The organism is Roseateles koreensis (assembly GCF_028595305.1).
Lineage (GTDB): Bacteria > Pseudomonadota > Gammaproteobacteria > Burkholderiales > Burkholderiaceae_C > Paucibacter_A > Paucibacter_A koreensis.
This window is the reverse complement of the sequence record NZ_JAQQXS010000003.1, coordinates 1-114,323: the sequence shown is the minus strand read 5'-3', so window position 1 is coordinate 114,323 and position 114,323 is coordinate 1. Positions and strand designations below refer to the sequence as shown.

Sequence of the window (114,323 nt, the reverse complement as noted above, 5' to 3'; positions counted from 1 at the left end):
AACCGACACCAGCACTGCGGCCTCCAGTGACCGGCGACTGCAAAGCCGCAGCTGGAACGGCAGCACCGCACAATCCGTGGTCGCGAAAGTGGGCGCCGCCACGGGCAACGGCGATGCCAGCCCGTTGAGGTTGGAAGACAGCCTCAACCCCGGCATTGCCGTTGACCTGACCCAAGCCGCTGCCAAAGAAGACCTCTGGCTGCGCCTGCGCACCGGCTTTGCCATGCAAGACCTCGACAACGACCTCGTGCACAAGGCCGAAAACTGGTACAGCAGCCGCCCTGACTATGTGGCCCGCATGACGGAGCGAGGCAGCCGCTACCTCTATCACATCATCGAAGAGGTCGAAAAGCGCGGCATGCCGACGGAGTTGGCGCTGCTGCCCTTCATCGAAAGCGCATTCAACCCACAAGCCATGTCCACCGCGCAGGCTTCGGGCATGTGGCAGTTCGTGCCCGCCACGGGCCGCGACTTCGATCTCAAGCAGAACATCTTTCGCGACGACCGGCGCGACGTGCTGGCCTCGACCCGCGCGGCGCTCGACTACCTGGTGCGTTTGAACAAGAAGTTTGGCAATTGGCAATTGGCCCTGGCGGCCTACAACTGGGGCCAAGGCAATGTGCAGCGCGCCATTGACCGCAACCTGAAAGCCGGCCTACCCACCGACTTCGAGAACCTGCGCATGCCCGAGGAAACTCGGTATTACGTGCCCAAACTCCAGGCGGTCAAAAACATTGTGATAAGCCCCGAAAAGTTCGGCCTGCGCTTGCCCGAGATGGACAACCACCCCTACTTCCTGAGCGTCAATATCGACCGCGACATGGATGTAGACGTGGCCGCCCGCCTGGCCGGCATGAGCGTTGAAGAATTCAAGCAATTCAACCCGCAAATGAACAAGCCGGTGATGCTGGCCGCCAAAACCACCCAGGTGCTGCTGCCCTATGACAACGCCAGCGCCTTTGCCGTGAATCTGGCTGCCCACCGCGGCCCCCTGGCCAGTTGGACGGCCTGGGTGGTGCCCAAGACCATGAAATCGGCGGACGCGGCCAAGCAAGTGGGAATGCCTGAAGCCCAGTTGCTGGACGTCAACAAAATCCCGCCGCGCATGTTGGTCAAGCAAGGCTCCACCCTGCTGGTGCCCCGTGCAGCGCACCGGGAAGACGACGTCTCCGAACACCTGGCCGACAACGCCAGCCTGGCGCTGGCACCCGATGTGCCGCCCTTGCAAAAACGCAGCCTGCGCGCCGGCAAAAATGACAGCGTGGCCAGTGTGGCGGCCCGCTACCGCGTGAACGCTGCTCAGCTCGCGCAATGGAACAACGTTGATGCACGCGCCCGCTTCAAACCGGGTCAGTCCATCGTGCTTTATGCCGCCAACGCGGCCTCACAAAAAGCGGATGCTGGCGCGGGCAAGACCAGTTCCAGCAGCAGCAGCAGCAGCAGCCGCAAGGCCGCAAGCAGCAAAGCCGGCGGCGTGCGAACCGCGCAAACCAACCGTGGCAACGACAAGGCCGCCAAACCCGCGCGCAGCAGCAAGCCGGTCGGCCGCTCAATCACTGCGGCGGTGGACGCCAACAAAAACGGCGGCGACACCGGCGGTTTTCGCCAAGTTTCACACCGCTGAGGATAGGCCCCGCCGGGCAATCCCCAGCAGGTGTTGAAGACCTAACGTCGATCCACCAGGGCATGGGCGATGGTGCCCAAGTCCACATACTCCAGTTCACTGCCAACCGGCACGCCGCGCGCCAAACGCGTGGCACGAATGCCTCGTGAGCGCAGCGCTTCGCCCAGCACATGGGCGGTGGCCTCACCCTCGGCGGTGAAACTGGTCGCCAAGATCACCTCGGCCACACCTGCTTCGGCCGCACGCGCCAACAATTCGGCTGCGCCGATTTGATGCACGCCCACACCGTCCAGGGGGCTCACCCGCCCAAGCAGCACGAAGTAGTAGCCTTTGTAGGAATTGCTGCGCTCCAGCGCCGCCTGATCGGCCGGCGACTCCACCACGCACAACAAGGACGCATCACGCGAGGTGTCGGCGCAGATGTCGCACAGCGCACTTTCGCTGAAGGTATGGCAGCGCTGGCAGTGCCCCACCTGCTCGGCCGCGGCCTGCAATGCGGCGGCCAAACTGCGTGCCCCATCACGGTCATGCTGCAGCAGGTGGTAAGCCATGCGCTGGGCAGACTTTTGCCCGACCCCCGGCAGGCGCTTGAGCGCCTCGATCAGCCCATCAAGAGGGTTCACCGTCCCTCGATCAGAATGGGAACTTCATGCCGGGCGGCAAAGGCATGCCGGCCGTCAGCTTGCCCATTTTCTGCGAGCTGACTTCTTCGGCGCGGCGCACCGCATCGTTGAAGGCTGCGGCCACCAAATCTTCCAGCATGTCTTTGTCGTCCGCCAGCAGGCTCGGGTCGATGGTGACACGCTTGACGTCGTTCTTGCAGGTCATCAAGACTTTCACCAATCCGGCGCCGGACTGCCCTTCCACCTCCACGGTGGCCAGTTCGTCCTGCGCCTTCTTGAGGTTGTCTTGCATGGCTTGTGCTTGTTTCATCAAGCCGGCGAGTTGGCCCTTCATCATTTTTCTAACTCCTGTTTTCTGAATAGTTTTGTGTGCCGCAACCCGGGCTGCGGTACGCCCAATGAACCCATTGAATCAACTCAATGGGCTTTGATCGATCCCGGGACGATGCGCGCCGTCTTGAACTGCGCAAGCAGTACTTGCGCCAAGGGATCTTTGACCACAATCTGCTCGACCGATCGCTGGCGCGCCTGCGCTGCGGCCGCATCCCGCAAGGCAGGTGAATCATGGGCCACGCCGGGCTCAAGCTCTAGCACCACCGAATGCTGCAAGGCGGCCGTCAGGGCTGCTTGCAACTTGTCCTTCAGGGCCGGTTGGCGCAGGGATTCACGCTCCACCCGCAAGCGCCAGACCTGGGTATCACCCTGCTGGGTCATGCCCACGCATTCAGACCTAACGGCCAATTCACGCGTCAAGGCGGCCAGGCCCAAGGGTTGGATCAACTCGGCCCAGCGCTGACCCATGGGCGTGGGGCGCAAGGGCACATCTTCACCCGCAGTGGAGGCATAGGCGCGGCGCTCGGCACTGGTGCCCGCGTGTGTTGGCACAGCCTCGGCCGCAGCACCCTGGGGGAAATCGGCATCGTCCCAGGCCGCTTCGTCACTCGCGTTTGACGCACCGTCGTCATCGGCCGGCGGCGCATCCAACCAAGGCGGCGGCTCATCCGACGCGGCCTCAACTTCAGGCGCTCGCACGACAGCCCGAGGCCGCAGGCGGGCGCTGTGCCCCCCTTCAGTTGCCGGCGCTTTGCTCACCGCCGCCACCGGCAGGCTCTTTGGCGCCGGCGCAGCAGAGGCGCTGGATTCAGGCGCCGACATGGCAGGCGCATCCACCACAGCGGGTGGGGAAACCAATACCGGAGCCGGGGCAGCCACAACGAGCGCAGGCGGCGGTACATGCACGAGCGCAGGCACAGGCACAGGCGCGACCGTTTGCTTGGCGGGCGCCACAACAGCCTGAACAACAGGCGGTGCAACAGAGTGCACGGCCGGTGGTGTGGAGCGAACGGGTACCGAGGCTGACGCCGGTGCCGCCACGCCCGAGCGCAACAAAGGCGCTGCGGCGCTTGCCGCCTGCCCCTCGTGGGCCGGCCGTGCGCTGCGATTCATCGCTGGCCCCGTTGCCCCTGTATGCCCTACTTGCCCCGCTGTCGCTGCCGGCCGCACAACTCGCTGCCCGGCACTGCCCATGGGGCGAAAGCTCAACATGCGCAGCAAGACCATCAGCAAGCCAGCGTATTCATCGGGCGCCAAGGCCAACTCTTGCCGGCCATGCAAGGCCATGCTGTACATCAACTGAATCTCGTCGCCCGGCAACAAGGCCGCCAAACGTTCTGCTTCAGCGGTATCGGGATCCGTCGCATCCAAGGCCCCGGGGGCAGCTTGCGCCACCGCCATCTGCTGCAACAGCCCGGCCAAGTCCTCCAAAGTGCCCGCAGCGGACAAGCCCAGATTGCGCAAGCCATCAGCCTGCGCCACCACGTCGACCCCACTGGCGGCGATCAGGGCCTCCAGGATCGCCACCACGTGGCCGCGGTCGACGGTGCCCAGCATCTGGCGCACACCCTCTTCGACCAACGACCCCGCACCAAAGGCGATTGCCTGGTCGGTGAGTGACAGCGCATCGCGCATGGAGCCGCGTGCGGCCCGTGAAAGCAAACGCAAAGCACCCGCATCGGCCGCGACGTTTTCAGCGTGCAACACCTGTTGCAAATGGCTCAACACCGTTTGAGGCGCCATCGGTCGCAGATTGAACTGCAGGCAACGTGACAAAACCGTCACAGGCACCTTTTGCGGATCGGTGGTGGCCAGCACGAATTTCAAATAGTCCGGTGGCTCCTCCAGCGTCTTCAACATTGCGTTGAAGGCCGTGTTGGAGAGCATGTGAACTTCGTCGATCATGTAGACCTTGAAGCGGCCCATCACCGGCTTGTACACCGATTGATCTAGCAGTTGCGAGATCTCTTCGACGCCGCGATTGGAGGCGGCGTCAAGCTCCACATAATCCACAAAACGGCCGGCGTCGATGTCGCGGCAGGCATCGCACACCCCGCATGGTGTCGCGGTGATGCCGCCCTGGCCGTCTGCGCCCGTGCAATTGAGGCTCTTGGCAAGAATACGCGAGACGGTGGTCTTGCCCACGCCCCGCGTACCGGTGAACAAGTAGGCATGGTGCAGCCGCTGCTGCGTCAGCGCATTGGCCAAGGCCTGCACCACATGCTCCTGACCCACCAACTCTTCAAAGCTGTGGGGACGGTACTTTCGCGCGAGAACCTGGTAACTCATGGTGGCGGATTCTAAGGCGGGCGGAAGGCGCCAACCCGGGCGGCGCGACCTGACCGATAATCCTGCCCCATGAGCACGCATGCCCCCTCCTCCCCCGACACCCTCAGCTACGAACAAGCGGGGGTCAACTACGATTTGATCGACCCGCTAAAGATCAGCGCCCAACGCGCAGCTGCCGCCACCGGCGCCCACTTGGCCGGGCACGGTTTCAGCGAAGTCCTGGCCTCACGCGGTGAGTCCGCCTATGTGGTGGACGTTGGCCCGTTCTATATCGCCTCCATCGTTGAATGCCTGGGCACCAAAACCCTGGTCGCTGACGAAATGCGCCAACTGACCGGCAAGAGCTATTACGACGGCATCGCCCAAGACACCATCGCGATGGCCATCAACGACCTGATCACCGTGGGGGCCACGCCCTTGGTGGTGCAAGCCTATTGGGCCGCTGGCGGTTCCGACTGGTTTGGCGACAAGCAGCGCGCGCAAAGCCTGGTGGAAGGCTGGAAGCGCGCCTGTGACGTTTGCGCCGTGGCCTGGGGCGGTGGCGAAACGCCCGCGCTGGCCGGCATCGTGGAAAGCGGCCGCATTGACCTGGCTGCCTCGTGCACTGGTTTGATCAACCCCAAAGAGCGTCTGTCTGTTGGCGACAAGCTCGGCGCCGGTGACGCCATCGTGCTGCTGGCCTCCAGCGGCATCCACGCCAACGGCCTGAGCCTGGCGCGCAAGCTGGTGGAGCGGCTGCCCCAGGGCTATCTGACCGAGATCGAACCCGGCCTCACCTATGGTGACGCCTTGCTGGCGCCCACGGTGCTGTACTCCCCCGTGACCGAAGCGCTGTTCAAGGCGGGTATCCAGCCTCATTACTGCGCCAACATCACCGGCCACGGCTGGCGCAAGCTGCTGCGCCATCCCGGCCAATTCACCTACCGCATCCACACCGTGCCGCCTGTCACGCCGGTGTTGAAATTCATGCAAGAACACGCCAGGCAAGATGACCGCGAGGCCTATTCCACGCTGAACATGGGCGCCGGTTTCGCCATCTTCGTGCCCGCCGCTGACGCTGCCCGCACCGTCGAAGTGGCCAAGGCCTGCGGCATCGATGCGTGGGTTGCCGGGCAGTTGGAAGCGGGCGAAAAGCAGTTGTTGATCGAACCCTTGAACATCCGCTTCAGCGACGACGATCTGCAACTGCGCTGAGCCAACTCGCGCCTTCGCCACAGTCTGGGACTCGCGCCCCCGAGTCTCAGACCCCAAAATCAGTCGGCGCGCCAGGACCACGCGCAGCCTCGGTTACAATGCGTCTTGACGGGCCTCCTCGCATGGAAGCGCGGCCAACCGGGTCAGGTGGGGAACCAAGCAGCCCTAGCCGTTGTAACCAGTGCCGGGGTAGGGCTCGTCAACCTCACATCGCCCCCTTCTCCCGCCAGCATCGCGAACGCGCCCTTCACACGGGGTAGCCATGGTAAAAGGGCCGCTCACAGCACTGCGGCCCGGTCGGCGCCACCTTGCCATGAAGCGCACGCCATCCACCTTTACTTTCAATATTGCACTAACGGTCACCATGATCGTGCTGCTGACAGTCGCGTTCACTGCGTACTGCGTGCAAGAAAGCCGGGTGGATCACGCCTATGAAGTTCAACACCAGTCTGTTTTGCTGGGCACAGAACTGCGCCAGTCGTCCAACGACCTGACGCGCATGGCGCGAAACTACCTCCTCACCGGGGACCCTCGCTTCAAAGACTACTACCACGCGATTCTTGAGATTCGCGACGGCCGCCGTGGGCGGCCAGTCGAATATCCCGGCATCTATTGGGATTTGGTCAGCGCGGCCAACTACCAACCGGGCCCCGCCGTCGGTTCACCTGTCGCTTTGCTAGAAATGATGAAGGGGGCTGGCTTCACCGACCTTGAATACAGCAAGTTGGTGGACGCCAAACACAAGTCTGACGCCTTGACTGAGGTCGAAATTGCCGCGATGCAGCAGTTGGAAAATGCGGCCGACGACCATGCATCGCCCCAAATCGTCACTGAACGCCGCGAAAGCGCACGCCTGAAACTGTTTGATGAAGCCTATTTGGCTGGCAAGGCCGGCATCATGGCACCGATTGCTGAATTTGATCGCCTGATGACGCAGCGCACGCGGCAGGAGGTCAATGCAGCCCGAGACGAAGCCACGGTCTGGCGCGTGATCTGCGGCTTGATGGGCTTGGGCCTGCTCAGCATGCTGGTGCGGACGCACAAAGCCTTGCGCGCCACACTGGGCGGCTCGGTGGACGATGTTTTTGGTCACATCAGCCGCCTGGGTCAACTGGATTTCTCGATCCCCATTGCCGTCGCGGCGGAACAAAGCGACAGCGTGTTGGGATGGCTGAAACAAACCCAAACCAGCCTGCGCAACACCGAGCGCGAGCGCCGCCATAACGCCGCAGTGCAGCGGGATCGCGAGGCCTTGATCAGCCACATCATCGAATCCAGCCCGCTCAGCTTCATGCTGACCGACAGCAACGGCGAGATTCGCATGACCAACAAGAGCTTTCTGCAGTATTTCAAGCTGCGCCCCGATGAGTCATCAGGCCTCGCAGTCAGTGATTTTTTTGTCGACCCGGAGCAACGCCTGGAGTTACTGGAACAGGTGCGACGCAACGGCGTGGTGGTCAACGCGGAGGTGCACTTCCAGCGCCGCGATGGGTCGCAGTTCTGGACATATCTGAGCTTGTCAGCCCTGACACAGGCGAACGAAGAATTGATGTGCGGCTGGTGCGTGGACATCACCGATCACAAACAAACGCAGCTCAATCTTCAACAGGCTAAAAAACTGGCGGACGAGGCCGCGCAGTCCAAGAGCCTGTTCTTCGCCAACATGAGCCATGAGATCCGCACGCCGATGAACGCCATCATCGGGCTGTCGGAGTTGCTGGGGCGAACCGAACTGAATGAGCGCCAGCGTGACTACATCGATAAAGTGCAGCATTCAGGCCAGCACCTGCTCGGCATCCTGAACGACATTCTGGATTTCTCGAAAGCCGAGGCCGGCAAGTTGACGGTCGAGCACGTGAGCTTCGACCTGTCCGCCGTGATCGAGAACCTTGTCAACCTGATCTCGCACAAAGCACAAGACAAAGGTTTGAAGCTGACCATCAACATAGCGCCCGATGTGCCGCAAGCGCTGCGCGGCGACCCACTCAAGCTCGGCCAGATTTTGATCAACCTGGCCAATAACGCAGTCAAATTCACCGACCAAGGCGAGATTGCGCTGAGCATCAGCACGGACGCACAAGCCGCGCCCCTTGCCAACCAACCGCCGCTGAGCCTGCGTTTTGAAGTGCGCGATACCGGCATCGGGCTCAGCCAAGAGCAGATCGAGCGTCTGTTTCAAAGCTTTTCGCAAGGCGACAGTTCCATCACCCGCAAATACGGCGGCACGGGCTTGGGGCTGGCCATCTGCAAACGGCTGGCGGAGTTGCTGGGGGGAGAAATTGGCGTGCAGAGCGAGCCTGATCACGGCACGACGTTCTGGTTCACCGCCAGATTTTCACCAGAAACATTAAGCACTCAACAACCACGGCAATTCGGACCAGAAGCCACGCGGCCCGCAGTGCCCGCAATCGCTGCTGCCCCCGGTAATGCGGCCGTGGATCAGGCCCTGCAAGCGCTGCGGGGCACCCACATCTTGCTGGTGGAAGACAACGACTTGAACCAACAAGTGGCCTGCGAACTTCTTGAGGACGCGGGCTTTTGCGTCGACATCGCCGAAAACGGCCAACGTGCGCTGGACCAGTTGGCCGCCAATGCCTACGACCTGGTATTGATGGATATGCAAATGCCGGTGATGGACGGCGTGACGGCCACGCGCAAAATTCGCGCCGACGCCCGTTTCAAGGCACTGCCCATTCTGGCCATGACCGCCAACGCCATGCAGGTGGATCGCCAGCGCTGTTTTGATGCCGGCATGAACGACTTTCTCTGCAAGCCCATTGAACCCACGGAATTGCGACTGGCCCTGAGCCACTGGATTCAGCACCGCGAAGGTTTGGGGGCTTCAGCACAAACACCCGCACGCAATCTCAATCACAGTCGATTTTCCGGCAGCGGGCAGCTGCCGGACACCGCGCCGCTTGAGCCGCACCTGCCCACCGCCATTCCTGGCCTGGACCTCCAACAAGGCTTGCGGCATTTGAACGGCAATCAGGCGCTCTATGCCGACCTGCTGCGCAAATTTCGCGACACGCGACGTGATGCCCTGCAACAGCTCCAAACCTGGGTGGCGAGCAAGTCCTGGGACGATGCCGAACGCTTGGCGCACAGCCTCAAAGGCCTCGCAGGGAGCTTGGGCGCGGTCGATCTGCAGCCCGCCTTGGCAGCGCTGGAGGCGGTGTTGCGTGAGCGAGGGGGTGATGACGGCGACGCCCAAATGCGCGCTTTCGAGGCCAGCTGGCCAGCCGCAGAGACTGCATTCAAGGCATTGCTCGTGGCACTCGATGCGGCGTGGCCCGCTTCGTCTTGGCCCGATCAGCCCTTGGCTGCGCCAAGGACTCCCCCTGCTGCACAAGGCTTAGACGCGCAGCAAATCATGAGCGAGATCGATGCCTTATTGGCACAAGACGATCCTGATGCCCTGGAGGTGTTCAACACCCACCGCGCCGCCTTGTACCTGGCCCTGGGGCCAAGGCTTTCAGCATTTGAAGCCCATCTGAATCAGTTCGACTTCACGGCCGCACGAGCTTGGCTCGCAGCCGCGCCCAAACCGCTTCACTGACGAGACTGCGGTTTTTTTGTTTCTGCGTTCACTCCGCCAGATACTGCAGATCCGCCAGCCGCACCCGTAAATCAAGCCAACGGCCCGGCTCGGGCAAGGCAGATTGATGATCGGCCCAGAGCGTCAAAATGCCGCCTTGCGCGTTGACCAGTTCAATCGCCACACGCTGCTGCCCGATAAAACAGGCTTGCACCTGCGCGCGCAGGAGCCAATCGCCGGCATCACCAGCAGCCTCGCCAGATGGTGGCTGCGCTTCACCTTGGGGCGATGCAGCCTGCGGTACCCACGTGAGCATGGCAATGGGCGAGATCCAGTGCCCGCGGTCGCGGTACAGCACGCCAGGCGCGTGGCGAGCGTCCAGCAAGTTAAAGGCGCCCAAAAATTCGGCCACGCGCCGGGTCTGCGGGCGCCGCCACAGGGTCAGCGGTGGGCTGCACTGCTCGATGCGGCCATCAAACATCACCGCCACCTGATCAGCGAGTTCAAACGCCTCTTCGCGGTCATGGGTGACCAGCAGACAGCTTTGCCCCAAAGCGCGTTGAAGATGGCGAAACGAGCGGCGTAACGGCACGCGAAAGGACTCATCCAGGGCCGAAAACGGCTCGTCCATCAAGAGCAGCGAAGGCTTGCGCGCGAGGGCTCGCGCCAACGCCACCCGCTGCCGCTGCCCACCGGACAACTGAGCCGGCACCTTCGTCGCCTGAGCCTGCAGTTCAACTAGCTGAAGCAACTCGTTGGCACGCGAGGTGGCTTCAGTCTGCCCATGGCCATCGGCCAACACGCCGAATTTGATGTTCTCCAGCACCGACAAATTGGGAAACAAGGCGTAGTTCTGAAACACCACGCCCATGCCGCGCTCCTGCGCAGGTACCCGACTGATATCCCGCCCGCCCATGTGGATGTGCCCGCCATGCAAGGCTTGCAAACCGGCAATGGCGCGTAGCAAGGTGGTCTTGCCGCAGCCAGAGCCCCCCAACAGCGCCAGCACCTGACCCTGCGGAATGCTCACATCCACATCCCGCAAAACGGGCCGCCCCCCCAGGTTCACACGGGCTTGCTGCACTTGCAGCTGCATCGGCAACACTTCGTTCATCGTGATTTTCCAGAAGACTTCCAGGCGCCACAGGCTTGCACCAAGGCGGCCAGCACCGCTACTGCGCCAAAGCTCAGCACCATCAGCGCCGCCGATTGATGGCCGTTGACGCCCCGCATGCTGTTCATCAGAGGTTGCAGCAGCTCAACCGTGCCACCCAGCAGCAGATTCGCGATTGCAAACTCCATGGCGGCGGTCACCCAGCACAGCAGCAAAGCACTCCCCAGGGCCGGCAACAGCAGCGGCAGCAAGACCCGCCGCAGCACCGTGCCGTCGCTGGCACCCAGCGTGCGGCCTGCCTCCAGCAGCTGTGCGGCATCCAACTGAGTCAGCGCAGCCGCCAAGGTCTTGTGCACCAAGGGGAACAGCAACGGCGCGACCACGGCCACATACACCATACGCAGGTCCAGGTAGCCGCCCCAACGGCCCACAAACAGCTCTAGCGCGCCGACGGCGATCACCACCGGAGGTACCGCATAGGGCAAAAGCGACAAGACGTCCAGCAAGGCCCGCAAACGTGGCGCGGCCAGGCAAGCCAGCACGCTGGCCAAACCGCCCAGCACCACCGCCACACATGCGCTCAGGCACGACAGCAGCACCGTATTGCGCAAGGCAGCAAGGCTGCGTTCATCGCGCACCACGCCCAACAGCCATTGCAGGGTTGGCGCTTCGGGCAGCAGGCCATAGTCCCAACGCTCGGTGAGCGCATACATCAACACCGCCACCGGCGGCAACAGCACCAGCACCAGCAAAACGAACAGCGCCACGCGCGAGGGCTTGGGGCCGTACCGCCCCCTGCGCGCCCGAATCGCCCCTGCAGTTTGATGCCCGCCGCCGCTCACGCCAGCCCCCTGCGCAGCCGCGCGGCCAAAATTCTGGTCGCCACAATCGTCGCCACCAACATGAAAAACATCAGCAGCGCCAGCAAAGCGCTCAACTCGGGCTGGGCGAAGATGTCGCCGCTCACCAAGGCTGCAACACGCACGGCCAGCACATTGGCAGCCGTCCCAGACAGCGCGAACGGCGTGGCATACGCCGCTGCCGCATTGGCGAACAGCAAGCTACCCACTTCCAGCAGGCTGGGCAATAGCATGGGCAAGCCTACACGACGCCAGAAAAATCCAGGGCTGGCGCCGAGTGTCGTAGCAGCCTCCATCAGCCCCCCCTCCAGCAATTGAACCGGTGCCAGCAAGAGCAGGCACGCCAGCGGCGCCTGAAAACAGACATAAGCCACGAGCAAACCTGAGTTGCGATAAAGATCAAACGGCAATTGCAGGCCAGCCGCTTCAAACACGCCACGGATCACGCCCTGCGCGCCAAACAACAGCGTCATGGCCAAAGCCAGGGGCACGCCGGCAAAGTTTGCGCCCAGGCTGCTCAACAAAGAGACTGCAGGCCGCCAGCGCGGTATCTCGGCCAAGGCGACGGCGGCGCCCATTCCGATGAGCATGCCAACCAGGCTGGAAACCCCGGCAAGCCACACCGTGCTCCACAAGGCCCGCAGGTAGTAGTCATCGCTCAACAACTCCTGCCAGGCGCACGCCTCGCCTTGTAAGCAGGACTGCAACAAGCCGACGCTGCGCCACCCAAAGGGCATGAGCACCGCCAGCAGAACCAGGGTCAGCAAGGGCAAGGCCGCCCACAGCGCCAAACGGGGAGAAAGGTTCAAACGCAGCACAGCTGGCTCAAAACAAAGGCTCGCAGGCCCAGTTGGTCGGTGGGCAATTCTTCAGGCGCAGCGTCCGCATGCGCGGCATGCGGCGCCCACACCAGGGGCACCTCTCGCTCGCACGCCAGGGCACCCCCGTGCATACGGTCGGCATTCATGCCGTGGTCGCTGGTGAGCAAAACGTCATAACCGGCCTGATGCCAGCGCGGCACCAATTGCGCCAGTTGCATGTCCAGCCGCCTTGCGGCCATCGCATACGCGGCCGACTCGCCCCCGTGAGTGTGGCCGGCATGATCCAGCCCCATGGGGTGCACGAACAGCAGCACGGGACTCAAGGTACGGCGCAGATGCTCAGCGTCCGCCAGCAAATGCGAGTCGGGGTATTCGTCTTCGCAGTACCAGGCGGCACCACTGAGATGAGGAGTTAGTGCATGACGATGCAACAAGGGATCGAACACTTCACCTGACAATAACTCGTAAAACCAGTGGTAGGCGGCCACGGCGGTCTTGCCCCCATGTGCGGCCAATTGCTCAATCAGGTTGTCGCCGCAATACCGGCCCGCAGGCATATTGCCAACGAGGCCGTGCTCAAGCGGGCGGCGCCCTGTCAGCACCGTGGCGTAGAGCGGCCGGGATAGGCTGGGGAGCTCACAGCGCAGGCTGCTCCACTGAGCACGCCCGGCTTCACGCAGGGCTTGCAGATAGCCCATATAGTCGCGGGCGGTGTCGGCACGCAGGCCGTCCGCCAGCACAAAAACCAGTTTTCGGCCTGTCAGCGGGCTAACGAAAGATGCCCCGCTCACTGCATCGCTCCGGTGACCTCGTGCAGCCAGCTGCGCGGCAACTTCTTGACCTCCTCCGTCCACAGTTGCGGACGAATGGCCCTCGCATTGCGGTATTGCGCACTGTCCAGCAGCTTACCCTGGGCCTCGACGGGCATCTTGATGTGATCCACGCGGATGGGGCGGGCATGCCCCAAGGCCAGGTTGATCTGCCCCGCGTCGCTGAAGATGTACTCGCGGGCCAGCATCGCGGCATTGGGATGGGGCGCGTTTTTGTTGATGAGCGTGGTGTAGCCACTGGTGATCGAGCCGTCTGCCGGAATCAAGATTTCATAGTCCGCCGCGTTAGGAATTCTGTCGCGATACGAGAGCGCGTTGAAGTCCCACAGCAAGAACACGTCAGCTTCGCCACGCTCCATCAAGGCGGGTGCGGGATTGACCGTAACCAGCCGATGCTGCCGAGCGATCTGGCCAAAGGCCGCCAGCGCGGGCTGCAGATGGGTTTCATCACCGCCCAAAGCCACCGCCGCTGCCAACACAGCAGCGTTGCCCTGTGCAGCGCGACCCACCTCGCCCACCAGTACACGATAGTTGCCGGCGAACAAGGCCTTCCAGCTGCGGGGCACCTGAGTGGCCCGTTTGGTGTTGACCGCGAAGGCGATGGTACCGGTGTAGGCCAGCGCCCAATGTCCGTCGGCATCTTTCGCCCATTCGGGAATTTGATCCCAGGTGCTGGGTTTGTAGGCGCGCGTGATGCCGCGCGATTTGGCGATGGCGCCGAACTCAAAACCAACGTCCCCTATGTCCACCGTGGCATTGCCTTTTTCGGCCTCGATCTTGGCGATTTCTTCGGCACTGCTCATGTCGGTGTCCACATGCACCAAGCCATGAATGCGTTTGAGGTCGGCCCAGGTGCCTTGCCAATTGGCCCAGGCGTCCGGCATGCCCACGGTGGCCAATTTTCCTTCGGCGCGGGCTGCCTTTTCAAGCGCGCTGGGCTGTGTCGCCGCGGATGACAGCCCGACGGCAAGCCCCAGTGTCAGGCCCGCAGTGGCCTGAAAAACGCGATGCGCGCGAAAATTCAAAGTCATGATTTGCCAGCCTTTGCGCTGAGGTTTTCGCCGAAACGCAATTGGTCTTGACGCAATGCCTGAGACAGTTTCACCTGCCCATGCACATCGCAAATGCTCAGCTTGATGTCGAGGCTGCCGCCGGACCAGTCCAGATCAACCAGGCCGAAGTTCTGTTCCGCCAACACCGCCGAGACGCGTTGGCGATTGGGCGTCGGAATGTCCCACACCTCGGTCAAACCGCTGGAGGTGATGTCCCACAAGGGATAGCCGTCGCTGACGGGCCACCGTGAGATGTCGGCGTAATGCATGTCGCCGCTGATCATGAACGCGCCTTCGGCGCGGGTCTTCTTGAGCAGATCGACGAATCGTTGCCGCTCGAGTGGAAAGTTAGCCCAACCTTCCCAGCCAGTGCCGTCCGCGGCGAACTGCACGCTGGAGCCGATGATGCGAACGTCCGCCGGCTCGTGCAGTTGCTGCTCCAGCCAGGCCCATTGCGCCTCGCCCAGCATGCTGGCCTTGGGGTCGGCATTGGGCACGTACCATCCCGTCATCGGCGCGCCTGTCAGCTTGGCTTTGAGTACCATCATGCGGTAGTCTTGTTTGAGCGCCGGGTCCACGATCAGGGCTGTACGGTTGTAGCGCAGGTCCAGCATGATCAGCTGCACGTTGCGGCCACCCGCCTCAAATCGGTAGCTCTCGTAAATACCGCTGCGGGTGCGGCGGGGGGACTCGGCCGGTTCACCCCATTCATCGCAGAACAGCTGTTGCGACAGCTTCTTGTGGGCGTACTCGCCCCCCACATCGTCATCGCCAAAGTCGTGGTCGTCCCAGATGGCCACATGCGGCGTTGCCCGGCGAAAAGCTTGCAGCGGCGCCGTTTCACGAAACTCGCGAAATTCACGATAGCGCTGGCGCAGCGTGGCTTCGCTCTGCGCGTCCGCATAAAAGTTGTCCCCCAGAAAAACGAACAAATCCGGGTGCACGGCCGCGATGGCTTGCCAGATCGGTTGCGGTTTTTCCTGCCGTGCACAGGAGCCAAAAGCAATGCGCATGCGGCGCGCGCCCGGCTTCAGGGTGAGACCGGGTTGGCGTGAAGCAGGCAGTTGCGGTGGCTGTTCGTTGCCGGCCACGGCGTCGAGGCCGACCCCCGCCAAGGCGGAGGCCAGCACCCATTGGCGCCTGCCGGGATTGACGAGCGGTTTACTCATATCCCGGGCCTGCCTCAGATTTTGGCGGAGAAGGTCACGAAGACTTGGCGCGGCGCACCGGTCAACATGGTTTGCGCGGTGCCCGTGGGGTCGCTGTTGACGAAGCCATTGCTGCCGATGGTGGAGATGTACTTCTCGTCAAACAGATTGGTCACGCCCACCTGCACCGAACCCTCGCGCACAAAGCCCAGGTTGCGGCTGCGGTAGCCGCCGTTCAAATTGACCAAGGTGCGTGACGGCACGGCGCTGTCATTCAAATAGGTGTAGTAGCGCTTGCTCATGTAGTCGAGGCCCACATTGCCAAACAAGCTGCCGGACTCATAGCCCAGGATGGACTTGAACATGGTGTCAGGCGAGTCGGTCACGTGCTTGCCCGAGGTCGCCACGACCGAGCCATTGCTGACCACGTTGTCGCGGTAGGTCGAGTTGCTCAGACTCAGGCTGTTGTACCAGTCGATGTGGGTCGACAGGCGCAGCGACAACGCCGCCTCCAGACCGATTGAGCGCACACCACCCACGTTGGACAACACGGTCGGGTTACCCACAATGCCGGCGCCCTGCTGCACGCCCAGCAGACGGTCATGGAAGTTGACCAGATAGGCCGTCAGCGAACCCTGGTAAGCCCGGGTCTGCGAGCGCCAACCCGCCTCGAAATTATCAGAGACTTCAGGTTTCAAGGAGTTCTTGATCGCGGCAAAGCCTGCTGCCGAGGTAGCGAACGGTGTCGTGCCCGTCGCCGCGCCTTGGTAGGCCCGCATATTGCGTGCGGCCGAGGCGAAGAGCTCGTCGCTGCCCGACAGTTGGTAGTTCAGGCCGAGTTGCGGCAAGAAGCCATTGCTGGCCGTGATGCTGTCCGAGGGCTTGTCGCTGCCCACTTCCAGATTGCCATTGACCTTGACGCGCAGAGCCTTGAAGCCGGCACCCAGCGTCAAGTCTTTGCTCAAAGCCACCGTGTCAGCCAGAGAGAACTGGTCGGTCTTGGTGTTGAAGCCGTACTGCCACTGGGTGTAGAACGGATTGCTCGGGAACTCGTAGGGGCTCGGCACAGCGGCCAATGAGGTCGCGTAGAAACGGCGCGCCTGGTCGAAGTCGTTGTTCTCGTGCCAGAAGCCCAGCTTGATCTGATGCTGCTCGAACTCATAGTCCAGGCTGGCGACGATGCCGCCGCGCTTGATGCCGTACTCGGTGGTGCGCAGCGCCACAGGCGTGCCGTCCGGCGAGGCGGTGTAGGGCGTGTACCAGAGGCCGCGACCCTCGTTGTGGTGGTAGTAGGCGGTGGTCTTCAAGCTCAGCTTGTCAGCCAGCTTGGCATCCAACGTCACACCGCCCAGTTGGTCCTTGCGCAGGCCAGAGCCCGCGTAATAGGCATCGTCACACTGCGCGGTGTAGGGCTTGCCGGCCACGTTGCCGCAGTAAGCATTTGAGGCGTTGACCGCCGCCGAAAAATTGGGGTAGAAGTTATCCCAGTTGCTGCCCAGGCGGTTGATCATTTCCAGCGACATGTCCTGGTAATCGATCTCGCGGCGGTTGGATGTGTTCAAGAAGGCCGACACGCGGTTGTCGCCAAACTTCTTCACATACTTCAGGTTCCACTGCTCCTGGCGTTGCTCGCCCTCGCCCTTCCACTTGTCGGCGTTCTGGTTGGTGTAGCTGACATAGAACTGGCCCAGGTCGGTGACGCCACTGTCCAGGCGCAGATAGGTGCGGCGATTCTTGTCGCTGCCCACGGTCTGCCGCGCATCCAGGCCGAAGCGATCAGAAGGGTCGGCTGAATAGAACTGCAACGTGCCGCCCAGATTGCTGGAGGAAGCGGTTTCCAGCGAGCCCGCGCCCTGCGACAAGAAGGCGCGCGAGACGTTCTCGCTGGAAATGGCGCGGCTGATGTGCAAGCCATTCATATTGCCGTAGGACATATCACCCAGCGGCACATCATCCAGCGTGAAGCCCAACTGGTTCTGCGAGAAAGAACGCACCGTAAATCGGGTGGACCACTCGTAGTTGCCCAGCGGGTCTGCGGACTGGAAGTTAACGCCCGGCAGGCGCGACACGGTGGCCAGCGGGCTGGTACCGGAGATGGCATTGTCAAACTCGGCACGGCTTAGGCCTTGCACCGAGCGCATTTGGCCGCGGCCGATGCTGACGGTCACCCGGTCAAGCGAGGTGACGTCCGCGTTGTCCTGAGTTTGAGCAAAGGCTTGCGTGCTGAAGGCCAAGGCCAGTGCGCAAGCCAGAACGGTGATCGAATGCTGGGGGGTCATGGAAACGGATTCTTGGTAAAAGTTGCGAAACGCGAAAAACGTCTGCAGCGCACGCCCACCTACTGATTCAAGTCAGGCCTGCACGCCGCTCGACGCGACAGGGCGCACTTTCACAAAAGTCCACGACAACACAACGACAAACCCCATGAAATCCACAAACACGCATCAAATCCACAACGTCACACAAAAACCCCCAAATCGTCACAAAGAGGCCTTGGCCGCCTGTTCCCATCTATGCCATTCCAATTTCACCGGCATTTCACCGGCATCAAGGGCCTGAGCGAGCCTACGGTTGCCGGTGCGCAAGCCTCTTCCTGCCATGTGGTTGCCTGAGCGTCATAAAAAAATCATTGCGCTGTTGAACGAACGCCAGCGACTCACCACAGAAACTTTTGCCCTTGAGTTGGGCGTATCGCGCGAGACGGTGCGCCGTGACCTGATCGAGCTGGCCCAAACCGGCAAGCTCAACCGCATCCACGGCGGCGCTGTACCCTCGTCGGCCACGCCCGAGCCCAGCTATCAAGTACGCACCCAACTCAACCGGGAAGAAAAGCAGAGCATCGCGCGCTGTGCTGCACCCCTGCTGCAGCGCGGCTGCTCCTGCTTCATCGATGCAGGCTCCACCACGCTGGCCCTGGCGCGCGAGTTGATCCTGCATAACGATTTGCAGATCATCACCAACTCCATCGAAGTTGCTCGTGTGCTGAGCCACAACGCCCGGCTCGACGTCATGCTCCTGGGCGGCCGGCTGGACGGTGGAGTGCCCGCTGTGTTCGGCGAACACACCGTCGCTGAAATCGCCCGCTTCCACGTCGACCTGGCTCTCATTTCACCGGTGGCGGTGGACGCCGAGCACGGCGCCATGAGCTACGCTCAACATGAGGCCGGTGTGGCCCGCGCCATGCTCGCCCACGCACGCACCCGCATCCTGCTGGCCGACCACCACAAACTGGGGCAAACCAGCCGCATGCAGGTGTGCCCCAGCAACAGCATCGACCTGCTCGTGACCAATGCCGAAGCCTCCGCCGAGCAACTGGCCGCGCTGCGCCAATCCGGCGTGCGGGACATTCTGAGAGCGCCCTGAAAAATTCGCTCAGGGTGGCGGCATGCTGGCGCTGATGGCTGCCGAATCATTCGGGCGCGCAACTCAGCATGTGATGTGTCAGCTCGCCTGGCGCGAGGGTCGAACCGGACCGATCACTTCAGCAAGGGCCGCATCAATAGCCGCTGACGAAGCCAGCCTGATTTTTGAAACTTCGGCTTTGCATTGAATGGGGTAGAAAACTGGCACCAGACCGGCACCAGCTCCGCCAAAGAAAAAAGCACCTAGAACCTTTCGGCGCTAAGTGCTTGATTCAATTCTTAATTTTGGTGGGCCCTGAGTGACTCGAACACTCGACCTACGGATTAAGAGTCCGCTGCTCTACCAACTGAGCTAAGAGCCCTACATTTGAATTTTGGGCTGCTTTTAAAGCAACTTCAAAATTTCAAGCTTCGCATTATAGCATAAATTCGCTGTAATTCTGGTGGGTCGTGCGGGACTCGAACCTGCGACCTACGGATTAAAAGTCCGCTGCTCTACCAACTGAGCTAACGACCCGAACCGTGCGAAGCCTACTATTCTAATACCATTTCCGATGACATTGCAAGCAATCAGGCAAAATTTCTTTCAAGCATCTTTTTCACCAGTTCAGCGGCAGCGGCCATGCCGAAGCTAGCAGTCACCATCACACTGGAGCCATAGCCATGGCAGTTCAGGCTGCCATCGATGTCGCAGGCCGCGCCCTGCTGCTCGGGTCGATGCACGGACTCCCGAGAAAATACGCAGGACAAACCCAGCTTTCCTTTGCGCGGCGCCTCGTATTGCTGGCGCAGGCGCTGGCGCAACGAGGCCGACAGCGGGTCATGCGTGACGTCGGCCAAGTCTTCAACGGCCAGTAAATGGGCCTGCCGCTTACCACCGGCTGCCCCCACTGTGACAAAAGGCAAGGCCTGCGCTCTCGCCCAAGCTGCCATAACCGCCTTGGCGCGCACTTGGTCGCAAGCATCAATGACACCGTCATAGACCGGCGCATTGCCCAGCAGGCCCGGCCAATTGCCTTCTTCAACGAACTCTTCGATCACCCGAACCTCGCAGGCGGGATGGATCTCGTGGATGCGCAAACGCAGGGCATGCACCTTGGCCATGCCCACGGTGGAACTCAGCGCCTGCACTTGTCGATTGATATTGGATTCAGCCACCTGATCCAGATCAATCAGGGTCAGCGCCGCCACGCCAGAGCGGGCCAGCGCCTCAACAGCCCAGGAGCCTACGCCGCCCAGCCCCACAACCACCACACGTGCTGCCCGGAGCCGCTGGTACGCAGCATCGCCATACAGACGGCGCAGGCCACCAAAACGCCGCTCCGCATCGACGTCCAACAACTCCGGCTCCAGCGAATTCAAAGTGGCATCAGTCATGGCGAGATTTTAGGCGCTGACTGTGCCGCCTTTGGCAATGCACCTCAGCCCGGTCATCGCAGGGAGGCCAAGCGTTCTTTGCCAGCCTTGGCGGCCTCGCTGCCTGGGTAGGCTTTGATCAAATCGTCCAGGCTGCGACGTGCTGCTTTGCTGTCTTTCAACTCGATCTGGCAATTCGCCAAAGCGAGCAAAGCCTCAGGCGCGCGCGGATGCTCGGGGTTGCCGGAGATGAAGGCCTTGAACGTGGCGATCGCATCTTTGTAGTCGCGTTTGCCATATTGGGCGTTGCCCAACCAAAAGCGCACCGAGTCACTGTAACCACTCGCCGGAAAGCGGTTGCCAAATGTGTTGAAAGCGCTGACCGCGTCGTTGAAATCACCTCGCCGTATCAAGCCAATTGCCGCCTCGTATTGGCGACGCTCTTCCGGGTCAGCCTGAAATTCACGCCCGTCCAAGGTCACCTTTTGGGGCTCAAATGGTTTCAACCGTGCATCCAGGGCCTGCGACTGATCGCTGACCTTGCGCTGAGTGTCAGACAGATCGCGACTCAATTGTTCGTTTTGGCCACGCAGTTTGGCAAGCTCGGCGCGCAATGTGTCCAATTGGGCATTCAAATCGAGCAAGCTGCGGCGCAGTTGATCGACCTGCCCTTGCGCCTGACTGCCTTGTTGTTCAGCACGTTGACGCTGCGTATCTTCGTTTTGCTGAATGCGCGCCCGCAACTCGATGATCGCCTTGCGGGCGTCTTCGTCTTCGAACAGACCCGCGTGCGCGCTGGCGCCGAGCCAGCACCCCGCCAGTAGCACCGCAGCTGCGGGCCACCGCATGACCGGCAGCCTCATCTTATTTGTCCTTCAACTCGACGCGGCGGTTCTTTGCCCAGGCGGCTTCGTCATGGCCGGTATCGGCTGGACGCTCTTTGCCAAAACTCACGGCCTCAACCTGTGTGCCATTCACGCCCAGCAAGGTCAGCGACTTGGCCACGGCTTCTGCACGCTTTTGACCCAGGGCGAGGTTGTACTCACGGCCACCGCGCTCGTCGGTATGACCTTCCAGGTTCAGTGACACTTTGCGATCGTTGCTCAGGCGCTTGGCGTGGGCTTCAACCAGGCCCCGATAGTCTTCCTTGACCGTGAAGCTGTCGAAGTCGAAATAAACCACGCGCTGATTGGCAACAGCGGCGGTCAATTGCGCGCCCAGATCGACCGTCTTCACGGTGGATTCACCCATCGGCTTGGTGTTGGCGGCATTGCCGGCATTGGCCTGGGAAGACGAATCAACCGGGCGGGTTTCCACCGGCGGCGGCTCATCCAGTTTCACGGCCGAGCCGCAACCAACCAAAGCCGCCGCGGCCAGAAGAGACAGTGCGAAATGCGTCATTTTCATTGGAAATACTCCTGCAAACTATTCGCAAAACATTGCGATCGATGATAGCGGGCCGCGCTGTCACGCCGCTTTGTCGCGTTACAGCAACCCTCAAATCTTGGTGAACAAATCAATGTCTCATTCCCCAAGCGCAGCCAACTTCGCAGTATGTCAAATGCCTGTTGAAAATTGGCGTGGTGAGGTAAAGATTATGTAAATTCAACGTGTAAACGGCCCCCAGACCGGCTCACGCACATCCGCAAGGCTGGCAATCAGTTTGGCTTTGATCTTGCCGTCCAGCGTGGTGGTCATCAGTACATCACGGCCACCCACGCGAGTGGCGTAGACCAGCAAGCGGCCATTGGGCGAGAAACTGGGGCTTTCGTCATCCGTCGTATCGCTGATCTGCTGCACCGCACCGCTGGCAAGGTCCATCACGCACAGGCGAAAGATTCCGCCCCCCAGACGGGTGATGAACGCCATGGTTCGTCCGTCGGGACTGATGTCGGGGCTGATGTTGTAGGCCCCGTTGAAGGTCACGCGCTCCGCCGCCCCCCCCGCCAAAGCCATGCGGTAGATCTGTGGGCCACCGCCACGGTCGCTCACAAAGAACAAAGAGCGGCCATCGGGAGAGAACACCGCCTCGGTGTCGATGGCCGAACTTTGCGTCAAGCGCCGCAAGCCGCCGCCATCGCGGTTCATGAGGAACAGTTGTGAGCCCCCGTCGCGCGACAACGTCAGGGCCAGTTGCTGGCCGTCTGGCGAGAAAGCGGGCGAGCTGTTGCTGCCGCGGAAATCGGCCAACACGCGGCGGCGCCCAGTGGACAAATCCTGAATCCAGACCACCGCCTTGCGCGACTCGAAGGACACGTAGGCCAACTCCCGCCCATTGGGCGACCAGGCGGGTGAAATGATGGGGTCCGGGCTCGCCAGCGCAACTTGCCCTCCCTCGCCGTCGGCGTCGGCAATTCGAAGGGCGTAACGCCCCCCGGTCTTGGTGACATAGGCCATGCGGGTCGCAAACACACCGCGCTCGCCTGTCAACTTCTTGTAGATGGCGTCGGCAATGCGATGGGCAGAGAGGCGCACATCCTCGGCGATCACGGCATAGGCCTCACCGCCGAGGTCTTGCCCCTTCACGACGTCCCACAATTTGTAGCGTACGTCGATTCGACCATCGGCTAAACGGGTGGCGGAACCAGCAGCAAGCGCATCGGCATTGCGGGCCCGCCATTCGCTCCAGGTCGGTGTACTGCCTTCAAACAGCCCAGAAGGAGATTCAATGTTGCGGAATTGGCCGCTGCGCTCCAGGTCGGCGCGAATGATGGCGCCAATGGCTTGCCCGCTACGAGATTCATCACGAAAGTCGGGCAAGGCGATCGGAATCTGGCTGCCGCCCACACCCGAAATTTCAACCCGAAACTGGGCCCGTGTCGGCAGGGATACCGCACTCAAGGCCACCGCAGCCGTGTTGGCCACGGCGCCCAGCGCCTTGCGACGCGACATTGGAAAGGTCATGGATTCAAAAATGCTCATGCGTGTTCGTCAAGACTATTAGAGCAGCCGCCCAGCCCGCCTTCATGCAAGAAGGCCTGACTATTCTGCATCAAGGTGTATCGCCTGCAGTGCGCCGCTCGCACTGACGCCCAGGGGCATGCCGCCGCCATGTCCGATTGTCTCCCCCGGTCCCCCATTCCACCCCCTCAAATCAAGGTCGCCCGGCGCCGTTCGCGAAGTAATTTGCCATTTTTACAATTTTTGTTCTTTCTCAAAAATATCATTTCAAGCAAAATTGCGACACCCAAGCCTCACCGCTGAACGCGTCCAAAAGACCCCTTGCAACCCCATTTGAGGCCTATAGCCCATGACAAGTACACCGAAAATTTTGGTCGTTGATGACAGCAAAGTCTCACGCGCCCTGGTCTCCGCCTTGCTGAAGAGTCGACTGCCGTCTGTGCAAATTCTGGAAGCCGGCGATGGCTTGGCGGGCCTCACACTCGCACTGGAAGCACAGCCTTTGCTGGTCATCATGGACATCAACATGCCTGTGATGGACGGCCTTCAAGCCGCCGAACAACTGCACCTCCAAGCCCCACGCATCCGCGTGGCCTTGCTCACCGCCAATGTGCAAGATGCCATGCGCCAAAAGGCCGAAGCCATTCAGGTGCGCCTGTTCAAAAAACCGGTTCGGGCGGAGATCATCGATCAAATACTCGCCCTGCTGGAGACCCCGTGAGAACAAAACTCAACGAACTGGAGCGCGACGCATTGGCCGAGGCGTTCAATCTGGCCGTCGGCGAAGCGGCAGCCTCCTTCGGTGGCATCGTCAACGAAGAAATTCAAGTCACGGTTCCTGAAGTTGAAATCCTCTCCCGCGAGATATTGGTGCGCCGCCTCGTCGACTTGCCGTCCACTCACAACGTCTCACCCAAGCTCTGCAGCATCTCTCAGGCTTTTCACAGCCCGGATATTCAGCTCTCAACGGAGGCACTGCTGCTGTTTCCGGAGCGGAGCGGTTTGGACATCGTGCGCCGCATGCTCGGCGACACCGGCAGTACGGTCGAGCAAGTCAGTGAACTGGAGCAAGACGCGCTGGGGGAAGTCGGCAATATCATTATCAACAGTTGCATGAGCAGCCTGACGCTGATCTTTCGCACTGAAATGATAGGCACGCTGCCCACGGTCGATCGGGTGTCTCCCCAGGACCTGTTCCGCAATCTGGCGCCCGACCACGTCATGTTGGTGGCCCACATTGGCATGTCGATGAGCAGCCAGGACGTAACGGGTTACGTGCTCTTCATGATGGATTTGCCCTCGTTGACCAACGTGATTCAACTGGTGCAACGTTTCTTTGGCTTGCCGGACGAGCCTGGGTCTGCACCCAACGAGGGCGACTCATGAGAAATGCCTTGGAAGCCCTTGAGATCGGCGTAATCGTTCTCGACCACGTCGGGAAAATCGAAGTTTGCAATCGCTGGGTCCGAAACCGCAGCCGTTGTGAATTCCCGGTGCAAGGATTGACCTTGAACCAAGCCTTTGGCGACACCATTGAGCCCCGCCTGCTGCAGGCCTGCGACGAGGCGCTGCGCCTGGGCCGAGCCAGCCGGCTGTCTCACGCCTTTCACCCAAAGCCTCTGCCCTTGTTTGCGCGCGCTGAACCCGCCGCGGAGCGCATTCACCAAATGATCGAAGTACACGCCCTGCGCAACGACTCGGTACGGCAATGCATCTTGCAGATTCGGGACATGTCCGAAATCCTGCGGCGTGAGAACACACTGCGCCAACAAGCCCGCCAATTGGCTGAAGAACTGACACTGGTACAACAGATGCAAGATATCGCCGCGCGGCAGAGTCTTCGTTTTGAAGAAATGGCCCGGTTGGCACCGGTTGGCCTGTTCGAAACCGATTTGCAGGGTCAGTTGACCTACTGCAATGAGCGTGGCTTGGCCATGTTGGGCCTGGAAGCCATCCATGGGCAGGGTGACTTGTGGACCCGCAACCTCTCGCCCGCCATTGCAGAACATTTGCGACAACGCTGGCAGAGCTCCGTCCACACTTCAGACCGCTTGCACGAAGAATTTCAACTGCTCAATGCAGCGGGACAGCATCGATGGTTGCAGTGGGAGGCTGGGGTCATCCATGACGCCAAAGGGCAAGCCATTGGCTTCATCTGCACCTTGATTGACGTCACCGAGTTGCAGCACCGGGCACAACACCATGAACACCGGGCCAATCACGACCCCTTGACCGGCCTGCCCAATCGCGCCCGCTTTGAGCAGCGCCTGCACGCGGCACTTGCCGGCGCCGAGCGGCTGGGGCAGCCACTGGCGGTGGTTTATCTTGACCTGGACGGATTCAAGTTGATCAATGATCAACATGGTCATGCCGCTGGCGACGTGGTGCTGCAGACGGTGGCCGCTCGCATGCAGCAGCAACTCCGGGGGGATGACATGGTTGCTCGGCTGGGTGGCGATGAGTTCGCTTTGTTTCTTGCTGAAACGCCGGCTGAGCACGACCTGAATCGGGTGTTGCACAAGCTTGAGAAAGCTTTGTGCAAGCCAATTCGCGTCCAAACCGACACGGGTGCCCATCAGGTTCAGGTGGGTTGCTCCATGGGGCGCGCCATCTACCCACAGCATGGCACCGCTCTGAGCGAGTTGTTGAACTTCGCCGACAAAGCCATGTATGAAGAAAAAACCAGTCGACGCCACCGGAGTTCGGTGAAGCACATCGCGTCAGAACTGTTGCCGGCCCCTTACATCAGCACAATGTCGTAATGCTCGGTTTGATTGGACGGTTCGGCCGTCAGCGAAATCGGCTTGCCGATGAAATCGGACAAGCCCGCCAAGTGCTGGCTTTCTTCGTCCAGCAACATTTCCACCACATTGGCCGCCGCCACGATGCGGAACTCCTTGGGTGAGAACTGTCGCGCTTCACGCAAAATCTCGCGCAAGATGTCGTAGCAAACCGTGCGCGCTGTTTTGACCTGGCCTCGCCCCTCGCAAGTCGGGCAGGCTTCGCACAGCATGCGCGACAGTGACTCACGGGTGCGTTTGCGGGTCATTTCCACCAAACCCAGTTGGGTGAAGCCACCCAGCGTGACCTTGGTACGGTCGCGACTGAGTTGCTTGCGGAATTCGCTCAACACCGCCGTCTTGTGCTCTTCGCGAGTCATGTCGATGAAGTCAACGATGATGATGCCGCCCAGATTGCGCAAACGCAGTTGGCGCGCAATCGTGCCTGCAGCCTCCAGATTGGTCTTGAAAATGGTGTCATCGAAATTGCGAGCCCCCACAAAGCCGCCGGTATTGACGTCAATCGTGGTCATGGCCTCGGTCTGATCGAAGATCAGATAGCCGCCCGATTTCAAATCAACCCGTCGCGCCATCGCCCGGCCGATCTCGGCGTCGATATTGTTCAAATCAAAGATGGGGCGCTCTCCACGGTACAACTCCAACTTGGCCGTGGCTGCCGGCATGAAGGTTTCGCCAAAGCCATGCAGCACTTCATACTGCAGCTTGGAGTCGATGCGAATCGAGCCCGTTCGCTCATTCACCAAATCGCGCAGCACCCGCTCGACCAAGCTCAGGTCTTGATGCAGCAAACTCGTCGGCGGCGAGTTGAGCGCGCCGTGGCGGATGCGCGCCCAGGCTTTACGCAGGTAAGCGATGTCAGAGGCCAACTCTTCATCCGTGGCGTCTTCAGCATTGGTGCGCAAGATGAAGCCACCGCCGCCGCCCTCGTCCGCTTTACCCACTAACGCCTGCATGCGCTGGCGCAAGGCCTCGCGGTTCTCGGGCGAACCAATTTTCTGAGAGATGCCGATGTGCTCGTCCTGCGGCAAAAACACCAGCATGCGCCCGGCAATGCTGATTTGGGATGACAACCGTGCACCTTTGGTGCCGATAGGGTCCTTGATCACCTGCACTGTCAGGGTCTGCCCCTCGAACAACAGCCGCTCGATGGGCGTCACCACACCAGCGTCCGCATGGTGGCTGCGCGGCTGTGCGGCGGTGCCATTGAGATGCAGATCGGCGACATGAAGAAACGCCGCCCGCTCCAGGCCGATGTCAATGAAGGCCGACTGCATGCCCGGCAGCACTCGCGCCACCTTGCCGGAGTACACATTGCCCACCAAACCGCGCTCCAGGGTGCGCTCGACGTGAAGCTCCTGCACCGCGCCGTTTTCGACCACCGCCACGCGGGTTTCCTGGGGCGTCCAGTTGATCAGAATATCTTCCATGGGCTCTCGACTCTTGAATGCTGTCGACTGCTGCGGCCTGCTCGCGCACCATCACCAGCAGCAGTCGACAGAACTCCACAACGCTCAGAAATGCACGCCCACCTTGCGCAGCAATTGAGCCGTTTCAAACAGGGGGAGCCCCATGATGCCTGAATAGCTTCCTTCAATGCGAGATATCCACGCCGCCGCCTGACTTTGTATGGCATAGGCACCGGCTTTGCCAAAGGGCTCACCGCTTGCGACATAACGCCTGAGCTGCTCGGGATCAATCTCCGAGAAATCGACGGTCGAAACGCTCAGCGCCCGGTATTGCTGGGGCGCAAGTTCACCAAGATGGGCCGCACCCGCCATACCCGCCGCAACCGCGACCGCCGTAATGACCCGGTGGCGCCGGCCTGCCAGCAAGCTCAAGGTTTGCAAAGCCTCGTCAGCATCCAAGGGCTTGCCGAGAATGTGCTGATCCAAGGCCACCGTCGTGTCGCTGCACAGCACGGGTGCCGCAGGCAGGCCTCGGGCGGCCAGGCGGTCCAGCGCAGCCAGCAGCTTGAGTTGCGTCACACGGGCCACATAGGCCTCGGGATCTTCGCCGGGCAGCACCACCTCCAGGCTCTCCGGATCTTCGTCGGTGCCGAGCAGCAAAACCTCGTAACGCACGCCCAACTGATCCAGCAGTTGCCGCCGGCGGGGACTTTGCGAGGCCAGATAGACAAACTCAAAACTCATGGCCATTCCTGCCTTGTCAAATAAACCCAATAGATCCCAACGGGGCCAAATGGGCGCCGCAGCACGCCAGCCCCTTCATTCCCGGTGATAGGGGTGCCCGGTCATTACCGTCCATGCGCGATACAAGCCCTCAGCCAGCAGCACACGGGCAAAGGCATGGGGTAGCGTCAGGTCGGAGAGGCGCAACGTTTCATCGGCCGTGGCTTTGAGCGCTGGTGCCAAGCCATCGGGCCCGCCAATGATCAAAGCGACGTCGCGCCCATCACCCATCCAGACCTTCATGCGCTCAGCCAACTGCATGCTGGTGCGACGGTCACCGCGCTCATCGAGGATGACGCGCCGCACGCCCTTGGGCAAAGCCGCCTCGATGCGCAGCGCCTCAGCGGCCATCAACTGCTCGGCCGTCTTGCTGCCGCGTGTCTCCGCCTTGACGGCCTTCAGCTCCAGGCGCATTTCGGGTGGAAAGCGCTTGGCGAAGTCTTCATACGCGGTGTCAGCCCACGCGGGCTGGCGTTGGCCCACGGCCACCAAATACAAACGCATGGGCTAACTAACGCTGAAGCACAACGTCAACCGCGGGTGGCGGTTTTCTTGGCCGGTGCCTTTTTGGCGGCTGCCGGAGTCTTGGCAGCTACCTTCTTGGCGGCGACCGGCTTGGCAGCCGACTTCACGGCGGGCTTTGCTGCGGGCTTAGTTGCAGATTTGGCGGCCGATTTGGTAGCAGCCTTCTTGGTAGCCGGCTTGGGCTGGCCCACCTTGATGGTCTTGTCGACGGGCGTCTTGACACCCACGGTGCGGGTCACGCCCTTCTTGGCCACCACTTTTTTAGCGGCGGGCTTGGCTTCACCAGTTGCGGCCTTCTTGGGCGCAGCCTTCTTGGCGGGCAGCTTCACCGGGCCTTTCAGGGCTTCTTCCTTGGCGCTGGTGGCGGATGCGGCTTTCTTGGCCGTCGCCTTCTTCTTCGGCGCGTCATCCTCTGAAGCCTTGACCAGCTTGGTCTCGCCATCGGACATTTTCATGTTCACTGGCTTGCCGCCCCAGATTTCTTCCAGGTGGTAATAGTCGCGGATGGACGGTTGCATCACATGCACCACGGCAGCGCCGCAGTCCACGATGATCCACTCGCCGTTTTCTTCGCCCTCACAGCGCAGGACGTCCATCCCGCGCTCCTTGACGGTGACGCGAACGCTGGAGGCCAGCGCCTTGGTCTGGCGGTTGCTGGTGCCCGAGGCGATGATCACGCGCTCGAACAGCGGTGACAGGTGCTCGGTATTGAAGACCACGATGTTCTGGGCCTTCACATCTTCCAAGCCATCGACGATGGCGCGTTGCAACTTACGAATGTCCATTCAGGGTCTACTCACTGTAAAGACGGTGCTGGGCAATATACCCCGCCACCGCGTCGCCCACCAAGGGGCGGATATCCTCAGCGCGCGCCGCCATGTCGCGCACCTGGGTGGATGAAATTTGCATGGCCGGCATGGCCAGCTTCATGATCTTGGCCGGATTGTTCAACAGGTATTCGGCAACTTCGGCAGAAGCCTGAACTTCTTGATCGGCACGTGCCGCGACGGCCACGGTGACTGAGGCCAGCAGTTCGCGCCACTCTCGCCAGGTATGCAGGCGGATGTATTGATCCTGGCCAATCACCAAGAACAAGGATTCTTCCGGATGCGCTGCCAAACGCGAACGCACGGTATCAATGGTGTAGCTGGCGCCATCGCGCACCAACTCGCTGTCGTCCACAATAAAGCGCGCCTCGCCTTGCACCATCAACTCAACCATGGCCCGGCGATGCTCAGGCGAAGCCAAGCCCCGCCCGGTTTTTTGCCAGGGGCGCCCAGCGGGCATCCACAGCAGACGGTCCAGGCCCAGCTGATCCACAGCGCAATGCGCCAGGCTCAAATGAGCGCGATGGACGGGGTCGAAACTACCGCCGAACAAGCCCGTTCGGGATGGCTTTTGCATGCGGTGAAGCCTGTCTGAACCCGGCTTTACAGCCATAGGTGGGTGGCAGGCTCCTGCGCCCAATCGCGTGGGCGCAGGAAGTCGGTGTATAGCTTGGCTTCTTGCGACCCGTCTTCGGGCGACCACTGATAACGCCATTTCACCACGGGCGGCATGGACATCAGGATCGACTCGGTGCGCCCGCCTGACTGCAGGCCAAACAAGGTGCCGCGATCGAACACCAGGTTGAACTCCACGTAGCGCCCCCTTCGGTACGCCTGGAAGTCCCGCTCGCGCTCGGTGTAGGCCAAGCCCTGGCGCCGCTCGACGATGGGCAGATAAGCCGGCACGAACGCATCGCCCACGTCACGCAGCATGGCAAAGGCGGCGTCGAACCCGCCTTGGCTGTCGTCTTTCGAGAAGTCATCGAAGAAGATGCCGCCGATGCCGCGTGGCTCGTTGCGGTGCTTCAAAAAGAAATATTCATCGCACCAGGTCTTGAACTGCGGATACAGCTGTTCGCCGTGCGGCTGCAGGGCTTTTTCGCAGACGCGGTGGAAATGCTGGGCATCGCGCTCGAAACCGTAATACGGTGTCAAGTCCATGCCGCCGCCGAACCACACGACCGGCTCGGCGCCTGTCGGCAACGCCGCAAACATGCGCACATTCATGTGCACCGTGGGCACAAAAGGGTTGTGCGGGTGAATCACCAACGAGACACCCATCGCCTCGAACGGAGCGCCCGCCAGTTCTGGGCGATGCTGTGTGGCCGAAGGCGGCAGCACACGCCCCCGCACATGCGAGAAGTTGACCCCTCCGCGTTCGAACACCGATCCGCCTTCGATCAGGCGCGACAGGCCATCCCCCTCCAGGCGGCTGCCCGGTTCACGGGTCCAGCCGTCGCTGACGAAAGCGTTGCCATCAGCTGCCTCCAGTGCGCTAACGATGCGCTGCTGCAAACCGAGCAGATAGTCGCGAACCTGTTGGGTATCGATCATCAGCGTTTCACCGCGCGATGGCCAATGTCCTGGCGGTACTGCTTGCCGTCGAACTGAATTTTGACGACAGTGTCATAGGCCAGTTGCTGCGCCGTGCGCACCGACTCGCCCAGCGCGGTGACGCACAGCACCCGGCCGCCCGAGCTCAGCAGTTGATCGGCCGCCTTCGCCGTACCGGCGTGGAAGACCATCACGTCTTCGGCATCTGTGGGCAGGCCGGTGATGGCATCGCCCTTGCGCGGCGCGAGCGGATAGCCTTCGGCCGCCAGCACCACGCCCAGCGCGACACGGCGGTCCCATTGCAACTCCACTTGGTCCAGCGTGCCGTCGGTGGCGTGCAGCAGCACCTCCAGCAGATCGCTCTTCAGGCGCATCATGATGGGTTGCGTTTCCGGGTCGCCCATGCGGGTGTTGAACTCCACCGTACGGGGTTGGCCCTGGGCGTCGATCATCAACCCGGCGTACAAGAAACCAGTGAAGGGGATACCGTCGCGTGCCATGCCCTGAATGGTCGGCATGATGATTTCATGCATGGCCTTGGCGTGCACATTGGGCGTCACGACCGGGGCGGGCGAGTAAGCACCCATGCCGCCGGTGTTGGGGCCTTCGTCGCCGTCCTTCAGACGTTTATGGTCCTGGCTGGTCGCCAGGGAAACCACATTCTTGCCGTCGCACAACACGATGAAGCTGGCTTCTTCGCCTTGCAGGAATTGCTCGATGACAACGCGCGCGCCACCCTCGTTGTGGACCACGCCCAGCTTGTTGTCAGCCAAGATCCAGTCGATTGCCTCATGCGCCTCGGCCAGGGTCATGGCAACGACCACGCCCTTGCCCGCCGCGAGGCCATCAGCCTTGATGACGATGGGTGCACCTTGGGCTTCCACATAGGCATGCGCCGCGGCCACGTCGCTGAACACTTCGTAGTCGGCGGTCGGAATGGCGTGGCGCTTCATGAAGGCCTTGGCGAAAGCCTTGCTGGACTCCAACTGCGCCGCGGCCTTGGTGGGACCGAAAATGCGCAGGCCACGGGCGCGAAACTCGTCCACGACCCCAGCGGCCAGAAAGGCCTCGGGGCCAACCACGGTCAGGCCGATCTTGTTTTCAGCGGCAAAGTCGGCCAGCGCCTTCACATCGGTGATCGGCACATTCTTGAGACGCGGGTCCCGCGCCGTGCCGCCATTGCCCGGTGCCACGAACACCTGGCTCACGCGATCTGCCTGTGCCAATTTCCAAGCCAGCGCGTGCTCGCGCCCGCCATTCCCCAAAACCAGAACCTTCATTCGTTGATGCTCGCATTGTGGAAGACGTCTTGCACGTCATCCAGGTCTTCCAGCACGTCGAGCAGCTTTTGCATGCGCGCCGCGTCCTCTCCGGTCAGCTCGACGGTGTTCTCTGCCCGCATGGTCACCTCCGCCATTTCAGGCGTCAAGCCCGCAGCTTCCAGCGCGTTTTTTACCGTCTCAAACTCGGTCGGAGGGGTCAGCACCTCGACGGCACCGTCATCGTCGGTAATCACGTCGTCAGCACCTGCTTCAAGCGCAACCTCCATGATCTTGTCCTCATCGCTGCCCGGTGCGAACACCAGTTGGCCGCAATGCTTGAACTGGAAGGACACCGAGCCGTCAGTGCCCAAATTGCCACCGTGCTTGCTGAAGGCATGCCGCACCTCGGCCACCGTACGGACCTTGTTGTCCGTCATGGTGTCGATGATGATGGCAGCGCCGCCGATGCCGTAACCTTCGTAGCGGATTTCCTCGTAGCTGATGCCGTCGAGGTTGCCCGATGCCTTGTCGATGTTGTACTTGATGCGGTCGGCCGGCATGTTGGCGCCCTTGGCCTTTTCAACCGCCAGACGCAGGCGTGGGTTGTCCTTGACGTCGGGGCCGCCCTGGCGGGCCGCCACCGTGATTTCACGGATGATGCGTGTCCAGATCTTGCCGCGCTTCTCGTCTTGGCGGCCTTTGCGATGCTGAATATTGGCCCATTTGGAATGACCCGCCATAAGGCTAATGCTCCTGCTGCACCGGGCTTCAAAGCCCGGCGTTATGTTGGTTAGACTGCGATTTTAGCTTTGAGCCACACCCTGCCCATGTCCGACCCTATTCTGCTGGCCCGCCGCGACACCATCGAATGCTTTTTGCTGCCCGCGCTGGCCAACCGCCACGGCTTGGTGACGGGAGCCACCGGCACCGGCAAAACCATCAGCCTGCAAACCTTGGCCGAGAACTTCTCGCGGCTTGGCGTGCCTGTCTTCATGGCGGATGTGAAGGGCGACCTGACCGGCATTTCGCAGCCCGGCGCGCCAAATACCAAATTGCTGGCCACCCTGAAAGAGCGCGGCATCGATACCCCGACAGCACAGGCCTGCCCCTGCACCCTGTGGGACGTTTTTGGTGAGCAGGGGCACCCGGTTCGCGCCACCATCTCCGACATGGGCCCCCTGCTACTGGCGCGCATGCTGGCCCTCAACGAAACCCAGCAGGGCGTGTTGCAACTGGTATTCAAGATTGCCGACGACCAAGGCTTGCTGCTGCTGGACCTGAAAGATCTGCGGGCCCTGCTGCAGTACGTGGGCGACAACGCCGCCCAATTCACCACCCGCTACGGCAATGTTTCAGCGGCGAGTATCGGCGCCATCCAGCGTGGCCTGCTGCAGATTGAAACCCAGGGCGGCGACCGCTTCTTTGGCGAACCCATGCTCAATATTGCCGACCTGATGCAAACGGTCGACGGGCAAGGGGTCGTCAACATCCTGGCGGCTGACAAGCTGATGAACGCGCCACGTCTGTATGCCACCTTCTTGCTGTGGCTGTTGTCAGAGTTGTTCGAGCACCTGCCCGAGGTGGGTGATTTGGACCAACCCAAGCTGGTATTTTTCTTCGATGAGGCGCATCTGCTGTTCAAGGACGCCCCAAACGCGCTGGTCGAACGCATCGAGTTGGTGGTGCGGCTGGTTCGCTCCAAAGGGGTGGGCGTCTACTTCGTCACCCAGAACCCGCAAGACATCCCAGACACCGTGCTGGGTCAGTTGGGCAACCGGGTGCAACATGCCCTGCGGGCCTTTACGCCGCGCGACCAAAAAGCAGTCAAGGCGGCGGCAGACACGCTGCGCGCCAACCCGGGTTTGGACATCGCCACGGCCATCACCGAGCTTGCGGTCGGCGAGGCCCTGGTGAGTCTGCTGGACGACAAAGGCCGGCCCAGCGTCACCGAGCGGGTGTTCGTGCTGCCGCCTGGCAGCCAGATCGGCCCCATCTCGCCGGAGCAGCGTCAGACCCTGATCAAAACCTCGCTGGTGGCGGGTGCCTACGAAAAAGCGGTCGATCGGGACTCCGCCTACGAAAAACTCAAAGGTCGGGTCGACGGCAAAGCCGGCCCGGCTGATGCAAGCACAGGAGACCAGCCTCCTCCCGGGGCCACTAGCCCTGCCGGCAATAGCAGCAACAACGTTGGCGGAGGGCTGCTGGACGGATTGAAAGACGTGATGTTTGGCACCACCGGACCACGTGGCGGGCATCACGAAGGCCTGGCTGAGGTGGCCGCCCGGTCGGCCCTGCGCACCATGGGGTCCACCGTAGGCCGAGAAATCATTCGGGGTGTGCTGGGCAGCATTCTGGGCGGCAACCGGCAGCGATAAGCAGGAGGGCCATATTGCCGCAAGTGCGGCAACTGCCCGACAAACTTCGCGCCTGAGCGCTGCAGTTGGCGCCTTCAAGCCTCAACTCCGTCGCCCGGGGCTTGTACGAATCCCGGCTTGCATTGAACATGCCACCTGCATTTCTCACCCCACAGTACAGCCGCCGCAGCAGGTCGCCTGTCTCCAACCCCTTGACCGGCCAACACCTCCCGCCATGACTCTGATGACCGACCTCCCCACCGTCAATTGGCGCCAACGTGCTGCAAGGCAGATAGGTGTGGTGCTGGTCATTGCCTTGGTGCTGAGTGGCGTCATGTCTTTGATGTGGCAGCAGCCCTTTCTCCCGGGCTTTGTCTATTGCCTGTGCATATCGATCAGTTGCTCGAGCATCATTCAGGCCTTCAGCGCGGGCGCCACCCGGGTGGTCAATCGCTATCGGCCGGCCAATCAGCCGCCGGCCATGTGGCCCGGCTGGCCCCTGATGATTGTCTGCCTGATCATCGGCACCACGCTGGGCTATCAGCTGGGTACGATGATCGGCAACCAGTTGACGGGCATCCAGTCACGCGGCATCCACAGCGACAACTGGCGCCAGGCGCTCAGCATGTTGCTGATCTCCTTGGTGCCAGGCGTCACGGTGACCAACTTCTTCGTCAGCCGTGCCCGGCTTCAAGCAGCGCAAGTGCAGGCGCAAACGGCACAACGCATGGCGGCCGAGAACCAGCTGCGCCTGCTCCAGTCGCAACTGGAGCCGCACATGTTGTTCAACACCCTGGCCACCTTGCGCGTCTTGATCGGCTGCGACCCCGCCAAGGCGCAAACCATGTTGGACCAATTGATTGGCTTTCTGCGCGCGACGCTCAATGCATCGCGCGCCAACAGCCACCCGTTGCGTGAAGAATTTGCTCGCTTGCAGGACTATCTGGCCTTGATGCAGCTGCGCATGGGCTCGCGCCTGCAGCCCGTGCTGCTGCTGCCACCCGAATTGGCGGATCTACCGGTGCCGCCCCTGCTGCTTCAACCCCTGGTTGAAAACGCCATCAAGCACGGCCTGGAGCCCAGCATCACCGGGGGTGAATTACGCGTTTGCGCCAGCGTAACCCACCACGTATCCCGGCCCGAACTCTTGCTGCAAGTACAGGATGGCGGGATCGGCATGCAGTTGAAGAAAGTGCCCGATAAAAACAGCAGCTTCGGACTCCACCAAGTACGAGAGCGGCTGAGCACTCAATTTGGCGCCCAGGCCAGCCTGACGATTGCCTCACGCGCGCCGCCGGCAAGCGGTACGCTGGCCACCATTCGCCTGCCCCTGCCCGATCGGCCCTTGTCATCTCCCACACCTTCAGCCTCACCGTCCGAACCGACATGAACACCCCCACCGTCCTGATCGCGGAAGACGAACACCTGCTGGCGGAAAACCTGCGCCAAGAGCTGGCGCACCTGTGGCCGGAGCTGAACGTGGTTGCCATGGCGCCTCACGGGCACGCGGCGGTGCAAATGGCCTTGCAATCGCTGCCCGACATTTGCTTCATGGACATCCGCATGCCCGGAATGACCGGGCTTGAAGCCGCCGCCGCGTTGGCCGATGACTGGCCGCAGAACGGCAAGCCCTTTCCCCTGCTGGTCTTTGTCACGGCCTACGACCAATATGCGCTGCAAGCCTTCGAACACGCGGCGATCGACTATGTGCTCAAGCCGGTGCAGTCCGAGCGATTGGCACAAACCTGCGCACGACTAAAGCAGACCCTGGCCCAGCGCGTGAGCGCACCGCTGCCCGCGATGCAATCGGCCATCGACCAGTTGCGGCAACTGCTGCAAGCCCCTGCACTGCTGGGTGATGCACACTTGGCCCCCACACCCCACACAGCCGCCATGCCTGCCCCCCTGCGCCTGCTGCAGGTTAACGTTGGCAACAGCGTCTTGATGGTGCCCGTCGATCAGGTGATTTATTTCGAAGCAGCCGACAAATACGTGCGCGTATTGACCGCCGACAAAGAGCATCTCATCCGGATTTCGCTGCGGGAGTTGCTACCGCAACTCGACGGCGAGCGATTCTGGCAAGTACACCGCGGCGTGGTGGTGCGCAGCGATGCCATTCAGCGTGCCGTGCGCGACGAGGCGGGCAAGCTGACCCTGCAGCTGCACGGCACCAAGGACAAACTGGCCGTCAGTCGGATGTACGCCCACCTGTTCAAGGGACTGTGACAGGCAGCAGGCCACACCAAGACCGCAAGACCGCAAGCCCGCGCTCAACTCGTCTTTTTACTTGCACAATGCCGCCATTGCAAACTCCAACGAATCGGCCCTTTCATGACCTCGACGATCCGCAACAAGACCCTGCCCATTTCTTTTGCCTTGCTGGCCTGCCTAGGCCTCGCAGCCACCGCACAAGCGCAGTCGTTTGACGCTTACCGCAATTACGGCGCCAAGGTCAATGAAGACGGCGGCACACTGGGCTTGGCAGCGCTGTCGGTCAGCAAATACCGCGGCGCGCAGGACGGCAAGCTGTGGGTGGTGCCGATCCTCGACTACCGCTGGGCCAATGGCTTCTTCGCAGGCGTCCGCAATGGCCTGGGCTATGACTTCTCGCGCAGCGAAGAAACCCAGTACGGCCTTCGCCTGACCGCCGACCTGGGTCGCAAAGAAAGTGACGACAACCACCTGCGCGGTATGGGCGACATCAAGATCCGCCCCGAGATCGGTGGCTTCTACAACCTCGCGCTGAGCCCCAGCCTGCAGCTGACCAGCTCCCTGCGCTATGGCGCGGGCGAACAGCAAAAAGGCTTGCTGCTCGACTTGGGCGTCAGTTATCACATGGCGCTGACGCGCCAATGGGTGCTGGGCATGGGCGCAGGCTTGAGCGTGGCCAACTCAGACTACATGCAAGAGTTCTTCGGCGTCAGCACGGCCCAATCGTTGACCAGCGCCTATGCGGCAACACAAGCCAAGGGCGGGGTGCGCGATGTGCGCGCCAATGTGCTACTGAACTACTACCTCAGCCCAACATCGGGGATTTCTTTTGGCCTGTCTGCCGGCCAGCTGATGGGTGATGCAAAGAACAGCCCGCTGACGCAAAAGAGCAGCACCATGAGCGGCTTGCTGGCCTACAGCCAGCAGTTTTGATTGTCAGGGCGGGCCGGTTGCGGCACCCGGCCCGCTCCCCGATAAAATCACCTGTTCACGCTTTTTGCGCTTGTTGCGCTTCTCGCGCATTTCGCTCATTCCCCAAACTTTCGGGCGGCATTTGGCCGCCTCGCCTCCTCCGATGTCCAAGCCTTCCGAAGACGCCACCGTCAAGCCCAGCAATTTCCTGCGCGCCATCATTGAGCGCGACCTGGAGCAGCAACCCGGGCAGCCTGCGCGTCACTTCGCCGGCACACCGGGCGATGCAGCCCACCATGCCGCAGGCCCGCTGGACCCCGCCAAGATCCGCACCCGGTTTCCGCCCGAGCCCAATGGCTACCTGCACATCGGCCACGCCAAGAGCATTTGCCTGAACTTCGGCCTGGCGCGCGACTACGGTGGCATTTGCCACCTGCGCTTTGACGACACCAATCCTGAAAAAGAAGAGCAGGAATACGTCGACGCCATCAAGGAAATGGTCAGCTGGCTGGGCTGGAATTGGGACGTGACGGATGCCGCGGGCAAGGCCACGCCGCACCTGTTCTACGCCAGCAACTATTTCGACTTTATGTACCGTGCGGCCGAGTATTTGGTGAGCGCCGGCCTGGCTTATGTGGACGAACAAACCCCCGAGGCGATGCGCGCCAATCGCGGCGACTTCAGCACACCCGGCGTCAACAGCCCCTTCCGCGACCGCAGCCCCGCTGAAAACCTGACGCGCCTGCAGGAGATGAAGAACGGCGTCCACCCAGACGGCGCCATGGTGCTGCGCGCCAAGATCGACATGGCCTCGCCCAATATCAATCTGCGCGACCCAGCCCTGTACCGGATTCGCCGCGCCACCCATCACAACACCGGCGACCAGTGGTGCATCTACCCGATGTACACCTTCGCCCACCCGATCGAAGACGCGCTGGAGCGCATCACCCACAGCATCTGCACCCTGGAATTTGAAGACCAGCGCCCCTTCTACGACTGGCTGCTGGGCAAGTTGGCCGAAGGCGGCTTGTTGGCCCAGCCGCTGCCGCACCAATACGAATTCGGGCGCCTGAATTTGAGCTATGTGGTGACCTCCAAGCGCAAGCTGCGCCAGTTGGTGGACGAAGGCCATGTCACCGGCTGGGACGACCCCCGCATGCCGACCCTGGTGGGCATGCGCCGGCGTGGTTACACCCCCGAGAGCATCCGTGCCATGGTGGAAGCAACGGGTGTAACCAAGAGCAATTCATGGCTCGAGTACTCGGTGCTGGACGGCTGCCTGCGCACCGACCTGGAAGGCAAGGCCGCCCGCGCCAGCGCCGTGCTGGACCCCCTCAAGCTCAAGCTGACAAACTGGGCTGAACTGTTTGGCAGCAACGCGCACCGTGAAGCCTGCAGCGCCCCGGCCCACCCGCATCACCCCGAGATGGGCCTGCGCCAGTTCAGCCTGGGCCCCGAGGTTTGGGTCGAACAAGAAGACTTCATGGAAGTGCCCAGCAAGGGCTACCACCGCCTCTTCCCGGGCAACAAGACCCGTCTGAAATACGGCTATGTGATCGAGTGCACGGGCTGCGAGAAAGACGCCGACGGCAAAGTCACCGCCGTGCTCGCCACCGTGGTGCCAGACACCAAGAGCGGCACCCCTGGCGCGGACAGCGTCAAGGTCAAAGGGGTGATCACGTGGGTAGGCGCCCATGAGGCGGTTGCCGCCGAGTTGCGTCTGTATGACCGTCTGTTCACCGCGGCCCAACCGGGCGCGGGCGATACCGACTTCATTCAAGAACTGAACCCTGCCAGCTGCAAGGTAGTCACCGGCTATCTGGAGCCCTCACTGAACAACTGGCCTGCCGGCTTGCAGGTGCAATTCGAGCGGCACGGCTATTTCGTCAGCGACAACGTCGACCATCTGGCCCGCCAACCCGTGTTCAACAAGATCACCGGGCTGCGCGACGGCTGGGGCAAGTAAGACTTGTCATCCTGGGTTCTCTCGCTTGAAGCGGGAGAACCAACGTCAACGTCAACGCCAACGATCAAGCACCAAGCCGAACCGAAGGGTTCGGCTTTTTCTTTGGGCGATTCAGGCGCCGCAAGCCTGCACGTGCGGCGCGGCGTATTCACGCCCCACCACCGCTCGGGCGAACAGATAGTTCTCAAGTGCCTTCTCGCTCAATGCGTCGAGCTGCACGATGCCACTTGAATTGCAAGGAAAGGCCAAGGCCTTGCCGGTGTGGAACAGAGATTGGAACCGCAACTCAAACTGGCTGGTACTCGGGTCTTGCTTCGTTACAGTGTTCATCAAAGTGTTCATGACCTTCTCCCACGTTGCAGACATGTTCAATGCCTGCATGCTCCAAGACTAGGCCCCAATTGAGGGGTGCACCATGTGCATACGTCTCGAAATAACGTCGGAGAAGGCCTTACGGTGGACTAGGAATCAGGATGACATCAATTTGTCACGAATTGGGTACCCGAGGGCCAAAAACAACAGCTGCCATCAAGAATTGAGCACTGTCAGGCCAACTCACCCAGGTCCGCCATGCGGCGAACCTTGACCTTGCGCCCTTTGAGCTTGCCGTTGCTGAGGCGTTTGACGGCCTCGCGCGCGATGTCCCGCGCCACAGCGACATAACTGTGAAATTCAGTGATATTGATCTTGCCGATCTGCTCGGACTTGAAGCCCGCTTCACCGGTCAAGGCACCCAAAATATCGCCAGGGCGGATCTTCTCCTTGCGGCCGCCAAGAATCTGCAAGGTGTCCATGGGCGGCAACAAGAGCCCCCCCGGCGCGGGTGTCAGGTCTTCTAGCTTTTGCCACTTGAATTCGCGGCCCAACATCTGCTCGATGCGGCCCACACGGCCCATTTCATCGAGGCTGGCCAGACTCAAGGCCAGGCCCTCAGCGCCAGCCCGGCCGGTGCGGCCGATGCGGTGCACATGCACCTCCATATCGGGGGTCATGTCGACGTTGATCACGCATTCCAGCTGCGCAATATCGAGCCCGCGCGCGGCCACGTCCGTGGCCACCAACACCGAGCAGCTGCGGTTGGCAAACTGGATCAGCACCTGGTCCCGGTCACGCTGCTCCAGGTCGCCATGCAAGGCCATGGCAATCAAGCCCTGGCCTTGCAACACATCGACCAGATCGCGGCATTGCTGCTTGGTATTGCAAAAGGCGATCGTGCTGGCCGGCCGAAAATGCGCCAGCAACTGCGATACGGCATGCAGGCGCTGATCTTCCCGCACCTCAAACGCCAACTGACGAATCTGCGCAGGGGCCTGCGTCGCGGCTGAGGCCGAGAGCTTGACCTCCTTGGGCTCACGCATGAATTGCGCGCTCAAGCTCGCAATGCCTTCCGGATACGTGGCCGAGAACAACAAGGTCTGACGTTTTTTGGGCGCTTGCTTGGCCACCGTGGCGATGTCGTCGAAGAAGCCCATGTCCAGCATGCGATCGGCCTCGTCAAGCACCAGCGTGTTCAATGCTTTCAGGTTGAGGCTGCCTCGCTCCAGATGGTCCATCACCCGGCCCGGTGTGCCCACGGCGATATGGCAGCCAAAACCGAGGCTGTCCATTTGCGGCTTCATCGGCGTACCGCCACACAAGGTAAGAATCTTGATGTTGTCGGCAGCACGCGCCAAGCGCCGCAGCTCTTGCGTCACTTGGTCGGCCAACTCGCGCGTCGGGCACAGCACCAGGGCCTGCACATCAAAACGACTGGCATCCAGGCGATGCAACAAAGACAGGGCGAAGGCCGCCGTCTTGCCGCTGCCCGTCTGGGCTTGAGCGATCAGGTCATGGCCCTCCAGGGCCAAGGGCAGCGCGGCCGCCTGGATGGGCGTCATCTGGCTGTAGCCCAGTTGCTCCAGGTTGGTCAGCATGGCCGCGCTCAAAGGGAGTGCGGCGAAGGCGAGTTTGTCGTTCGAAGGGGTGGCGTTCATCGCGGGATTATCCCAGGGTGTGGCGTTCTGCCCCACTGCACCGCAAAACCGTGAAAAAAGTCTCCGTTAACCGCCCGCTTGCTTGACCGTCCAACTGCCCTTCTTCTTCAACAATTCGATGACCCGCTCGCGATGGTCGCCTTGCACTTCGATGACGCCGTCTTTGACCGTACCGCCCGAGCCGCAAGCGGCCTTGAGCTCCTTGCCCAGGGCGATCAGTGCGGGTTCATCCAAAGGCACGCCCTTGACCAGGGTGACGCCTTTGCCGGCTCGCCCCTTGGTCTCGCGAGAGACTCGGACGATGCCATCGCCCTTGGGCAAAACCGGGCGCCCGCAACGGCAATCGGCCTTGGCTTGGCGACACGTCGGGCAAGTACGCCCGACTTCGGTGGAGTAGACCAAGCTGCTCAAAGACGCCAGGCCGGACACGGATTTACTGGATTTCATGGCCGCGTATTTTCCTTGGTTTCAGGCGAGCAATGCGTCGGGCAGTGCACCGAACAGTTGCTGGTGCAGGTCTTCCGGCGAATTGACCGTGCGCAAGCGCAGGTAGGCCTCACCTGCTTCCGGATAGTGCCGTCGCAGATAGTTCAACCACTGCTTGAGACGCCCTGCTTGGTGGCGATGAGCGACATGGTGCTGAACCGCCTTGAAGAAATCGCGCATCACCAGCAGCAATTGTGTCCAGGGCAAAGGCGCAGCCTCCGGTGCACGAATGGCCCAGGCCAACCCGGGATTTGCCACCATCCCTCGCCCCAACATCAAGTCAGGACAAGCGCTTTGCGCCTGGCAGTTGGCGGCATCCGCAGCGGTCCAGATTTCGCCGTTGGCCACCACCGGCACCGCCAGTTGGGCCCGCACGGCTGCGATGCGGTCCCAGTAGGCGGGCGGCTTGTAGCCATCCGCCTTGGTCCGGGCGTGGATCACCAGCTCTTCGGCTCCCGCGTCCACCATGGCCTGCGCGCATTCAAGCGTTTTTGAGTCGTCCATATAGCCCAGGCGCATCTTGGCCGACAAGGGCATGCCAGCCGGCATGGCACGGCGCACCGCCGCCACGATGGCGTAGATCAACTCGGGCTCGTCCAGCAAGACCGCGCCGCCACGGTGCCGATTCACGCATTTGGCAGGGCAGCCAAAATTGAGGTCGATGCCTTCGGGCCTCAGCGCGGCCAACTTCGCAGCGTTTTCGGCCATGCACACCGGGTCAGAGCCCAGCAGCTGCGCGCGCACGGGCACGCCGGCTGCCGTCATGCCACCGGTCAGCAGTTCTGGCACGATGCGGGTGAAAACGCGATCCGGCATCAGCATGTCGGTGATGCGAATGAACTCGGACACGCAGCGATCAATGCCGCCCACCCGCGTCAGCGCGTCCCGCAACATGTGGTCCAGCAAGCCCTCCATGGGCGCCAGCAAAATCATGGCGCGACCTCGCTGGCCTGCAGGTCCAATGGCTTCAGATCCAGGTGCGTCAGGTACAGGCGCAGGTCAAATTCCAACTGGCCATAGTTCGGCGCCATGTGATGGCACAACTGGTAAAACGCCTTGTTGTGATCCAGCTCCTTGATGTGCGCAAGTTCATGAACAACGATCATTTTCAAGAACTCGGCGGGCGCCTCGCGAAAGAGCGTGGCCACGCGGATCTCGCGCTTAGACTTGAGCTTGCTCCCCTGCACACGTGACGCCCGCGTGTGAGTGCCCAAAGCGTGCTGCACCACCTTCAACTTGGCGTCAAAACACACTTTGGACAAGGGCTCCGCATTGCGCAGGTAGCGCTGCTTGAACGATTGCACATAGTCGAACAAAGCCGAATCACTGCGAACTGCATGCGCCTCCGGATAGCGGCGCGCTAACACCTCACCCAAGCGGCCCGCTTCGATCAATTGGTGCACCTGGGCCTGCAGCTCCGGCGAATAGCCATTGAGGTACTTCAAGGGAGTCACGACAGCGCCAACCATCCAAGGTTCAAGAAAAATGCTTCACCGCCCCGCAACGGCGGGGCAGCCCAACCTTTGATTGTCGGTGATCATCGCCCTGCCCGAAAAAATCGCCCCCTCCACCAGCCTCATCCATGGGCGCCGACAATATCCATTTCACCACCACCCGTTCGATGTCTGAAGAATTCAAGGCCCCGCTGCAGGTACAAATCGAAGGCAAATACACGGCCCGCTTCAGTGCCAGCCCTGGCGAACCGTTGCTGCAGAGCGCCCTGAATGCCGGCGTTGAGCTACCCCGTTCCTGTCGCAACGGCACCTGCCGGGCCTGTTTGTGCCATCTGACCCTGGGCCTGATCGAGTACCGCATTGACTGGCCGGGCCTCTCCCGCGAAGAGAAGGCGGAGGGCTGTGTACTGCCGTGCGTGGCCTTGCCCCGCACCGATGTTGTGCTGCGTTATGACTGACCACAAGGGCATGAAGCAAGCGAGTGACGCAAGCGGCGTACCGCATCAAATCCACAGCAACTGTGGACAAGTCCGTGCATAGCCTGAGCACGCGCCCGCTAAGTGATTGAAACGCAAGGCAGATTGCTGGATTGCACCAAAATCAGGCAATTGCTCAGGCCACCAGCGAGGCGCGGGATAATCGCCCGACACGAAAGGTCGCTTCGAACTTTTTTTCCTGCCACTCACCCGGCTCAACATGCACAGAACCATATTCACAACGCCCGTCGTCAACACGATGCTGCGCGCTTTTTCGATCGGCTTTCTCAAACTGACCGGCTGGAAAATCGAAGGACAACTGACCCCCGACCAGCACAAGAGCGTGCTGATTGCTGCCCCCCACACCAGCAACTGGGACCTGCCCTACACCTTGATGGTGGCCTTCGCCTTGCGGCTGAACATTTACTGGATGGGCAAACAGGAGATCTTCCGCTTTCCGTTTGGCGGCATCATGCGCTGGCTGGGCGGCATTGAAGTGAACCGTGCGCAGTCCAGCAATCTGGTGGCGGCCTCGGCTGAGGCCTTGAAAGCGGCGGACGGTCCGGTGCAACTCATCGTGCCGCCCGAAGGCACACGCCGCAAGACACGCTACTGGAAAACCGGCTTCTACTGGATCGCCCACACCGCGCAGGTGCCGCTGGTCATGGCCTATATGGACTATGAGCGCAAGCTCAGCGGCTTGGGCCCGCAATTCAACCCCACGGGAGACATTGAAGCCGACATGCTGAACATCAAATCGTTCTACGCGCAATTCAAGGGCAAGAACTGGCGCCAGTTCGACCACGAATGAGCGCCGCTGACAAAGCTTCAAAAAGCAGCACGGGCAACAAAGACCCGATGCATGGCCTGACACTGGAGGCCATGGTCACCGCTTTGGCTGATTTTTATGGCTGGGAAGAACTGGGGCAGCGCATTGCCATTCGCTGCTTTCAAAGCGACCCCAGCGTGGCTTCCAGCCTGAAATTTTTGCGCAAAACCCCGTGGGCGCGCGCCAAGGTCGAGGGCCTCTACTTGTTCACCTTGCGGGAGCAGGCCCGCCAGCGCCAGCAACGCGGCGCCTGAGACGGTACGGCCTCAGGCAGGCAAATAAGCAAAAAAGGGTCAGGTTTTGCCTGACCCTTTATTTCAGCGTGCCGACTCGGGCAGCTCGATCTTCACTTCAAGCACTTCCAGATCGCCTTCGTGCTCAACCGTGACCTTGAGGTCGTTCGGATTGATGTTGACGTATTTGGAGATCACCGCCACCAACTCACGCTGCAACTGAGGCAGGTAATCGGGCTTGGCGCTGCGGCCATTGCGCTCATGCGCCAGGATGAGCTGCAGACGCTCCTTGGCGACGCTGGCGGTGCTTTTTTTCTCGCCCAAGAAGAAACTCAGGAATCCCATCTCAGCCACTCCTTATTTGCCGCCAAAGAGGCGCTTGAAGAGGCTGGGCTTGATCGCCTCGATGAAGCGCATGGGCCGTTCCTCACCCAGGAATCGGCGCACCACATCCTTGTAGGCTTCCGACACATCGCTGCCTTGCATGTGGATGGCCGGTGAGCCTTGGTTGGAGGCCTGCAGCACCACATCGGATTCCGGGATCACGCCAATCAGTGGGGTGCGCAAAATCTCGTGGATATCTTCCAGCGACAGCATGTGCCCGCCCTCAACCCGGTTGGGGTTGTAGCGAGTGATGAGCAGGTGCTCCTTGATGGGCTCTTTGCCTTCGATGGCCCGTCGGGTCTTGCTGTTGAGCATGCCAAGGATGCGGTCAGAGTCGCGCACCGAGGACACCTCGGGATTGGTCACCACCAGCGCCTCATCGGCAAAGTGCATGGCCATCAGCGCCCCGGTCTCGATGCCCGCCGGCGAGTCGCAGACAATGAAGTCAAAGTCCATGGCCTTGAGCTCTTCAAGCACGCGCTCAACGCCTTCGACCGACAGCGCGTCCTTGTCACGCGTTTGGGAGGCAGCCAGCACAAACAGCTTGTCCAGCTGCTTGTCCTTGATCAGGGCCTGGCTCAGCTTGGCCTCGTCGTTGATGACGTTAATCAGGTCATACACCACACGGCGCTCGCAACCCATGATGAGGTCGAGATTGCGCAAGCCCACATCGAAGTCGATCACGCAGGTCTTGTGGCCCCGCAAAGCCAGGCCGGTTGCAAAGCTGGCACTGGTGGTGGTTTTGCCCACGCCGCCCTTGCCGGAAGTCACCACGACAATCTTGGTCATCGATTTCAATCCTTCGTCAGTCAATCTTCAAAAATTTCCGGCGGGGTCGACATGGCGTCGCCCCCTCGTGCAACACATTCAGAGCGTCAAGGCTTCCATCACCAACTTTTCGCCGTCCAGGCGAATCTGCGCGGCCTTGCCCAGCACGGTGTCGGGTAGTGGGTTTTCGGTCGTCCGATAGGTGCCGGCGATGGCAATCAACTCGGCCTCCATGCTCATCGCAAAAATGCGCGCCTCGGTATTGCCCCGCGCGCCTGCAATCGCCTTGCCTCGCAAAGGCGCATACACATGGATGCTGCCATCGGCAATCACCTCGGCACCATGGTTGACCAAGGCCAGCACCACCAGATCGCCACCCTTGGCGTAGACCTGCTGCCCCGAGCGCAAGGGCTTGTCGATGATCAGGGTCTTGACCCCGCCTTCCGCCGGTACGGGGACTTCAACGCGCACTTCACGGACCACCTCGCGGATGACTTCCCGCACAACGTCCTGGGCAGGCGCCACAACGTGCGGCGCCTCGTGGCGCGGGCCGTCTTCAGGCGGCGCTTCAGCCAGGCCCAAACTCAAGGCTTGCGCCAACTCCTCAGGGGTGGCGCCCAGCACAGCGACTGCTTGCAGGCGGTAACTGTGCAGCAAGGCCACCAACGCGGCAATATCGATGTGACGCGCCAAAGGCTCGTCCGCCTGCCCGAGGCTCAATTGCGTAGGCTCGGTATGCAGGGGCTCGATATGAGCCGCCCGCGGCACATGGCTAAAGTCCAACAACAGGGGTTCTTGGCTGAACACGTCAGGCGTGTCGCCAAATTTTTCCGCCAAGGCCAGCGCCAGTTCTTCCAGATCGGCAGACTTCAAAACCAGGGCCAACGCGCTCAGGTTGGCACTTTTCAACTCGAAACAATCAACATGCCTGGCGCCCGTCCGAGCCGCCGCCCTTCCCATCTGTGCCTGATCCATCGAGTTTTTGGTGTTGTGCAAATCGGCTGATTTTAGCGGGACGTTTCAAGCGCCCCCTCAGGCATTGCCCGCAAATATGAGGCTCGCTGTCTAATTTTTAAGCAGAGCAACAAAGCTCCAAGCCCCACAAGCACTTAGCCAGACTATCGCCAACGCACCCACAAAGATATCCACAGCGACTGGGGACAGCCGCATACCCCAAGGCCTGGGTGCGCCCGAAATTGCGCGTGAATTTGTGCTAACGCAAGCGACTTATCCCCATTTTCGGCTGCCGTCAAGCCTTTCGCCACGTCATCCGGGCAAGCCCGAATATTCCCTGAGTACTCAAGCTAAGTGATTGATTCATATAAGAACGTCGCCAGTGCCACGAAATGAGGCAAGCTAAGCAGAAGCCCGGTGGCACAAGGGTTTGCAGGCCGGCGGGAAGGTTTTTCCACAAAGTTATCCACAGAAGCAGTGGATAGTCTTGGCGACTCAAGAAAATCAGGGACTTACAACGCTTCCCTGAACTTCACTTGAGGTTTCGGTGCTAACTGAATCCCCACTCTTTTGAGGCCGCGCGCTCAGGGAAAGTCCCCGCTGCGGTTACATTGAAGGCAAACCCGCGCATCGCGGGCCTCTTGCAGGAGCACGGCCTTGGCCACACCCAACTACTCATACGAAAAACGCCAACGCGAGCTGGCCAAGAAACGCAAGACCGAAGAAAAGCGCCAACGCAAAGCCAACAAGCCCGAGGGTGACAACCCTGGCGCTGAGGGCGATGCTGGCGACCAAGCCCCCGCCGCCGAAGGCGAAGGCGAAGGCACACCGTCCTCCGAAGGCTCACCCAGCGCTTGATTTGCGCTCGCGGCTGGGGCACTGCGGGGCTCGATATTGAGGGCGCTCAGGCCCACCTCGAACCCAACTGCCTGCGGTTTTACTGGCATGTTGTCTGACCGCCCGAGGGTCTGCCCTTAAAATGACGGACTGCCTGGCGCTGCAGCCGGGTTCTGAAAAGTCACCATGACCCGCAAGCTATTCGTCACCACCGCACTGCCCTACGCCAACGCCAATTTCCACATTGGCCACATCATGGAGTACACCCAGGCCGACGTCTGGGTGCGCTTTCAGCGCATGATGGGACAAGAGGTGCACTTTGTCTGCGCCGACGACGCCCACGGCGCACCTATCATGATTGCCGCAGAAAAAGCAGGCAAGACGCCCCAGCAATTCGTGGCCGACATCGCCTCGGGCCGCAAGCCTTATCTCGACGGCTTTCACATCAGCTTCGACAACTGGCACTCCACCGACGGCGCTGAAAACCACGAATTATCCAAGGACGTGTACCGCGCCCTGCGCCGCCAAGAGTTGATCGACGTGAAGTCCATCGAGCAGTTCTTCGACCCTGAAAAGTCGATGTTCCTGCCCGACCGCTTCATCAAAGGCGAATGCCCCAAGTGCGGCGCCAAAGACCAATACGGCGATTCTTGCGAAGTCTGCGGCGCGGTCTACTCGCCCACCGAGCTGACCCATCCGTATTCGGTGCTGACCGGCGCCACCCCGGTGCTGAAAAGCTCCGAACACTACTTCTTCAAGCTGAGCGACCCGCGCTGCATCGCCTTTCTTGAAGAGTGGACCCAAACACCGGGTCGCCTGCAAGGCGAGGTCTTCAACAAGATCAAAGAATGGTTCACCAAAGATGAAGAGGGCAAAGGCGGCCTGGGCGACTGGGACATCAGCCGCGACGCGCCCTATTTCGGCATCGAAATCCCCGACGCACCGGGCAAGTATTTCTACGTCTGGCTGGACGCCCCCATCGGTTACCTGGCCTCGCTGAAAAATTACTTCGGCAAGACCGGCCGCGACTTTGATGCATTCATGGCCGACGAAGCGGTGGAGCAGGTCCACTTCATCGGCAAGGACATTACCTACTTCCACACTCTGTTCTGGCCGGCCATGCTGCACTTCAGCGGCCGCAAAACGCCCGACCATGTGTTCGTGCACGGCTTCATGACCGTCAACGGCGGCGAGAAAATGAGCAAGAGCCGCGGCACCGGGCTTGACCCGATGAAATATCTCGGACTGGGTCTTAACGCCGAATGGCTGCGCTACTACATCTCTGCCAAGCTCAACAGCCGGGTGGAAGACATTGACTTCAACCCGGAAGACTTCGTCGCACGCATCAACAGCGACTTGGTGGGCAAGTACATCAATATCGCCTCGCGTGCGGCCGGCTTCCTGACCAAGCGCTTCGGCGGGCATCTGTCGGCCGACTTGGGTGTGGAAGGCCGGGCCTTGCTGGACGGCCTGCGTGCGCATGCCGCCACCATCGGCGAGTTGTATGAAGAGCGCGAGTTCGGCAAGGCCCTGCGTGAAACCATGCTGCTGGCCGACCGCGTCAATGAATTCGTCGACCAAAACAAGCCCTGGGACCTGGCCAAGCAAGAAGGCCAAGAAGCCGTGTTGCACGATGTGTGCAGCGTCTGCATCGAAGCCTTCCGCCTGCTCACGATCTACCTGAAGCCGGTGCTGCCCGCGCTGGCCACCAAGGTCGAGGCCTTCCTGCGTGTCGAGCCCCTGCAATTCGCGGATGCCGCACGCGCCCTGGGCGCCCATCAAATCGGAACCTACGAGCACCTGATGCAGCGGGTGGACATGAAAGTGGTCGAAGCCCTGTTCGAGGCCCCGCCACCGCCCAAGGTGGTGCCCGGCGGCGAAGACATCGCCCCCGAGATCAAGATCGACGATTTCAGCAAGGTCGACCTGCGCATTGCCAAGATCGTCAAGGCCGAGACGGTGGAAGGCTCCGACAAACTGCTGCGCCTGACACTCGACGCAGGTGAAGGCCGCCTGCGCAACGTATTCAGCGGCATCAAGTCGGCCTACAAGCCCGAGCAACTTGAAGGCAAACTGACGGTGATGGTGGCCAACCTAGCGCCCCGAAAAATGAAATTCGGCATCAGCGAAGGCATGGTGCTGGCAGCCAGCCATGCCGACGAAAAAGCCACGCCGGGCATCTTTGTGCTGGAGCCCTTCCCGGGCGCACAGCCGGGCATGCGGGTGCGCTGAAATCTGCGGTTTTACAGCGGCTTGAGCGGCCAGTAAATACAGCCTATTTGAGCCGCATGAAAGCCACGGTAACCCGCCCACATCGGGGGCCACCCGGATAGCGCAAGCCGCGCGCAGGCGCAGAATGATCGGAACAACTGCTCCGACCATGCCGCCCACCCTGCACCCCTTCCAGCCCCGCGCGCTGGACCTGCTGAAAGACTACTCGCGCGCCCGTTTTCTCGCGGACCTGGGCGCTGGCTTCACAGTCGGCGTGGTAGCGCTGCCCCTGGCCCTGGCCTTCGCCATCGCCTCGGGGGTGAAGCCTGAGCAAGGGGTGTTCACCGCCATCATCGCGGGCTTTCTGATCTCGGCCCTGGGCGGCTCCAATGTGCAGATCGGCGGGCCCGCCGGCGCGTTCATCGTCATCATCTACGGCATCCAGCAACGGTATGGCCTGGGTAACTTGCTCATTGCCACCATCCTGGCGGGCTTTCTGCTTTTGAGCATGGGGGCGCTACGGTTGGGCGCGCTGGTGCGCTACATCCCGGTCAGCATCGTCATCGGCTTTACCAATGGCATCGCAGTGTTGATTGGCCTGTCTCAGCTCAAAGACTTTCTCGGGCTGAACATCGCCAAGATGCCGGCAGACTTCTTCAGCCAGCTGGCCGTTCTGGGCGCGCATTGGCGGGACACCCAGCCCTGGGCACCGGTGGTGGGCGGCGCTTGCATGTTGATCGTCGTACTGTGGCCCAAGACCTACGCCATGGACCGGGCCGCCGTGGGTCTTGGGCCGCAACTCAAGCGTTGGATGTCGCAATTGCCCGGCACCGTCATCGCCCTGGTGGGCGCCACCGTGCTCACCCAAATTCTCAAGCTGCCGTTGGAGACTATCGGCACGCGATTTGGCGGTATTCCGCAAGGCTTGCCCAATTTTGCCTTGCCCGAATTCAGCTGGAGCGGCGCCCGGCTGCTGTTCATGCCCACGGTAACTATCGCCCTGCTGGGTGCGATTGAATCGCTGCTCTGCGCCCGGGTGGCGGACAACCTCACCGAATTTAAGCGCCACGATCCCAACCAGGAGTTGATGGCCCAAGGCATCGCCAACATCGTCGCCCCGTTTTTTGGAGGCATCCCGGCCACCGGCACCATTGCCCGCACCGTCACCAATGTACGGGCGGGAGGCAGCAGCCCGGTGGCTGGCATGGTTCATGCCGCCTGCCTGCTGATCATCATGTTGGTGGCCGCGCCACTGGCCGCGGACATCCCGTTGGCCGCGCTGGCGGGAATCTTGTTGGTGGTGGCGTGGAACATGGGCGAATGGCATGAATTTGCGCGCCTGCGCCATTTCAGCCTGCCGTACCGGACGATTTTGCTCGGCACATTTGTGTTGACGGTGGTGTTCGACCTGACCGTGGCGGTGGAAGTCGGCTTGGTGCTGGCCTGCGTGTTTTTCATCTATCGCATGAGCACCTTGTTCAAAGTTGAGGCGCTGGACACCGCCAACCTGGCCGCCGCTGTGGCGCGTGATACCCGCATCTATCAGCTCTACGGCTCACTCTTTTTTGGCGCCGTCGGCAAAGTGGAAGGCCTGGCGGAAGCGCTGGGCAGCGAATGCCAGACCCTGGTGCTGGATGCGCAGATGCTGATCTCCATGGACACCTCCGGCCTGGACGCCCTGGGGCAGCTGCACAAGGTGCTGACGCGCCAAGGGCAAAGACTGGTACTGTGCGGACTCAATGCACAGCCCGCCAGCCTGATCGAACGCGGCGGGCTGGCGCAGGCGCTGGGCCCCCAGGGCATCTATCCGGAGTTATCCGACTGGCTGCTGACCCGCCTGCACATTGCGCCGGCCAAGGCCGCGGTAAAATAATGGGTGTCTCTGCCCTCCACCTTGAATCCACACTGCCATGCCATTGTTCTGGAAAGCCTACAAGTCCGAAGCCAGCAACTTCATCGATGCACTGAAGGCTCAACGCCCGACGCTGGAGCAAGAGCAATTGGCCGGCCGCGCCCTGCTGTGGGACAAATCGGTGGACCGCAGCGCCCAGGCCGACTACCGCGCCGCGCGCGTGGCCCAGCAGCCCTACGTCTACCAGACCCGCTCCAAGTAAGACCGGTCCGACCCTGTGAGCGCCAGTGCCGAGTTGCGCCTGCCGCCATTGGCTGAGGCCGAACAAGAGGTAACGGGCCTGCCCGATACCGTGGACAGCGTCGCAGTGGCCCGCCTGTATGGCGAGCCGCTGTTTCAAATGCCGCTGGATCTCTACATCCCACCCGATGCGCTGGAGGTGTTTCTCGAAGCATTCCAGGGGCCGCTGGATCTGCTGCTGTACCTGATCCGGCGCCAGAATTTCAATATCTTGGACATTCCGCTGGCTGACGTCACGCGGCAGTACCTTAGCTACGTCGATCAACTGCGCAAGCACAACCTCGAGTTGGCGAGCGAATACCTGCTGATGGCCGCCATGCTGATCGAGATCAAGTCCCGCATGTTGCTGCCGCCCAAGAAAACCGACGACGGCAGCGAACCCGAAGACCCGCGTGCCGAACTGGTGCGGCGATTGCTGGAATATGAGCAAATCAAACTCGCCGCCGCCAGGCTCGACGCCCTGCCGGTGCTGGGCCGGGATTTTCAGCGTGCGCAGGTGCACATCGAGCAGTCACTGCAGCCGCGCTTTCCCGACGTCGACGCCAATGATTTGCGCGAAGCCTGGCTGGACATTCTCAAACGCGCGAAGCTGAACCAGCACCACCGCATCACTCGCGAGCAACTCTCTGTGCGCGAGCACATGAGTATCGTGCTGCGCCGCCTACAGGGCAAACGCTTCGTCGAGTTCGAGCATTTGTTCGATGTGAGCCGGGGGCAAGCCGTGCTGGTGGTGACCTTCATCGCCATGCTGGAGCTGGCGCGGGAGCGCTTGCTGGAAATCACCCAGGCCGAGGCCTTCGCCCCCATCTATGTGCGACTCGCCTACCAGCCCAGTTGAGGATTTTTGAAGCTCAGCGCTTGCGCCAGGCAAGCCCTCATCGCGCCCAATGAGGCCAGATCAAGACGGATCGCGCTTCCAGCTCAGAAAGAGCGGGCCCGCCGCCGGATGAGCCCGTAGCCCCACCGCCAGCACGGCCTGCGTTCGCGTGCCCACGCCCAAGGCCTTCAGCACCGCGGCCACATGGTCCTTGATGGTTTCAACCGACAGCCCCAAGTCACGCGCGATCAATTTGTTGGGCTTGCCCTGCAATAGCAAGGCCAGCACATCGGTTTGCCGACGGGTCAGCGACAAACTGGCCAAGTCGATGCGGGTCTGCGCACTCGGGGCCAAAAACTCTTCAGGGCAGCCTCGCACGAAAGACGGTGCGGCCGAAGGGCCGGCGCCGTCCAGCGCGGCGTCATCATCCAAATTCAGCGCGGGCACATAAATGCCGCCACTCATCACCAGTTGCAAAGCCTGCGCCAGCAACTCGCAGCTATGGCGTTTGGGGATGAAGCCCATGGCGCCTTGATCGATGGCGCGGATGGCGTCCGTGGCGAGTTCAGAGCCCGAGATGACCACCACCGGCAAGTCCGGGTAGCTCAGCCGCAACTCGTCCAGCACATCAAAACCGTTGGCGTCGCCCAACTGAAGGTCGAGCAAGACCAGATCAACCTGCTGATGGGTTTGAAGCATCTGGCGTGCCTCTGCGGCACTTTCCGCCAGCTCCACCTGAATCCCTTTATCGAAGCCTTCGATCAAGACCTTCAATGCGGACAAGATCAAAGGATGATCGTCAATCAGCAACACCCTCATTCGCGCCCTTCGTCACGGGGGCCTGGCCCTCAATGGCGCCGATGATAGGTCAAGGGCCACGCCCCGCAAGGCCCGCACGCACGTCATCGACCACCGGAACACTCGCCAGCAACACCAAAATCAGGGACAAGGGCAAAGTCATGGCATAGCCCAGGCGCTGAAACCCCAGCGCACCCACAAGACCGCCCGCGAGAAAGGCCAACACCAACAGCAACAACACACGCAGCCGCGCGCGGTCGGCAAACACGTGCAAGGCAGGGTCGACCTGTAGCCGATTCCAGTACAGCAACTTGCCCAATTCGATGCCGATGTCGGTAACGAGACCCGTGACGTGGGTGGTCCGGATTTCTGCCCGTGAGACCTTGGTGATCACCGCGTTCTGCAAGCCCATCATGAAGCACAGCAGCATGACCGTGACCGACACGAAAAGGCCGCGCACGGTCGACAACTGCGCGCCGATCAACCCGAACAGCAACAACAACAAGGCCTCCAGCAGCAAGGGCATGGCGAACTGGCTGCGCAGCTGATGTCGCCTCGCAAAGTTGATCAAGATCGCACAACAAGCCGCACCCATCAGAAAAGAAATGAGGGCCCCAAAAGCACCGGCCGCCACAGCAAAGTCGCCCAGCACCAATGAATCCGCCAGCGACGACACCATGCCCGTCATGTGCGAGGTGTATTGCTTGACAGCCAAAAAAGCGCCCGCATTGGTCGCGCCCGCGATGAAGGCGAGCGTCCAGCCCAATTGCCGGTTGGCCCCGACCGAACGGTCCGGGCCGGTCAGGCGGCGGCCGAAATCAATGGGCATCGTCTTGCCTTGTGCCCGGCCTATTCATACTGGCGGGTCAATGACTCGGCAATGCACACGGGGCGCTCCGACCCCTCACGCTCGACCGTGACGACAACCGTGAGCTGCACGCCACCGTCCACAGGCTCCAGCGTCTTCAGCTTGAAATGGCCCCGCAAGCGACTGCCCACCGGAACCGGAGCCGGAAACCGCACGCGGCCCAAGCCATAGTTGATGCCCATGCGAACGGACTTCACACGAAAGCCAGTTTCAAAGAACCGCGGCAACAAACTCAGGGTCAGAAAACCGTGCGCAATGGTGGCGCCGAAAGGACCGGCCACCGCCCGCTGCGGGTCGGTGTGAATCCATTGCTGGTCTTCGGTGGCATCCGCAAATTGCTGAATGCGCGCCTGATCGACCAACACCCAGTCGCTCACACCGATTTCTTGCCCCACACAACCGGCCAATTCGGCCAAGGTTTCAAACTCACGCATCCCGTTGCTCCAGCCAAGTCATCAAAGGGGACCATTGCTGCAGATCACGCTCGACCCGGCTCGGTGCCACGTCCCACAGCGTCAAGCCGCGCGCGGCCAGTTGCACATAGTTCTGCGTGTCACGCAGGAAACCGATCAACGGCACATTCATGCGGGGCAGAAACTGCTGGAGCTGGTCCAGTGACAAGGTGCCCTCTTTCACCCGCATGCCCACCAGGCCCAGGGTCGGAAAGTGCTTCTTGTGCTCTTGCTCTTGCAGCTGGCGCACGAAATCAAAGCTGGCCTGGATGTCGAACATGCTGGGCTGCAGCGGGATGATGATCTTGTCTGCCAACTTGCAAAGGGCTTTGAGCTTTTTGCCATCCAAGCCCGCAGGCGTATCGATCACCACATGGGTGACCCCTTTGGGTGGCTTGACGGTCAGGTCGCCTTCAAAATCCCAGCCTTGAATCCAAGGCAGCTGCGCCGGGCGCTGCGCCAGCCATCGGCGGGAGGACTGCTGCTTGTCCACATCACCCAGCATGACTTGATGGCCACGCCAAGCCAGGCCGCCCGCAATATTGGTGGCCAAGGTGCTTTTGCCAACGCCACCTTTGGGATTGGCAACCAGAATCACGGGCATGACGCTTCCTTCTTCAAAGTCACTCGATCGCAATGGTAGCTTGCCGCCATTCGCTCGGGCTTGCCGTGAGGTAGGCTTGCAGGCATGACTCGCATCACTCTCCTTCTGGCCCACCCTGATTTGGCGCAGTCGCGCGTGACGCAAGCGATTGTGCGAGCCGTACGAGCAGCACAACAAGCCGGCAACACGCCCATCACGCTGCGTGACCTGTACCAGCTGTACCCCGACTACGCCATCGACACCGCCGCCGAACGCCAAGCCCTGGCGGAGGCCGACACCCTGGTGCTGCTGCACCCGCTGCATTGGTACGGCATGCCCGCGCTGCTGAAACTGTGGGTTGACGAGGTGCTGCAATTCGGCTGGGCCTACGGCCCGGGCGGGCAGGCCCTGCGGGGCAAGACGCTGTGGTTGGTCACCTCCGCCGGCGGCTCGCCCGAGGCGTACAGCGCCAGCGGCCACCACGGCCATGCGCTGGAACAGTTTCTGCTGCCCTACGCCCAGATTGCCCGGCTTTGCGGCATGCATTACCACCCGCCGCGCCTGCTTTATGGCGCCCACCGCTACAGCGAGGCCGAGCTGCACCAGCATGCGCTCGAGTTTGTGCAGCAATTGCTGAACTACGGGCAGCAGGACGCACGGCCATTGCCGCCCGAGATCGATCTGGACGCCCGCCCCGCACTCTTCAGCCCCCTGCCCATGCCCCTGTTCGGACCGCTCAACGACGAGGTCGCCTGACATGCCCGAACACAACTTACTGCAACTGCCGTTGGTGTTTCTCGCTGCGGCGGTTTTGGCCGTCCCCCTGGCCCGGTGGCTGCGCCTGGGGGCCATCCTCGGCTACCTGGTGGCGGGAGTGCTGATCGGCCCGGCAGTGCTGGGGCTGGTGAGCGCGCCGGCAACGATTCTGGAAGTCGCCGAATTCGGCGTGGTGCTGATGATGTTCCTGGTCGGCCTGGAGCTTGAGCCCAAGCGACTGTGGGCCCTGCGGCGGCCGATTTTTGGCTGGGGTTCGCTGCAGCTGCTGGGGTGTACCGCACTGCTGCTGGCCCTCGCGCTGCTGCTCGGAATTCCCTGGCGGCTGGCCCTGATCGTCAGCCTGGGGTTGGCCATGTCGTCGACCGCCGTGGCCATGGCGGTGCTGGCTGAGCGCAACCTCGGTCGCACCACGGCCGGCGAAGCCATCCTCAGCGTGGCCCTGCTGCAGGACATCGCCGCCATCCCGGTGCTGGCCCTGGTGCCTATCGTGGCGGCCAGCGTGCCCAACACCGCGGACTCCAGCGGCTGGCAGGCCGCCAAGGCGCTGGGCATGGTGCTGGCGATCGTCTTCGGCGGACGCCTGGCCCTGCGGCCGGCGCTGCGCTGGATTGCACGCAGCAAGACGCCAGAGATCTTCACCGCTGCAGCCCTGCTGCTGGTGCTGGGGACTGCGGCGCTGATGCACAGTGTTGGGCTGTCGATGGCACTGGGCGCCTTTCTGGCCGGCGTGCTGCTGGCTGACAGCGAATACCGGCGTGAGCTGGAAACCGACCTGGAACCGTTCAAGGGATTGCTGCTGGGCCTGTTCTTCATCGCCGTAGGCATGGGCCTGGACCTGCGCGTGCTGCTCACCCACCCCACACAGGTGCTGGGCTTGCTGGCGGCCCTGCTGATGCTCAAGAGCCTGCTGTTGACCCTGATGGCCGGTTGGATGAAGATTCCACTGCTGGAGCGTCCGGCCTTTGTCATCCTGCTGGCCCAAGGCGGGGAATTTGGTTTTGTGGTGTTCCAGCTGGCGCAATCGTCCGGCCTGATCGACGCCACCCAGCACTCGGCCCTGGTCGCCGCCGTAGCCCTGTCGCTGGCCTGCACGCCTTTGCTGCTGTCACTCACCGACCGGCGCCTGATGCCGCGCCTGACGCGCCGCGCGGCGGCCAAAGGTCCGACGCCCGAACCACCGAGCCCGTCGCCCATCATCATTGCGGGCTTTGGCCGCTATGGCCAAATCGTCGGCCGCATGCTGTACGCCAACGGTTTCGAGGCCACCGTGCTGGACCAGGATGCGGAGATGATCGACGTGATGCGCCAATTCGGCTGGCGCGTGTTTTTCGGCGATGCCACCCGCCTGGACCTGCTGCGCAGTGCCGGTGCGGCAGAGGCGAAGATTCTGGTGCTCGCGGTCGACGATGTCGCGCAGAGCCTGACGATCGCGGAGCTGGCCCGCGCCCACTTTCCGCAACTCCAGGTGGTGGCGCGTGCCCGCAATGTGCAGCATTTCTACCGGCTGCGCGAGTTGGGCGTCACCCTGATCGAACGGGAAACCCTGGACGCCGCCTTGATGAGCGCCCGCAGCGTGCTGGAGTTGCTGGGGCTGCAGCCGCATGCCGCCCGTAATCTGGCCTGGCGATTCCGGCAGCACAACCTGGCGCAGATCGAAAGCTATGTGCCGATTGCGCGCGACCGAGCGGCCCTGATGGCGCAAGCCAAACAAGGCCGCGCGCAGCTGGAGGGTCTGTTCGCGCAGGAGCGTGCTGACCGCGAACGGCGCCGTGCCGCGCCGCCGCCCGACGGTTGGTAAGCCCAACGCACGTAGGCCCAATCGGTAGCAGCGACAATACGGGCATGTTTGCACCGTCCCAACTCGAAGTTCGCCGTTTTTTCTGCAGCACCTACCGCAAGCTGCGCGAAGGGGCGCCGCTGATCCCCATGGAGGTGATTGCGGCCGACTGGATTCAGGAGCACCCTGAATATCACGCGGAGCTGGCCGATGAAGCCGCCGCACTCGCCGCCGTCTACAGCGTCGAAGAAGGCCGCACCAACCCGTTTTTGCACTTATCCATGCACCTGACCATCAGCGAGCAACACTCGATTGACCAGCCGCATGGGATCCGCCAGGCCGTCGACCTGCTCGCCGCCAAGCGTAACTCTCTGCATGAAGCCCACCATGCGGCCATGGACTGCCTGGGCGAGATGATCTGGGCCTCGCAGCGCAGCGGCCTGCCACCGGACGGCCACGCCTACCTGGATTGCGTGAGCCGCAAAGCCACGCGCTGAAAGCAAAAAGCCACGCGAGCGTGGCTTTTGTAGGGGGGAGCGCTGTCGAGCTCAACGCTCAATTCAAACATCAGGCCTGAATCGATCCCCCCAGGATCTTGCGCTCATTCTTGCCCAGCGCCGAATACAGGCCCGTGGTGTCACCGGGCATCAGCACATCAATCGCACGGTCCAGGGCGGCCGTCGCGCGCGCCAGGGATTCACGCTGCGCGGCGACCCGGCCACCTGCCTGAACCAAACGATGACGCAGATGAGGCGGCACAGAACCATTTCGGGCGGCTTCGCTGAACGCAGAAATGGCCTGAGCCAGGGCTTGGTGGAGCTTGGCAGCGTTTTGCTCGATGGCGAGCGTATCGCGGCGCAACAACGCTTCACCCAGCAGATTCAGGCAAGACTCAACCTCCATCAGCGGCTGCTCAAGTTGAGCACTCAGCTCAGCGGTTGTTGTATCGGAATGCGGCAAAACTTGCATGGCTATCCCCGCCGTCAGGCGTTGAGAATGCTTCGGTCCGCGCCTTGCGGCGCACCGGGTTGTTTGTCAGGGCTGGATCAGCACGGCAAGCCGACCGACCCGTCAAGGCGGGTTGCGCCTCAATGCGCTGACATCCGTCCCATCAATTCCTGTGCATTGGCGATCAGCTTGTCGGCAACGGCTTCCGCATTGACGGTGAACTTGCCGTCTGTGATGGCCTGCGAGATGCGGTCAACCTTGGCCGTATCGAAGCTGCCGTCATCCGCAACGCCTTGCAACAATTTGGTGGCCGTACTCGACAACTGAATGGTGGCGCTGGCCTGCGGGGCTTTGCTGCCCCCCTGCACGGCACCTTGTCCAGTCGCCGTGGCACGTCCGGACGTGCCTGAGGCGGATTTCTCCGTCCCGAGCGCTGTCGCGGCAATGTCTGGGCTGTTAGCGATCTTCATGATGTTCTCCATAGGCTGGGGCGGGCCCCAACCTCACTACGTTATCCGGTGTATCGACCCGAAACACGAAACCTTTAGGACTTTCAACAGCAAATTTTGGACAAATCCATCGCAGCGAGAGTCGCTCACATGAGCACCTCGACGCGCCGTTCTGCAATCGCCCGGCCTGTTACGACCCGGCCGTTTTCGAATTGAATCTTGACATTCTGTCCTTCAACCCCCGCGCTCAGCGCCTGGCCTTCGCCAGCTACAGCATAGCCGGCACCGGTTGCCATGACCGTTACCCTGTCACCGGCGGCAAAGACTTGCCGCTGCTTCAGCGCGCTATTGCGCACCGCCTCACCGGCAGCCAAGGGCTTCAGCAAGGTCCGGCCCTCCAAGGCAGCGGGGTCATTGAACACCGCGCCAGGCTCGGCCGCTATGTCTATTTCGGCCAAAGCCAGCTGCGCTTGAGTCAACGGCGTCCCCGCAGCCAGGGGGTCGATCGCCACAATGGCCTTGGCATACACCTTGACCCGCACCGGCACGCTCACATTCCACCGCGACGCTCCCGCCAGGCAGCGCAGGCCGATACGCGTGCGGCCCCACATCTGGAGACCGGCGGGCAGATAGGGTTGAATCTGGTTGCAGGGCGCCAACCTGAGGCGCGGATCCAGCTTGCCCACCTCCACCTCGATGCGAGCTTGAGATTTTGCATCGCCCGGCATGCCCGCATGGGCGCCGCTCGTGGCCATTTGCTGCACCTGGTTCATCAAGTCAAGGCTCAATCCAGCGGCCGCCCCGACGTCTTGTGTCGGTGCCTGCATCTGCATTTGTGTCTGTGCTTCCGCCTGCTGAACCGCCATCCAGATCACGGCAAAAGCCATCACCAGCCCGGCACAAAGCTCTAGCACACGCTGTGCGACGGTGAGGCCGACATGCGCTGTGGATTGAGGGCGAATTTGAAACATGGCTGAACTTTAGACCCGCCCGGCAACGCGCCTAAGCTCGAATTGCGCAGCAAAGGTGCTGCTATTCCCGCTAATGTTTTGCTGCGACGGAAAACACAATCCAGTCACATCGTCATGGGCCCGCATTCCGCCTCAGGCTTGTCGCCTGCCGCACTGCACGCCGAATGATGAATGGAAGGAGTCGCACCATGCTGAACCGATTGACTGACACGTTGAATTTTCAGACCCAGGCCCTGGCCTTGCGGTCGGAGCGCCAACGCATGCTCGCCAGCAATATCGCCAATGCGGACACCCCGGGCTACCAGGCCCGCGACATGAATTTCTCCAAGGCCTTGCTCGACGCCACTTCTGCCACCCCTTCAGCGGGTCAGCCCGGCGCCCTGGCCACGACACAAAGCGGCCACATCACACCGCCAGCCGGCTCACGCAGCGACACCGACTTGCTGTATTCCACTTCAGCGCAAACCAATCTGGACAGCAACTCAGTCGATATGGATCGCGAACGTGCCAGCTTTGCAGACAACTCGGTCAAATACGAGGCCACGCTGCGCTTCATCAACAGTTCGGTGCGTTTTGCACTGGACGCCATGAAGTCGCCCAACGCGGCCTGAGCCTTGGGCTGAAGGAGCAAGACCATGTCGATGTTTCAAATTTTCAACGTCGCCGGCAGCGCGGTCAGCGCCCAAAGCCAGCGGCTCAATGTGGTGGCCAGCAATTTGGCCAATGCCGACACCGTGGCCGGGCCCGATGGCCAGCCCTACAAGGCCCGCCAAGTGGTGTTTCAAACCGCCTTGGTGGGGGCGGGCAACGACCTGGCTGCCGCTGGCGTCCGTGTCAGCAATATCAGCGAAGACCAGACACCCGGCCGCAAGGTGCTCGACCCCAAGCACCCACAAGCCGATGCCGACGGCTACGTGACCTACAGCAACGTCAACACGGTGGAAGAGATGGTCAACATGATCTCGGCCTCGCGCTCCTACCAAAACAATATCGAGGTCATGAGCACAGCCAAGAGCCTGTTGCTCAAGACCCTGCAGCTCGGACAGTCTTGATCGGTACTGAACCGCTCTGAACCGCGCAAACACCGCACCCAAACCGAGAGCCCGCCATGGACTTCACCACCCTCAACACCACCACGAGCAAGACGGGCACGGCGGCCACGGCCACCTCCACGTCCTCAGGCACCGGCACCACCACCACGGCGGCGGACACGCAGGATCGCTTTTTAAAGCTGCTGGTGGCGCAGATGAAGAACCAAGACCCCATGAACCCCATGGACAATGCCCAGGTGACCAGCCAGATGGCGCAAATCCAGACGGTGAGCGGCATCAGCACCTTGGACACCACGATGAAGTCGCTGGGCTCGCAGTTCAACCAGATGCAGGCGCTGCAAAGCGTCTCCCTGGTGGGCCGCACGGTCAGCTTTGCAGGCAACCAACTCAATCTGAGCAGTGGCGCTGGCAAAGGCAGTTATGACCTGAGTTCATCGGCCAACGCCGTCAAGCTGGACGTGCTGAACAGCGCCGGTGTCGTGGTCGACACCCAGCAACTCGGCGCCGAGGGCAAGGGCCGCCAGAACTTCACCTGGACACCGCCCTCCACGCTCGACACCACAGCGGCCTACACCTTCCGCATCACCGCCACCAATGGCTCAGCGCCCGTCACCAGCACCACCTACGCCCAGGACAAGGTCGTGGCCGTCAACACCAGTGGCACCACCTTGCAACTGGAACTGCAAAACGCCGGCTTGACCGACTACAGCAAGGTCAGCACCGTCGACTGACCCGCAACCCCAGCCGCCCCGCCCGTACAAGCACTAGCGCACACAGGATTCATCATGAGCTTCCAACAAGGTCTTTCCGGTCTCAACGCATCCAGCAAAAATCTGGACGTCATTGGTAACAACATCGCCAACTCCAGCACCTACGGGGCGAAGTCATCGCGCGCTGAATTTCAAGACGTCTATGCGGGCGCGCTGACAGGCGCCGGCACCAACAACGTCGGCATCGGTACCAGCTTGGCGTCGGTGGCACAGCAATTCACGCAGGGCAATATCACCACAACCAGCAGCCCGATGGACCTTGCGATCAACGGCGGCGGCTTTTTTCAGCTCAGCGACGGCAAGAGCCCCGTCGAGTACAGCCGCAACGGCCAATTCAAAGTGGACCGCAATGGTTATATCGTCAATAACAATCAGTTGCAGTTGCTGGGCTATCCGGCAGACGGCTCCGGCACCATCCAGCCAGGTTTGGCGCAGGCATTGAAGCTGCCCACCTCGGGCATTGCACCGCAGGTGACCAGCAAGGTCACGACCGAATTCAATCTGGATTCACGCGCTGCGGTCACCACGCCGGCTGCAGGTGGCATCGACCTGAAAAGCCCGCTGACCTACAACAACGCCACCTCCCTCACCGCCTATGACGCCAAGGGCCAGGACGTGGCCGTGACGCTGTACTTTCAAAAGGCGGCGACCGCGGCAGACGGCAGCACCACCTGGAACATCTTTGCCACCGCCAATGGCGCCAATTTCACAACCGATTCAAGCGGCAACGCCATTGGCACCGACGCCTTCGGCAACCCCACAACGCCCTGGAGCACGGTGACCTTCTCAGCCAACGGCGGTGCACCCATTGCGCCCACCACCAGTGTGGACATGGAAATTCCGGCCGGAAAAAACGCCGCGGGCGCCGACACCTTGCCCATCACCGGCGTGGCCTTCGACATGACCGGGGCCAGCGAAAACGGCTCCAGCTTCGCCGTGACCAATTTGACGCAGAACGGCTATGCGCCAGGCCAGCTCTCCGGCATCCAGATCGACTCCGGTGGCGTCGTGATGGCGCGTTACTCCAACGGACAGTCCAAGCCCGCCGGCCAGGTGGAACTCGCCAGCTTCCGCAACCCGCAAGGCTTGCAGCCCATGGGCGGCAACGTTTGGGCCCGCACCTTCGCCTCGGGCGATGCAGTGGTGGGCGTGCCAGGCGACGGCAATATGGGCAAGCTGCAGTCGGGCGCCCTGGAAGAATCCAACGTCGACCTGACCGCCGAACTGGTGAATATGGTGACTGCCCAGCGCGCCTATCAGGCCAATGCGCAGTCGATCAAAACCCAGGACCAGGTGCTGCAGACCATCGTCAACCTGCGTTGATGATGCACCACCCACACGCTGAGCAGGAGGTGCCATGGACCGCATGATTTACCTGTCGATGGCGGGCGCCAAAGCCTCCATGCAACGACAGGACACCCTGGCCAACAACCTTGCAAACGTGTCCACCAACGGCTTTCGGGCCGAGTTGCAGGCGTTTCGCGCGGTGCCCGTCAACGGCGGCGGCGCGAGCACACGCGCCTATGCGCTGGAAACCACTACCGGCTACAACCCCGACCCGGGCGCCATCATGGCTACGGGCCGCAATCTCGACGTCGCGATGAAGGACAAGGCTTGGTTGGCCGTGCAGGGGCTGGACGGTACCGAGGCCTACACCAAGGCCGGCGCGCTGGACGTCAACTCCGAAGGCTTGCTGGTGCTGCGCAATGGCCTGCAGGTGCAGGGCGACGGCGGCGCCATCAACGTGCCGCCCGACAGCGAGTTGACCATCGGCAATGACGGCACGGTCACCGCCAAAACCCCCACCGGCCGGCCTACCTCCATCGGCAAACTCAAGTTGGTCACCCCCGAGGGGCCGCTAACGCGTGGTACCGACGGCTTGTTTCGCGCCGCCGACGGCGATCTGCCCGCCGACCCCGCCGCCCGCGTGCAAGACGGCGCACTGGAAGGCTCCAACGTCAGCCCGGTCGAAACCATGGTCAGCATGATTGCCGCAGCCCGCCAATTCGAACAGCAGATGAAGCTCCTGCAGATTGCACAGACCCAGGGTCAGCAATCGGCCAAATTGCTTGGTTCAAGTTAAAGGAAACCCACCATGATCCGCTCACTCTGGATTGCCAAGACCGGCATGGAGGCCCAGCAAACCCAGCTGGACACCATCTCCAACAACCTGGCCAATGTCGGCACCAACGGCTACAAGCGCTCGCACGCCGTGTTTGAGGACTTGATTTATCAAAACCTTCGGCAAAGCGGCGCCAACACCACCGAGCAGACGCAGTTGCCCACCGGCCTGCAGGTCGGCTTGGGGGTGCGCCCGGTTGCCACCTCGCGCATCTACAGCCAGGGCAGCCTGCAGCAGACCACCAACAATTTGGACCTCGCGATCAAGGGCAACGGCTTCTTTCAAATCCAGCAGCCCGATGGCACCACAGCCTACACGCGGGACGGCTCCTTCCAGCTCGACGCGGCGGGGCAGATCGTGACCAGCAATGGATACACCGTGCTGCCCGGCATCACCATTCCCAACAACGCGCAGAGCGTGACCATCGGCAACGATGGCACGGTCAGCATCACGGTGCCCAGTTCGGCCACGCCGCAAACGCTTGGTCAGATTCAGCTGGCCAACTTTGTCAATCCGGCCGGCCTGGACCCCAAGGGCCAGAACCTATTCACTGAAACCGCCTCGTCGGGCACGCCCAACACCGGCGCGCCCAATGCCAACGGCCTGGGAGCGCTGCAGCAAGGTTTTGTTGAAACCTCCAACGTCAATGTGGTGGAAGAACTGGTCTCCATGATCCAGACCCAGCGCGCCTATGAGCTGAACTCAAAGGCGGTGCAAACCTCGGATCAGATGCTGCAAAAACTCGCCCAGATCTGATCATGAACATCCTGCCCGCCAAGCGTTCCGCCATCACCCTTGCCACCGCCCTGCTGTCGGCCGCCCTGGCTGCCTGCGGCACGATCTATCCCGAGCCACGGGTCGATCTGCAGTACACACCGGTCGTGAACCTGCCGCCGGCACCCAATCTGGCGCCCAACAATGGCTCGATCTACCAATCGGTCAGTTACCGGCCTTTGTTCGAGGACCACCGTGCGCGGCTGGTGGGCGACACGGTGACGATTCAGATTGTCGAAAAGGTCACCGCCAGCCAAAGCTCCACCAGCGCGCTCAACAAGAGCGGCACGCTGTCGGGCAGCGTCTCGGCCGTGCCATTCATCAGCCCCAGCGCGTTCAGCAACGCTTCTACCACGGCCAGTTCCACCACAACGGCCGCGGGCAAGGGCACGAACGAAAACACCAACGATTTCTCTGGCAGCATCACCGCCGTAGTCACGGCCGTGCTGCCCAACGGGCACTTGATCATCACCGGTGAAAAGCAGATCGGCGTGAACCACAACGTCGATGTTCTGCGCTTTTCGGGCCAGGTCGATCCGCGCGCCATTGCGCAGGGCAATGTCGTGCCTTCGGCATCGGTGGCGAATGTGCGCATTGAGCAGCGTGGCCGCGGCGCCACCTCTGATGCGCACGGAATAGGCTGGTTGTCGCGCTTCTTTTTGAACCTTTCACCAACTTAAGTTTGCGCAGAATCGGTCGCAAGAGTCCCTCTTGCCGACCATCATGCAAACCACCTCATCTCACCTCCTTCGCAACACGCTGGCCCTGACCCTGGCGCTGTGTGCCGGCCTGTTGGGATGGGTTGAAAACGCCGTCGCCGCCCGCATCAAAGAAGTCGCCTCGGTCCAGGGCGTGCGCAGCAACTCCTTGACCGGCTATGGTCTGGTCGTTGGCCTGGACGGCACGGGCGACCAAACCACCCAAGCCCCCTACACCGGCCAAAGCCTGACCGCCATGCTGCAGCAGTTTGGCGTGATGCTGCCCCCGGGCATCACCATGCAGCCGCGCAATATCGCCGCCGTCATGGTCACGGCCTCCCTGCCCGCCTTCGCACAACCCGGCCAGCAACTCGACATCAACGTGTCGTCGGTGGGCAATGCCAAGAGCCTGCGTGGCGGCACGCTGATCTCCACGCCCTTGCGCGGCGCCGATGGCCAGGTCTACGCCATGGCGCAGGGCAATCTGATCGTGGGCGGCGCCGGCGCCTCCGCCGGGGGCTCCAAAGTGCAGATCAACCATTTGTCGGCCGGCCGCATTCCCGCAGGCGCCAGCGTGGAGCGCTCAGTCGCCACACCGCTGCAAAACGGCGACTTCATTCAGCTGGACCTGAACGCGGCCGACTACAACACCGCCCGCGCAGTGGCCCTGGCCATCAACCGGGCCAAAGGGGCTGGTGTTGCCCAAGCTGTGGACGGCCGTGTCGTGCGGGTGCGCGCCCCCAGCAACCCGGATGAACGCGTGAGTTTTCTCGCCGATATGGAAAACCTCCCGCTGGAGCTCAGCGACCCGGCGGCCCGCATTGTCATCAATGCCCGCACCGGCTCGGTGGTGATGAACCAAGCCGTCACGTTGTCGCCCTGTGCGGTGGCGCATGGCAGTTTGTCGGTCACCATCAGCTCGACCCCCGTGGTGAGCCAGCCCAATGCCTTCTCGGGTGGCCAGACCACTGTGACGGAAAAAACCGATATCTCGATCAAGCAAGAACCCGGCTCGTTGATTCAGCTGCCTGCCGGGGTCAAGTTAGCGGAGGTGGTGAAGGCGCTCAATTCCCTGGGCGCCACACCACAAGACCTCTTGGCCATTCTGCAGGCGATGAAAAGCGCCGGCGCGCTGAACGCCGAGCTTGAGGTGATCTGACATGGCAATCTCTACCGCCGCCCTGGCTGCCAATATGGGCAGCACCCTGGGCGCATCCAATATCGGCACCGACAACCGCAGCATCGAATCGCTGCGGTCGGCGGCGGCACGCGACCCCAAATCGAACATCCGCGAAACGGCCAAGCAATTCGAGTCGCTGTTCATGCAGGAGGTGATGAAAAGCATGCGCGCCTCGACCATGTCCACCGGCATGCTGGACAACCCCGGTAGCCAGATGGGCACCGAGATGCTGGACACCCAGTTCGCCGGCAAGATGACCGGCCTGCCCGGCGGTCTGTCAGACGCGATTGCCCGTCAGCTGCAGCGCCAGATGGGTATCAGCGACAAGACCGATGCGAGCAATACCACCTTGCAGCCCCTGCCCGCCCTGGCCAAGAAGGGCATTGCGCCGCACGTGCAGAGCTTCATCCAGAAACACGACAGCGCCGCCAAGGCCGCTGAAGCTTCGACCGGCATCCCCGCCAGCTTCATGCTGGCGCAGGCCGCGCATGAATCGGGTTGGGGCAAGCGCGAAATCATCGCCAAGGACGGCACACCGTCCTACAACGTCTTCGGCATCAAGGCCACGCCGGGCTGGACTGGCAAGGTGGCCGAGGTGCAGACCACCGAGGTGATTGACGGCAAGGCGCAGAAAGTCACCGCCAAATTTCGCGCCTACGGCAGCTACGCCGAGGCATTTCAAGACTACGCCAAGCTGATTGGCAACAACGACCGTTACCGCAATGTGGTGGCGCAGGCGCGCACCGGTAGCGCCGAAGGCTTTGCCCGTGGCCTGCAAAAGGCCGGCTACGCCACCGATCCCCAGTACGCCGAAAAGCTGGCCCAAGTCATCAACACCACGGTGCGTGTGCAACGCGCCCTGGCCTGATCGACGTCACCCCAGAGTCATGAGGATCTGACGCATGAGTTCATTGCTGTCCATCGGTGTGCAGGCGATGTTCGCCAACCAGGCTGCGTTGCAGACGGTGGGCCAGAACATTGCCAACGCCAATACACCCGGCTATTCGCGCCAGTCCGTCGTCTTGACCACGCCTGACGGGCAGTTCACTGGCGCGGGCTATTTCGGCAAAGGCGTCACGGTGCAGACCGTGCAACGCTCCTACAACGAGTTTTTAACCAAACAAGCGGCCAGCACCAAGTCCACGGCCACCATGGACTCGACGCGTGCCACCTCGCTGGGCCAGTTGGAAAAATTGTTTCCGCCTGGCGACACCGGCATCGGGCATTCGATCAGCCAGTTTCTCAACTCCATGGTAGACGTGGCCAGCCGCCCGGCCGACCCCTCGGCCCGTCAGGTGGTGCTGGGCAGTGCCTCTGAAGTGGCAGCCCGCTTCTCCAATGCGGGTCAGCAACTGGTGGACATGCAGGCCGGCGTGGTCAGTGATTTGAAGGCCAATGTCTCCGTCGTCAACGAGCTCAGCGCACAGATCGCCGCGGCCAACAACCAAATCGCCGCCGCCAACGGCACCGGGCAATCGCCCAACGATTTGCTGGACAAGCGCGACCAGTTGATTTCCCAGCTGAGCGAGTACGTTCAAGTCACGACCCTGCCCTCCAACGACGGCACCCTGGGCGTTTTCATCGGCGGCGGGCAACGCCTGGTGCTGGGCAACAACGCCCAAAAGCTCTCGGTCACCGCCGACCCCTACGACAACAATGCCGCCACGGTCAGCATCAGTGAAACCACCGGCCCGCGTGCGTTGGACGCCAGCATCTTGACCGGCGGCTCGATCACCGCCCTGCTGCAGTATCAGAACAAAGACCTGAAAGACGCCCAAAACATGTTGGGCCAGATGTCCGCCGCCCTGGCCACGCGCATCAACGACCAGCAGGCGCTTGGGCTGGACTTGTCCAACCCTCCGGGCAAGGGCGCGCCCCTCTTTACCTTTGGCGCCCCACGGGCCTTGCCGGCAAACACCAACCTGCGCAACCCGGACGGGACATTCACCTCGAATGTCAACATGACCATCACGGACGCCAAGCAACTGCAGGCCAGTTCGTACAAGTTGGAGGCCGACCCCAGCGGCGCAGCGGGCAGCTACCAACTCACTCGCCTGAGCGACGGCGTGAAGCGGACCGTGGTGGACGGCGACACCGTGGACGGCTTCAGAATCAACTTCAGCGGTGCAGCACCCTCCTCGGGGGATACATTCAAGCTTGAACCGGTGGCCGCCGCGGCCTTGAACATGAAGCGCGCACTGGACCAGACCAGTGGCATTGCCGCCGCCTCACCGCTGGCCGCCACCACGGATGTCAACAACAAAGGCACGGCCACCATTGACTCGATCTACGCGGTCAACAGCAAATTCGACGCGACCAAACTGCCGATGAGCCTCGCCTTCGGCGGCGCCGACCCGGCCGATGCCAACAAGGTGCTGTACACCCTGACCCTGGCTGACGGCAGCTCCTACAGCAGCAGTTGGGGCGCGGGCCAAGCCATCGGCAACCAACCCAACGCCAGCCCGCCGATCGACCTGGGGTTTGAGCTCAATCTCAATGGCGTGCCACGTTCGGGCGACAACATTACCGTGGCGGCCACTAAGTTTCCGTCCGCCAACAACGGCAACGCCAAGGCCATGCTGAACATCCAGACCGAGACCTTTGTCGGTCAACGACTACAGCCGGACGGCAGCATGGCGTTGGGCAGCACCATCAACGACGCCTACGCCACGGCGATGAGCGACATTGGCTCGCGCGTGCAGGGAGCCACCTATCTCTCCGGCGTTTCCACCACCGTGGCCGCCAATGCGGACGCCGACAAATCCAGCCAGTCCGGTGTCAACCTGGACGAAGAAGCCTCACGCCTGATGCAGTACCAGCAAGGCTACCAAGCCGCAGCCAAGGTGTTGCAGGCAGCCCAGAGCATGTTCGACCAACTGCTCAAGTTGGCCGGCCAGTAAGTCGACCAGTAAAGACGATCAAGGAAGACCATCATGCGAGTTTCAACCGCCAGCGCCTTCGACGCCAGCATTGCCAACCTGCAGCGCCGGCAACAGCAACTGCAAGACACGCAGCAGCAACTCACCTCGGGCAAAAAAATTTCCCAAGCCAGCGACGATCCAACAGGCGCTGCGCGTGCCGAGCGCGCCATGGTCTCCATCGACCGGGTGGACGCCAACCAGCGCGCCCTGGAGGCCAGCCGCAACAGCATGACGCTCAGTGAATCGGCGCTGGGCGACTCCAACGAAATCCTGCAACAGGTGCGCGAGGCCATGGTCGCCGCCGGCAATGCCAGCTACACGGACACCGAGCGTGCGGGCCTGGCCACCAAAATCGCCGGCTTGCGTGACCAATTGCTGACGATTGCCAATCGGCCCGACGGCTCGGGCGGCTATCTGTTCGCCGGCCAGGGCTCCAGCACACCGCCTTTTTTGGACCAGAACGGCGGCGTGAGCTTCACGGGTGTACCGGGCACCATCCAGACCGGCAATATGGACAAATACCCGCTGAGCGTCAACGGGCAACAAGCCTGGGAGCAAGCCGCCACGGGCAATGGCAGTTATGTGACCGCCGACGCGCCCAATGCCAACACCGGCAACCCCGCCAAAGGCTGGATTGACGGCGGCCGGGTCACCGACCCCAGCCTGCTCACCGGGCACGACTACACCATCCAGATCACCGGCACCGCGCCGGCGGCGCAGAGCTACTCGGTGAACGACACCACGCTGGGCACCTCCGTGATTTCCGGCCCCTACACACCGGGCAAAGCCATTTCAGCTGACGGCATGGCATTCACCATCTCCGGCGCACCGGTGGACGGCGACAGCTTCACCGTTGCGCCGTCCACCCATTCCCTCAAGGTCTTTGATGTACTGGACCGCGCGGTGGCAGATCTGAAAACGCCCTTGCGAGGTCAGGCACAGATCTCGCAGTCCAATTCAGCACGGATTCGTGATTTGGATTCAGTGATGAGTAACTTGCAAAATGCACGGACTCAGGTGGGCGAACAAATGAATAATCTGGACAACTCCGAAAGCCGGTTGTCGGCCATCAAGCTCTACAGCAAGTCCGAACAATCGGCCGCGGAAGACTTGGACATGACCCAAGGCATTTCGAATTTCCAGAACCAGCAGTCCGGCTATGACACCGCGCTCAAGACCTACGCCATGGTCCAGCGCATGAACATGTTCCAGTACATCTCCGGTTGACCCCCTCTCCAACAGCCCAGGCCACATGAACTATTCTTTTTTGGGCGCGGTTGCGCTTGGCTTTTCACCCCTGATCGACCGTCAGCGCATGGTTACCGCCACCCGGTTGACCTTGATGCCCCTGCGCCCCGATGCCAAGCTGGCCGCCGACGAGGTGCTGGCCGGCATGGCCGAAATTTGGCCCGCCAGTGGCGGTCGCATGGTACTCAACGTGCTCAACGAAGCCTTGCTGAGTGAATTGCTGCAAGCCCAGCCCAGTCCCAATATCCTGATCGAAGTGCCCGCCTTCATGGCGGGCGACGCCGAATTGGCACCGCATCTGCAACGACTGAAGGCGACGGGTGTCACACTTCTGCTCAAAGGCGCACCGGCCCAAGCGCTGGCGCCGGAGTTGGAGGCGTGCTTCAAGTTCAATGTGCTGGACGAAGGCGAAGCCAGCCTGACCGTGCCCGCCGGCACGCCCCGCCTTGCGCGCCTGATCTCAGGCCTGCGCACCAGCGAGGCCATTGATGCCGCCTTCAAACGCGGCGCCGAAGGCGTGCTGGGCTGGCCCATGCAAGGCGCTTATGAACAAGCGCCAGGATCGCCCAAGAGCGAAATCCAGGCGGACCTACAGGTGATTGTCGAGCTGATGTCCAGGGTGGACCAGGACGAGGACATTGAGCGGTTGGAGCAAACCCTCAAACGTGACCCCAGCCTGGCGTTCAAGCTGCTGCGCTACCTCAACTCGGCCGCTTTCGGGCTGCCAGTGGAGGTGTCCTCCTTCCGCCACGCCATCATGCTGCTGGGTTACCCCCGCTTAAAGCGCTGGCTGGCCTTGCTGCTCACCACAGCGAGCAAAGACCACAGCATGCGCCCCATCATGTACGGTGCCCTGCGGCGCGGCTTGCTGATGGAAGAATTGGCCAAGAGCATGAGCGACAACGAGTTGCGGGACGAAATGTTCATCTGCGGCCTGTTCTCGCTGCTGGACCACATGCTCAAGCAGCCGTTCTCCAAGTTGCTGCAATCCATTCCTATGCCCGAGCGGGTGCGCCAGGCCCTGGTCGACGGCAACGGGCCCTACCAGCCCTATCTTGAATTGGTGCACGCCATCGAGAACGAGTCGGTGTATGACTTCCGCAGCGCGGCGGAGCAATTGATGCTGGGCGCTGAAGAGATCAACCAATGCGTGCTGCGTGCCCTGGCCAAAGCGGCGCAACTGGAGTGAAGACTGCCTCGTACATCGCGGTATGTGCGTCCCAATCAGTACCTTGCGAGCTCGGGCCGTAAACTCCGCCGCAATGCCGCACTCTTCGCACCCTCTATCGATGTCGCCGCTCAGCCAACTTTCCCTGCTGCCCCAAGATTTGGTGGCAATGCAGGGCTTGCTGAGCTTGATCAGCGACCCCGTTTTCTTGTTGGGAGAAGAGCTGGAGTTGCTGGAGGCCAACCCCAGCGCACTGGCTTTGCTCCAGCAAGGCAAGCCCCTCCACGCCCTGCAAACCAGCCATGGTGGCCGCCTCGGCGACTGGCTGCGGTTGGCCAGCCGGGCCCTGCTGGAAGGGCGCCGCGGCCCACCGGCACCTGGGCTCAAGCTGGACGGGGGCCAGCGCACCACGCTGAACCTGCTGCCCTGCCAACCTCACGACAAGCAGCCCGTCTGCTGGCTCTTGCACCTCAAGATGGAGGACAAGGCCCGGGTGAGCATGGGCAAACGCACCGGCAAACCGCCGCAGGAGCCAGCAGCACGCACAAGCCCACCCAGCGCACAAAACACAGTGTCCCCCGAAGTCACGCGGGACGAGCCTGCCAGCAGCCCGCAGCAACATCAACAACCACATCAGGCGCCTCAGCCCCCGCACCCCCATCCAGGCAGCGACGCCGCCCTGCGCGAACAGGTGCTGCGTGAGCAGATCGAGCGCAGCCAAGCCGAATTGGGGCACTGGCTGGCCTTGAGCCCGCTGCCCATGGTGCTGTTCGACGAAACCGGCCTGCTGCTGCGCAGCAACACCGCCTTTGCTGAACTCTGCCTGGAGCAACCCGTGACGCTCCAGCAAGCCGATCCCGCCTTGCAAGTATTGCTGAGCTGGGCGCAAAAGCATCCGTCAGAAGCACTCCGGCACGCCCGTAACTGCATCCAGACGCAGGCCAGCCTGATTGACCCGACGGGCCGCACACGCTGGTTCACCGGGCGCATTCAAGCCCTTGACGCCGCCTCGTCCAGCCGCAGCTTGCCACGACGCTTCATGGCCATTTTGGAAGACCGCAGCTCTGACCAGGAGCGCGATCTGGCCTACCAGCAAATGGATGCACTGATGGACACCGCCAGCGTGGGCCTGGCCACGTTCGCGCAAGACGCCGGCTGGCTTCGCCCCCGCAGCAGCAAGAGCGCCAAAGGCCAGGCCGACAGCCGCCGCAACACGCTCACCGGCCTGCAAGGCGTTGGGCGCGACATGGTCGAGCCGGCCTCGCTGCCGGAGTTTGAGCGTCTTCAACGTGCGCTCAAAAAGGGCGACCGCGTCGAAGTACGTTACGCGGTGCGACACCCTGAATTGGGCAGGCGGTGGCTGCTGACCCGCGTTGAACCCGGCCAACTCAATTCAGGCCAACGCACCACCTCGGTGGTGACCCTAGATGTGACCGCCCAAGCGCAGGCGGAGAACCGCAGCGAGCAGTTGCTGCATGAGCTGCGCACCATCATGGACGGGGCGGGGCTGGGTTTGGCCTATTTTCGCGGCGACAAATTGCAGCGTTGCAACCACGGGTTCGAGCAAATGCTAGGTCTGACCGAAGCCATGCCCGCAGGCACGACAGTGGCTCAGATGTTCGGCGCCCTGCCCGAATTGTCGGACCAAGTGCAAAAAGCCCTGGAGCAACTGGAAGAACTGCAGACCTTCGATGCCGAATTTCTGCAAGTCGGCAGCGAGGCCATGACCCCGCGCTGGTTGTCACTGAGCCTGCGCCGCGTTCATCCCCAGGAGGCGACCAGCGATGCCAGCACCCGCCCTACCCGCAGTGAAACCATTGCCGTCATCAGCGACATCAGCCGGTTGAAAACCCAGCAAGCCGAGCTGGAAGCCCTGGTGCAGGACCGTGAAATGATGTTCAGCCTCTCTGACGTGGGCATCGCCATTCTGCGTGACGGCCGCATTGCGCGGGCGAATGACGCCTTGGCTGCACTGACCGGTTACCGCATCAACGAACTCGGCGGCTTAGCTCACGCAGAGCTGTTTGAAGACCCACAAGAGTTCAAACACCACAACGACTTGGTGCAGGCCGACTTGCAACGCCAAGGCCTGTGGCGAGGTGAGCGCCGTGTGCGTCGGCGTGATGGCTCCATGCTGTGGATGCAGATCAGCAAACGGGTGATGCGCCCCGGCGCCCCGGACGAAGGCCTGATCGCCACCTTTGTGAATGTGGATGACCGCTGGCGCGCCCAACAGTCCTTGATGCTGCAGACCGAACGAGAGCGCGCGGTGCTCGACTCGGTGCTGGTAGGCATCGTGACGGTGGGCCGGGGTGGCATTGAATGGATGAACCGCTCCGCCCGCCGCATGTTCGGCGCCGATTTGAGCGAGTTTGCCGGCCAGCCCATGAGCATGGTGGCCACACCCGATCCCGATCACCCCTTTCGCCAGACGCACTACCTGGACGAACTCACGGAGGGCGAAACCGAGGCCTTTGAGTGCCGCCTGAAGGCGCGGGACGGGCGTGAGTTCTGGGTGGTGGGCAATGCCGTGGTGACGGGCTCGCGCAGCAGCGGGCGCCAACTCACCTATGCGCTGCTGGACATTGATCGCCGCCGGCAAGCCGAGGCCCAAACCCAGCAGGCGCAAGCCTCATTGTCTCGCATCATTGAGGCCGCACCGCTCGCCATCAGCTTGCACGACGCAAAATCCCTGCAAGTGGTCCAAATCAACCAGGCTGCAGCGACTCTGGCCGGACGCCACGAAGCCGAGCTGCTGGGCGCCACCCCAGAAGATCTGTTCGGCCGGGAGCAAGGCGAAGTCATCCGCCGCGACATGCTGGAGGCCCTGCAAGCCGGCGCAGTCACCCAACGCGAATACCGCTTGGGTTCGGACGAACAGATTCGGGTCTGGGATGCCCGCTTCTTGCATCTGGCGGGCACCACCGACGGCGCTGACGCCAACGCCGACGGTGCCCCCGAGCAACTGCTGCTGGTGGCCAGCGACGTGACCGAACACCGGGCTGCAGAAGAAGCCCGCCTGCAGGCCGCCATCTCGCAGCGCGAATTGCTGGTGCGTGAAGTGCACCACCGCATCAAGAACAATCTGCAAGGCGTGGCCGGCCTGCTGCAACAGATTGCGGCACGCCGCCCCGAGGTGGCGCCGGTGATCAGCGAGGCGGTGGGCCAAGTGCACGCCATCGCCCAGGTCTATGGCCTGCAGGTCGGCAGCTCCGGCCCGCTGATGGTGCGACGCGTGATGGAGGCCATCATCGGCTCGGTTCAACGCATGTCCGGGCGCCAGATCAACACGCAAGTCGAGGGAGAAACGGCCGAACAGTCCTATGCCTGGGCACTCCCTGAGGCCGAATCGATTCCCATCGCCCTGACCCTCAACGAGTTGCTGACCAACGCCATCAAACACAGTCCCAACAGCAATGTGCAATGCACCTTGATCTGCGAGCGTGACCATGTGGCGGTGGAAATCATCAACCCCGGCCACTTGCCGCCCGACTTCAATCTCGCCCTCGTGCCCGGGGGTGTATCCGGCCTGGGCCTAGTGCGTGCGCTGTTGCCCCGACGCACGGCCGTGTTGACGCTCAGCCAGCGCGATGACCACGTGGTCTGCCGTGTAGACCTGTACCCCCCTAGTGTGAGCCTCAATAACGCCCCTTAGATGCGGGGTTCCACGCAGACCCCACCCACAAGGGCAGGCTTGGATTCAGCGACAATGACAAGCACAAGGCCGACGCTGTCCGTCGGCCACCTTCCAGCACAGGACCTCCAACGGTGAGCAGCAAGGGCAAGATTCTGGTGGTTGACGATGACCGGCTGGTACTGGCAACTTTGACCTATGGTCTGGCCCAGGCCGGCTTTGAAGTCATCGATGCCGACAATGGCGACGACGCCATTTTGTTGGCGCGCGAGCACCGGCCAGAGCTCGCTTTGCTCGACATTCGCATGGAAGGCATGAGCGGGTTTGACGTGGCGGCCTATCTGCGCGAATACCTGCAGATTCCCTTCATGTTCTTGTCCGCCTTTGCCGACGATGAAACCGTGGCCAAGGTGAAGGAGCTGGGCGCGGTGGCCTATCTGGTCAAGCCGCTGGACATCCACCAGATTGTTCCCGCGGTGGAAGCCGCGTTCGCCAAACGCGGGAGTTCACCCACTGCGTCAATCGCCACGCCCCCCATGATCGGGACGGCCGCAGCCACAATCGCGACATCCCCTGCTGATGTACTCGATCAAGTGAGCGCCATGGCGGTGGGCATCTTGATGCACCGCTACTCTTTGTCACGCTTGCAGGCCCTCTCGCGCCTGCAAGCGCTGTGCGAGAACGAAAGCCGCAGCCTGGACGACTCGGCCCGGCGCCTGGTAGAAGCCACCGAACTCTTGGCCTTGCCGGCGTCGCTCAAGTAAGGGCTTAGAACTTGTTGCCGGGCAAGGGCACCCGCAGCAACAAGCCCTCAGGGCGATCTCAGCCCCCCGGCAGTGTGAAGTAGAAGCGAGCGCCCGCACCCACCTCAGACTCGGCCCAGATTTCACCCCCGTGGCGGCGGACGATGCGCCGCACTGATGCCAAGCCCACGCCGGTCCCCTGAAAGTCGCTGGCGCTGTGCAGGCGCTGGAACACGCCAAACAAGCGGTCGGCAAAGCGCATGTCAAAGCCCGCGCCGTTGTCGCTGACCCGATAAATCCACGGGGCGTCAGCCGTTTCGTCCCGTTGCGCCTCGAAACGAATTTCTGCCTGCTCGCACTTGCTGCTGTACTTCCAGGCGTTGCCCAGCAAGTTCTCCAGCACCAGCCGCAGCAAGGTGGGATCGCCGTGCGCCAGCATCTGGGGCTGCACATGCAGGCTGACCCGCCGCTGCGGCGTGGCGCGCTGCAACTCGTCCAGAACAAATTCCGCCATTTGCGACAAATTGACCGGTTGACGCGCCAAGGGTTGCGATGAAAGCTGGCTCAAGGAAAGCAGCGAATCGATCATGCTGTTCATTCTTGACGCCGCACCCATGACGCGGTCCAGGTGATCATTACCGATGCGATCGAGCAAGCGGCCATAGTCTTCTTTGAGGATGCGCGCAAAACCCTCCACCACCCGCAGCGGCGCCCGCAGATCGTGCGACACGGTATAGCTGAACGAGGCCTGCTCCTGGGCTTCAAAGGCTTGCGCCTGCATCTGGGCGTGCATCTGGGCCTTCAACTCTGTGGCCATCTGCAATTGCGCCGCGTCGGCCAAGCTGCCAAGCAGGCTGGCACTGCCCGCCGCCGGGCCGCCTCCCATGCTGGCATCACCCTGTACGCCAGCCACCTCGGCCGAGGTGCAAGGAATCGATACCCCCTCGTAGCCACCAAAACGTCCTTGGGCGTCCCAACAGGCCAGCGCCACCCACCGCCAACTCGGCGCAGACTCCGCACCCAATTCACGCACACGGCAATCCAACTCAGGGCCTTGCTGGCGAAGCAATCGCTGCAAGGCAGGCGCATCAGCCACCCGCGCGCCTGCGCCTTCAGCCCCATCAACCCTAACGTCAAGGCCGCACGGGCTCAACAGTCCCCAGCGATGCCACAAGGGCATGGCAGGCGCAGCGGTCGGTTCATTCAGCAAGCGGTGCTCGGCGTCACTGCGCCACAAGGTATCGCCCTGCAACTGCAACAACTTCAGCCGCCTGAGGTCTTGCGCACGCAGCGCCTGCAACTGCGCAGCCTGCGTCTGAAGCGTGAAGCGCCGGCTGACCCACGCTGCCAAACCGGCTGCCCCCCCCAGCGCCAGCAGGCAGGACCACACCAGCAAAATCTTGCCCGCCCACTCCGCTGCCACTGCACTGCTTGAATTTTGAACCAGCACCCACGCCACGACGCCAGGCAAAAATGCTGCAAGGGCCAGTAGACAGCCCCATACCGTGAGTACCCCCGGCTTGGTATACACGGTGTTTTGGGCATCACTGGCACTGTTCATGGCTGGGCATTGTAAAGATGCACAGCACCACATCAGGCGAGTTTTACGCCCCTGTGCAGTGCGATTTCACCGACGTTTCACATGAGATTCAGCCAATTTCTCAGCCTCTGGGAAAAGCCCCCTAAAACGCCGGGAATTCATCTGACCATGATCATGATGGGGGAGGCCGTCTCAGGCTACATTGCAGACTAAGAACTTGTCCTCAAGCGACGAGGCGGCTTGAACCATCGGCAGCACTGGCAACCGAGGACCAAAGTCGCAACAATTTAACGCCCGAAACGTTCTTCTCAACATGCAGACGCGCTCTTTGCCAGACACTCCACCGCTTGACGACAGCATCAGCAGCGCGGATCGCTGTGATGACTGTGCGCCACAGCCACTTGAGGGAGATGTCATGTCACTCGGTCCCGAGCTTTCGCCAAGCGGCGTTGCCTGCGCCGATGCGGGCGCCTGCCTGGACCCCGTGGCCATGGAGCGCCTGCACGAGTTGGACCCGGACGGCAGCAATAAGTTGGTGGAGCGTGTCATCGACGCCTATTTGAAGTCGCTGGATCGCATGGTCCCTGACTTGATTCGCGCCCGCGATGCCTCACCTGACTTGAACGTCATCCGCCACGTGAGTCACACCCTCAAATCCTCGTCCGCGAGCCTGGGGGCCTTGCAGTTGTCAGAAATTTGCGCGGGCGTTGAGCTGATGGTGCGCGACGGCCAAACCGCCGGCATAGACAAGCAGCTCGACCTTATGCTTGAATCCCTCGCACAAGTAAAACAGGCCTTGATGGCGCTTTTATCGGGTCAGCAATGAATCCAGTTGGCACAATCGTAGGCACTGCCATGAGCACCAGCGCACCGGGCACCGACTCGCACGGGCTGGATGACGGCGTGCCTGCCCAGCCCAAGGTCTTGCTGGTGGACGACGACGAAGTCAATCTGCTGCTGACCGCCGCTGCTTTGAGCCAACGCGGCTTCGAACTGATTACCGCTTGCAATGGGCCAGACGCCTTGCTTCGGATGGCTGACAGCTCGCCCGACATCATCGTGCTCGACGCCATCATGCCCGAAATGGACGGCTTTGAAACCTGCCGCCGCCTGCGTGAGCTGCCAGGTTTTGAGTCCTCACCCGTGCTGATGCTGACGGGCCTGGATGACGAGGCTTCGATCAACCTGGCCTACCAGGTCGGGGCCACTGACTTTTTCGTCAAAACCCCCCAATGGAGTTTGCTCGCCGGGCGCCTGCGCTATTTGCTGCGCTCCTCGCGCACCCGCATTGAACTCGAACGCAGCAAAGCCAAGCTGGCCCGGGCGCAAGATTTGGCCCGGATGGGCAGCTTCGAGTGGCAACAACAGCGGGGCTTTCATTTGGCAACGGAAGCGCTGCGCGTCTTCGGCCGCGGGCCTCACGACCACCTCGACTTCATCGGCGTGATGCGCATGGTGCCCCACGAAGAACGGGTGCTGTTCCTGCGCCTGCTGCGTGATGTGCTCGCGCACAACTCCGTGCTGGTCACCGATCTGCCCGTGACGCTGCTGGACGGGCGGCAGCGGGTCGTTCATATCGAGGCCGAGCCCGAGTTCAACGAGCAAGGCAATGCCAGTGGCTACACCGGCGTGCTGCAAGACGTAACCGACCGCCGCCACGCGGAAGACCGCATCCGTCAACTCGCCCATTTCGACGCCCTCACCGGCTTGCCCAACCGGCGCCAACTGATCTGGCGCGTTGAACGCGCCATCGAACAGGCCCGCCGCGGCGGCCACGAGGTTGGTTTGCTGCTGATCGACCTGGACCGCTTCAAGATCATCAACGACACCCTGGGCCACCAGGCCGGTGACGAGTTGCTGATCGAGGTAGGTCGACGCCTGCGCGCCTGTGTGCGCCACTCCGATCAAGTCATGGAAGGCATGCTGGAAACCATCGGCGGGCGCTCCCACCGCACCCTGGAGGCCGTGGGCCGCCTGGGCGGCGACGAGTTTGTCGCCTTGCTGCCTGAAATCAACGACGAACGCGACGCCGAGCGCGTGGCCGAGCGCGTTCTCGAATCCCTGCGCGAGCCCATCTTCATCGCCGGCCAAGAGTGCTTTGTCACCGCCAGCGTGGGCATCGCCATCTACCCCCGCAACGGTCAGACCATGGCCGATCTGCTGCGCAACTCCGATGTGGCGATGTATGCGGTGAAATCGCAAGGGCGCAACGCCTCGGCGCTCTACACCCCGCAGTTGGCGGGCCAAGGCCGCGAAAAGTTGGAGCTTGAAACGGCCCTGCACAAGGCGCTGGAGCGCGGTGAAATCGTCCTGCATTACCAGCCCAAAGTGGACGTGCGAGGCGCCCGCATGGTGGGTGCCGAGGCGCTCATGCGCTGGCGGCGTGGCGACAAGCTTGTGCCCCCGGGCGACTTCATTCCGCTGGCGGAAGAAACCGGCTTGATCGTGCCGCTGTCTGAATGGGCACTCAAAGAGGCCGCCCGGCAAGCCAAGATCTGGCAACTGAATTTCGGCTTCGCCGATTCCATCGCCGTGAATCTGCCGAGCCGCATGTTCGAGCGCTCCGATTTGGTTGAACACATTCACCAGTGCGTCAGCGCCTATGGCGTACCGCATCGCTCGATCCAGCTGGAAATCACCGAAAACAACCTGATGAAAGACCTGCAGAACGTCATCCCGGCGCTGCACCGTCTCAACGAAGTCGGCGTTGAAATCTCCATTGACGACTTCGGCACCGGCTACTCCTCGCTCGCCTATCTGACCACCCTGCCCATCTCTGAGGTCAAGATCGACCGCACCTTCGTGCGCGACCTGGGCATCACACCGCAAAGCTCAGCCGTGGTCACCGCCATCATCGCGCTGGCCCGCGCCATGGGCTTGCGCGTGATCGCCGAAGGCGTTGAAACCCTGCGGCAGATGGATGTCCTTCACCGCCTGGGATGCAGCTTGATGCAAGGCTTTTTGTTTGCCAAGCCACTCCCCCCCGAAGAGGTGGAGCTCTGGCTTTCGCAGACCGTGCTGCCGCGCAAGGCGCCCTGGATTGCCCGTGCCGACGCCGATGCCAGCCTGATCGACGCCGAGGCATCTGACCTGACCCAACAACTCGGCCTGTTGCGCCCACCCGGCGGGCAACGCTGAAGGAAGCCCATCTATGGACGAGCGTCGCACCCCGACCGCCCGTGCGCCTGCCGGCGCCACCAGCGCGCAGATTGCCAAAGCGGCGTTTCTGCGACTGGCACAAGCCCAATTGGAGCCGACGCCCGAAAATTACGCCCGCGCCTACGCGGTGGAGTCCGGCACGGAACCCGCCCCGGCCGCACTGCCCGAGCGCGTACAGACCTTGATGTCCAAGCTGCTGACCCTGGGCGTTAGCAGCAATCAGGCGCGCCTCGATCTTCAGGTCTGTCTACGTGAAACACGCTGGGACGATGCCCTGCGGCAAGTTGAGCGACTGCAGCAAACCTCCAGCCCCGGCGCCCAGGCGGACGCCCTGGCGCAAGTGCTTGAACGCCTGGTCCGGGGCCTTGAGCGCGGTGGACGTCAGTGGACCGTCGCCCGCAAGAAGGACGGCCTGCAACGGGTGCTTGAAGGTAACCGCAGCGACAGCCAGCGTCTGGTCAAACGACTGCAACAGCTGGTCGCCAGTTGGGACTCGGACGTTGCCGACGCCAACATCGCCACCACGGACGACGCAGGCGGCACGCCCAGCCAGTTCTTCATGGATGAAGATTTGGGCCTGAGCGATTTCGGCGACGAGTCAGCACTGAACCCCAGTCCCGCAGGCACTACACCGCCGGCACAAGCTACGCCACTGGCGCCAACCTCCCCTGAGCTCCAGCACTGGCCCCACATCGGCAACAGCCTGCACGAGACCGTTCAACACGCGCTGCAAAGCCCCGAACGCTATGCCGACGAGTTGATGGCCGAGTTGAAGACCGCACAGCAGCAATTGCTGAGGCTCGGCACAACAGCCGAGTCTGCCGCCCACATGGAGCAGCTGTGCCAACGGGCTCGGCACATGCTGGACCATCGCCAGCACATGTTTGTCGAGCTGGGGCAGTTGTGCCGTGAACTCAGTGCCAGCCTGGTCGACTTGGCTGAAGACGACTCTTGGGCGCGCGGCCAGTGCGAGGCAATGAACAACACGCTCGAGCAAGGCTTGAGTGGCCGCGGGGTGCGCACCGTCAGTGAACTGCTGGTCAACACCCGGGAGCGCCAACGCATCCTGCGCGACGACCGCCGCAAGGCCCGTGACTCGCTCAAGTCCATGATTCACCAGATGCTGGCGGAACTGGGCGAATTGGGCGAGCACACCGACCGCTTCCAAACCAGCGTCGGCCGCTATGCCGAAGTGATCGAAAAAGCCGACAGCTTGGAGAGTCTCGCCGGCGTGGTCCGCGAGATGGTGAGCGAGAGCCGCAGCGTGCAATCGCTCGTCAAAAAGACGCAAGAGCGCCTCAGCCACGAACACGAAAAGGCCAGCGCACTGACCCGCCGCGTTGAGTCGCTTGAAAACGATCTGCTGCGACTCTCCAACGAGGTGCAGACCGACCAACTCACGCAAATCGCCAACCGGCGCGGCCTGCTGGCGGCTTTCGCCACCGAACAAGCCAAACTCGAACGCGAAAGCGGCACCGCTGAAGGAGCCATTGTTGGGGCAGGCACTGGAACCGACGCAAACGCCGACCATCAGCGCATCGCCCTGGCCCTGCTGGACATCGACAACTTCAAGAAGCTTAACGACACGCTGGGCCATGGCGCGGGCGACATCGCCCTGAAATCCCTGGCCGAACGGGTGTCAGCCTCCCTGCGCCCCGGGGATCTGGTGGCCCGCTACGGTGGAGAAGAGTTCGTGCTGATGCTGCCCCGCACCCCGGTCGACGAGGCGCAAGCCGTCTTGCAACGCCTGCAACGCGCCCTCTCCGCCAGCCTGTTCATGCACGAAGGCAAAGACGTGTTTGTCACCTTTTCAGCCGGCGTCACTTTGTACCGCCCCGGTGAATCCCTGGAAGCCGCACTCGACCGCGCCGACGTGGCCTTGTATGAAGCCAAGCACACCGGAAAGAATCGTGCTTGCGTGGCGCCTTGAACTGACGTCAGACCTTCGCCACGAACCTGCGGCCACACGCCTTCGGTGCCGGCTCAGCGTGTGTCGATAGCCTCAGAAGCTGAAAGCCAACCGCACGCCGCCCCAGTGCCGCCCCGCAACCATGATGGGCGCTGAGACCTCCTTCAGCAACACGAAGCGGCCGCCGCCCATGTCGCGGCGATAGGTTTGCAACAAGAAGGGTCGCTCGTTGCGTGCCGAAGCCAAGCCAGTCCGGTCGTTGAAGATGCGGCGATAGCGGCTATTGGCAGTATTCCAGACCACATCGCCCGGGCGCTGAGGCTGACAGTACTGGTTGTTATGCACCGGTACATAACCGTTATGGTCAACGGCAATGCAAAACACAATGCGTTTGTCGAGCGCCAGTACCGGCTCCTGAATTGGGGGCAACAATCGGTCCGCCAAGGGCACGAATTGCGTCTGGAATTGAGGCGGTTCAGTGCCGGGGATAGGCTGATAGTTTTGATCAAAAAGCTGAGGCGGGGTGATTTTCGAGGAGCGCAGCGCCGCTTCAAGCTGCTGGGCGATGGTCGCCGCGGCGTCTTGGGCCGCCCTGATGAAAAGAGCATCGTCCACTTCAACGCCCGATTCAGCGATTTCCTCAATCAGCTCTTCGGACATCGTCAAGAGCCGGTCACTGCAGGCCAGCGACTCCGACAGATTGCGTTTCGCCGTCTGCACTTCCACCGCCAGCGCATTGACGCACTCGGCGAGCGACAAGCTGGTGCTGTCGCTGTTTTGGGCTGACTTTTCGATGCGTGCCACATCCGACTCGACGTCAGCGAAGGCTTGGTGGATCACACTCTTCTTGACTTGTGAGGAATCTGCAGCAACCAGTTCGCGGCTGAAGGCATTGACACGGGCATCCAGCGCCGCAACCGTCCCCATGATGGATTTACTGGAAAGTTCGACCTGGGCTGCCAGATCCTTGACCGCATCGGCCACCACCCCAAAACTGCGACCGGCATCGCCTGCACGTTTCGCCTCGACCGAGGCATTGAACGCCACCAACCGGGTTTGCAGGGCAATTCTGGTAATTTGTGAAGCGGCGTCCGACACTTGGCTCAGGGTCTGAACAATTTCGCCGACTTCTTGGCCGATGTTTTCCAGAGCTTGACGCGCCCGGACTACCGCGCCACCCGTTTGAGACGTGGCCGCACTGATGGCCTGCTGTGCGTTGCGCACCTCTGCCAAATCGATCGACAAAGCGGCCATGCATTGGGCCTGAGACTCCACAACCTTTTGCGTGTCTTCCAGAACGCCGCGCACCTCGGCGGCATTCTTGCCAACCTTGGACACTGAGTTGGCCAAGTGGCCAACCAGCCTGAGCAAGATGGGTTGCGCCAGATTCTCTTGTGGCTCGGCGTTTTTGTGATCCGTTTCAGGCGTCGGGCCTGTATTTTTTTGCCGCCATGCGCGTTGGCCCCATCCGAACATGTGATCTCCTCCAGAATCTTGGCAGGTTCATCCGCACGTTTTTTGAAGACCGGGCGTGTCACCAGTCCCGCAGTTTGACGCGCAGGCGTGCAATCGCCTGGCTGTGCAGTTGGCAGACACGCGACTCGGTTACCTTCAAAACCACGGCAATCTCTTTCAGATTCATGTCGTGCTCGTAGTACATGCTCATCATGAATTGCTCGCGCTCGGGCAGATTCTTGATGGCGGCCACCAGTGCTTCGCGCATGCGGTGGTCCTGCAGCTTGAGCATGGGGTTATTGCTGTGGTCGGCCACATGGCGATCCAGAAAGTCCTCGTCGCCTTCGTCGCCCGACATGTCTTCCAGGTACACCAGTTGGGTGCCGCGCACCTTGCCCAACAAGTCCTGGTAGTCGGCCAGGCTGACACCCATTTCCGCGGCGATTTCGCTCTCCGCAGGCGCGCGGCCAAGCTTTTGCTCCAGCTTGCGTACGGCACTCTCGATGTCGCGTTGCTGGCGGCGCGTGCCACGGCTCATCCAGTCGCCGCCGCGCAGCTCGTCAAGCATGGCGCCGCGAATACGCTGGGTGGCAAACGTCTCGAACTGCACGCCCTGACCCACGTCGAAGCGCGAAAGCGCGTCGGTCAAACCGATCAGGCCGACCTGGATGAGGTCGTCGATTTCGATATTGGCAGGCAGTTTGGCGATCATCTGATGGGCCAGGCGGCGCACCAGTGGGCTGTATTGCTTGATGAGGGAGGAATTGTCGAGTCGACCTTTGGCGGTATACATCATCAGCTCCAGCGGCGGTCAATAGGAGGTGGCCAAAGCCGCACGGGCCGGTGCGGCGGGCTTGCGGAAGCTCGTTGGGACGGGCGGGCGCAGGGGGCTCGCGTCGATCGAGGCTTCCAAAGCGGCTCCCGGAGGGGCCGCCATCAACAACTCACGGGCCATGTGGCGAATCTCGGCAGAAATCGGAGCGCTGGACGGTGTGCGCGGGTCCAGGCACGCCCAGTCGCGCAGCACGGCGCCCAAAAAGCCGTCAGCGCAGCTGCTGAGTTGGGCCGCGATGCGGTCTGAAAGACGCAGTTGCGGCGAGCACGCCAGCAAGAGGCTGTACACCATCAAACCGGCCCGGCCCGCCAGCCACTTCATGCCGGCGTAGGCGTGGGTGACGCTGTTGGAATCGGTGTCGGCGAGCAGCACAGGGCGCACTTCACGCAGGGCCACCACGCGCGCCAGTTCGGCGGCGCTGGCGTGCAGCAAGACCACATCGGCCTGCGGCGCAGCATCTGTCACAACTTCCAGAAACTGGGCGGCGGAACCCTTGGCGTTGATGTAGCGCATCGGCAAGCCGCGTGCAGCGAGGTAAGACACATCCTTAGAGAGCATCTCCACGCACGCCCCGAGGTCCACTGAGGCCAGCTCGGAAGGCACCGGCGCCGATTCACCTGCATCGACCACCAATGTGTGCAGGCCGAGTTCAGCGAACGCTGCGCAAAGGCCTTCCAGCAAAACGCCAGCACCCATCACATGCGGGTTGCTGACCACGGGGATGAAACGCACCCGCGAGGTGGCGAACAAGCGGCGCAGGCCGTGAGCCTGATCCTGCGGCGCAAGTGCTTGGGGAGTGAAGTCGCGCATCATGAGATGTCCTGGAACTTGTTAGTGCGTGCCCATTGCGGCGGCATGGCGGGAGGCAAGCGCGGGGCTCCCGGCGAAAATCAGATTCACGTCGGCGCTGTCCATGCGCCAGGCGCCAACGGCGGCACTGCGCAGGGCACGTTGCACCAAGGCCTGTGCCGACAGGCGGTGCCAGTCTTCAGGCACGCGCTGGCCGTTGGTCACGCCCAGCACCTTGAGCTTGTGGCGGATCAGGGTGTCCAGTGCCGGGGCTAGCTTGACAGCCTCATCGATCTTGGAGAGCACGACGCCATGGCAGTCGTTGGCTCGCCATGCTGTCACCACGTCTTCAATCGTCTCGCCTTGCTGGGCGGCGTTGACCACCAAAATCTTGGCGATGCTGCGATGGGCCAGCATTTCCAGCAACTCATGGGTGCGGCTGTCGCGCTGGGCCATGCCTGCCGTGTCGATCAAAACCATTTTCTTGGCCGAGAGCAGGTCCAGCAAGTCTTCCAGCGAGCTGCGGTCGTGCGCGGTATGCACCGGCACGCCCAGGATGCGGCCGTAGGCGCGCAGTTGCTCATGGGCACCCACCCGGTAGGCGTCCAGCGTGATCAACCCCAATTGCGAAGCGCCATGGCGCGTGGCGAAGGCCGCGGCCAGCTTGGCGGTGGTGGTGGTCTTGCCCACGCCGGTGGAGCCGATCAGGGCGAACACGCCGCCCTGCTCTTCCAACGGCGGGTTCATGTCGTCGGTGATCAGGTTGCGCGACAGCACGTGGGCGGCCCAACTGGTTTCATCCGCGGCTTCGCCAGCTTGACCGGCTTGGCCGGGTTTGGCGGGCTTGAATTCGTTAGGGCAGCCTTCCACAAGCTTGCGCACCAGGGCGGGCGAGAAACCCACTTCCAGCATCTTCTGGGTGAGGCGGGCCTGCATGGGCTGGCGCTGCAGCTTTTCCATGAAGGCCAGCGCGCCGAAGCGCTCTTCGATCAAGCCCTTCATCGAGCGCAGCTCGTTCATCATGTCTTGCTGATCACGGCGGCCGCGGCCGGGCAAATCGGGCAATTCGCCCAAGCCTGCCAAGTCACGGGTGCCCGCTGCCGGCACGCGGATTTCGTCGCGCAGCACAGGCGGCGCAGACGGTGCCTGGCGTGCAATCGGCGCAGCCGGTGCCTGAGCGGCAGCACGGCGGGGTTGCATGGCTTGCAAAGCGGCCTGCGCGCGCTGCTGCCGGGCGGCCGCCAAAGAACTGACGCCCATCGCTTCAGGCTCCGGCTCGGGCTGTGCGGCCAAGGGATCGGGCAAACCATCAATTTCAGCCTGGCGACGCTTGAGCACGCGCTCACGCACATAGTCCTGGAAGGACAAGGTGCTCATCGCCAGAGTTTCAACATCATGGCCCACGTCATCCACGGGATCCGTATAGCCGAAGGTCGGCTCGCTGCGAGGCACCTGGCCGTTCGATTGCCCCGTACGGGCTGCAAAACTGCGGTTGCTAGATGCTCCGGCTACCGAGCCAGAAGACACGCCAGCTGCTTGCACGGTATTGGGCGCACCAGCGGGGCGCGCCTGCACTCGGCCAGGCGAACTGACACGGGGTGCGCTGGCAGCCACACGTTCAATCTGAGACATACCTTCGGGGGCCATGGCCAGCACCTCGACGCCTTCGGCGCAGGGCTTGTTGGACAAGACAACCGCGTCGTCACCGAAAGCCTTGCGCACCAGCGCCATGGCTTCACGGGAATTGCGGGCGGTGAAGCGTTTCACATTCATGCTGTGCCCCCGATGATGGAACCGATGCGGATCGAATGAGTTTCAGGAATTTCGCTGTGGCCCAGCACTTTCAGGCGGGGCGCGGCGCGGCGCAACAGGCGGGCCATCGGCGCGCGGATCAGGTCAGGCACCAGCAGGCAGGCCGGCACGCCGCGATCTTCCTGGGCTTGGGCGGTTTCTGCAGCGCTGCGGGCCAACGTGTCGGCCACACCAGGGTCCAGGGCAGCGCCGTGGGGGGAATTCAAGGCCTGGGTGACCAGGCGCTCCAGCTCGGGCTCCAGGGCGATAACGTCCAGCTCCTTCACCGGGCCGTAGATCTGCTGCACGATGGCCGGGGCGATGTGCATGCGGATGCGGCGGGCCAGCTCGGCCGGGTCGGTCACGCTGGCAGCGTTCTCCGCCACGCTCTCCACGATGGAGCGCATGTCACGGATGTGCACGCCCTCTTCCAATAAGAGCTGCAGAACTTTTTGCAGTGAAGCGATGCCGAGCATTTTGGGTATCACGTCTTCAATCAGTTGAGGCGCTTGTTTGGTCAGGTGTTCCACCAGCGCCTGGGTCTCCACACGGCCCAGCAACTTGCCTGCGTGGACTTGCATCAAGTGTGAAAGATGCGTGGCAATCACGGTCGAGCAATCAACCACGGTAAATCCGGCCATTTGCGCCATTTCCTTCTGCCGGTCATCAATCCACACCGCCGGCAGGCCAAAGGCTGGATCGGTGGTGGAGGTACCTATCAGCTTCTGAGTAGCATGGCCGGGGTTGATGGCCAGCCACATGCCTGGGAAGGCCTCCGCCTCGCCGATCACAGCACCGCGCAGCGAGAGGCGGTACTGGCTGGGGCGCAGCTCCAGGTTGTCACGAATGTGAACGGATGGCGGCAAAAAGCCGACTTCTTGCGCGAACTTGCGCCTAACACCCTTGATTCGACTGAGAAGATCACCCTCTCTCGACTTATCCACCAGGGCGATCAGGCGGTAGCCCACCTCCAGGCCCAGCGTGTCCACGGGCACCAGATCGTCCCAACTGGCCTCAGCATTGGCGTCGGTAGGGGCGGCCGTCGGGCTGACCTGTGCAGCCTGCTGCGCCTGCGCGGCGGCCAGTTGTTGTTTGTTGCGCAGCCACCAAGCCAAATAGCCCATGCCACCCGACATCAGCAAAAACACGACATGGGGCATGCCTGGAATCAAACCCAGCAGGCCGATCACCCCCGCCGTGATGGCCAAGGACTTGGCAGAGCCAAACACCTGCTTGCCGATCTGGCTGCCAATGTCTTTGTCGGTACCCACCCGCGACACAACCATAGCGGCCGCGACCGAGATCAGCAAGGCGGGCACCTGCGCCACCAGCGCATCGCCCACGGCCAGCAAGATGTAGGAGTTGGCGGCCTGCCCGGCGGACAGCCCATGTTGGGCCACACCGATGATGAAACCGCCCACGATATTGATGACCAGAATCAAGATGCCGGCCACCGCGTCGCCACGCACGAACTTGCTGGCACCGTCCATGGAACCGAAAAAGTCGGCCTCGTCGCCCAACTCGGCCCGGCGGCGTTTGGCTTCTTTCTCGTCGATCAAGCCGGCATTCAGGTCGGCGTCCACCGCCATTTGCTTGCCGGGCATGGCGTCCAGGGTGAAGCGCGCGCCGACTTCAGCAATACGCTCCGCACCCTTGGTGACCACGATAAAGTTGATCACCACCAGAATCGCAAACACGATCAGGCCAACGGCAAAGTTGCCACCAATCAAGAAGTGGCCAAAGGCCTCAATCACCTTGCCCGCAGCACCGGTGCCGGTATGCCCTTCCAGCAGCACCACGCGGGTAGAAGCCACATTCAGCGACAGGCGCAGCAAGGTGGTCAGCAGCAGCACCGTCGGGAAGGCTGCGAAGTCCAGCGGACGCACCATGCTGGAGGCCACCATCATCACCATCACCGCCATGGCGATGTTGAAGGTGAACATCAGGTCCAACGCAAAAGGCGGCAGGGGCAACACCATCATGCCCAACACCATGCACACGGCGATGGGCGCGCCCAAGGCGCTCAGCACGGCGGCGCGGGGCCCCAGAATGGCTTGCAGGCGGGAAATCAGCGGGTTCATGCTTCAGCTCCCAGGAAATCGTCTTGCTCTTCCTCATCCACCGGATGGGACTCGCGCCAACCCGGCTTGTTGTGCGGGTCCAGCTCCGGCGGCACCTGTGGATCGGGCTGCGCCGGCGCGGCGCTTCGGTTCGCCATTGCCTGCTTGAGTTGGTACACATAGGCCAGCACCTGCGCCACCGCGCCGAACAGCACGGCCGGAATTTCCCGATCAACCTCGGCATGCGCATACAGCGCACGCGCCAACACCGGCGACTGCAGCACCGGCACCTTGGCGTCCTTGGCCAAGTCGCGAATCTTCATCGCCAGCAAATCGGCACCCTTGGCCACCACCTTGGGGGCGGCCATCTGCTTGTCGTCGTATTTGAGGGCCACGGCGTAGTGGGTGGGGTTCATCACCACCAGATCAGCCGAGGGCACGGCGGCCAGCATGCGGCGCTTGGCCATCTCGCGCATCCGGGCACGCATGCGGCCCTTCATTTCCATATTGCCTTCGTTTTCTTTCATTTCCTGCTTAACCTCTTCGCGGGTCATGCGCATGCGCCGCATGTACAACTGGCGCTGCAGGGGCACGTCAATGACAGCAAACAAGGCCAGGGCAATCGCCAGCAAGGCCATACCGCTCATCAATTGCTGGCCAGCGTAGGCCAAGGCGGCCGGCAAAGGCACCGACATGATGCCCACGTAAGCAGCCATGCGGTCTTTCAATACCATGGCGCCAATGGTGCCCAGCACCAAAGCCAGCGCCACGGCCTTGGCCGCCTGCCCCATGCCCTGCCCGCTCACCAGGCGGGCAAAGCCGGTCAGGGGGTTGAGGTGGGAAAAATTGGGGGTCAACGGCTTCATCGTCCAGTTCCAGCCGCCCGACGCGATATTGCTCAGCACGCCCACCGCCATCAGCACGCCCACGATGGGCAACATGATCTGGAAAAAGTTCAGCGTCAGCGCCCACAGATGCTCGCCCATGAAGCCAGGGCGGGCCAGCAATTGCGCGTCAAAACTCAGTGCGTGGGTCAGCATGCCTTGCAACTGATCCACCACGCTGGGGCCGCCCACGCTGAGAATGGCGCCGCCCGCAACCATCATGGCGAAATGGGGCAAATCACGCGAACGCGGCAGCTGGCCTTCTTCCCGAGATCTTTTGATCTTCTTGGCGGAGGCCGGTAAATTCCTGTCTTGTGCGTCTTGGTCGGCCATGATGAATGCGTAGATGCGAGCCTGCTTCTTGCTCGCCACGCCATTGTTGGCCGCCGCCCGAAAAACTTAAGCCCGATAAGGGCCGGGAAATTGGCGGTGATCCGCGCTATTGATAGGGATACGCCGTCGAGCGGGCGCCTCTCCCCCACAAGACAGTGAGTTCAATCCAGTTCCAGCCCGGCATGTCGAAATTTGACGACCAGATTTCAACGAGACACATGCTGTTCATGCTGAACACGGCCGCCTTCAACTGGGTGCGCAATGAAGGAAATCGGCGGTGAAGGCCTGCGAAACAGCCCGAAATCAAGGGATTCTGAGCTCGATATCCGGCATGACGAAAAGATCAGTACCGGCTCCCGGACGGGCTGAACGAGGCTGCGATTCGGGTCCGTATTTCAGCAGCCTGTTAGTGAGGAATTCGCGTAGCGCCCTCTGAATGAAAACTCAAGCTGCGGTGCGCAGATCACGTCGCAATATTTTTCCGACCGCTGATTTGGGCAGTGAAGCGAGAAACGCCACCTGCTTGGGGACCTTGTAAGCGGTCAACTCCCTGCGGCAGTACGCCCTGACTTCTTCGGCGGTCAAGGTCGCTTCCGGGGTTTTGACGATGTACAGCATGACGGCTTCGCCCGTCTTGTCATCTGGGACGCCAATGCAGGCACATTCGGCCACTCCCGGGCAGGCGCTGGCCACAGCTTCCACATCATTGGGGTATACGTTAAAGCCCGACACCAGGATCATGTCCTTCTTGCGGTCGACGATCTTTAAGAAGCCTCGCTCGTCGAACACGCCCACATCGCCGGTCTTGAAATAGCCGTCGGGCGTGAATGCGTCGACATTGGCCTCAGGCTTGCGCCAGTAGCCACTCATCACTTGGGGGCCCTTGGCGCACACTTCGCCGGCCTCTCCCAAGGCCACCTCGTGGCCATCATCGTCCAGTAGCTTGACGTCAGTGGATGGCGCCGGCAGGCCGGTAGAGCCCGAGAAGTCATCGATGGACAAGGGGTTGAAGGACAGTATCGGGCTGGTTTCGGACAGGCCGTAGCCTTCGCGGATGAAATTGCCTGTAATGGCTTTCCAGCGGTCAGAAGTCACCCCCACCACGGCCGCACCGCCACCCGCACTCAAGCGCAGGCGAGACCAATCAACCTCTTTCAACCCAGGGTGCAGGGTCAGGCCCTGGTAGAGCGTGTTCACGCCAACGAACACGCTGGGCCGCGCAGCCTTGAGCGTGGCAACAAAACCATCCATGTCACGAGGATTGGCCACCAGCCAGTTCTCCGCCCCGATGGAGAAGTAGGACAGGAAATTGCCCATCAAAGCCATGATGTGGTACAGCGGCACGGCGGTAACCACCACCTCTTCGGCCGGGCGCATGGCGCCAGCCATAAAGGCCTTGAACTGCTCGGTGTTGGCCACTAGGTTGCGATGCGACAACGTGGCACCTTTGGACAGTCCCGTGGTTCCGCCGGTGTATTGCAGGAACAAAGTGTCGGCACCCGTCAGGCTCACCGGCACACGCTCCAACTTGGCACCTTCGGCCAAGGCGGTCGTGAAGGGCACCGCCTGCGTCAGTCGTGCGTCCACCGCCGGGCTGGGTAGCTGGGCACCCAAGCCATCGCCAAGGCCCACCGTCAACACGGACTTGAGGTGGGTCTTGCCGATGATCTCGCCCAGCGTGGGCGTCGAACCGGTGAAGATAACGATGGCATCGCAACCCGCGTCGGTGAGCTGGTGTTCCAGTTCACGCGGCGTGTACAGCGGGTTCACATTCACTTGCACCGCACCAGCACGGATGATGCCCAGCAGCGCCAGCGGAAAGGCCGCCAGATTGGGCAGCATGACGGCCACACGGTCGCCCTTCTTGATGCCCACCGTATGCTGCAAGTAAGCGCAAAAGGCCGCAGAGAGTTGGTCCACCTGCGCGTAGGTCAACGTTTTGCCAAAGCAGTTGAAGGCCACTTGGTCGGCATACTGCACCATCGCCTCATCCATCATCGCGGTGACGCTGGGGTAGCGATCCGGATTGATCTCTAGTGGAATGGTGCCGTAGCTGCGGGTCCAGTGTCTCGCATTCATGCGTGTGCTCTCTGTGTTTAGGGTCAAAAATGGCAGAAATGGGCAGGCCTTGCTGTTGAGCTGGTTTGCTCAGTCTTTGTTCACAAAGCGGCGCATCAGGGCCGCGAACAGCAAGCCACCCGCATACATCAGTACGCCATACAGCGCACCCGGAACCGCCATAGCGTCCTGCTTGAGCACGGTACTGGAGATCACCAGCGCCAATGTTGCGTTCTGCATGGCCGTCTCAATGCCCAGGGTGACGGACTGTTTGCGCGACAGGCGCGCTATCCAAGCCACCAGAAATCCTATCGCCAGCATGACCAGGTTCAAGCCCACAGCAAAGGGTGCCAGCGTGGTGAAGTTATCGCGCAGCAGAGTCCAGTTTTTGGCGATGGCCAGCACCAGAATGATGATGAAGAGAACCGTCGCAATGCGGGTTGCCACAGGCTCGCGACGTTTCGTTCCTTCGGGCCAGACATGGCGCACCACCATGCCAGTTGCCACCGGCACAGCGAGCAACATGAAAATCTGCCCCATCATCATGGAGACGGGTACTTGCACTGTCTGTTGCGTGCCCATGAATGTGTTGAGCGACCACGCCACAATAAAGGGCAGTGTGAACATGGTCATGACGCTGGCCACTGCGGTAAAGCTGACGGCAAGCGCCACGTCACCACGTGCGAGATAGGTCAGCATGTTCGATGTACTGCCGGTGGGGCACGAGGCAATGATCATGAAACCTACGGCAAACGCGCCGGTGACGCCAAAGGCGGTCACCATGAGATAGCACACCACTGGTAGCAAGACAAAATGGCAGAACACGCCTACCAGCAGGGCACGCGGCTGCACAATGATGCGCCGAAAATCGCCCAGCGTAAGACCCAGTCCAAGCGAGAACATGATGAAGGCCAGTATGGCTGGTAGCAATACAGTCGTGACAATTTCACCTTGCATGAGGTATCTCCGTAAAATTATTTTGGGTATTAGTTCGCCCCAATGGTCAGGTGAGGTCCTGCATTGGGTTGCGCCAGTGCAAGCACTGGCGCGGTCGCAGCGCTTACTGCGTGGTTGCCCGCTCTGCTTCAGCCTTTGCAAATGCAACCATCAATAATTTATTGACGTCGCAGATATCGCCATGGGGGCCATTGCGCTCCAGGGCGGCCATCAATTTGGCAAAGGGTGCGGCTGGCGCCGATGCCGTTTTAGAGGGCTTCTTGTCCCTTTGGGCAATCGGAAAAACACGGCCTTCAAACACCGAGGCCCGGATAGGGATGTCCTTGATGGTCATTGGTTTGACCTTGTAGGGGTCCTGTCCCAGTACCGAGAAGTTCGCGATTTTGCCCACAGCAATGCTGCCCAAGTCATTTTCCTGGCGCAGGGAATAGGCCGCCTCAATCGTCACGGCGCGCAGAGCATCGTCCACGCTGATACGCTGTTCGGGTGCCACGAGTCGCCCATCCAGAGTCGTCCGATTGACGGCAGCCCATGCGAGGTACAGTGGGCCCATGGGTGCAATGGGAGCATCCGTATGCAGCGACAGGTGCAGGCCACGACGAATGACCGACTGGGCACGGACCATGTTGTCCGCGCGTTCCTTGCCCAGGCTAGATTTGCTGAACTTGTCGGCAAAGCCCACCGGGTAATAGGGATTGGCACTCACAATGACGCCCAGGCGGGCAATGCGGTCAATCTGCGCTTCGGTGGAGTTGGCAAAGTGCACCAGCACCGTCCGGTGGTCAGCGCGTGGGTTTTCACGCATGCGTTTCTCGACCATGTTCAGCACCGCGTCTACGCCGCCATCACCCGTCGCATGAACGTGCAACTGGTAGCCAGCGTCCCAGTAGGGTTTGCTGATTTTGTCCAGTTGCTCTGGCGTCAGGATCCACTCGCCTTTGTGGCCATCTGAATAGCCATCATTCATTTGCATGAGTAACGACACGATTGCGCCATCCGCATACAGTTTGATCTGCTTCTTCAGGAAAGTGGCCTTACCGCCATCGGGCAGGCTGTTGTGCAGTTTTTCCGTATCTGCAAGCGCTTCGGCGTCTGTCATCCCTTCGTACACCTGGTGCTTTGTTTCACCGATGAAAGAGCTGTAAAAAGGCACATCCGGCGCATTGAACATGGCCTTGTACATGCCAATCAATCCTGGTGCCAGGATGACGCCGGGATCGTTAAAGGATGTGACGCCATTCATCTTGTTGATTTCGATGAAGAGGTCATGGCCCGCCTTGAGGCGGGCTGGAGCAGCCATGAACTTCATCAACTTGGGTACGACCAATTCGAATGAACCGGTTTCCCACCAATGGCCTTCGTCCCAGTTGTATTGCTCACTGGCAACGCCCTTCCCACGCATGGCGCTTTCATCCAGGCCCAGTGTCTTCATGGCCACACTGTTCAAAATGACTTCATGCGCTGACCGGTGAATGACGGCAATGGGGCGCGTGGTGCTGATCTTGTCCAGATCGGCGCGTGTCAAGTTGCCATGCCACAACTTGTGATAACCCCATGAATACAGCCATTCCTGCGGATCACTCTTGGATTCAGAGTACGCCGTCAACATCTTCATGTACTGCTCAGGATTTTTTGCCGCTGGGTAGGTGCGGGTTGGCAGATCCCAGTCTTCCGTGGAGATAACGTCCGTGTTGAGCGTTAGCGACACCAGCATGGGGTGCACGTGCTGTTCAATCAGGCCCGGCATGATGACCTGATCCTTGAACGTCTCGTTCATGACAAAAGGCTTATCGCCGAGTGCTACTTTGACTTGGGCCAACGAGCCAACACTGACGATGCGCTTGCCGAGAACCGCCACCGCTTGCGCCTCGGGGTTGCTGTGCTCCATCGTAATGATCTTCTTGGCGGTAAAGATCGTTGCGGGCTCGCTCTGGGCCAGTGCTACACCCGCAAAGCAAGTCATGACCGCTGCGCTTGCGACGGTGGTTCGTAAAAAGTTCATGAATGTCTCCTATTGTTGAAATAGTTCGTGAAATCTTTTTTATGTCCTGAAGGTACAGGCGACACACTCGCCCTACCCCCCCCTTGAACTTGTGGGCCGATGGTATGGATTTGCCGCGCCCAATACTTACGAATACGAGACAAAAATTTATGAATTGAGGACATAATCCGGCAAATCGCACCGCCTGAAGTGATCTGCCTCCCATGAAAAAGACAGCCAATACCGACTATTTCACGCATCCCAGGACGCTGAACGGGCTAGAGCAATTTGCGCAATCCATTCATCAACCTCTGGCACCGATGTTGGCGCGTTTCGGGCTGACGGTGGAAGTACTCAATGACCCCCAGGCCATCATTCCTTACTCCGCTGCGGTGGGGCTTTTAGAAACCTGCGCGTTGGAGTGGAAGCGACCGGACTTGGGTATTCAATTGGGCAGGTTGAAGAATCTTGAGTATTTGGGTGCGGTAGGGTTGGTCGCCCGCCTCAGCGACACCGTCGGAGATGCCTGTCACGCCATTCAGATGAACATTTCGATTCATTCGAACGCCTATTACCTGGACATAGATCCCGGCAGCGTTGACACAGACGAATCGGGGAGCATCGCCTACATCCCCAGACCCAGGTCGGGCTGTGGCCCGCAAATGGTCGAACTGAGTTTGTGCCGTATCTACCAATACCTGTCGCTGACGTCAGGGGTGAATGCTCTGAAGATTCGGGAGGTGAATGTTCAGCACGCACCCATTGGCTCAATGAAGTTGGCGCAGCAGTTTTTTGACTGCCCGGTGCGATTCAGCATGTCGCGCAATGCCATATTCTTTGACCCACACTTGCTGAAGGCGCAGACGGTGATTCGCGATAGCGCCTATACATCAATCATACAAGCATACCTCCAGCAAGAACGCCTGCAGGCAGAATCGGATGTGGTGGTTGTCACCAGGCGGTTGACGGCGCAACTGTTGTCTACAGGCAGTTGCACGCGCGACAGCATTGCTGAATTTTTGCATCTACACCCTCGCACGCTGCACAGGCGGCTACTGGAACACAGCACATCGTTCGCAGAAATCCAGGATGAATACCGGCATGCGAGGGCGACCGAATGGGTCAGAGGGCGGAACTTTTCATTGGCGCAGATTAGCCTCATGCTCGGCTATGCCAACCAGAGTGCTTTTTCTTCCGCATATCGGCGGTGGACCGGAAGTAGTCCACGGCATGACAGAGCGCAGTACGAGCGTACAAACGCAGAGGCCGGGAAGCATGCTCTCACCCACCGCACCACCTAACAGGCTGCTGAAATGCCGTCGCGGCGCGATGGGCGCACAGTCGGCAGCCTCGATAATTTGACGACCCGATTTCAACGAGACCCATGCGCGGCGCCGATACCTTCACCGAGAGCCTATCCACGGGGCGCAAGTTGGAGGACTTCGTTCCTGCCGAACATCCGCTGCGCTCGATCCGCGTGATGGCCAATGAGGCGTTGACGAAGATGGGCACGCTGTTCTCAGCGATGTACGAGGCCGGGAGGTCCCCGACGCCATTGCTCAGAGCGAGGGCGATGCACTGTCGCAACGCAAACGCAAGTTGATCAAGCAATTTGACGCAACACCCTCCGACGTTGGCAACCGGGCACCCTACGTGCCAAAAGTCACCGGCAATGCCAGTGTGCAATACCGCTTCCCGGTTGCTAACAACTTGCGAGTTGTGCTGCGAGGCGATGTGATCCGCAAGGACAAGCAGTATGGGGGCACCGAGAACCCCTCAAGCCATCAGTACATAACGCCCTGGTGCATCGTCCAGCACCGCGTAGCCTGCGTCGGCATTACCCAGCGGTGGCGGGGTGACCTGCGTGCCGGCCTGCTCACGCAGCCAGCCCTCCCAGGCGGGCCACCATGAGCCCTGCTGCACCGGCGTGGTGGCTTGCCAGGTGTCAGGGTCCACGTAACGCCCACCCGGCACGGTGTTGGCGATTTGATAGCTGCGCCGTCCGGCACCGTCGGGCGGACACACCACACCCACGTTGTGCCCGCCGCTGCACAGGCAAAAAGTCAGCGGGGTGTCAGTCAGCAACTTGATCTTGTAGACAGAGTGCCAGGGTGAGACAGTGTCCCGCTGGGTGCCCAGACAAAACACTGGCACGCGGATGTCCGCCAACGCCACCGGCCGCCCCTGCACCTTGTAGTTACCCTGTGCCAGCTCATTCTGGAGATAAAGGCTGTGCAGATAGTGACTGTGCTGGCGGAACGGCATGCGGGTGGCATCCGCATTCCAGGCCGTGAGGTCGGTCACCGGCTGGCGGGCGCCCATCAGGTAGTCGTGCACCATGCGCGAGAACACCAGGTCGCGGCTGTTGAGCATGGCGAAGGCGCCGCCCATCTGCTTGCCGTCCAGATAGCCTTGGGCAGACATCACATCGTCGAGATAAGCCAGCTGGCTTTCGTCGATGAACAGGGCGAGATCGCCAGGTTCGCTGAAATCAAGTTGCGAGGCCAGCAGGCTCAGGGTCTTGAGGCGCAAGTCGCCGTCGCGCGCCATCTTGGCCGCCGCAATCGACAAGAGCGTGCCGCCCAGGCAGTAACCCAATCCCTGCACGGCATTGCCCGGCACAAGTGTAGTGACCGCATTGATGGCGGCCATCACGCCGTCCAGCAGGTAGTCGTCCATGTCCAGGCCGCGGTCGCTCTCGTCCGGATTGCGCCACGACACCATGAACACGGTGTGCCCCTGGCCCACCAGATAGCGCACCAGCGAATTGGACGGCGAGAGATCGAGGATGTAGTACTTCAAGATCCACGAGGGCACCACCAGCACCGGCGTGGCAAACACGGTTTCGGTCTGCGGCGAATATTGGATCAACTCGATCAAGTGGTTGCGAAACACCACCTTGCCCGGCGTCACGGCCAACTCATGCCCCGGGCGAAAGTGCTCCGTGCCGGCCGGTGACTTGCCCGTGCTTAACTTCAACGCGTCTTCAAACCAATTGCGTGCGCCCTGCCACAAATTGCCCCCGCCGGTTTTGGCCGTTTCACTCAGCAGTTCAGGATTGCTGAATAGAAAATTGGAGGGCGACACCATGTCCAGCCACTGCCGAGCGGCGAAGCTCACCATCTCCTCATGGTGGCGGCTGACACCATGCACCCCGGTCGTGGCGCGGTGCCACCATTGCTGGTTCAGCAAGAACGATTGATAGATCAGGTTGAACGGCCACTGTTGCCACTCAGGCGCGGCAAACCGTTTGTCTTGAGGCAGCGGCTCGATGCAGGGCTGGCCAGGCTCGCCTTGCGGCTCCGGGGGGCGCAGGGCCATTTTGGCCAAACGGCCCGTCTTGCGCGCCGCCACTGCGGCCAAGGTCATTTGTTTGCCCGGCGCAAAGCTCAGGTGCGCGGCCCAATCGGCCCAGGCCCCCAACAGGGCAGCGGGTGAAAGGCCTTGCGTCAGGCGCCCCATTTGCATGTGCACAGCCCGGTCCAAGGCCTCGGGCGCCGACATCTTGGCGCTGGGGACGGGTGCACACGGCGGGCACGGCGAGGCCGTTTCCACAGGCATCATCGGCACGGTTTCAGCGGGAACGCTGGGCGCCGCTTTGCGGCGGGACGATGCTTTTTTTGTACCGGAAAACTCAGTCACAAACTCATCCTTTCAAGCCAATTTTTCAAACCGCACTCAAGCCATCTGGCCGATGGTTCTTCTGAACCGCGCCAGCGACAGGCTGAACATCACCGTGCCGATGCCGATCAAGGCAAGAAACTGTTTCCACACCACCTCCAGCCCCGCACCGCGGTACAAAATGGCCTGCCCCAGTTCGACAAAATGCGTGGTGGGCGCGGCCAGCATCAGGGTCTGAACCAGCGCCGGCATGCTCTCCCGCGGCGTCACGCCGCCAGAGAGCAACTGCAGCGGGATCAGCACCAAGATCATCAAGAGGCCGAACTGCGGCATGCTGCGCGCCACCGTGGCCAAAAAAATGGCCATGGCACTGGTGGCAAACAAATGCAAAGCCGCCCCAAGCAAAAACAATCCCACCGAGCCCTCCACCGGTACTCGCAACACGCCCTGCACCACCCAGGTGAGCGAGATGGCCGCCGCGATCAGCACCACCAAGCCCATCGACCACACTTTGGCCAGCATGATTTCAGTCGGTGACACCGGCATGACCAACAGATGCTCGATGGTGCCGTGCTCGCGCTCACGGATCAGCGCCGCGCCGGTCAGGATGATGGACAGCATGGTCACGTTGTTGATGATCTCCATCAAGCCGCCAAACCAGAATTGCTCCAGCGTGGGGTTGAAGCGGGCACGCACCGCCAAGTCCACCGGCGGCGTGCTGCTGCCCCGGTAGTGCTGCACGAATTCAGTGATTTCCGAGGACACAATCTGCTGCACATAACCGCTGCCGCTGAAGGCTTGGCTCATGCGAGTGGCGTCGACGTTGAGCTGGACTTCAGCGGGGCGCCTGGCCAGCACGTCGCGCTGGAAATTCGGCGGAATGTCCAGCACAAAGGTGTAGCGGCCCGCGTCCATGCCCCGGTCCATCTCGGCCGGCGTGATCATGTCCGGTGGCAGAAATTGCGGCGGGTAGAAGGCGGCGGCAATGCGCGAGGCCAAGGGCGAGCCGTCTTCGTCCACGATGGCGATGGGGGCCTTGTGCAGGGTCTCCGGCATGGCGGTGGCGGCGGTATAAATCGCCACCGTGAAGGCGTAGACGATCAGCGCCAGCATCATGGGGTCACGCCACAGGCTCCACAACTCCTTCACGCCCAGGCGGTAGATGTTTGCAAGGTGACGGCGCATCTCAACGCTCCTGCTTTTTCAACAGCGCAATGGCGGCGCCAATGATCACCGGCGCCGACAAGGCCATGGGCCACAGCGCACCCTGCACGTCGGCCAGGCCCAGGCCCTTGCTGAACACCCCGCGGCTGATATTGAACATATAGCTGACCGGATAAATCTCGCCAATGAAGCGCCCCACCCCTTCCAGCGAAGACACCGGATTGATCAGCCCGGCAAACTGAACCGCCGGGATGATGGTGGCCAGCACCGTGATGAAGATCGCCGCGATCTGACTGCGCGTCACCGCCGAGCCCAACAGCCCCATGCCCGTGGCGCTAACGCTGAAGATCAGCGCCGCTAGCAACAGAGCGGGATAACTGCCCGTGATGGGCACTCCAAACACCGTCACCGCCAGCAGGCTCATGAGCAAAAAGTTCAACATCGCCAAGGCCACATAGGGCAGCTGTTTGCCGAGCAAAAACTCGGCCCGGGTCACCGGCGTCACATACAGGTTGATGATGGAGCCCATCTCCTTTTCACGCACCACGGCAAGCGCGGTGAGCATGGCCGGCAGCATCAGCAAGAGGAGCGGAATCACCGCGGGCACCATGGCCGGCAGGCTCTTCACATCCGGGTTGTAGCGGTAGCGGGTCTCGATGCGGACGTTGCCGAAATTGCGCAGGCCCAACCGTTCACGCGCCTGCGCCATCAGCCATTGCTGGTGAATACCCATCACGTAGCCGCGCACCGTTTCCGCACGGGTGGGCATGGCGCCGTCCAGCCAGACGCCGATCTGCACCGGCCGCTGGCGCAGCACGTCACGCGCAAAACCGGGCGGGATCTCGATGGCCAGGGACAACTCGCCGCTGCGCATGCGCCGGTCCAGGCTCTCGTAGTCGCTGATCGCGGGCTGCTCGATGAAATAACGCGAGCCGGCCAGGTTCAAGGCGTAGTTCTCGCTCAAGCTCGTCTGGTCGCGGTCCAGCACGGCATAACGCAAATCCTGCACGTCGAGGCTGATGCCGTAGCCGATCACAAACATCAGCAGCAACGAGCCGCCCAGGGCCATGGTGGCGCGCACTCCGTCGCGGCGCAACTCCAAGGCTTCACGCCACATATAGCTGAACAGCCGCTGCAAGCTGAAGCGTGAATGCCGAAGCCGCGTCAGCGCCTGGGTCGGCGCTTGGGTCGATTCAAGGATTAGCGCCGTTTCGGGGGGCGGCACGCCCGCATCCCCGCTCCCACTGGCCTCGACCAGGTAGCCAATGAAGGCCTGCTCCAGCGTTTGCGCGCCGCGTTTGGCGACCAACGCAGCCGGGGTGTCGCTGTCCAGCACCTGCCCTGCATGCATCATGGAGATGCGGTCGCAGCGGGCGGCTTCGTTCATGAAATGGGTGGAGATGAAGATCGTCACCCGGTCGCGGCGCGAGAGCTCGATCAACAGCCGCCAGAAGTTATCTCGCGCAATCGGGTCGACCCCCGAGGTGGGCTCGTCAAGAATCAGCAACTCCGGCTTGTGGGCCATGGCCACGGCCAAAGACAGGCGTTGGCGCATGCCCAGGGGCAAGGCCTCGGGCAAGCTGTCCAGCACCTCCTGCAGACCAAAACGCTGGGCGAGTTCATCGACCCGCGCGGGGATTTCCGCCGCGGCCACATGAAACAACTGGGCATGCAGCACCAGGTTTTGCCGCACGCTCAACTCGCTGTACAGCGAAAACGCCTGCGACATATAGCCCACCCGCCTGCGGGTGTCGATGTCCTTGGGATCCACCGGTTTGCCAAACAAGCTGGCCTCACCAGCCGTTGCCGGCAACAAGCCTGTGAGCATCTTCATGGTGGTTGACTTGCCGCAACCATTGGAGCCCAGAAAGCCAAAAATCTCGCCCCGCCGAATACGAAAGTTCACCTGATTCACGGCCTTGAACTGGCCAAACTGCATGCTCAGGTTGCGGGCTTCAATCGCAATCTCCGCCTCGCCGCCGGCCTGCAAGGGCGGGATCACCACCGGCGCATAGTCGCGCCGTTTTTCCTCAGGCAAGAGTTGAATGAAGGCCTCTTCCAGCGACGCCGTGGCCGTGCGAGCCAGCAACTCCTGCGGCGTGCCCGTGGCCAACACCCTGCCGGCGTCCATGGCCAGCAGCACGTCGAAGCGCTCCGCCTCGTCCATATAGGCCGTGGCCACCAGCACACTCATCGCAGGGCGGCTCTGGCGAATGCGGGCGATCAGGTCCCAGAACTGCGCGCGCGCCAACGGGTCCACCCCGGTAGTAGGTTCGTCCAGAATCAGCAAGTCGGGGTCGTGAATCAAGGCGCAGCACAAGCCCAGCTTCTGCTTCATGCCACCCGACAACTTTCCCGCCGGGCGACTGAGAAATTCATGCAGGCCCGTGCTGCGAGTCAACTCATCAATGCGCCGCCGCCGCTCCGCCGCGTGATGGCCAAACAGCCGGGCAAAAAACTGCAGGTTCTCTTCCACCGACAAGGTGGGGTACAGATTGCGGCCCAGGCCTTGCGGCATATAGGCAATGCGCGGGCACACCGCATCGCGATGGGCCTTGCTGGCCATGTCGCCACCGAGAGCCTCAACCCGCCCCTCCTGCACAGCACGCGCCCCGGACAGCAAGGACAACAGGCTGGACTTGCCCACACCGTCAGGCCCGATCAGACCGATCATGCGGCCCGCAGGCAGGTCCAGGGTGATGTCGTCCAGCACGGTTGCCCGCGCGTAACGCAGAAACACATGGTGCAGGCGAACGACCGGCGCCGCACCGCTCGGTTCTGGCGTCACGGCGCCACCTTCACGCTCAGGCGATCCGGCCAAGTGGCTTGAGCGTCAAGCTTCACCCAGGCCACGCCGGGCAAGCCGGTCTTGACTTGTTGCAAATGCTTCTGCAGCAAGTCCCGGTCGATCTGCGCCTTGACGCGGAACATCAGTTTTTGCCGCTCGCTGGCCGTCTCCACCGTCTTGGGGGTGAACTGCGCCGTGCTGGCCACGTAAGAAATTTTGGCCGGAATCACGTACTGCGGCGCGGCGTCCAAAATAATGCGCACCTCGCTGCCCAGCGCCACTTTGCCTGCCATGGCCTCGGGCAAAAAAAAGGTCATGGACACGTCTGACAGGTCGACCAGGTTCAGCACTTTGGCGCCGCCACCCAGCACCTCGCCGGCTTGCGCCACCCGGTATTGCACGCGCCCGTCGCGCGGCGCTTTGAGCACGCTGTCACGCAAGTCCACGTCCACCCGGGCCACGCTCGCTTCACTGGCGGTGACAGCGGATTTCGCGCCGGTCACCTGGGCGGCGGCGGCCACCACGGCGGCTTCGGCCGCCTTGACTTGGGCGCGGGTGGCGACAAGGGCGGCTTGGGTGCTGCGCACGCGGGCCCGGTCGTCGTCCAACTCCTGGCCTGAAGATGCGCCCTCGCCGGCCAGGGTTTCAGAACGGGCCAAGCGGCGCTGCGCTGCGTCCAACTCGCTCTCGCGCTGCAGCACCAGGGCCTGCGCGGCCTGCTGGTCGGCTTGGCGCAAGGCCACCTGCGCCTCGGCGCCGGCCACCGCATGCAGGGCCTGCTGCTGTCGTGCCAGGGCCTCGTCGTGCTGGGCCTGCAGGCTCTCAACCTGCATCTGCGCCAAAGGCTGGCCGGCATGGACAAAGTCGCCTTCAGCGGCAAAGATGTTCTCTACCCTCCCCGGCAGCTTGGTGGCCACGTCCACCTCGGTGGCCTCGACACGGCCATTGCCGCTGACCAGGCCCGGCACCGCATTCGCGTCACGCCGACCGGCCCACGCCAGATAGCCCAGCCCGGCAAGCACCAATACCAGCACCAGCGGTGCAACTTTTCTGAGTCCTGCGTTCATGGGCATCTCTTAGTTTTTGACAAGCGGTGAAGCCGCCGGGCTCGGCGCAGGGCCGGCGGTTGAAGATTCAGGCCGCGGGGCCGGGAGCGCCCCGCCCAAGGCGGCATACAAAGACGCTTGGGCAGACAACTGAGCGCGGCGCGCTTGCACCAATTGCTGTTCAACCGACATCAACTCCCGTTCAGCGTCCAGCACCTCCAGATAGCGCACCGCACCACTGTCGTAGCGCAATTTGGCCAGGCGCGCGCGCTCCCGCTGAAACGACTGCGTGGCGCGAAGTGTCGTGACCTGCACGGCCAGCCAATGGCGGGCAGACAAGGCGTCGGACACATCGCGAAACGCGGCTTGAACCGTCTGCTCATACCGCACAAGCGCCTCGTCACGTCGCAACTCGGCAAGGTCCAGCGCCGACTGTCGACGACCGCTGTCGAACAACGGCAAAGCCACGCTGGGCGCCAGACTCCAGGCATTGCTGCCGGTCTTGAACAGGCCTTCAAGTTCAGCACTCGCCGTGCCCCAGGAGCCCGTCAAGGCGATACGAGGGAAAAAATTCGCCTTGGCCGCGCCGATATTGGCATGGGCAGCGCGCAAGCCATGTTCAGCCGCCACGATGTCGGGGCGCCGCACCAGCAAGGCCGAAGGCAGGCCGGGCTGAATCTCGGCAAACGCCGCCAAGTCGTCCAGCCGCGCAGTGGACAGTGCCGGCGCCACCTCGCCGCCACCACCACCACCGCCAACAAGCAAGGCCAAGGCATGCGCCTGCATCTCGCGCGCCTGGGCGAGTTGGTCCACCAAGGCGCTGGCTTGCTGCGCCAGCAACTCCACCTGCGTCAACTCCAACTTGGAGGTGGCGCCCAGAGCCTCGCGGCGTTTGAAGATGCGCAGGGACTCTTCCCGGCTGGCCGAGGTGCGGCGCGCCAGGGCCAGGCGCTCATCCAGCTCACGCAGCGCAAGGTCGCTGTTCGCGGTTTGGACAATCACACTCAGCCGCACCGCCTCGCGCGCGGCGTCGGTGGCCAGATAAGACTGCAGTGCCGCCTCATTGAGGCTGCGCACGCGCCCCCAAAAATCCAACTCCCAGCTGTTGAAACCCACGCCCAGCTGAATCTGATTGCCCAGCAAAGGCCGCCCGGTGAGGTTCAAGTCGCCCGGCACGCGGGCTCGCGTGGCGTCAAAGCCCGCGCCCAACGTGGGCAGCCCATCAGCCCGCTGAATGCCATACGCAGCCTGGGCCTGCCCCACCCGCAAGACCGCCAAACGCAAATCGTGGTTATTGGCCAAGGCCCGCTCAATCAAGGCCTGCTGCGCGGGGTCGGTGAAAAAGCTGCGCCAATCCCCCTCAAGCACAGGCGAGCTGGCGTCGTTCGCTTGGTCACCGTAACGATCTGGCATTAGCGCCTCTGGCGACTGATAGGCCGGCGCCAGGCTCGTGCAGCCCGCCAATGCCAGGCAAAGGCCTGCCATCAATGCAGTTGCAGGCGGTCGAATTTGAAGGGGCATGGGCTGAAACTCCGGGGCGCGGTACAGATCAGGACACCCTGGTTACCGCTCAGCTAAGGCGTTAACTACAGGGTTATCCTGGATTCTGGACAGAGCCAAAGCCCCAGCGTTTGATCCAAATCAATACAACTAACGACCCGCGGGTTTTTAGTGCATTCAATACCGCGACACTTCTACACTTCAGACATTGACGACAAACAACCGCCCGTTTCAAGAGGCGGCACCGCGCATGGCGAACAGCACGCACCCCACGGCCCAAGCCCAAGACGAGCCATCCCGGCTGCGCCGACGCCGGCTGACACCCGATGCCCGGGTGCCCTTGATCCTCGATGCGGCACTTCACGAATTTTCAGCCCAGGGCTACAAGGCCACCCGCATTGACGACATTGCGCGCCGCGCAGGCCTTTCAAAAAGCGGGTTCTATGCCCATTTCTCCAGCAAGGACGAGGTGTTCGAGGCCCTGCTCAAACGGTCCATGCAGATCCCTGTACTGGATGTTGCGGCATTGTTGAACCAGGCGGACACGGCCGACACCCTGGTTGGGCAATTGCTCGCCCCGCTCTACGAGATGCTGTCGCACCCCGAAGCGGTGGCCACCGCAAGGCTTTTGATTGCCGAAAGCCATCGCCTGCCCGAGGCCGTGGCCCGGTGGCGCTACGACACCATGAATTCACTCGCCGGGCAAATCTCGCAATTGCTGCAACAAGCAGTCGCACGGGGCCTCTGCCGTGACTCCAGCCTGCGCGCAAACCCCTGGTTGGTGCTGGCGCCCATCGTCTACACGGTGGTACAACAAGCCACTGAAGCGCAGCCCCTCGGTGCCAAGCCGCCTGACGAGGGGACCCAGTTGCAGCCCGGGTCTTTTGCCGATGCCCGGCAAGCCCAAGCCGCATTGCTGTGCGAATTGCTAACGCCACGGGCGCCAAAGACGTGAAAAAACCCGCCGCAGCGGGTTTTCAAGGGCATCAGCCGGGGCTGATCAGAAGCCGAGGCTGGCCAGCAAATCGTCCACCTCACCTTGGTCGGCCACCACATCGGTGCGGCCTTCGGGGTTGACCACGGGGCCTTGCAGAATATTGGGATCCACCTTTTCGCGTTGCTCGGGCGGCACTACCGACACCAGCAATTTAACCAGGCTGTCTTCCAGATCATTGGCCAGGGTCACCACCTTGGCGACCACTTGGCCGGTCAGGTCGTGAAAGTCCTGCGACATCATGATGTCGGTGAGGTGTGCGTCGATGCGCGCCGTTCGGGCTTCAACTTCTTTGACAAAATTCAACACCGCGCCGCTGGCCACGGCCTTGACCGGGTCGGCCACAATGGCATCCGCCATGGCCCGGGTTGCGGCTGAGATGTAGGCGTGATCGGCCTTGGCCTCATCCACCGAGTTCAGCACCTTGTTGGCGGCCTCAGCAGTTTTGGTGGCGATATAGCTCAAACGACTGCGTGCGTCGGGCAAACCATCCGTCGCAATTTGCAGTTTGGGCATCACCCCCAACTGCTGCATGGTGTCATGCAAGACGCGGGTGATCGAACCGATCTGCTGGAACACCTCCGGCGACACCACCAAGGGTTCGGCGCCTTGTCCCAATTTTGCAAGCTCTTCCATTTGCATGGCCTACTCCCAGTTAGGCCGCTGCGGCCAGTTTTTGCATGATCTTCTGAACCTTCTCCTCCAAGGTGGCCTTGGTGAAGGGTTTGACGATGTAGCCAGCTGCGCCGGACTGGGCGGCCAAAACAATGTCTTCCTTGCGGGCCTCGGCTGTCACCATCAACACCGGCAGGTGTTTGAGGTTGGGATCTTCCTTGATGGCCTTGAGCAATTCGAAGCCCGTCATATTGGGCATGTTGATGTCGCTCACCACGAAGTCGAACTTGCTCTGCTTGAGCATGTTCAGGGCCTCGACACCGTCTTCGGCTTCTTCGCAATTGTTGTAGCCGATTTCCTTCAGCAAGCCGCGCACGATGCGCCGCATGGTGGAAAAGTCGTCGACAACCAAAAATTTCATGTCTGCGCTCATGGCAATCCTCTCTGGGCTAAATGGTTTTATCGGGGAATGGTTTTTAAACTTGAGGGATTTTTCGCAAGTTCAGCACTGCCCCCGGTTGCGTCGGCCTTGGCTTCGGGCTCTGCCTCTTCATCGGGCAGATTTTTCAACACGGCATCTTCAGCATCGCGATTCATGACAATGATGCTAATGCGCCGATTGATCGGACTCTCAGGCTGCTTGCTGTCCAGCAGTTTGCTGGATGCCAAGCCCTGCACACGCAAGGTGCGCGAATCCGGCAAGCCGCCTAGGATCAACTCGCGCCGGGACGCATTCGCACGGTCCGCCGACAGTTCCCAATTGCTGTATCCCCGATCTCCACCTGGGAACGGTTGCGCATCGGTGTGGCCCTCCAACGTCAAACGGTTAGGTACCTCGGACAGCACGTTGCCAAGCTCTCTCAGCAACTCGCGCATATAGGGTTTCACAACTGCACTGCCGCTGTCAAACATGGGGCGATTGCCTTCGTCGACAATTTGGATGCGCAGGCCTTCTTTGGTCATGTCCAGGCGAATTTGACCACCGAGCGATGCCAGCTTGGCATTGTTGGCAAGCACATCTTCCACCTTGGTCTTGAGTTGCTCGAGTCGGGCTTTCTCGGCCTTGCGCTGCTCTTCTTTGAGTGCGCGCAGATTGAAGGTTCGCTTTTGCGCCTCGGTCTCGCCGGATTTCACCTGGCCAGTTTCCCGGCTCAGGTCTTTACCCCCGCCTTTGACCACGCTGGATGAGTCTCCCGAGCCAGACCCGCCCTGCATGGCGATCTTCAACGGCGAGCCAAAGTAGTCTGCGATGCCTTTTTTGTCACCTTCGGTGGTGGAACCCAGTAGCCACATCAACAAGAAGAAGGCCATCATGGCCGTCACGAAGTCGGCATAGGCGATCTTCCAGGCACCGCCATGCGCCGCATGGCCGCCCTTCTTGATCTTTTTGATGATGATGGGCTGCAGCTTCTTGGCGTCACCAGCCATAACAAGCCCCCACGTCGCCGATTACGGCTCCTGCCCCCCAAGGGGGCGCATCCCGCCCTGGGAGCGGCCCAGCGGCAGGCCCACCCACTTCGATCCACGGCATCTTGCTGCGGCTCATCGCGCTTACTTCTTCTTCACGTGAGCTTCCAGCTCACTGAAGGTGGGCCGGTCGCCCGAGTACAGCACCTTGCGGCCAAATTCAATGGCCACCTGGGGGGCGTAGCCCTGCATGCTGGCGAGCAAGGTGGTCTTGATGCATTGCAATTCTTTGCCGGCGTCCTCGACCTTCTGCTCCAGCAGGCCACCCAAGGGCTCAACAAAGCCGTAGGCCAGCAAAATGCCCAAGAACGTGCCCACCAGTGCGGAGCCGATCATGCCGCCCAGCACCGCTGGGGGCTGGCCCACCGAGCCCATGGTGTTCACCACACCCAGCACGGCGGCGACGATGCCGAAGGCGGGCAAGCCGCCGGCCAGCCGGGCAATGGCGGCCACGGCGGCATGCTCCTCGGCGTGGTGGGTGTCGATTTCGGCGTCCATCAAGGACTCGATCTCATGGGCATTGAGATTGCCAGACACCATCATGCGCAGGTAATCCGTTATGAAGTCGGTCACGTGGTGGTCATTGCCGACCGCCGGATATTTTTGAAACAGCGGCGAAGAGTGCGGATCTTCCACATCTTTTTCGATGGACATCAGGCCCTCCTTGCGGGCCTTTTGCAAAATGTCGTACATCAACGCCAACAGCTCCATATAACGAGCCTTGCTGAATTTGCTGCCCTTGAAGCACGCGCCCAGCCCCTTCATGGACGACTTGACCACCTTCATCTGGTTATTGGCCAGAAATGCGCCCGCAGCGGCGCCGAAGATGGTGATCATCTCGAAGGGCAAGGCATGCAAGATCACGCCAATATTGCCGCCGTGGGCAATATAGACACCGAAAATGCAACCGAGCGCGATGAGCCAACCAATGATGACGAACATGGTGTTTTCTATAGAGACTTAAGCAGCCATATCGGCCCTTCACCGACGCTCTTGAGTTTGCCCGTACGCAGGGGCAGCCAATCGCCGCAAGAAGCCGACTTTGCCCCGGCTTTCAAGGCCTTGCCTTCAATCTTGGCGTGGCACGCGGTAGACCCACAAGCAGTGGCCACGCGGCAATGCCATGCTGGCCAGCGCGCCCTGCCCATGAATCTCGAAATCCAGACTCACCAACCAAGCCTCCGGCGCCAACTCTTTTCTTGCCTTGGCCCAAACCCGGTCCATGGACTCAGGTCGCTGGAACACATAGACCATTTGAAACGGCTGCCAGTCCTGCGCCCACATATCACCGCGTGAGACGTGGGCCCAGGGGCAGCGCAAGCGCGCCAGCAGGGCCAGCAGCAGACTCCACTCAATACCCTCGACTCGCGCTTGCGGGTAGGCACGGTGCAACTCGCGCAGGCCGTGCCCCAGGCCGCAGCCCGCATCCAGGATGCGGGCCTGAGTGGGCAGCTGAGGCAATGGCGCCAGCTCGCCCAGGCCTTGCAAGGCATTCTTGGGCGTCGGAAATAAGGGCGCATCAGCCCAGCTGCGGCGCGGATAGGCCAAGGCCAGCAAAACCAAGGGCAATAGCCAGGCCCAAGCCGGCAGATCCAGCGAATGTGCGCTGACCAGCAAAGACAACGGGAAGCCCCCCGCCACCATCAGGCGGCGCCAACGCGGTGCCTGCAAAAAGGCCAGGGCCAGCCCCAAGCCCGCAGCCAAGGCCATGGCCATCCATGCCGCCAGGCCCGCAGTGCGTAGGGCCAGAAACAAGCCCCAGGCCAAGCCCCAACTCAGCAGGGCAGGCACAGGCCAGCGCAGCAAAGGCATAGCTGAAACGCTTGAACCGGGCAAAGTCGGATGAAGGCGGCGAGCGTGCCCTGTGCTCAATGCATCTGGATGGAACCCGAGGCACGGCCCTTACCGGCGCGGGCAGGCGGGTTGCACATGCCGCACACAAAGTGACGTGCAATCTCATGCGGATGCGTCACAAAGTGGCCGCCGCAGGTGGAACACTTGGTCATGGTGAGCATGCCGTTATCAATGAACTTCACCAGGCGCCAGGCACGGGTCACCGACAGCATGGCCTCCAGGCCTTGCGCCTGCGTTTGCTCTTGGTACAGCTGGTAAGCCTTGATGACGGCGTCAATCTCGTCCAACTCCGACACCTTGTTCAAATACTCGTGCACGTTCAAGAACAGCGAGGCGTGGATATTGGGCTGCCAGGTCATGAACCAGTCCGTCGAAAACGGCAGTTGGCCCTTGCTTGGGCTCTTGCCCGACACTTCCTTGTACAGGCGCAACAGCCGCTCGTAAGACATGTCTGTCTCCGACTCCAGCACCTGCAAGCGCGCGCCCAGGTTGATCAGGGTCACCGCACGTTCGATCTGGCGGGCTTCGGTCAGGATGCTTTTGTTGCGCATGATGGTGTCTCGGTTTTATTGGTTTTGCTTAAGCTGCTTCTTGGTGGCGCCCGGCCATCAAGATGGATGCGTGCAGACGTGACACGCCGTCGTTTGCAGCCGACTTGCCGTGGCTGGTCAGCAGACCCCACACCAGGTCGTCGTCCATGCGGAAGCGGCACAGCAGCGTGTTGCCGGACGCAATCTTCATCAGCTGTGCCGGGCTCAGCGTGGCAATCAGCGTCGCCGTGTCTTCCGAAATACCCAGGCGATACAGGGCTTGCTCCGGGTCCTGACGAATCAGACTTTGCGCCAACATCAGGTAGTTCAGGTTGGCTTCACGGATCTCGGCGAGGATTTGGTCTGCGTTCATTTGGCGGCTCCGGTGAAAATCTGTTCGGTTTCAATTGCGTATCAACTTGAAACGAATTGTGAAGACCAGAACTAATCCCCAACATCGGCGCTTTTCCGTCCCTGAAGTCCTCTTTTCTCCCCTTCCCTTGTCAGGCTTCTTCCTACAAGCGACGGGCAAACCGGGCTTCCCAGCCCAATTCAAGTCTTCACAGCGCGGGGGTGCGGTGGGCCGGCATGCCCTTGTTCAGGGCCTTCCGTCGCTCTTGAGGCCATCGCCCGGCCTCTAACGCTCGATTCAAGCGGTGTAGGCCTGAAGCAATGCAGTGGCCTCAACGCTACGGCCGGTACCCTCCAGTACCAAGGCGAGATTGTGGGCGGCCAGATGGCTACCGCGTCCGGCGACGGCACCGCTGAGGTCGGGACGCTCGCCAATTTCAAGGCAGCGGCGCCAGGCGTCCTCAATCACGGGAAGCAAACTGTCAGCCTCAGCGGGCTCGTCCGCCGCCCAATCCAGCAGCAAATCGCCCAGCGCGAAGAAGAAGTCGGGCGATTCAGCGCAAATATCCAGTTGGGTCTGCGCCCATTGAACGGCCAGCGCATGCTGTTTGAGCTGTTTGAGCCCGAACAGGCGGCGCGCCACCAAGTCCAGCCACCAGGCGCTGTCGGTACGCGCCAGTTCAGCGGCTTGACCAAAATGGAATTCGGCGTTGGCGTAGTCGTCGTAAACAGAAAGATCTTTGCCCATCTGGTAATGCAGATAGGCGTCCTTGGGGTTTTGGGCCAGCGCCTGCGCCAGCAAGGCCTTGTTGCGGCCCTTTTTCTGGGCCAGGCGATCGGGCAAATAGCCGTCGTGGCCCACTTGTAAATTCAATGCCTGAACCGGCAAGGCATGCAACGGTTGCTCATGCACACGCCCACCATAACGCACGGCACCCGGCAAGACGCGGGACAGGCGGGACCGGGCCACACGGGCTTGCCCGTCATTGAAATGGTCCAGCAAGTCCAGGGTGCCGACAAAGGTGGGCGCTTGCTGACGCAAGGCGGCCAGGGTTTCGCCCCCGGCAATCAGCCATTCATCGGCGTCCAGCACCAGATGCCAATCGGCATCGGCCAATTCCAGCGCACGGTTGCGTGCCACTGAAAAATCGTCACACCAGATGAAGTCAGCCACCCGCGCACCAGCGGCAGCGGCCACACGCCGGGTGTCGTCCGTCGAGCCGGTGTCCAACACCAGCATCTCGTCCACCCAGGGTTTCACGCTGTGGAGCAAACGCCCAATATGAGCGGACTCATTGCGGGCAATCACCACCAGCGCCAATCGAAACACGGGCTCGCCTTTCACGCAGCGGCTCTTCGGGTCGATCAGCCCTGTGCTCAATGCATCTGGATGGAACCCGAGGCACGGCCCTTACCGGCGCGGGCAGGCGGGTTGCACATGCCGCACACAAAGTGACGTGCAATCTCATGCGGATGCGTCACAAAGTGG

Annotated in this window: 103 protein-coding genes, 2 tRNA genes, 1 other RNA gene and 1 pseudogene (1 of these 107 running past the window's edge); 44 read left to right on the top strand and 63 right to left on the bottom strand. The window is 61.7% G+C overall.

From position 1 onward, the window contains the following. Window positions 1-1,624: the 3' portion of a transglycosylase SLT domain-containing protein gene (locus PRZ01_RS04015; RefSeq protein WP_273595476.1), read on the top strand. It extends 113 nt beyond the left edge of the window; 1,624 of the gene's 1,737 nt are visible here — the last part of the coding sequence; its start codon lies off the left edge, out of view; the stop codon is at window positions 1,622-1,624. 41 nt (window positions 1,625-1,665) lie between these two features. Here the strand turns inward: PRZ01_RS04015 and recR are convergent, their stop codons facing one another. The 3 genes from recR to dnaX all read right to left on the bottom strand — a co-directional run bounded on the left by recR (window position 1,666) and on the right by dnaX (window position 4,869). Further along, complete coding sequence (gene recR / locus PRZ01_RS04010) at window positions 1,666-2,247, bottom strand: recombination mediator RecR (protein WP_273595475.1); 582 nt, start codon at window positions 2,245-2,247, stop codon at window positions 1,666-1,668. A gap of 10 nt (window positions 2,248-2,257) precedes the next feature. After that, window positions 2,258-2,584 (bottom strand): YbaB/EbfC family nucleoid-associated protein, encoded by a 327-nt coding sequence (locus tag PRZ01_RS04005; RefSeq protein ID WP_273595474.1) that lies wholly within the window; start codon window positions 2,582-2,584, stop codon window positions 2,258-2,260. 80 nt (window positions 2,585-2,664) lie between these two features. Next, a complete protein-coding gene (dnaX, locus tag PRZ01_RS04000; RefSeq protein ID WP_273595473.1) occupies window positions 2,665-4,869 on the bottom strand; it encodes a DNA polymerase III subunit gamma/tau in 2,205 nt (734 codons plus the stop codon). A 69-nt stretch (window positions 4,870-4,938) separates the two neighbouring features. On the opposite strand from dnaX, the gene PRZ01_RS03995 reads away from it, so the two are divergent. The 3 genes from PRZ01_RS03995 to PRZ01_RS03985 all read left to right on the top strand — a co-directional run bounded on the left by PRZ01_RS03995 (window position 4,939) and on the right by PRZ01_RS03985 (window position 9,622). Beyond that, on the top strand, window positions 4,939-6,063 hold the full coding sequence (locus tag PRZ01_RS03995) for an AIR synthase-related protein (RefSeq protein WP_273595472.1): 1,125 nt from the start codon (window positions 4,939-4,941) through the stop codon (window positions 6,061-6,063). A gap of 107 nt (window positions 6,064-6,170) precedes the next feature. Further along, an RNA gene (ffs, locus tag PRZ01_RS03990) (signal recognition particle sRNA small type) lies at window positions 6,171-6,267 on the top strand. Window positions 6,268-6,376: 109 nt separating this feature from the next. Then, window positions 6,377-9,622: a hybrid sensor histidine kinase/response regulator gene (locus PRZ01_RS03985; protein ID WP_273595471.1), complete on the top strand. Its 3,246-nt coding sequence runs from the start codon at window positions 6,377-6,379 to the stop codon at window positions 9,620-9,622. Window positions 9,623-9,650: 28 nt separating this feature from the next. Here PRZ01_RS03985 and PRZ01_RS03980 read toward each other — a convergent pair whose 3' ends face one another. The 7 genes from PRZ01_RS03980 to PRZ01_RS03950 all read right to left on the bottom strand — a co-directional run bounded on the left by PRZ01_RS03980 (window position 9,651) and on the right by PRZ01_RS03950 (window position 17,705). Next, window positions 9,651-10,715, bottom strand: a complete 1,065-nt coding sequence (locus tag PRZ01_RS03980) for an ABC transporter ATP-binding protein (RefSeq protein WP_273595470.1) — start codon at window positions 10,713-10,715, stop codon at window positions 9,651-9,653. Beyond that, on the bottom strand, window positions 10,712-11,482 hold the full coding sequence (locus PRZ01_RS03975) for an ABC transporter permease (RefSeq protein WP_273595469.1): 771 nt from the start codon (window positions 11,480-11,482) through the stop codon (window positions 10,712-10,714). The genes PRZ01_RS03980 and PRZ01_RS03975 overlap by 4 nt, the downstream gene beginning before the upstream one ends. A 71-nt stretch (window positions 11,483-11,553) precedes the next feature. After that, window positions 11,554-12,384 carry a hypothetical protein gene (locus PRZ01_RS03970; RefSeq protein ID WP_273595468.1) on the bottom strand — a complete coding sequence of 277 codons (831 nt, stop codon included), beginning with the start codon at window positions 12,382-12,384 and terminating at the stop codon, window positions 11,554-11,556. Beyond that, window positions 12,381-13,187, bottom strand: a complete 807-nt coding sequence (locus PRZ01_RS03965) for an alkaline phosphatase family protein (protein WP_273595467.1) — start codon at window positions 13,185-13,187, stop codon at window positions 12,381-12,383. Before PRZ01_RS03965 ends, PRZ01_RS03970 begins: the two co-directional genes overlap by 4 nt. Further along, on the bottom strand, window positions 13,184-14,257 hold the full coding sequence (locus PRZ01_RS03960; protein WP_273595466.1) for an ABC transporter substrate-binding protein: 1,074 nt from the start codon (window positions 14,255-14,257) through the stop codon (window positions 13,184-13,186). The genes PRZ01_RS03965 and PRZ01_RS03960 overlap by 4 nt, the downstream gene beginning before the upstream one ends. Next, window positions 14,254-15,447: an alkaline phosphatase D family protein gene (locus PRZ01_RS03955; protein WP_273595465.1), complete on the bottom strand. Its 1,194-nt coding sequence runs from the start codon at window positions 15,445-15,447 to the stop codon at window positions 14,254-14,256. Before PRZ01_RS03955 ends, PRZ01_RS03960 begins: the two co-directional genes overlap by 4 nt. Before the next feature lie 14 nt (window positions 15,448-15,461). Further along, a complete protein-coding gene (locus PRZ01_RS03950) occupies window positions 15,462-17,705 on the bottom strand; it encodes a TonB-dependent receptor (RefSeq protein WP_273595464.1) in 2,244 nt (747 codons plus the stop codon). A gap of 319 nt (window positions 17,706-18,024) precedes the next feature. Between PRZ01_RS03950 and PRZ01_RS03945 the strand changes: the two genes are divergently transcribed. Continuing rightward, window positions 18,025-18,789: a DeoR/GlpR family DNA-binding transcription regulator gene (locus tag PRZ01_RS03945; RefSeq protein ID WP_273595463.1), complete on the top strand. Its 765-nt coding sequence runs from the start codon at window positions 18,025-18,027 to the stop codon at window positions 18,787-18,789. A gap of 285 nt (window positions 18,790-19,074) precedes the next feature. Here PRZ01_RS03945 and PRZ01_RS03940 read toward each other — a convergent pair. From PRZ01_RS03940 to tolB, 6 genes are all read right to left on the bottom strand, one after another. After that, window positions 19,075-19,150 (bottom strand) — tRNA-Lys (locus PRZ01_RS03940). A gap of 79 nt (window positions 19,151-19,229) precedes the next feature. Further along, window positions 19,230-19,305 (bottom strand) — tRNA-Lys (locus tag PRZ01_RS03935). Window positions 19,306-19,358: 53 nt separating this feature from the next. Further along, window positions 19,359-20,165: a tRNA threonylcarbamoyladenosine dehydratase gene (locus PRZ01_RS03930; RefSeq protein WP_273595462.1), complete on the bottom strand. Its 807-nt coding sequence runs from the start codon at window positions 20,163-20,165 to the stop codon at window positions 19,359-19,361. A 53-nt stretch (window positions 20,166-20,218) separates the two neighbouring features. Next, a complete protein-coding gene (gene ybgF, locus PRZ01_RS03925; RefSeq protein ID WP_273595461.1) occupies window positions 20,219-20,992 on the bottom strand; it encodes a tol-pal system protein YbgF in 774 nt (257 codons plus the stop codon). Between the two features lie 16 nt (window positions 20,993-21,008). Further along, a complete protein-coding gene (pal, locus tag PRZ01_RS03920) occupies window positions 21,009-21,545 on the bottom strand; it encodes a peptidoglycan-associated lipoprotein Pal (protein ID WP_273595460.1) in 537 nt (178 codons plus the stop codon). A gap of 204 nt (window positions 21,546-21,749) precedes the next feature. Then, window positions 21,750-23,066, bottom strand: a complete 1,317-nt coding sequence (gene tolB, locus PRZ01_RS03915) for a Tol-Pal system beta propeller repeat protein TolB (RefSeq protein ID WP_273595459.1) — start codon at window positions 23,064-23,066, stop codon at window positions 21,750-21,752. Between the two features lie 328 nt (window positions 23,067-23,394). Between tolB and PRZ01_RS03910 the strand changes: the two genes are divergently transcribed. From PRZ01_RS03910 to PRZ01_RS03900, 3 genes are all read left to right on the top strand, one after another. Then, window positions 23,395-23,766: a response regulator transcription factor gene (locus tag PRZ01_RS03910; RefSeq protein ID WP_273595458.1), complete on the top strand. Its 372-nt coding sequence runs from the start codon at window positions 23,395-23,397 to the stop codon at window positions 23,764-23,766. Further along, complete coding sequence (locus PRZ01_RS03905; RefSeq protein ID WP_273595457.1) at window positions 23,763-24,431, top strand: hypothetical protein; 669 nt, start codon at window positions 23,763-23,765, stop codon at window positions 24,429-24,431. The genes PRZ01_RS03910 and PRZ01_RS03905 overlap by 4 nt, the downstream gene beginning before the upstream one ends. Before the next feature lie 122 nt (window positions 24,432-24,553). Then, complete coding sequence (locus tag PRZ01_RS03900) at window positions 24,554-25,807, top strand: GGDEF domain-containing protein (RefSeq protein WP_273595456.1); 1,254 nt, start codon at window positions 24,554-24,556, stop codon at window positions 25,805-25,807. Here the strand turns inward: PRZ01_RS03900 and rng are convergent. The 8 genes from rng to PRZ01_RS03860 all read right to left on the bottom strand — a co-directional run bounded on the left by rng (window position 25,786) and on the right by PRZ01_RS03860 (window position 32,943). Beyond that, entirely contained in the window at window positions 25,786-27,273 is a 1,488-nt protein-coding gene (rng, locus tag PRZ01_RS03895) for a ribonuclease G (RefSeq protein ID WP_273595455.1), read from the bottom strand. The two genes, PRZ01_RS03900 and rng, sit on opposite strands and share 22 nt — an antisense overlap. Before the next feature lie 84 nt (window positions 27,274-27,357). Beyond that, on the bottom strand, window positions 27,358-27,996 hold the full coding sequence (locus PRZ01_RS03890) for a Maf family protein (RefSeq protein ID WP_273595454.1): 639 nt from the start codon (window positions 27,994-27,996) through the stop codon (window positions 27,358-27,360). A 75-nt stretch (window positions 27,997-28,071) separates the two neighbouring features. Further along, on the bottom strand, window positions 28,072-28,539 hold the full coding sequence (gene rlmH / locus PRZ01_RS03885) for a 23S rRNA (pseudouridine(1915)-N(3))-methyltransferase RlmH (protein ID WP_273595453.1): 468 nt from the start codon (window positions 28,537-28,539) through the stop codon (window positions 28,072-28,074). 26 nt (window positions 28,540-28,565) lie between these two features. Then, a complete protein-coding gene (gene rsfS / locus PRZ01_RS03880) occupies window positions 28,566-29,345 on the bottom strand; it encodes a ribosome silencing factor (RefSeq protein WP_273595452.1) in 780 nt (259 codons plus the stop codon). Between the two features lie 7 nt (window positions 29,346-29,352). Continuing rightward, window positions 29,353-29,964, bottom strand: coding sequence for a nicotinate-nucleotide adenylyltransferase (gene nadD, locus PRZ01_RS03875; protein WP_273595451.1), 612 nt, complete (start codon window positions 29,962-29,964; stop codon window positions 29,353-29,355). A gap of 26 nt (window positions 29,965-29,990) precedes the next feature. Then, complete coding sequence (hemF, locus tag PRZ01_RS03870; protein WP_273595450.1) at window positions 29,991-30,941, bottom strand: oxygen-dependent coproporphyrinogen oxidase; 951 nt, start codon at window positions 30,939-30,941, stop codon at window positions 29,991-29,993. Then, the gene (gene purD, locus PRZ01_RS03865; RefSeq protein WP_273595449.1) at window positions 30,941-32,221 is read right to left on the bottom strand and encodes a phosphoribosylamine--glycine ligase; all 1,281 of its coding nucleotides are present in this window, start codon (window positions 32,219-32,221) and stop codon (window positions 30,941-30,943) included. Before purD ends, hemF begins: the two co-directional genes overlap by 1 nt. Continuing rightward, the gene (locus PRZ01_RS03860) at window positions 32,218-32,943 is read right to left on the bottom strand and encodes a YebC/PmpR family DNA-binding transcriptional regulator (RefSeq protein WP_273595448.1); all 726 of its coding nucleotides are present in this window, start codon (window positions 32,941-32,943) and stop codon (window positions 32,218-32,220) included. Before PRZ01_RS03860 ends, purD begins: the two co-directional genes overlap by 4 nt. A gap of 87 nt (window positions 32,944-33,030) precedes the next feature. On the opposite strand from PRZ01_RS03860, the gene PRZ01_RS03855 reads away from it, so the two are divergent. The 5 genes from PRZ01_RS03855 (at window position 33,031) to PRZ01_RS03835 (ending at window position 39,646) form a co-directional block, all read left to right on the top strand. Then, the gene (locus PRZ01_RS03855; protein ID WP_273595447.1) at window positions 33,031-34,578 is read left to right on the top strand and encodes a helicase HerA-like domain-containing protein; all 1,548 of its coding nucleotides are present in this window, start codon (window positions 33,031-33,033) and stop codon (window positions 34,576-34,578) included. Between the two features lie 223 nt (window positions 34,579-34,801). Further along, window positions 34,802-35,947, top strand: coding sequence for a sensor histidine kinase (locus PRZ01_RS03850; protein WP_273595446.1), 1,146 nt, complete (start codon window positions 34,802-34,804; stop codon window positions 35,945-35,947). Then, window positions 35,944-36,783 (top strand): LytR/AlgR family response regulator transcription factor, encoded by an 840-nt coding sequence (locus tag PRZ01_RS03845; protein WP_273595445.1) that lies wholly within the window; start codon window positions 35,944-35,946, stop codon window positions 36,781-36,783. The genes PRZ01_RS03850 and PRZ01_RS03845 overlap by 4 nt, the downstream gene beginning before the upstream one ends. 105 nt (window positions 36,784-36,888) lie before the next feature. Next, entirely contained in the window at window positions 36,889-37,701 is an 813-nt protein-coding gene (locus PRZ01_RS03840) for a MipA/OmpV family protein (protein ID WP_273595444.1), read from the top strand. 142 nt (window positions 37,702-37,843) lie between these two features. Beyond that, complete coding sequence (locus tag PRZ01_RS03835; RefSeq protein WP_273595443.1) at window positions 37,844-39,646, top strand: glutamine--tRNA ligase/YqeY domain fusion protein; 1,803 nt, start codon at window positions 37,844-37,846, stop codon at window positions 39,644-39,646. Window positions 39,647-39,757: 111 nt separating this feature from the next. Here the strand turns inward: PRZ01_RS03835 and PRZ01_RS03830 are convergent, their stop codons facing one another. From PRZ01_RS03830 to PRZ01_RS03810, 5 genes are all read right to left on the bottom strand, one after another. Further along, the gene (locus tag PRZ01_RS03830) at window positions 39,758-39,976 is read right to left on the bottom strand and encodes a hypothetical protein (RefSeq protein WP_273595442.1); all 219 of its coding nucleotides are present in this window, start codon (window positions 39,974-39,976) and stop codon (window positions 39,758-39,760) included. Window positions 39,977-40,191: 215 nt separating this feature from the next. Further along, window positions 40,192-41,619: an ATP-dependent RNA helicase DbpA gene (dbpA, locus tag PRZ01_RS03825; RefSeq protein ID WP_273595441.1), complete on the bottom strand. Its 1,428-nt coding sequence runs from the start codon at window positions 41,617-41,619 to the stop codon at window positions 40,192-40,194. Window positions 41,620-41,685: 66 nt separating this feature from the next. Beyond that, window positions 41,686-42,066 (bottom strand): translation initiation factor Sui1, encoded by a 381-nt coding sequence (locus PRZ01_RS03820; protein ID WP_273595440.1) that lies wholly within the window; start codon window positions 42,064-42,066, stop codon window positions 41,686-41,688. Window positions 42,067-42,087: 21 nt separating this feature from the next. Beyond that, window positions 42,088-43,038, bottom strand: coding sequence for a tRNA dihydrouridine synthase (locus PRZ01_RS03815; protein WP_273595439.1), 951 nt, complete (start codon window positions 43,036-43,038; stop codon window positions 42,088-42,090). Then, a complete protein-coding gene (locus tag PRZ01_RS03810; protein WP_273595438.1) occupies window positions 43,035-43,559 on the bottom strand; it encodes a M48 metallopeptidase family protein in 525 nt (174 codons plus the stop codon). Before PRZ01_RS03810 ends, PRZ01_RS03815 begins: the two co-directional genes overlap by 4 nt. A 128-nt stretch (window positions 43,560-43,687) precedes the next feature. Between PRZ01_RS03810 and PRZ01_RS03805 the strand changes: the two genes are divergently transcribed. From PRZ01_RS03805 to PRZ01_RS03795, 3 genes are all read left to right on the top strand, one after another. Continuing rightward, on the top strand, window positions 43,688-44,017 hold the full coding sequence (locus tag PRZ01_RS03805; protein WP_338111446.1) for a 2Fe-2S iron-sulfur cluster-binding protein: 330 nt from the start codon (window positions 43,688-43,690) through the stop codon (window positions 44,015-44,017). Between the two features lie 238 nt (window positions 44,018-44,255). Next, window positions 44,256-44,846: a 1-acyl-sn-glycerol-3-phosphate acyltransferase gene (locus PRZ01_RS03800; RefSeq protein ID WP_273595437.1), complete on the top strand. Its 591-nt coding sequence runs from the start codon at window positions 44,256-44,258 to the stop codon at window positions 44,844-44,846. After that, window positions 44,843-45,118: a VF530 family protein gene (locus tag PRZ01_RS03795; RefSeq protein ID WP_273595436.1), complete on the top strand. Its 276-nt coding sequence runs from the start codon at window positions 44,843-44,845 to the stop codon at window positions 45,116-45,118. Before PRZ01_RS03800 ends, PRZ01_RS03795 begins: the two co-directional genes overlap by 4 nt. A 63-nt stretch (window positions 45,119-45,181) precedes the next feature. Here PRZ01_RS03795 and minE read toward each other — a convergent pair whose 3' ends face one another. From minE to minC, 3 genes are all read right to left on the bottom strand, one after another. Continuing rightward, entirely contained in the window at window positions 45,182-45,442 is a 261-nt protein-coding gene (gene minE, locus PRZ01_RS03790) for a cell division topological specificity factor MinE (protein WP_273595435.1), read from the bottom strand. Between the two features lie 12 nt (window positions 45,443-45,454). Next, window positions 45,455-46,270 (bottom strand): septum site-determining protein MinD, encoded by an 816-nt coding sequence (gene minD, locus PRZ01_RS03785; RefSeq protein WP_273595434.1) that lies wholly within the window; start codon window positions 46,268-46,270, stop codon window positions 45,455-45,457. 78 nt (window positions 46,271-46,348) lie between these two features. After that, on the bottom strand, window positions 46,349-47,209 hold the full coding sequence (gene minC, locus PRZ01_RS03780) for a septum site-determining protein MinC (protein WP_273595659.1): 861 nt from the start codon (window positions 47,207-47,209) through the stop codon (window positions 46,349-46,351). A 651-nt stretch (window positions 47,210-47,860) separates the two neighbouring features. On the opposite strand from minC, the gene PRZ01_RS03775 reads away from it, so the two are divergent. The 5 genes from PRZ01_RS03775 to PRZ01_RS03755 all read left to right on the top strand — a co-directional run bounded on the left by PRZ01_RS03775 (window position 47,861) and on the right by PRZ01_RS03755 (window position 53,241). Beyond that, entirely contained in the window at window positions 47,861-48,061 is a 201-nt protein-coding gene (locus PRZ01_RS03775) for a hypothetical protein (protein WP_273595433.1), read from the top strand. 165 nt (window positions 48,062-48,226) lie between these two features. Then, window positions 48,227-50,272, top strand: a complete 2,046-nt coding sequence (metG, locus tag PRZ01_RS03770; RefSeq protein WP_273595432.1) for a methionine--tRNA ligase — start codon at window positions 48,227-48,229, stop codon at window positions 50,270-50,272. Between the two features lie 148 nt (window positions 50,273-50,420). After that, the gene (locus PRZ01_RS03765; protein WP_273595431.1) at window positions 50,421-52,124 is read left to right on the top strand and encodes a SulP family inorganic anion transporter; all 1,704 of its coding nucleotides are present in this window, start codon (window positions 50,421-50,423) and stop codon (window positions 52,122-52,124) included. A gap of 37 nt (window positions 52,125-52,161) precedes the next feature. After that, window positions 52,162-52,365, top strand: coding sequence for a DUF3460 family protein (locus PRZ01_RS03760; RefSeq protein ID WP_273595430.1), 204 nt, complete (start codon window positions 52,162-52,164; stop codon window positions 52,363-52,365). Between the two features lie 15 nt (window positions 52,366-52,380). After that, on the top strand, window positions 52,381-53,241 hold the full coding sequence (locus tag PRZ01_RS03755) for a segregation and condensation protein A (protein WP_409993800.1): 861 nt from the start codon (window positions 52,381-52,383) through the stop codon (window positions 53,239-53,241). A 60-nt stretch (window positions 53,242-53,301) separates the two neighbouring features. On the opposite strand, the gene PRZ01_RS03750 is transcribed toward PRZ01_RS03755, so the two are convergent. From PRZ01_RS03750 to PRZ01_RS03735, 4 genes are read right to left on the bottom strand one after another with little or no spacing between them, the layout of a single operon-like run. After that, entirely contained in the window at window positions 53,302-54,039 is a 738-nt protein-coding gene (locus tag PRZ01_RS03750; protein ID WP_273595429.1) for a response regulator, read from the bottom strand. 49 nt (window positions 54,040-54,088) lie between these two features. After that, on the bottom strand, window positions 54,089-54,847 hold the full coding sequence (locus PRZ01_RS03745; protein WP_273595428.1) for a YoaK family protein: 759 nt from the start codon (window positions 54,845-54,847) through the stop codon (window positions 54,089-54,091). A gap of 20 nt (window positions 54,848-54,867) precedes the next feature. Next, complete coding sequence (locus PRZ01_RS03740; RefSeq protein ID WP_273595427.1) at window positions 54,868-55,320, bottom strand: MaoC family dehydratase; 453 nt, start codon at window positions 55,318-55,320, stop codon at window positions 54,868-54,870. After that, a complete protein-coding gene (locus PRZ01_RS03735; RefSeq protein ID WP_273595426.1) occupies window positions 55,313-55,942 on the bottom strand; it encodes a ParA family protein in 630 nt (209 codons plus the stop codon). Before PRZ01_RS03735 ends, PRZ01_RS03740 begins: the two co-directional genes overlap by 8 nt. Before the next feature lie 84 nt (window positions 55,943-56,026). On the opposite strand from PRZ01_RS03735, the gene kefF reads away from it, so the two are divergent. From kefF to PRZ01_RS03720, 3 genes are read left to right on the top strand one after another with little or no spacing between them, the layout of a single operon-like run. After that, window positions 56,027-56,677 carry a glutathione-regulated potassium-efflux system oxidoreductase KefF gene (gene kefF, locus PRZ01_RS03730; protein ID WP_273595425.1) on the top strand — a complete coding sequence of 217 codons (651 nt, stop codon included), beginning with the start codon at window positions 56,027-56,029 and terminating at the stop codon, window positions 56,675-56,677. Window position 56,678: 1 nt separating this feature from the next. Further along, window positions 56,679-58,496 (top strand): glutathione-regulated potassium-efflux system protein KefC, encoded by a 1,818-nt coding sequence (gene kefC, locus PRZ01_RS03725; protein ID WP_273595424.1) that lies wholly within the window; start codon window positions 56,679-56,681, stop codon window positions 58,494-58,496. Between the two features lie 44 nt (window positions 58,497-58,540). Further along, a complete protein-coding gene (locus PRZ01_RS03720) occupies window positions 58,541-58,972 on the top strand; it encodes a DUF1841 family protein (RefSeq protein WP_273595423.1) in 432 nt (143 codons plus the stop codon). Window positions 58,973-59,042: 70 nt separating this feature from the next. Here PRZ01_RS03720 and PRZ01_RS03715 read toward each other — a convergent pair whose 3' ends face one another. From PRZ01_RS03715 to flgA, 3 genes are all read right to left on the bottom strand, one after another. Next, window positions 59,043-59,444: a hypothetical protein gene (locus PRZ01_RS03715; RefSeq protein ID WP_273595422.1), complete on the bottom strand. Its 402-nt coding sequence runs from the start codon at window positions 59,442-59,444 to the stop codon at window positions 59,043-59,045. Window positions 59,445-59,563: 119 nt separating this feature from the next. Then, window positions 59,564-59,893 carry a flagellar biosynthesis anti-sigma factor FlgM gene (gene flgM, locus PRZ01_RS03710; protein WP_273595421.1) on the bottom strand — a complete coding sequence of 110 codons (330 nt, stop codon included), beginning with the start codon at window positions 59,891-59,893 and terminating at the stop codon, window positions 59,564-59,566. Between the two features lie 125 nt (window positions 59,894-60,018). Continuing rightward, window positions 60,019-60,843 (bottom strand): flagellar basal body P-ring formation chaperone FlgA, encoded by an 825-nt coding sequence (gene flgA / locus PRZ01_RS03705; RefSeq protein WP_273595420.1) that lies wholly within the window; start codon window positions 60,841-60,843, stop codon window positions 60,019-60,021. A gap of 188 nt (window positions 60,844-61,031) precedes the next feature. Between flgA and flgB the strand changes: the two genes are divergently transcribed. The 14 genes from flgB (at window position 61,032) to PRZ01_RS03635 (ending at window position 77,174) form a co-directional block, all read left to right on the top strand. Then, a complete protein-coding gene (gene flgB / locus PRZ01_RS03700; protein WP_273595419.1) occupies window positions 61,032-61,454 on the top strand; it encodes a flagellar basal body rod protein FlgB in 423 nt (140 codons plus the stop codon). 24 nt (window positions 61,455-61,478) lie between these two features. Further along, entirely contained in the window at window positions 61,479-61,895 is a 417-nt protein-coding gene (gene flgC, locus PRZ01_RS03695; RefSeq protein ID WP_273595418.1) for a flagellar basal body rod protein FlgC, read from the top strand. Window positions 61,896-61,951: 56 nt separating this feature from the next. Continuing rightward, entirely contained in the window at window positions 61,952-62,626 is a 675-nt protein-coding gene (locus PRZ01_RS03690) for a flagellar hook assembly protein FlgD (RefSeq protein WP_273595417.1), read from the top strand. A gap of 54 nt (window positions 62,627-62,680) precedes the next feature. Further along, entirely contained in the window at window positions 62,681-63,988 is a 1,308-nt protein-coding gene (gene flgE, locus PRZ01_RS03685; protein WP_273595416.1) for a flagellar hook protein FlgE, read from the top strand. Window positions 63,989-64,022: 34 nt separating this feature from the next. After that, window positions 64,023-64,748, top strand: coding sequence for a flagellar basal body rod protein FlgF (locus PRZ01_RS03680; protein WP_273595415.1), 726 nt, complete (start codon window positions 64,023-64,025; stop codon window positions 64,746-64,748). Window positions 64,749-64,760: 12 nt separating this feature from the next. Beyond that, window positions 64,761-65,543, top strand: a complete 783-nt coding sequence (gene flgG, locus PRZ01_RS03675; protein ID WP_273595414.1) for a flagellar basal-body rod protein FlgG — start codon at window positions 64,761-64,763, stop codon at window positions 65,541-65,543. 2 nt (window positions 65,544-65,545) lie between these two features. Next, a complete protein-coding gene (locus PRZ01_RS03670; RefSeq protein WP_273595413.1) occupies window positions 65,546-66,241 on the top strand; it encodes a flagellar basal body L-ring protein FlgH in 696 nt (231 codons plus the stop codon). Between the two features lie 43 nt (window positions 66,242-66,284). Beyond that, on the top strand, window positions 66,285-67,418 hold the full coding sequence (locus tag PRZ01_RS03665) for a flagellar basal body P-ring protein FlgI (RefSeq protein WP_273595412.1): 1,134 nt from the start codon (window positions 66,285-66,287) through the stop codon (window positions 67,416-67,418). A gap of 1 nt (window position 67,419) precedes the next feature. Next, complete coding sequence (flgJ, locus tag PRZ01_RS03660) at window positions 67,420-68,307, top strand: flagellar assembly peptidoglycan hydrolase FlgJ (RefSeq protein WP_273595411.1); 888 nt, start codon at window positions 67,420-67,422, stop codon at window positions 68,305-68,307. Window positions 68,308-68,341: 34 nt separating this feature from the next. Next, a complete protein-coding gene (gene flgK / locus PRZ01_RS03655) occupies window positions 68,342-70,339 on the top strand; it encodes a flagellar hook-associated protein FlgK (RefSeq protein WP_273595410.1) in 1,998 nt (665 codons plus the stop codon). Window positions 70,340-70,372: 33 nt separating this feature from the next. Then, entirely contained in the window at window positions 70,373-71,587 is a 1,215-nt protein-coding gene (flgL, locus tag PRZ01_RS03650; RefSeq protein ID WP_273595409.1) for a flagellar hook-associated protein FlgL, read from the top strand. 25 nt (window positions 71,588-71,612) lie between these two features. After that, window positions 71,613-72,797, top strand: coding sequence for an EAL and HDOD domain-containing protein (locus PRZ01_RS03645; RefSeq protein WP_273595408.1), 1,185 nt, complete (start codon window positions 71,613-71,615; stop codon window positions 72,795-72,797). A gap of 100 nt (window positions 72,798-72,897) precedes the next feature. Then, a complete protein-coding gene (locus tag PRZ01_RS03640; protein ID WP_273595407.1) occupies window positions 72,898-76,431 on the top strand; it encodes a PAS domain-containing sensor histidine kinase in 3,534 nt (1,177 codons plus the stop codon). 113 nt (window positions 76,432-76,544) lie between these two features. Further along, entirely contained in the window at window positions 76,545-77,174 is a 630-nt protein-coding gene (locus tag PRZ01_RS03635; protein WP_273595406.1) for a response regulator, read from the top strand. A gap of 58 nt (window positions 77,175-77,232) precedes the next feature. On the opposite strand, the gene PRZ01_RS03630 is transcribed toward PRZ01_RS03635, so the two are convergent. Next, window positions 77,233-78,714, bottom strand: coding sequence for a sensor histidine kinase (locus PRZ01_RS03630; RefSeq protein WP_273595405.1), 1,482 nt, complete (start codon window positions 78,712-78,714; stop codon window positions 77,233-77,235). Between the two features lie 394 nt (window positions 78,715-79,108). Between PRZ01_RS03630 and PRZ01_RS03625 the strand changes: the two genes are divergently transcribed. From PRZ01_RS03625 to PRZ01_RS03615, 3 genes are read left to right on the top strand one after another with little or no spacing between them, the layout of a single operon-like run. Beyond that, window positions 79,109-79,519, top strand: coding sequence for an Hpt domain-containing protein (locus PRZ01_RS03625; RefSeq protein WP_273595404.1), 411 nt, complete (start codon window positions 79,109-79,111; stop codon window positions 79,517-79,519). A gap of 29 nt (window positions 79,520-79,548) precedes the next feature. After that, window positions 79,549-81,831, top strand: a complete 2,283-nt coding sequence (locus PRZ01_RS03620; protein ID WP_273595403.1) for a putative bifunctional diguanylate cyclase/phosphodiesterase — start codon at window positions 79,549-79,551, stop codon at window positions 81,829-81,831. Window positions 81,832-81,844: 13 nt separating this feature from the next. Continuing rightward, window positions 81,845-83,782, top strand: coding sequence for a GGDEF domain-containing protein (locus tag PRZ01_RS03615; protein ID WP_273595402.1), 1,938 nt, complete (start codon window positions 81,845-81,847; stop codon window positions 83,780-83,782). Between the two features lie 72 nt (window positions 83,783-83,854). Here PRZ01_RS03615 and PRZ01_RS03610 read toward each other — a convergent pair whose 3' ends face one another. The 9 genes from PRZ01_RS03610 to PRZ01_RS03570 form a co-directional block, all read right to left on the bottom strand. Beyond that, on the bottom strand, window positions 83,855-85,237 hold the full coding sequence (locus PRZ01_RS03610; protein WP_273595401.1) for a methyl-accepting chemotaxis protein: 1,383 nt from the start codon (window positions 85,235-85,237) through the stop codon (window positions 83,855-83,857). Window positions 85,238-85,295: 58 nt separating this feature from the next. Next, complete coding sequence (locus PRZ01_RS03605; protein WP_273595400.1) at window positions 85,296-86,009, bottom strand: RNA polymerase sigma factor FliA; 714 nt, start codon at window positions 86,007-86,009, stop codon at window positions 85,296-85,298. Between the two features lie 18 nt (window positions 86,010-86,027). Further along, window positions 86,028-86,864, bottom strand: a complete 837-nt coding sequence (locus PRZ01_RS03600) for a MinD/ParA family ATP-binding protein (protein WP_273595399.1) — start codon at window positions 86,862-86,864, stop codon at window positions 86,028-86,030. Window positions 86,865-86,882: 18 nt separating this feature from the next. Beyond that, window positions 86,883-88,613 carry a flagellar biosynthesis protein FlhF gene (gene flhF / locus PRZ01_RS03595; RefSeq protein ID WP_273595398.1) on the bottom strand — a complete coding sequence of 577 codons (1,731 nt, stop codon included), beginning with the start codon at window positions 88,611-88,613 and terminating at the stop codon, window positions 86,883-86,885. Continuing rightward, window positions 88,610-90,712, bottom strand: a complete 2,103-nt coding sequence (gene flhA, locus PRZ01_RS03590; RefSeq protein WP_273595397.1) for a flagellar biosynthesis protein FlhA — start codon at window positions 90,710-90,712, stop codon at window positions 88,610-88,612. Before flhA ends, flhF begins: the two co-directional genes overlap by 4 nt. After that, entirely contained in the window at window positions 90,709-91,908 is a 1,200-nt protein-coding gene (flhB, locus tag PRZ01_RS03585) for a flagellar biosynthesis protein FlhB (protein ID WP_273595396.1), read from the bottom strand. Before flhB ends, flhA begins: the two co-directional genes overlap by 4 nt. Before the next feature lie 444 nt (window positions 91,909-92,352). Beyond that, complete coding sequence (locus tag PRZ01_RS03580) at window positions 92,353-93,987, bottom strand: AMP-binding protein (protein ID WP_273595395.1); 1,635 nt, start codon at window positions 93,985-93,987, stop codon at window positions 92,353-92,355. A gap of 69 nt (window positions 93,988-94,056) precedes the next feature. Then, entirely contained in the window at window positions 94,057-94,923 is an 867-nt protein-coding gene (locus PRZ01_RS03575; protein ID WP_273595394.1) for a bile acid:sodium symporter family protein, read from the bottom strand. A gap of 103 nt (window positions 94,924-95,026) precedes the next feature. Next, on the bottom strand, window positions 95,027-96,925 hold the full coding sequence (locus PRZ01_RS03570; protein WP_273595393.1) for an amidohydrolase: 1,899 nt from the start codon (window positions 96,923-96,925) through the stop codon (window positions 95,027-95,029). A 203-nt stretch (window positions 96,926-97,128) separates the two neighbouring features. On the opposite strand from PRZ01_RS03570, the gene PRZ01_RS03565 reads away from it, so the two are divergent. Together PRZ01_RS03565 and PRZ01_RS03560 are read left to right on the top strand one after the other, a co-directional pair. Next, window positions 97,129-98,205 (top strand): AraC family transcriptional regulator, encoded by a 1,077-nt coding sequence (locus PRZ01_RS03565; protein WP_273595392.1) that lies wholly within the window; start codon window positions 97,129-97,131, stop codon window positions 98,203-98,205. A gap of 83 nt (window positions 98,206-98,288) precedes the next feature. Further along, window positions 98,289-98,471, top strand: a pseudogene (locus tag PRZ01_RS03560) (IS5/IS1182 family transposase); the annotation flags it as partial. A gap of 209 nt (window positions 98,472-98,680) precedes the next feature. On the opposite strand, the gene PRZ01_RS03555 reads toward PRZ01_RS03560, so the two are convergent. The 5 genes from PRZ01_RS03555 to PRZ01_RS03535 all read right to left on the bottom strand — a co-directional run bounded on the left by PRZ01_RS03555 (window position 98,681) and on the right by PRZ01_RS03535 (window position 107,044). Then, window positions 98,681-100,408: a PHA/PHB synthase family protein gene (locus PRZ01_RS03555; RefSeq protein WP_276598026.1), complete on the bottom strand. Its 1,728-nt coding sequence runs from the start codon at window positions 100,406-100,408 to the stop codon at window positions 98,681-98,683. 174 nt (window positions 100,409-100,582) lie between these two features. Next, window positions 100,583-101,710 (bottom strand): ABC transporter permease, encoded by a 1,128-nt coding sequence (locus tag PRZ01_RS03550; RefSeq protein ID WP_273595390.1) that lies wholly within the window; start codon window positions 101,708-101,710, stop codon window positions 100,583-100,585. A gap of 1 nt (window position 101,711) precedes the next feature. After that, window positions 101,712-104,429 carry a ribosome-associated ATPase/putative transporter RbbA gene (gene rbbA, locus PRZ01_RS03545; RefSeq protein WP_273595657.1) on the bottom strand — a complete coding sequence of 906 codons (2,718 nt, stop codon included), beginning with the start codon at window positions 104,427-104,429 and terminating at the stop codon, window positions 101,712-101,714. 44 nt (window positions 104,430-104,473) lie between these two features. Next, window positions 104,474-105,544, bottom strand: a complete 1,071-nt coding sequence (locus tag PRZ01_RS03540; RefSeq protein WP_273595389.1) for an HlyD family secretion protein — start codon at window positions 105,542-105,544, stop codon at window positions 104,474-104,476. A gap of 9 nt (window positions 105,545-105,553) precedes the next feature. Continuing rightward, on the bottom strand, window positions 105,554-107,044 hold the full coding sequence (locus PRZ01_RS03535) for an efflux transporter outer membrane subunit (protein ID WP_273595388.1): 1,491 nt from the start codon (window positions 107,042-107,044) through the stop codon (window positions 105,554-105,556). 229 nt (window positions 107,045-107,273) lie between these two features. Between PRZ01_RS03535 and PRZ01_RS03530 the strand changes: the two genes are divergently transcribed. Next, window positions 107,274-107,978, top strand: coding sequence for a TetR/AcrR family transcriptional regulator (locus PRZ01_RS03530; RefSeq protein ID WP_273595387.1), 705 nt, complete (start codon window positions 107,274-107,276; stop codon window positions 107,976-107,978). Between the two features lie 45 nt (window positions 107,979-108,023). Here the strand turns inward: PRZ01_RS03530 and PRZ01_RS03525 are convergent, their stop codons facing one another. From PRZ01_RS03525 to PRZ01_RS03485, 9 genes are all read right to left on the bottom strand, one after another. Beyond that, on the bottom strand, window positions 108,024-108,659 hold the full coding sequence (locus PRZ01_RS03525) for a protein phosphatase CheZ (RefSeq protein WP_273595386.1): 636 nt from the start codon (window positions 108,657-108,659) through the stop codon (window positions 108,024-108,026). 13 nt (window positions 108,660-108,672) lie between these two features. Beyond that, window positions 108,673-109,065: a chemotaxis response regulator CheY gene (gene cheY / locus PRZ01_RS03520; protein ID WP_273595385.1), complete on the bottom strand. Its 393-nt coding sequence runs from the start codon at window positions 109,063-109,065 to the stop codon at window positions 108,673-108,675. A gap of 26 nt (window positions 109,066-109,091) precedes the next feature. Next, window positions 109,092-110,060, bottom strand: coding sequence for a flagellar motor protein MotB (motB, locus tag PRZ01_RS03515; RefSeq protein WP_273595384.1), 969 nt, complete (start codon window positions 110,058-110,060; stop codon window positions 109,092-109,094). 123 nt (window positions 110,061-110,183) lie between these two features. After that, entirely contained in the window at window positions 110,184-111,041 is an 858-nt protein-coding gene (gene motA, locus PRZ01_RS03510; RefSeq protein ID WP_273595382.1) for a flagellar motor stator protein MotA, read from the bottom strand. Between the two features lie 126 nt (window positions 111,042-111,167). Further along, window positions 111,168-111,911 (bottom strand): class I SAM-dependent methyltransferase, encoded by a 744-nt coding sequence (locus PRZ01_RS03505; RefSeq protein WP_273595381.1) that lies wholly within the window; start codon window positions 111,909-111,911, stop codon window positions 111,168-111,170. Window positions 111,912-111,967: 56 nt separating this feature from the next. Continuing rightward, window positions 111,968-112,504 (bottom strand): flagellar transcriptional regulator FlhC, encoded by a 537-nt coding sequence (flhC, locus tag PRZ01_RS03500; RefSeq protein WP_273595380.1) that lies wholly within the window; start codon window positions 112,502-112,504, stop codon window positions 111,968-111,970. 28 nt (window positions 112,505-112,532) lie between these two features. Next, a complete protein-coding gene (gene flhD / locus PRZ01_RS03495; RefSeq protein WP_273595379.1) occupies window positions 112,533-112,856 on the bottom strand; it encodes a flagellar transcriptional regulator FlhD in 324 nt (107 codons plus the stop codon). A 276-nt stretch (window positions 112,857-113,132) separates the two neighbouring features. Further along, window positions 113,133-114,179 (bottom strand): glycosyltransferase, encoded by a 1,047-nt coding sequence (locus PRZ01_RS03490; RefSeq protein ID WP_273595378.1) that lies wholly within the window; start codon window positions 114,177-114,179, stop codon window positions 113,133-113,135. Window positions 114,180-114,211: 32 nt separating this feature from the next. Further along, the coding region (locus PRZ01_RS03485; protein ID WP_273595656.1) for a FlhC family transcriptional regulator at window positions 114,212-114,323 on the bottom strand (112 nt) is incomplete at its 5' end.

What these genes read in the sequence shown, in the direction of transcription:
- PRZ01_RS03620 (WP_273595403.1), top strand. Translation starts at nt 79,549, where the DNA reads ATGAGCACCAGCGCACCGGGCACCGACTCGCACGGGCTGGATGACGGC.
- dbpA (WP_273595441.1), bottom strand. Translation starts at nt 41,619, where the DNA reads ATGAACGCCACCCCTTCGAACGACAAACTCGCCTTCGCCGCACTCCCT.
- PRZ01_RS03615 (WP_273595402.1), top strand. Translation starts at nt 81,845, where the DNA reads ATGGACGAGCGTCGCACCCCGACCGCCCGTGCGCCTGCCGGCGCCACC.
- PRZ01_RS03795 (WP_273595436.1), top strand. Translation starts at nt 44,843, where the DNA reads ATGAGCGCCGCTGACAAAGCTTCAAAAAGCAGCACGGGCAACAAAGAC.
- PRZ01_RS03605 (WP_273595400.1), bottom strand. Translation starts at nt 86,009, where the DNA reads ATGTATACCGCCAAAGGTCGACTCGACAATTCCTCCCTCATCAAGCAA.
- PRZ01_RS03720 (WP_273595423.1), top strand. Translation starts at nt 58,541, where the DNA reads ATGTTTGCACCGTCCCAACTCGAAGTTCGCCGTTTTTTCTGCAGCACC.
- PRZ01_RS03740 (WP_273595427.1), bottom strand. Translation starts at nt 55,320, where the DNA reads ATGCGTGAGTTTGAAACCTTGGCCGAATTGGCCGGTTGTGTGGGGCAA.
- nadD (WP_273595451.1), bottom strand. Translation starts at nt 29,964, where the DNA reads ATGCAAAAGCCATCCCGAACGGGCTTGTTCGGCGGTAGTTTCGACCCC.
- PRZ01_RS03505 (WP_273595381.1), bottom strand. Translation starts at nt 111,911, where the DNA reads ATGCCTTTGCTGCGCTGGCCTGTGCCTGCCCTGCTGAGTTGGGGCTTG.
- PRZ01_RS03750 (WP_273595429.1), bottom strand. Translation starts at nt 54,039, where the DNA reads ATGAGGGTGTTGCTGATTGACGATCATCCTTTGATCTTGTCCGCATTG.
- PRZ01_RS04005 (WP_273595474.1), bottom strand. Translation starts at nt 2,584, where the DNA reads ATGATGAAGGGCCAACTCGCCGGCTTGATGAAACAAGCACAAGCCATG.
- PRZ01_RS03530 (WP_273595387.1), top strand. Translation starts at nt 107,274, where the DNA reads ATGGCGAACAGCACGCACCCCACGGCCCAAGCCCAAGACGAGCCATCC.
- flhF (WP_273595398.1), bottom strand. Translation starts at nt 88,613, where the DNA reads ATGAATGTGAAACGCTTCACCGCCCGCAATTCCCGTGAAGCCATGGCG.
- flhA (WP_273595397.1), bottom strand. Translation starts at nt 90,712, where the DNA reads ATGAACCCGCTGATTTCCCGCCTGCAAGCCATTCTGGGGCCCCGCGCC.
- kefF (WP_273595425.1), top strand. Translation starts at nt 56,027, where the DNA reads ATGACTCGCATCACTCTCCTTCTGGCCCACCCTGATTTGGCGCAGTCG.
- PRZ01_RS03690 (WP_273595417.1), top strand. Translation starts at nt 61,952, where the DNA reads ATGGACTTCACCACCCTCAACACCACCACGAGCAAGACGGGCACGGCG.
- PRZ01_RS03835 (WP_273595443.1), top strand. Translation starts at nt 37,844, where the DNA reads ATGTCCAAGCCTTCCGAAGACGCCACCGTCAAGCCCAGCAATTTCCTG.
- PRZ01_RS03765 (WP_273595431.1), top strand. Translation starts at nt 50,421, where the DNA reads ATGCCGCCCACCCTGCACCCCTTCCAGCCCCGCGCGCTGGACCTGCTG.
- PRZ01_RS03930 (WP_273595462.1), bottom strand. Translation starts at nt 20,165, where the DNA reads ATGACTGATGCCACTTTGAATTCGCTGGAGCCGGAGTTGTTGGACGTC.
- flgG (WP_273595414.1), top strand. Translation starts at nt 64,761, where the DNA reads ATGATCCGCTCACTCTGGATTGCCAAGACCGGCATGGAGGCCCAGCAA.
- PRZ01_RS03535 (WP_273595388.1), bottom strand. Translation starts at nt 107,044, where the DNA reads ATGCCCCTTCAAATTCGACCGCCTGCAACTGCATTGATGGCAGGCCTT.
- PRZ01_RS03850 (WP_273595446.1), top strand. Translation starts at nt 34,802, where the DNA reads ATGACCGACCTCCCCACCGTCAATTGGCGCCAACGTGCTGCAAGGCAG.
- minC (WP_273595659.1), bottom strand. Translation starts at nt 47,209, where the DNA reads ATGGGAAGGGCGGCGGCTCGGACGGGCGCCAGGCATGTTGATTGTTTC.
- PRZ01_RS03855 (WP_273595447.1), top strand. Translation starts at nt 33,031, where the DNA reads ATGTCCGACCCTATTCTGCTGGCCCGCCGCGACACCATCGAATGCTTT.
- PRZ01_RS03805 (WP_338111446.1), top strand. Translation starts at nt 43,688, where the DNA reads ATGGGCGCCGACAATATCCATTTCACCACCACCCGTTCGATGTCTGAA.
- PRZ01_RS03890 (WP_273595454.1), bottom strand. Translation starts at nt 27,996, where the DNA reads ATGAGTTTTGAGTTTGTCTATCTGGCCTCGCAAAGTCCCCGCCGGCGG.
- metG (WP_273595432.1), top strand. Translation starts at nt 48,227, where the DNA reads ATGACCCGCAAGCTATTCGTCACCACCGCACTGCCCTACGCCAACGCC.
- PRZ01_RS03525 (WP_273595386.1), bottom strand. Translation starts at nt 108,659, where the DNA reads ATGCAAATGGAAGAGCTTGCAAAATTGGGACAAGGCGCCGAACCCTTG.
- PRZ01_RS03715 (WP_273595422.1), bottom strand. Translation starts at nt 59,444, where the DNA reads ATGCAAGTTTTGCCGCATTCCGATACAACAACCGCTGAGCTGAGTGCT.
- PRZ01_RS03670 (WP_273595413.1), top strand. Translation starts at nt 65,546, where the DNA reads ATGAACATCCTGCCCGCCAAGCGTTCCGCCATCACCCTTGCCACCGCC.
- PRZ01_RS03960 (WP_273595466.1), bottom strand. Translation starts at nt 14,257, where the DNA reads ATGACTTTGAATTTTCGCGCGCATCGCGTTTTTCAGGCCACTGCGGGC.
- minD (WP_273595434.1), bottom strand. Translation starts at nt 46,270, where the DNA reads ATGACCAAGATTGTCGTGGTGACTTCCGGCAAGGGCGGCGTGGGCAAA.
- PRZ01_RS03565 (WP_273595392.1), top strand. Translation starts at nt 97,129, where the DNA reads ATGAAAAAGACAGCCAATACCGACTATTTCACGCATCCCAGGACGCTG.
- PRZ01_RS03800 (WP_273595437.1), top strand. Translation starts at nt 44,256, where the DNA reads ATGCACAGAACCATATTCACAACGCCCGTCGTCAACACGATGCTGCGC.
- flgL (WP_273595409.1), top strand. Translation starts at nt 70,373, where the DNA reads ATGCGAGTTTCAACCGCCAGCGCCTTCGACGCCAGCATTGCCAACCTG.
- motA (WP_273595382.1), bottom strand. Translation starts at nt 111,041, where the DNA reads ATGTTCGTCATCATTGGTTGGCTCATCGCGCTCGGTTGCATTTTCGGT.
- rng (WP_273595455.1), bottom strand. Translation starts at nt 27,273, where the DNA reads ATGGAAGATATTCTGATCAACTGGACGCCCCAGGAAACCCGCGTGGCG.
- cheY (WP_273595385.1), bottom strand. Translation starts at nt 109,065, where the DNA reads ATGAGCGCAGACATGAAATTTTTGGTTGTCGACGACTTTTCCACCATG.
- PRZ01_RS03860 (WP_273595448.1), bottom strand. Translation starts at nt 32,943, where the DNA reads ATGGCGGGTCATTCCAAATGGGCCAATATTCAGCATCGCAAAGGCCGC.
- flgB (WP_273595419.1), top strand. Translation starts at nt 61,032, where the DNA reads ATGCTGAACCGATTGACTGACACGTTGAATTTTCAGACCCAGGCCCTG.
- PRZ01_RS03540 (WP_273595389.1), bottom strand. Translation starts at nt 105,544, where the DNA reads ATGAACGCAGGACTCAGAAAAGTTGCACCGCTGGTGCTGGTATTGGTG.
- PRZ01_RS03735 (WP_273595426.1), bottom strand. Translation starts at nt 55,942, where the DNA reads ATGCCCGTGATTCTGGTTGCCAATCCCAAAGGTGGCGTTGGCAAAAGC.
- PRZ01_RS03840 (WP_273595444.1), top strand. Translation starts at nt 36,889, where the DNA reads ATGACCTCGACGATCCGCAACAAGACCCTGCCCATTTCTTTTGCCTTG.
- PRZ01_RS03610 (WP_273595401.1), bottom strand. Translation starts at nt 85,237, where the DNA reads ATGTTCGGATGGGGCCAACGCGCATGGCGGCAAAAAAATACAGGCCCG.
- PRZ01_RS03555 (WP_276598026.1), bottom strand. Translation starts at nt 100,408, where the DNA reads ATGTCGGCGCCCGAGGCCTTGGACCGGGCTGTGCACATGCAAATGGGG.
- PRZ01_RS03980 (WP_273595470.1), bottom strand. Translation starts at nt 10,715, where the DNA reads ATGAACGAAGTGTTGCCGATGCAGCTGCAAGTGCAGCAAGCCCGTGTG.
- PRZ01_RS03570 (WP_273595393.1), bottom strand. Translation starts at nt 96,925, where the DNA reads ATGAACTTTTTACGAACCACCGTCGCAAGCGCAGCGGTCATGACTTGC.
- flgC (WP_273595418.1), top strand. Translation starts at nt 61,479, where the DNA reads ATGTCGATGTTTCAAATTTTCAACGTCGCCGGCAGCGCGGTCAGCGCC.
- PRZ01_RS03815 (WP_273595439.1), bottom strand. Translation starts at nt 43,038, where the DNA reads ATGATTTTGCTGGCGCCCATGGAGGGCTTGCTGGACCACATGTTGCGG.
- flgA (WP_273595420.1), bottom strand. Translation starts at nt 60,843, where the DNA reads ATGTTTCAAATTCGCCCTCAATCCACAGCGCATGTCGGCCTCACCGTC.
- PRZ01_RS03760 (WP_273595430.1), top strand. Translation starts at nt 52,162, where the DNA reads ATGCCATTGTTCTGGAAAGCCTACAAGTCCGAAGCCAGCAACTTCATC.
- flhD (WP_273595379.1), bottom strand. Translation starts at nt 112,856, where the DNA reads ATGAACGCAGACCAAATCCTCGCCGAGATCCGTGAAGCCAACCTGAAC.
- PRZ01_RS03745 (WP_273595428.1), bottom strand. Translation starts at nt 54,847, where the DNA reads ATGCCCATTGATTTCGGCCGCCGCCTGACCGGCCCGGACCGTTCGGTC.
- PRZ01_RS03680 (WP_273595415.1), top strand. Translation starts at nt 64,023, where the DNA reads ATGGACCGCATGATTTACCTGTCGATGGCGGGCGCCAAAGCCTCCATG.
- flgE (WP_273595416.1), top strand. Translation starts at nt 62,681, where the DNA reads ATGAGCTTCCAACAAGGTCTTTCCGGTCTCAACGCATCCAGCAAAAAT.
- dnaX (WP_273595473.1), bottom strand. Translation starts at nt 4,869, where the DNA reads ATGAGTTACCAGGTTCTCGCGCGAAAGTACCGTCCCCACAGCTTTGAA.
- rsfS (WP_273595452.1), bottom strand. Translation starts at nt 29,345, where the DNA reads ATGGACATTCGTAAGTTGCAACGCGCCATCGTCGATGGCTTGGAAGAT.
- motB (WP_273595384.1), bottom strand. Translation starts at nt 110,060, where the DNA reads ATGGCTGGTGACGCCAAGAAGCTGCAGCCCATCATCATCAAAAAGATC.
- PRZ01_RS03600 (WP_273595399.1), bottom strand. Translation starts at nt 86,864, where the DNA reads ATGATGCGCGACTTCACTCCCCAAGCACTTGCGCCGCAGGATCAGGCT.
- PRZ01_RS03645 (WP_273595408.1), top strand. Translation starts at nt 71,613, where the DNA reads ATGAACTATTCTTTTTTGGGCGCGGTTGCGCTTGGCTTTTCACCCCTG.
- purD (WP_273595449.1), bottom strand. Translation starts at nt 32,221, where the DNA reads ATGAAGGTTCTGGTTTTGGGGAATGGCGGGCGCGAGCACGCGCTGGCT.
- hemF (WP_273595450.1), bottom strand. Translation starts at nt 30,941, where the DNA reads ATGATCGATACCCAACAGGTTCGCGACTATCTGCTCGGTTTGCAGCAG.
- PRZ01_RS03820 (WP_273595440.1), bottom strand. Translation starts at nt 42,066, where the DNA reads ATGAAATCCAGTAAATCCGTGTCCGGCCTGGCGTCTTTGAGCAGCTTG.
- kefC (WP_273595424.1), top strand. Translation starts at nt 56,679, where the DNA reads ATGCCCGAACACAACTTACTGCAACTGCCGTTGGTGTTTCTCGCTGCG.
- PRZ01_RS03625 (WP_273595404.1), top strand. Translation starts at nt 79,109, where the DNA reads ATGTCACTCGGTCCCGAGCTTTCGCCAAGCGGCGTTGCCTGCGCCGAT.
- PRZ01_RS03830 (WP_273595442.1), bottom strand. Translation starts at nt 39,976, where the DNA reads ATGAACACTGTAACGAAGCAAGACCCGAGTACCAGCCAGTTTGAGTTG.
- PRZ01_RS03575 (WP_273595394.1), bottom strand. Translation starts at nt 94,923, where the DNA reads ATGCAAGGTGAAATTGTCACGACTGTATTGCTACCAGCCATACTGGCC.
- PRZ01_RS03945 (WP_273595463.1), top strand. Translation starts at nt 18,025, where the DNA reads ATGTGGTTGCCTGAGCGTCATAAAAAAATCATTGCGCTGTTGAACGAA.
- tolB (WP_273595459.1), bottom strand. Translation starts at nt 23,066, where the DNA reads ATGAGCATTTTTGAATCCATGACCTTTCCAATGTCGCGTCGCAAGGCG.
- PRZ01_RS03985 (WP_273595471.1), top strand. Translation starts at nt 6,377, where the DNA reads ATGAAGCGCACGCCATCCACCTTTACTTTCAATATTGCACTAACGGTC.
- minE (WP_273595435.1), bottom strand. Translation starts at nt 45,442, where the DNA reads ATGGGATTCCTGAGTTTCTTCTTGGGCGAGAAAAAAAGCACCGCCAGC.
- flgJ (WP_273595411.1), top strand. Translation starts at nt 67,420, where the DNA reads ATGGCAATCTCTACCGCCGCCCTGGCTGCCAATATGGGCAGCACCCTG.
- PRZ01_RS03665 (WP_273595412.1), top strand. Translation starts at nt 66,285, where the DNA reads ATGCAAACCACCTCATCTCACCTCCTTCGCAACACGCTGGCCCTGACC.
- flgK (WP_273595410.1), top strand. Translation starts at nt 68,342, where the DNA reads ATGAGTTCATTGCTGTCCATCGGTGTGCAGGCGATGTTCGCCAACCAG.
- PRZ01_RS03995 (WP_273595472.1), top strand. Translation starts at nt 4,939, where the DNA reads ATGAGCACGCATGCCCCCTCCTCCCCCGACACCCTCAGCTACGAACAA.
- PRZ01_RS03630 (WP_273595405.1), bottom strand. Translation starts at nt 78,714, where the DNA reads ATGAACAGTGCCAGTGATGCCCAAAACACCGTGTATACCAAGCCGGGG.
- PRZ01_RS03910 (WP_273595458.1), top strand. Translation starts at nt 23,395, where the DNA reads ATGACAAGTACACCGAAAATTTTGGTCGTTGATGACAGCAAAGTCTCA.
- PRZ01_RS03950 (WP_273595464.1), bottom strand. Translation starts at nt 17,705, where the DNA reads ATGACCCCCCAGCATTCGATCACCGTTCTGGCTTGCGCACTGGCCTTG.
- ybgF (WP_273595461.1), bottom strand. Translation starts at nt 20,992, where the DNA reads ATGCGGTGGCCCGCAGCTGCGGTGCTACTGGCGGGGTGCTGGCTCGGC.
- PRZ01_RS03640 (WP_273595407.1), top strand. Translation starts at nt 72,898, where the DNA reads ATGTCGCCGCTCAGCCAACTTTCCCTGCTGCCCCAAGATTTGGTGGCA.
- rlmH (WP_273595453.1), bottom strand. Translation starts at nt 28,539, where the DNA reads ATGCGTTTGTATTTGGTGGCCGTGGGCCAACGCCAGCCCGCGTGGGCT.
- PRZ01_RS03955 (WP_273595465.1), bottom strand. Translation starts at nt 15,447, where the DNA reads ATGAGTAAACCGCTCGTCAATCCCGGCAGGCGCCAATGGGTGCTGGCC.
- PRZ01_RS03550 (WP_273595390.1), bottom strand. Translation starts at nt 101,710, where the DNA reads ATGCGCCGTCACCTTGCAAACATCTACCGCCTGGGCGTGAAGGAGTTG.
- flhC (WP_273595380.1), bottom strand. Translation starts at nt 112,504, where the DNA reads ATGCGCAACAAAAGCATCCTGACCGAAGCCCGCCAGATCGAACGTGCG.
- pal (WP_273595460.1), bottom strand. Translation starts at nt 21,545, where the DNA reads ATGACGCATTTCGCACTGTCTCTTCTGGCCGCGGCGGCTTTGGTTGGT.
- flgM (WP_273595421.1), bottom strand. Translation starts at nt 59,893, where the DNA reads ATGAAGATCGCTAACAGCCCAGACATTGCCGCGACAGCGCTCGGGACG.
- flhB (WP_273595396.1), bottom strand. Translation starts at nt 91,908, where the DNA reads ATGGCCGACCAAGACGCACAAGACAGGAATTTACCGGCCTCCGCCAAG.
- PRZ01_RS03580 (WP_273595395.1), bottom strand. Translation starts at nt 93,987, where the DNA reads ATGAATGCGAGACACTGGACCCGCAGCTACGGCACCATTCCACTAGAG.
- PRZ01_RS03845 (WP_273595445.1), top strand. Translation starts at nt 35,944, where the DNA reads ATGAACACCCCCACCGTCCTGATCGCGGAAGACGAACACCTGCTGGCG.